The following is a 115,343-nucleotide window of genomic DNA, read 5'->3' as shown; positions in this document are numbered from 1 at the left end:
GCCCTCGTCGTTGACGCTCATCCGGTTGTTGTCGCTCAGCACGCTGTTCCTGACCACGTTGTACGCGCTGATGAAGTGGACACCGGTGACGTTACGGTCGGCGATGATCCGGTCGAGCTCGTTGTGGCTGCCGCCGACCTCGAAGCCGGCCCACCGGCAGTTGCTGGCCCGCACCCCCACCACCCGCACGTAGGATCCCGAGATCACCACGCAGTCCTCGTCCCTGCCGCTGATCTTCGGGGCCGCGCCCTTGCCGTACGGTTCGACCAGGATGGGGCCGGCGGCGGTGCCCCGGCCGGACAACCTCAGCGCCCCCGGCCAGCCGCTGCCGCGCTTGAGGCGCACGATGTCACCGGGACGAAGGGGGGCGGCGTTGACGTTGTCCAGGCTGCGCCAGGGCGCCGCGGCCGAGGTACCCGCCGCGGCGTCGTCCCCCGCCCTGGAGTCGACGTAGTAAACGGTGCCCGCCGCCGCCACGGTGGCCTCGGGCAGTGCGACGAGCATGCCTCCTGCCAGGAAAGCCCCTGCCACCGGAGTGGCCCACCGTCTCGTCGATCTCATGCTGGTACGCTCCATCGCCGTCACCACAGGTGTGTCAGGCGCAGATCTTCGCACAACCGGGGTTTGGTCAGCGATCCGCAAGGACGGACCCACAGCCAGCCGTTACCTCCGCTTCACCCGCGGGCCTCCGGGGCGGGTCGGCGACGGCGTGGACCCCACGGCGGCCCGGCCGCCGGGAGGAGCCTCCGTCACGGTCTCGTACCGGCCCACGTGGGGAAAGCAAGCGCCCCGCCGGAAGGTGCCCGCCGTCTCATCACCGCCGCATGGGTGCCGGCCGGCAGTGCCACAGCGACGCCCAGAGCAGTTTGAAAGATGAGGTCAGGACGCCCCCAGCCTGGGGAGGGGCCGGTCCGGGTGCTCGGTCGCGATACGGGCGTAGCGCTGGAAGGCCCCGGCGAGCTCGGCGGCCGTCTCGGGGTCGTACCCGTAGTGGTTGTAGACCACGGCGGCGAGCATCGAGCCGTCCCGCTGCTCCTCGACGATCAGCTCGGGAGCGCTGAGATCGAGTTCGCCCGGGTTCGCCGCCCAGTCGAGCCCCTCCTGTTCGCGTGGAAAGGGGAACGCCTCCGACATCAGGCCGGGGAAGTGCGGGGCGCCGAAGCTCTCGTAGTGGATCCGCGACGGGAACGGCACCCGCAGCCTGGTCTCCAGGTAGGAGTGGAACTGGTGCGTCACCGCCCCCACCGACACCTCCCGGACCCGGTCCAGCAGCTCGGAGTAGGCGGGCTCCCCCGAGGCGTCGAAGCGCAGCACGAGCGACTGCACCAGGCAGCCGATCAGCGCCTCGTGCTCGGGTGCGGTACGGCCCGGCACGGGTGACATCACCACCAGGTCCGTCATCCCCGTCCACTGGCGGAGCAGCCAGGTCCAGCAGGCCGCCACCGCCATGAACGTGGTCGCGCCCCGCGCCTGGGCCGTCTCCCGCAACCCGCGGGCCAGCCCCACGTCGATCTCGAAGGCGTGCCTGCGCCGGGAGAACAGGGCGGTGTCCCGGCGGCCGGGGAACGGCGTGAGGGCGCGGGGGGCGCCCTCCAGGACCCGGTCCCAGTAGGCCCGGTTGCGCGGCCACTGCTCCCGGGCGAAGGCGCAGTAATCGGCGTAGGTCACGGGCAGCGGGCGCAGCGGGCTGGGGTGGCCGGTGCGCAACGCCGAGTAGACGACGCCCAGTTCCCTGAGCATGACGCCCAGCGAAAAGCCGTCGAAGGCGAAGTGGTGCACGGCGAGGACCAGCACGTGGTCGTCCTCGTCGACGCGCACCACCAGCGCCCGGACGAGCGGGCCGCGCAGCACGCTGTCCAGGCGCATGCGCTCGTGCCAGACGATCCGCTCGGCGTCGCGCTCGCGCTCCGACGGCGTGTCACCGGAGGCCGCGACCTCGGCGACCTCGGGAGGCAGCTCGTCCGCGACCAGGACCCGCCCCGACGCGGTGACGACGGTGCGCAGCGGCTCGTGCCGAGCGATCACCGCCTCCAGCGCCCGGGTGAGAAGCGACACGTCGAGGGCGTCCCGGATACGGATCGCGGTGGCGCAGGATCCTATGTCGCGGACCGGCTCGCTTTCGAACATCCAGTGCAGGAACTCCTCCTGCTGGGTGCTGAGCGCCGCTCCCCCGCCCGTCGCCGGGGCGGCGGCGGCCGGGGCGGCCGAGGCGCGGGCGTCGTCGATCCAGCGGGCCTGTCCTCCCAGTTCGGGCCGGTCGAAGGCCAGGGCCGGGGTGACGGGCACGCCCAGGCGGTCGCCGATCAGGGAGGCCAGCTGGGCGGCCCTGAAGGAGTCGCCGCCCAGCTCGAAGAAATTGTCGCCCGGGGCGACCTCGGGGACACGGAGCACCTGACGCCACAGGGCGCCCAGCTCCGTCTCGGTGCTCTGCGCGGTCACCTTCTCCTCCAGCCGGGTTCGGTCTCGGTACGGGGTCACGGTCTCCTCCAGTCGAGGATGCTGGGGCCGTGTGCGGCCAGCTCGCGCCGGACGGCCCGGATGAGGTCGGCGCACTCTTCGAGCGCGGGCACCGACAGGAGCAGGTCGGCGGCGGAAGGGTGGTTCCAGAGCAGGTCCTCCAGCAGGTAGCGCCAGTAGGCCGGGCGCAGCTCGGGGAACTGGCGCAGCTGGCGCTTCTGGTTCCAGGTGTGGTGGAACCGGTCGGCATAGGAGGGCCCGTCCCACTCCTCGGTCTCCACGATCCAGAAGCGCTCGGTGACCGGGCGCGGGTCCACGCCGAGGGAGCGGGCGACCGCGGGGGCGATGCGCTGCTCGGCGAAGGTCTGGCGGACGATCGGGTCGGTGCTCGAAGGGCCCGCGTTGCCGGTCATGAACGCCATCGCCGCCTCGGCGTACTCGGCGCGGTGCCGGTCGTCGAGAAAGACCGAGACGGCCATGTTCGCGGCCGGGGTGTCGAACGTCCAGCGGGACAGGTCCAGGCCCGCGGGATTGGGGATCTCCTCGATCGGCGGGTAGACGGAGTTGCCGACCGACTCCCAGTGCGCGAAGACGAACCCGCCGCGCTCCAGGTGGTCGATGGGGCGGCGCAGGTAGAGGTCGGTGTCGACCACGGCGAACGGCGCGGTCCGCGACAGGGCCGCGTGGCTCTTGCCCGCCGCGAAGTACAGGAGCGGGTCGACGTCAATGGCGTCCAGCTCGTCCAGGCGGGTGTCGACCCGGTCGTAGAGCGCGTCGAGCCCCTGCGCGGCGGCGTAGGAGGCTCCCAGCTCGTCGGTCACCAGCTCGACGCCTCCGTGGAAGGAGCGCCAGGCATGGACGCTGTGCACGCAGGTGAGGATCTCCTCGACCGGCAGGCCGTAGGGTCCGTTCTCCAGCGCCCGGTCCCGGTGGCGGCGGAGACCGGCCCGGTACGGGCCGGTCCAGTTGACGTGGACTGCGGGGACGGTCAGGGACACTGGACCGGCTCCTTTCTCGTTGTTCTTCCGTCCGGCCCGGTCCTTCGGCTCAGGGCCTCGATACCGACCAGGTCGTCTGCCACGGCGTCCGGCACCTCGTCGTCGAAACGGGACAGTGCCCGGCTGCGCAGCGCTCCGGCCGCGATCAGCGCGACCAGCAGGCCGCACACGATGTACATGAACGCGATGCCCCGGCCCGGCCCCACCCCAATGACCGCGCCCGCCGTATCGGCCAGCAGGCCGCCCGGCAGGAACATCGGCTCCAGCAGGCGCTCGCCGAACGGCGCGATCAGGGCCACGCCGAGCGGGATCGTCGACAGCGCGACCATCTGGTTGAGCGCGAAGACCCGGCCGTGGAACCGCTGGGGCACCTTGACCTGGACGATGGTGGCGTAGACGCCGTTGACGAGCGCGAGCGAGCAGGACACCCCGAACGCACCGGCCCCGACGAACAGCAGCGACTCGTGCGCGCCGGTCACCAGACAGCAGGTCGCCAGCGCCAGCGTCCCCATGAGCACGCCGAACATCCGGCGGCGCGCCGGCCCGCCCCACACGCTCATGACCAGGCCGCCGGTCACCGCGCCCGCGCCGCCGAGCAGCGCGACGAACCCGGCGTCGCCGAGCGTCCCGAAGGAGAGCACCAGCGGCGAGAAGAGCAGGAACACCGGGGAGAGCACCAGGTTGAAGAACGCGAAGAAGACCAGCATGGCCCGGAAGCCGGGCCGGCCCATCTGCAGCCGGAAGCCCCCGGCGATCTCCGCCGCGACGGACTCGTGGCGCTCGCCGGCCAGCGTCGCGGGGAAGGCGACGCAGAGCAGCACGATCACACCCGCGACGTACCCGGCGACGTCGAGCACCAGGATGCCGCCCAGCCCGGTGAGCGCGAGCAGCCCGACCGCGCCGAGCGGCGCGATGAACTGCGCCACGCCGGTGGTCGCCTGGACCACCCCGTTGGCGTGCCCGAGATAGCGTTTGGGGACCAGTTGCGGGATGGCCGAGACATAGGCCAGCCGCTGGAAGGTCAGCGCGACGGACAGGGCGGTGAGCAACGGGTACAGGTGCCAGACCGCCAGGCCGCCGCTCCACACCAGGATGCCGGTGATCAGCTGCACGACGAGCGCAGCGACGTTGCCGCCGAGCATGACGGCCCGCCTGCTCGACCGGTCCACGATCGCTCCGGCCAGCGGGGCGACCAGGATTCCGGGGATCAGCGCGAGCACCTGGAGCACGGCGAACCGGGTGAGCGATCCGCCGTCCAGGTAGGTGGAGATGGGGATCGCGAACTCGGTGAGTGTGGCACCCACGATGGTGACCAGCTGCCCGACCGCGATCGTCAGAAAGCGCGCCAGGCTCGGTTCAGGCGCCTCCCGGCCATCTGGCCCGCCGAAGCGATCCAGGCCCTCCGGAGCGTCCGGAGCGCCGGAATCGGCGGCGAGGCGCCAGGTGCCGCCGGTGCATTCCGGCGTTCCCGATACCGGAGGTTCCGCGAGGGCCGGGTGGACCGTGGTGACGATCTCGGCCAGTTCCTCGGCCCGGTACTTGAGGAAGTAGTGGCCGCCCTCGTCGAGCACGGCGAGGGCGGTACGGGGCGACAGGAAACCCCATTCGGTGTAGCGCTCGCGGTGGAACTCGGTGCTGGGGTCACGCTCGCCGACCACCGAGATGATCGGGGCCCTCAGTGGTTCCGCCCCCTCCTCGACCAGCCGGGTGAAGTAGTCCTCCGCCTCGCGGGAGTCGTGCCGCATGTTGCGCACGACGAACGCCAGCTGCTCCTCGGTCAGCCCGGACAGGTCGGCGCCCATTCCGGTCAGCCAGTTCACCTGGCCCCGGTCGGCGCGCAGCCGTTCCAGCCGGGTGAGACGGGCCCAGCGGCCGAGCACTCCGCGGGTGGGCCGGGCGAACGGGAAGAGCCCGCCGAGGTAGACCGCCTCAAGTGGGCGCCCCGCGGCCTCCACCCTGCGGGCGATCTCGACGGTCAGCGCGCCACCCACCCCGCAGTGGCCGTAGAGCACCAGCGGCCCGGACACCTTGGCCAGGATCTCGGTCACGCACTCGGCGGCGACCTCGGCCAGCGGGCGTGGCTCCTCGGCCAGCCCCAGGTCGTGGCCGGGCACCGCCACCGCGTGCAGCGCGCACCCGGCGGGCAGGGCGTCGGCGAGCGGCTGGTAGACCACCGCGCTGCCACCGCCGTACGGCACGCACACCAGGGACAGCTCGGGTGTGGCGGTCGGAGGTGTCAGCTCGTACAGCAGGCCGCGCGGCCCGCCGTCGTCCGACTCGACGAGGGCGGCCAGGGCTCGCGGGCTCGGATGGCCGAACAGGTCCATCACGCTGACCGGCCGCATGCCGTCCAGGCTCCGGCGGAGCCTGGCGACCACCCGCACGGCGAGCAGCGAGTGCCCGCCCAGATCGAAGAAGTCGTCCCCGGCACCGACCCGGTCCACCCCGAGCACCTGCGCGAACGCCGCCGCGACGGCCTCCTCGACCATCCCGGAGGGCTGCTCGAACTCTCCGGCCCGATCCGGCCCGGCCGCCCCGGGGTCGGGAAGCGCGGCCCTGTCGACCTTGCCGTGCGACTTCAGCGGCAGCCGCTCCAGCCAGACGTAGCGGGTCGGCACCATGTAGTCGGGCAGCACGGCCCGCAGCCGCCCGCGCAGCTCGGCCACGCCCGGTCCGGCGGGGGCCCGGCCGGTGCCTTCGGTCTCGGGTTCCCCGGATGTCCCCGCCGCGACCAGGTAGGCGACCAGTTCCAGTGCCCCGGGCCGGCCTCGGGCGTCCACCACCGCGTGGGCGACGCCGGGGAGGGCGCGGAGCGCCTCGTCTACCTCGCCCAGCTCGACCCGGTACCCACGGATCTTGACCTGGAGGTCGCGGCGGCCCAGGAACTCCAGGTCACCGCTGGGCAGCCTGCGGGCCAGGTCGCCGGTGCGGTAGAGCCTGTCCCCCGGCCCGCCGTAGGGGTCGGGGACGAAGGCGGCGGCGGTCAGGTCCGGGCGGCCGAGATACCCGCGTGCCAGCCGGTCGCCGCCGAGGCAGAGCTCACCGACCACGCCGATCGGCACCGGCCTGAGGCCGGCGTCCAGGACGTAGGCCCGGACGTGGCCGAGCGGCCGCCCGATCGGGGTGATCGGCCCCCGGACGTCGTCGGTGGCCCCCACCTCGTATGTGGTCGCGCCGACGGTCGCCTCGGTGGGGCCGTAGTGGTTCACCACCCGGCAGACGCCGAGGGCGGCCAGCTCGCGGGTCCACTCCCAGGCCGAACCCTCGCCGCCGAGAACGAGCATGCGGCGGGGCAGGATCCGGCGCGGGTCGACCTCGGCGGTGAGCGCTCCCAGGTGCGAGGGAGTGATCTTCAGGTAGTCGATTCCCACCCGGTCCGCGTAGTCGGCGAGGTCCGGGCCGGAGATCCGCGACGGGACGAGGTGCAGGCATCCACCCGTGGCCAGGGCCAGGTAGAAGATCGTGACTCCGAAGTCGAAGGAGAGCGACTGCAGCAGGGCGTACCGGGCGCCGTCCACGATCTCGAATCGCTCGCGCACGTCGGCGAGGTAGTTGAGGACCTGCCTGTGCTGCACGGCGACGCCCTTGGGCAGGCCGGTGGAGCCCGAGGTGTAGATCACGTAGGCCAGGTCGTCCGGTCCCGCTCCCGCGAGGTCCTGGGGATCCGCGGGATCTCCCGGGTCCACGACCTCGCCTCCGTCGAGCAGGACCGTGACCCGGGCACGGAGCAGATCGGCCAGCGCCGGAGCGGTCACCAGCACCGTCGTCCCCGAGTCGGAGACCAGGTGGGCGAGCCGGTCCGCGGGCTGCTCCGGGTCGAGCGGCAGGTAGGCGCCCCCCGCCTTGAGCACGGCCAGCACGGCCACCGCCAGGTCGGGCGAGTGCTCCAGGCAGACGGCGACGCGGTCGTCCCTGCCGACCCCGTGACCACGTAGTACCCGGGCGAGCCGGTCGGCCCGGGAGTCGAGTTCACCGTAGGTCAGCTCGGTGGCGCCGAAGACGACCGCGACGGCCTCCGGTGAGCGGGCCGCGGCACGCTCCACGAGCCCGTGCAGGGTGGTGACCTCCCCGGCGGCGTCCGGACGTGACGCCCTGCCGTTCCATCGTTCCAGGACGAGCTCGCGTTCGTCCTCGCCGAGCAGTTCCAGCTCCGACAGCCGGGTGTCCGGGGCACCGGTCGCGCAACGCAGCAGGTTCTCGAAGTGGGCGGCGAGCCGTGCGGCGGTGCCGGGTTCGAACAGGTCCGCGTTGTAGGAGAGGTGCGCCCGCAGCCCGTCGCCGTCGTGCCCGATCTCCAGGGAGAGGTCGAACTTGGACAGGGCGAAGCCGCCCTCGAACAGCTCGGTGGTGATCCCGGGCAGCGGCGGCCCCTCCTGGTCCCGGCCGTGCAGGACCAGCTGGGCCTGGAAGACCGGGGTGCGCGACAGGTCCCGGTCCACCCCGAGCTCGTTGACCAGGACGTCGAAGGGCGTGTCCTGGCGCTGGTACGCCTCCAGCGCGGTCGCGCGGGTACGGCGCAGCAGGTCGCGGAAGGTCGGGTCGCCCGACAGATCGCCCCGCAGCACGAGCGTGTTGACGACGAAACCGATCATTCCCTCCAGCTCGGGCCGGTCCCTGGCCGCGACCGGGGTGCCCAGGCAGATGTCCTCCTGCCCGGTGTGGCGGGCCAGCAGTGCCTGGAAGGCGGCGGTGAGCGTCATGAACAGCGTGCAGCGCTCGCTCCTGGCCAGCCTGGCCACCTCGGCCGCCAGCGGCCCGGGGATGATCCGCGAGACGTGGGCGCCGCGCGCGGTCCTGATCCGGGGGCGCGGGCGGTCGGTGGGCAGCGCGAGAACCGGCGGATCGGCGAGCTTGGCCCGCCAGTACTTCAGGTCCTCCTCGGCGGGGGCCTCGCGGCGGGCCACGGCGTACTCGGCGTACTGCAGTGCGGGCGGCGGGAGCGGTGAGGACAGCCCCGCGGCGAACGCCTCGTACAGGGCGGTCAGCTCGCCGCGGAGCACGCCCAGCGACCAGCCGTCCACCGCGATGTGGTGGACGACGAGGCAGAACACGTGGTCGTCGGCGGCCAGCCGGATGAGGACGGCGCGCAGCACCGGCCCTGCCCCCAGGTCGAATCCCCGGTTGGTCAGCTCGGCCACCAGCTCCCGCGCCCGCCCGACCGGATCCGGCGCGGTCCCACCGGACAGGTCGACCTGCTCCAGGTCTGGTCCGGACTCCTCTGCGACCTGGACCGGACGGCCGTCCATGCTCGGGTAACGGGTGCGCAGCACGTCGTGCCTGGCCACGACCTCCTCGAAGGCGCGGGCCAGCGCCGCGGCGTCCAGCGGTCCGCGCAGCCGTTCCGAGACGTAGACGTTGTAGGCGGCGTCACCGGGGTTGAGCTGATCCAGGAACCAGAGCCGTTCCTGGCCGGGCGAGAGCGGGACGCCGTCGGCGCGGGCGGCGTCCCGCAGGTGGGTCAGCACGTACTCAGCCCTCCCCGCGCAGCCGCTCGACCGCGGCGGCGAGCGCCTGGATCGTGGGGTCGTCGTAGTAGACGTGGAGCGGCAGGTCGGCGCCCAGGCGCAGGCGGACCCGGGAGGCGATCTGGGTGATGGTGAGCGAGTGCCCGCCCAGCTCGAACAGGTCCTCCTCCGGACCGACCTGCGCCACCCCCAGCACCTCGCACCAGATCTCGTGGAGCTCGGCGGCCACGCCGCTGTAGGTGACCGGCACCGCCGATCCCGCTTTCGCCTCCCGCTCTCCTCCCAGGTCGGGGACGGGCAGCGCGGTCCGGTCAAGCTTGCCGTTCGCGGTGAGCGGCAACGGGGACAGGCACACGAAGTCGCTCGGGACCATGTACGGCGGGAGCGTCCTCGCGCAGTGCTCCCGCAGGTCACCGGGGACGGCCTCGGCCTCCAGGTAGGCGACCAGCCGCCGCTCGCCCTTGCCGTCCTCCCTGGCGAGCACGGCCGCGCGGCGGATCCGAGGGTGTTCGAGCAGCCGGGCCTCGATCTCGCCCGGCTCGATGCGGTGGCCGCGGAGCTTGATCTGGTCGTCCAGCCTGCCGATGAACTCGATCAGGCCGTCGGCCCGCCTGAGCACCCGGTCGCCGGTGCGGTAGAGCCGCCCGGGGCCGAACGGGTCGTCTGCGAACCGCTCCGCGGTCAGCTCGGGCCGGTTCCGGTAGCCGTCGGCGATGCCGTCGCCCGCGACGCAGAGCTCACCCGGCACCCCGATGGGGAGCAGGCCGAGCCGTTCGTCGAGCACATGGACCCGGGTGTTGGCGAGCGGCTCGCCGATCGGCACCGTCGTGACAGGTTCGGTGATCTCCGCGCTCATCGACCAGATCGTCGTCTCGGTGGGCCCGTAGACGTTGATCAGACGGCCGGTCCTGCGCAGGATCTCGCGGGCCAGCGGGGCGGGCAGCGCCTCCCCACCGGCCAGCGCCGTCACGTGCGGCAGGTCGAGCCCCGAGTCGAGCAGCATCCGCCAGCCGGACGGGGTGGCCTGCACGTGGGTCACGCCGCACCCGGCGATCCTGACGAGTTCGCGCCCGTCCCTGACGGCGTCGCCGGGGGCGATGACGACCCGGCCGCCGGTGACCAGCGGCAGGTAGAGCTCCAGCGCGGAGATGTCGAACGACAGCGAGGTCAGGGCGAGCCAGCCGTCCCCCCGGCGGGAGCCGAGCCGGTCGCGCATGGCGAGCAGCAGGTTGGTCAGGGCCCGGTGCGGGATCTCCACGCCCTTCGGGCGCCCGGTGGAGCCGGAGGTGTAGATGACGTAGGCGAGATCCTCCGGCGACGGCCGGCCGAGCCCGGCCGGAGCGGAGCGGACGGCCGGGGCGGCCGGGTCTTCGAGGACGAGGCTGGGGAGCTCGAATCCGGCCAGGCGGTCCCGGGTCGCGAGATCGGTCAGGAGCAGCCCGGCGCCGGAGTCCTCCAGCACGAAACGGAGCCGCTCCTCGGGGTGTCCGGGGTCGAGCGGCAGGTAGGCTCCCCCGGCTCGCGCCACGGCCAGCAGCCCGACCAGGGTCGCCGGCGAGCGCTCCGCGCAGATCGCGACCAGCCTCCCCGGGCCCACCCCCTCGGCGCGTAGCCGCCCGGCCAGGCGGTTCACGGCCGCGCGGAGCTCCGTGTAGGTCATCGAGTCCGTGCCGCATTCGACGGCCGTGGCGTCCGGGGTACGGGCCGCCTGCACGGCCACCAGCTCGGGCAGGGTGAGCTCGGGGTAGTCGACCGCGGTGTCGTTCCAGCCCGACAGCAGCAGCCCGGTCTCCTCCGCGCCGAGCAGCGGCAGCCCGGCCAGGGGCGCGTCCGGTTCGGCCGCCGCCGCGGCGAGCAGTGTCCGCCAGTGGGCGGCGACCCGCTCGGCGTCGTCGCGGCCCATGGCCTCCGGGTTGTACTGGAGGACGACGCCGAACCGGTCCGGGCCGTCCACGACGTGCACGCGCATGGCGCCGCGGACCGTGTGGTTGAAGAGCGCCCACTCCACGTGGGCGTCCACGCCGAAGAAGGCGGGCGCGGCCTCGCGCCTGCGGTAACCGAGCGAGACCGGCGCGAGCGAGACGCCGGGCCGTACGCCGCTGACCGCCCGCGACAGCGGCACCTCCCTGACCCGGTAGAGACCACGCAGGTCGGAGCGGAGCCCATAGCCGAACCGCTGGTCGGCGACGAACCGGCGGAAACTCCAGTCCGGCTGGAGCCTGGCCGTGACGGGCAACTCGTTGACGAAGGCGCCGAGGTGGTGGCGGGTCTCCGGCGATCGGGTGCCCAGATCGACCGCGACGGTCGGCTCGGCGTTGCCGTACCGGTACAGGAGCGCCTGTAGCGAGGCGAGCACGATCTCGAACCTGCTGGCACCGATCTCCTCCGACAGCCTGGCCAGTGCCTCCCGTGCCTCGTCCGCCAGTGCGAACTCCACGGCCGCCCCCTCGGTCACGCCCTCGGGCATGGGTGCCACCTCCCCCGCCAGTCCCGGCAGGGTCACCTCTGCCGGTTGGCGCCACCGCGAGTTCCAGAACTCCCTGGCGAAGGAGAGACCTGCCTCGACGCGCCCGGCGCTCGGCTCCTCGTGGCGCAGCTCGGGCAGGTCCGCGGAGGTGCCGGTGACCTCGGCCCGGTAGAGCTCGGCGAGATCGTGCAGGAACACCGAGGTGGACTCGCCGTCGAAGACGATGTGGTGTGCCACGACCAGCAGCGTCGCCCGCCCGCTGCCCTCCCGGTACAGGACCGCCCGCACCAGGGGTCCGGCGGTCAGGTCGAAGGGGCGCAGGATCTCGGCCCGTACCAGTTCCGCGAGCCGTGCCCGCGGGGTGTCCACCACGCGCAACCCGGGTGGGACGGCGGGTACCAGGTAGGGCACGCCCTGCCGCTCCTCGACCGCGCGGGCCAGAACGGGATGGCGGGAGACGAGCCCCTCCCAGGCGGCGGCCAGGGCACCCGCATCGAGAGGGCCGTCGAAGGTGACGGAGAACGGCATCGTGTAGACGGTCCCGATGCCGCCCAGCCGTTCGTTGAACCATATTCCCTGCTGGGCGAGCGAGGCCCGAACGGGTGCGGAGACGATCTCGGACGTCACTGGCATCACTTCCGATCTCAGATGAGGGCTCGGCGCAGAGAGCTCATCAGGGGGAGTCAGGGGGTCGATCAGGGAGCGAGGAGGTCGCACAGGCGCTGGAACCCCCGGCCGAGGTCATCGGCTGCGGGCCCCGCGCAGACGCCGGACATGGATCCGTCCGGCTGTTCGATGAGGGTGAGGGACGGCCCGCCGTCGGCGGGCGGAGCCGCGGGCAGCGGGTACGGTTCGGACTTCAGGCCGGGCAGGTACGGCTCAGGACGGAAGCCCTCGAAACGGAACCGGCCGGCGTGCCCCGGCGTTTCCGGCACCGCTTCGGCGAGGCCGATCAGCGTGGCGGGATCGACGGGATCGCCGGGGGCGCCGGGAATCGTGACCCGGACGGGCACGTCCAGCGCGAGCGGGCCGACCAGGGTGGCGTGGGCGGGTTCCGAGCGCCCCGGCTCGCGCACGAGCACCGTCGGCTCAGGCAGGCCCCCGGCCCGCGACAGCGCGGCCGCCCAGCAGGCCAGGGCCACCTCGGCGGGTGCCACCCGGCGGGCCCGCGCCACCTGCCGCAGCCGCCCGGCCGTCTCGGGCGGCAGGCTGAAGCCGTATGCCCCGGCGGCGCCGGCCGGGAGGTGCGGGAACGGCGACGAGGACCGGGATGGGGGGACGCCCGGGGCAGGGGGGCGGGTGGCCGCCCAGCCGGAGTAGCTCGCGGTGGCCGGCGGGGCCGGTGCCGTACGCCCCGCGAGAGCGGCGGCGTAGGCGGTGCCGAGCTCGTACAGGACCGTCTCCAGTGACCAGTCGTCACAGGCCAGCGCGGAGGCGCAGAGCACCAGCAGGGACCCGTCGGGGGCGGGGTCGGTCAGGATCGTCCTGAGCAGCGGCCCCCGTTCGAGGTCGAAGCCCCGGGACAGCTCGTGCTCGACGGCGGCCTCCACCGGGACGCGGACCAGCTCGGGCTCCGCCTCCGGCGCGATCTCGGCGACGCGGGCGCCGTCCAGCACTGGGAAGGTGAGCCTCAGTGCCTCGTGGGCGGCGGCGACCTCGCGGAGCGCCCTGCGCAGGATCCCCGGGTCGACGCTGTCGCGCACCCGCATCGCCACCCGGACCGTCTCCTCGTGGGCCGGCGGTCCGGCCTGCCCCGCGGTCAGCGGGACCCGGCGGCCCCGCGCGGCGAACAGCTCGCGGACCCCGGACTTCAGGATCTTCCCTAGGTCGTTGCGGGGGAACTCCTCGACCGGCACGATCCTGGTCGGCAGCTCGTGGCGGGCCAGCCGCCCGGACAGGAAGTCGCGGATCTCGTCCACCGGCACCGGGTACGCCAGCCGTACGGCGGCGGCGGGCAGCGCGCCCATCACGGGGTGGGGAACGCCGACGACGGCGGCCTCCGCCACCGCCGGGTGCTCGTGCAGCACCGCCTCGATCCGCACGGTCGAGACCTTCAGGGCACCCGACTTGATGACGTCCGTCTCCCTGTCGGACAGGTAGAGGTAGCCGTCGGCGTCAAGGTGGCCGACGTCGCCCATCCGGACCCAGCCGTCGCGGAAGACCAGCGCGCTGCCTTCGGGGTCGCCCACGTAGGAGCGCGGCGGCGCCGGGGAGCGGAGCCAGACCTCACCCGTCTCGCCCGCAGGCAGCCTCTCCCCGTTCTCACCGAGGATGCGCAGGTCACCGGGGTCGGTGGCGCGGCCCAGGGAGGTGGGCCTGGCGGGATCGACGATCATGGTGGTCTGGGCGGGGACCGCCTCGGTCGAGGTGTAGTAGTTGACCAGCGTCGCTCCCGGGAAGGCGACGGCCAGGTCCTGGGCGACGGACGGAGGCAGCGCGGCGGCCGAGGAGCTGAGCAGCAGCACCCCGGACAGGTCGTGTCTGCGATGGGCGCCGGAACCGAGTAGTTCGATGGCCATGGACGGGACGAGGAAGACGGTGCCCGCGCGGTGGGCCTCGACGAGGCGGCAGAATTCCTCGGGCTCGAATCCGGGCAGGGTGAGCGCGGCCGGGTGGGCGGTGAGGGCGTCCATCAGCATCATCTGCGCGGCGTTCGTCCCGATGGGGAAGGCGTGCAGGAAGCGCTCGGAGTGGGCGTAGGCCCGGCGGCGAGGACGTAGCGGGCGGCCGTGGGTCAGGTTGGCGTGGGTGGCGCCGACGCCCTTGGGAGTGCCGGTCGTGCCGGAGGTGTAGATGATCTGGGCGAGGTCGCCCGGCCGCGCCTCGACGCCGCCGATCGGCGAGCCGTCGCCGCTGTCCGGCACCGGTGACCACCACCGCCCGGGGTCCTCCCGGGCGGATGCGGGAACCTCCCGCCCGTGCAGCACGCCCGTGGCGGCGCAACGCCGCAGGGTGTCGCGTAACTCATGGTCGCCGAGGCGGGCCGAGAGCGGCACCGCCACGCCGCCGGCCTTGAGCACGGCGCAGAAGGCGACGGCGAAGGCGGGCCACTCGTCCCCGCCGAACAGCAGGCCGACGCGGTCTCCGGGGCGGAGTCCGCGTGCGAACAGGCCGCGGGCGGCGGCGTTGGAACGCCGTTCCCACTGGCCGAAGGTCAGGTCGCCCGATCCGTCGCCGGGCTCACCGGCGACGAGGGCGGGGCGGTCGGGATCGGTCTCCGCCCGTGCTGCGAGCAGCCGGGGAACGGTGGGCGGAGCCGGGTCGTGCACACTCATGCCGGCCTCCTGGGCGGGCGCGCGAGATCGCTGGATCGAACGAGAGTGAGGGTCCGGACCGTGGGCGGGCCGGATGGCGCACATGCCGGGGAGAGGGACCGGCGGTGACGCCGGTTCCGTTGAGGAGCGGGGAGGGGATGGATTCGAGCGACGGGAGAGGGGTCAGGGGAGAAAGGTCGTCACCGGAGCACCTTGGGGCCGGATCCCGTCGATCCCCTGACGATGAACTCGGGCTGGAAGATCAGTTCGGAGTGCTGTCCCGGTGTGCCGGCGATGGCCTCCAGCAGGGTGTGGACGGCGGCGGTCACCATCGACTGGACCGGCTGGCGCACGGTGGTCAGCGGCGGATCGGTGAACGCGATCAGCGGCGAGTCGTCGAACCCCACCACCGACACCTCCCCCGGCACCGAGAGCCCCCGGTCCCGGCAGGCCCGGATCGCGCCCAGCCGTTGAGCAGGACGATGGGCACGCCCTGCCCGATCAGCTGGGTGTAGCGGTCCGAACGCGCGGTGACGTCGGCGTGCAGCCCGGAGACGAAGATGATGCCGCTGACCCCGCGCTCCACGAGCAGCTCGGTGAACTCGTCCTCGACCGCGCCGCCGGGCAGCTGGGTGCAGAGCACCGGGGTGTAACCGTACTGGGTCAGTGTCTTCTCGAACGCCTGGGCGAACGCCGGGAAGATCGGGTTGTCCAGTTCCGGGGTGACCAGGCCGATCAGCCCGTTGCTGCGCTGGCGCAACCGCTGCGGACGCTCATACCCCATGACGTCCAGCGCGGCCAGCACCGAGCGCCGGGTGGCGCCGGAGACCCCCGGCTTGCCGTTGAGCACCCGGCTGACCGTGGCCTCGCTGACCCCGGCCTGCGCGGCGATGTCGGTCAGCCGGGCGGTGCCGTTGCCGAGCGGGCCGACGGCACTAGGCGTCATCACGTTGCCACCAGACGGCGGAGTCGGGCGCGAGGCGCGCGACGCCGCCCTGGAGGACCGGCTCGGCACTGGCCAGCAGGACCCGCCCGGGGGCGGGCAGCTCCACCGGGTCGCCGGTGAGGTTGACGGTGCAGGTGAAGCCGGCGTCGCGGGTGAAGGCCAGCGTTCCCTCCGGGGAGTCGAGCCAGGCCAGCGGCATCTCGCCGAAGGCCCTTCGTTCCCGCCTGATCCGAAGCGCTTCGCGGTACAGGTTCAGTGTGGAGAGCGGCTCCTGCAGCTGGGACTCGACGCTGAGCGGGCCCCAGGAGGACGGTATGGGGAGCCACGTCCCGTTGCCGCCCGACAGACTGAAGCCGAAGTGCGGCTCGCCGTCGGACCAGGGGAGCGGCACCCGGCAGCCGTCACGGCCGTCGTCGGGGTTGCGGAACCGCTGCGGGTCGCGCAGGAACTCCTCGGGAAGGTCGAGGACCTCGGGCAGGCCGAGTTCCTCGCCCTGGTAGACGTAGGCCGAGCCGGGCAGGGAGAGCGTCAGCAGGGCCGCGGCGCGGGAGCGGCGCAGACCGACCTCGCCGCCCCCGTACCGGGTGAGGTGGCGCTTGACGTCGTGGTTGGAGAGCACCCAGGTGCTGGGCGCGCCGACCAGCCCGGCGGTCGCCAGCGACTCCTCGATGACCGCGCGGAACCCCTCCGCCTCCCAGGGGGTGTTGAGGAAGTGGAAGTTGAACGCCTGGTGCAGCTCGTCGGGACGGACGTAGTTGGCCAGCCGCTGCGGGGACGGGGCCCACGCCTCGGCGACGCCGATCCGCTCTCCGGGGTAGGAGTCGAGCAGCCTGCGCCAGGCGCGGTGGATCTCGTGTACGCCGTCCTGGTCGAAGAACGGCACCACGTCGGTGCCGATCATCCGGATCTGGTCGCCGTGCCCGATGTCGGGCAGCCCTTCGGCCTTGACCATGCCGTGGGCGACGTCGATACGGAAGCCGTCGACCCCCAGGTCGAGCCAGAACCGCAGGATCGACTCGAACTCCGCGTGAACCTCGGGGTTCTCCCAGTTCAGATCGGGCTGCTCGGCGGCGAACAGGTGGAGGTACCACTCGCCGTCGGGCAGCCGGGTCCACGCGGAGCCACCGAAGACCGACTCCCAGTCGTTGGGCGGCAACTCTCCGGTCGCGCCCCGGCCCTGGCGGAAGACGTAACGCTCGCGCGCGGGGGCTCCCGGACCCGCCGCCACCGCCTCCGCGAACCAGACGTGCTGGTCGGAGGTGTGGTTGGGCACCACGTCCACGATGATCCGCAGGCCGTGGCCGTGCGCGTCGTCGATCAGCGCCCTGGCGTCGTCCAGCGAGCCGAAGATCGGGTCCACGTCCCGGTAGTCGGCCACGTCGTAGCCGAAGTCGGCCATCGGTGAGGTGAAGAACGGGGTGAGCCAGATCGCGTCGACCCCGAGGTCCGCCAGGTACGGGAGCCTGCCGCGCGCGCCGAGCAGGTCGCCCACGCCGTCGCCGTTGCCGTCGGCGAAGCTGCGCACATAGACCTGGTAGATCACCGCGTCGCGCCACCATCGGGTGGCGGTCCCGGCAGCACGGTCCGCGTAGACAAGCTCGGTCATGTTAAATCCCCCGATCAGGTGACATGTCAGGACGTGATAGCACGGCGGTGTTACGACTTCGTGGCACCGGCGGTAAGCCCGGCGACCAGGTGCCGCTGGACGAGCAGGAAGACGATCGCCGCGGGCACCGCGATCAGCACCGCCGAGGCGGTGAGCAGGCCCCAGTCGGACCAGTGCTGGCCGACGAACTGCTGGAGGCCGATGCCGAGCGTGCGCTTCTCCTCCTGCGACATGAACACGGTCGCGTAGGCCACCTCGCCCCAGGCGGTCATGAAGGAGTAGAAGGCGGTGACCGCCAGGCTGGGCCTGGCCAGCGGCAGGATGACCCACCAGAACGTGCCGAACGGGGTCAGGCCGTCGACCAGCCCGGCCTGGTCGATCTCGCGCGGGATGGAGTCGAAGTAGCTCTTCATCATCCACGCGCAGAACGGCACCGCCACGGTCATGTAGGCGATGACCAGCCCGGCGATCTGGTTGAGCAGCCCGAGGCCCGCCATCAGGTTGTAGAGCGGGACGATCAGGATCGCCACCGGGAACATCTGGGTGACCAGCAGCGTCCACATCACCCCGCGGTGGCCGGGGAAGCGGAAGCGGCTGATCGCGTATCCGGTCGTCGAGGCCAGGAAGACGCCGATGACCGTGGTCAGCCCGGCGACGATCACCGAGTTGAGCAGCCAGGTCGGGAACTGCGTCTCGGTCAGCACCCGGACGTAGTTGTCCAGCGAGGGCTGGTTGAAGATCTCCAGCTCGCTGGAGAGCCAGCCGTCCCGTGGCTTGAGCGAGGTCAGGACCAGCCAGACGATCGGGAACAGCGAGACGGCGACCGCGGCGAGCAGGGTCCCGTGCAGCAGGATCGACTTTCCCGTACCGCGTTCCCCGCGGCTGCGGGCACTCCCGGCGCGGGCCGCACCGGTGGTGGTGACGGTGCTCACCAGACCTCCCCTTGCTTGCGCAGCGAGCGCCGGTAGACCACGGCCAGCACAACGAGGAGCAGCAGGACGATGACTCCCCAGGCCGCGGAGTTGGAGTAGTTGCGGACCCCGGTGAACGCCTCGCGGAAGGCGTAGGTGACCAGGATCTCGGTGGAGCTGCCCGGCCCTCCCCCGCTGATCAGATAGATCACCGGGAACATGTTGAAGGTCCAGATCGTGCCCAGCAGGACGACCGTGCTCGACACGGTGCGCAGACCGGGGACGGTGATGAAGCGGAAGCGCTGCCAGGGGGTGGCGCCGTCCACCTCCGCCGCCTCGTAGAGCTCACCGGGGATCGACTGGAGCCCGCCCAGCACGGCGACCATCATGAACGGCACGCCCATCCAGACGTTGACCGCGATGACCGCGATCTTCGCCGTGGTCGGGTCATCGAGCCAGCCGACCGCGCCGAGGCCGGCGGCCTTGAGCATCGCGTTGATCACGCCGAAGTCGCTGTTGTAGAGGTAGCGCCAGATGAACGCGGAGACGAATCCGGGGATCGCCCACGGCAGGATGAGCAGCAGCCGGTAGGCAGAGCGGAACCTGACCCTGCGGTTGAGCAGCAGCGCCAGACCCAGGCCCAGGCCGTAGTGGAGCGAGACGCAGGCGATGGTCCAGACCACGGTCCAGGTCAGCTTCTCCCAGAACAGGCCGCTGGTCAGGATCGCGATGTAGTTGTCGAGCCCGACGAACTCGTAGGTCGAGGGGATGACGTTGACGCCGATCGTGCGGCCGATGTTGGCCTCGGTCGCGTCGGTCAGGGACAGGTAGACGCCTCGGGCCAGCGGCCAGCCGATCAACAGGCCGGTGACCAGGATCACCGGGGCCACCATGACCCAGGCGTACCAGTGCCTGCCCACCGCTCGCCGGAACGGGCCGGCGCCCTGGTGGCGGCCCTGACCGCGGGCGCCGTCGGCGCCCGCGGTCCGGTCCCTGGCCGTGCTGTTCACACGTCCAGTCGAGAGCGCCACGGATCAGCTCCAGTCCTTGAAGATGCCGCGGTACTGGTCGTCCACCTTCTTGAGCATGTCCTCGGGGGTCGTCTTGCCACCGACCAGCGACTGGTAGCCCTCAAGGAGCGGCTGGAAGAGCTGGCCGCCCTCGGGGATCCACGGCCGCGCGGTCGCGGTCTCCATGATGGGCTTGAAGACGGCGACGTCCTTGTTGGCCTGCACGTCGGGGTTGTCATAGGCGGAGACGCGGGTCGGCAGGAGGCTGATCTCCTTGGCGACCTTGGCCTGGGCCTCCGGGGTGCTCATGAAGCGGACGAACTCGTAGGAGGCGTCGATGTTCTTGGAACCGGCGTAGATCGCCAGGTTCCAGCCGCCGGTGGGGGCGCCGGCCTTGACCGAACCCGCCGGGACGGGGGCGATGCCCAGGTTCTCCTTGTCCTTGAACTCCTTGCCCTGGTAGATCTCCGACAGCGCCCACGGGCCGTTGTAGATCATCGCGGCCTTGCCGTCCTTGAGGGCGGTCATCGCGTTGGCGTAGCTGTCCTGGATCGCGGGCTTGGGCGCGGCTCCGGAGACGACCAGATCGGCCACCGAGGCCATCGCCTTCACGTTGGCCGGGGAGTTGACGGTGATCTTCTTGTTCTGCACGTCGAGGAGGTCACCGCCCTCGCCGTACATGAAGGGCAGCAGGAAGTAGGAGTCGACGTTGAGCGCGAGGCCGTTGACCCCGGTCTTCTTCTTGACGTCGAGCGCGGCCTGCTTGAGCTCCTCGACGGTGGCGGGAGCCTTCTCGTGGCCGGCCTCCGCCAGGATCCGCTTGTTGTAGATGAGCGCGAGGGTGTCGGTGACCTGCGGGACCGCGTACGTCTTGCCGTTGTACTTGGTGCTGCTCAGCGGACCGGCCAGGAAGTCGGACTCGTTCTCCACGGCGCGGCTGCCGTCCAGCGGCTGCAGGTAACCCAGGGAGGCGAACTGGGAGGTCCAGGCGACCTCGGAGCGAATGACGTCCGGTGCCCCCGTGCCCGCCTGCGCCGCGGTCTGGAACTGGTTCTGCGCCTGATCGGAGGGGACGTTGACGTACTTGACCTTGATGTTCGGGTACTTCGCCTGAAAGTCCTTGATGAGTGCCTGGAACGTCGGACCCTCGCTGTCCGGCCGGACGGTGTCCCACCAGGTGATCTCACCGCTGATCTTCGACGGGTCACTCGCCGCGGACTGGGCGGGGGCCGCCGTGCCGGCGTCACCGCCACCGCAGGCGGAGACCGCCAGGGCGAGGGCCGCGACGATCGTCGCAGCCGAGAAGGCTCGCCGCATGTGTTTCTCCTCAGGTTCAAGGGGACCGGCCAGGGGCAGGGGAAGCCGCCCGGCCGGGTCTGGAGTACGCCGGACGTTACGCCGACGTGAACCCCATTGGAAGAACTTTCTGCAAGAGTCTGCAAACTCGTTACAAAGTAGTCCAAAAGCGCGGGGCAGGAGACTCCCGAACTGGAAGCCACGACGGAGGCGCCACTATCCCATCAGGGGCGAAAAGTACGATTTATACACTTTTATTCTCCCGGCGGCCTTCTTCTGCCACCTCCGGAGTTGCCTGGATTCAGAAAATTGCCGCAAGGGATTGCACAGAGCATTCCCAGTGAGTAACTTCCGGGCAACACCCTCGAAACAACTCCCGTGGAGGCCCCCCGTGGTCTGGCCACTCCCCCCACGGCGCGCGAGAACCACCTTCCTGAGGGGCGCCGCGCTCGCGGCGGCCCTGATCGTCACCCCCCTCGCCGCCACCCCCCTCCCCGCAGCCGCCTCCGCCACCGGTACCTCCGGGTTCGCGGCCCCCGTCTCGGCCCCGGTTTCGGCCCCGGTTTCGGAACGCCCCGCCGAGCCCGTGGTCTCCGCGCTGAGCCGCACCGCCGAGCCCTCGGACAGGGACCTGGCCCGCGACGCGCTCCGCGCCGACCTGAGCCGCGAGCGCTTCTACTTCGCGATGACCGACAGGTTCGCCAACGGCGACACCGGCAACGACCGGGGCGGCCTGTCCGGCGACCGGCTCGCCACCGGCTTCGACCCGACCCACAAGGGCTTCTACCAGGGCGGCGACCTCAAGGGGCTGCTCGGCAGGCTCGACTACATCAAGAACCTGGGCAGCACTGCGATCTGGATCACTCCGGCGTTCGTCAACCGCCCCGTGCAGGGCACCGGCGCGAACGCCTCGGCCGGCTACCACGGCTACTGGATCACCGACTTCACCAGGATCGACCCGCACCTGGGCAGCAACGCCCAGATGAAGGAGCTGGTGCGCGAGGCGCACCGGCGCGGGATGAAGGTCTTCTTCGACATCATCACCAACCACACGGCCGACGTGATCGACTACGCGGAGAAGACCTCCTCCTACCGGTCCAAGGGCGCCTACCCCTACGTCGACACCGACGGCGTGCCGTTCGACGACCGGGCCTACGCGGGCAAGAACACCTTCCCCAAGGTGGACACCGGCTCGTTCCCGTACACCCCGGTCGCGCCCAAGAAGGCCAAGACCCCCTCCTGGCTGAACGACCCGACGATGTACCACAACCGGGGCGACTCCACCTTCAGCGGCGAGAACGACCAGTACGGCGACTTCTTCGGCCTCGACGACCTGTGGACCGAGCGTCCCGAGGTCGTCAGGGGCATGACGGACATCTATCAGACGTGGGTGCGCGAGACCGGCCTCGACGGCTTCCGCGTCGACACCGCCAAGCACGTGAACATGGAGTTCTGGGAGAGGTTCTCCCCTGCCCTGCGCGGCTACGCGGCCCAGCACGGCAACAAGCGGTTCTTCATGTTCGGCGAGGTCTACTCCAGCGAGCCCGCCTTCACCAGCCGCTACTCCACCCGGGGCCAGATGAACGCCACCCTGGACTTCCCGTTCCAGGAGGCCGCCCGCTCCTTCAGCGGCGGCACGGCGGGCGCGGCGCGGCTGGCCCAGCTGTACGCCGGCGACGACCACCACACCGACGCCGACAGCAACGCCGCGTCGCTGCCGACCTTCCTCGGCAACCACGACATGGGCCGCATCGGCCGTTTCATCTCCCAGGACAACCCCGGCGCGCCCGACTCCGAGCTGCTCCGCAGGGACCTGCTCGCCCACGAGCTGATGTACCTCACCCGGGGCCAGCCGGTCGTCTACTACGGAGACGAGCAGGGCTTCACCGGCAAGGGCGGCGACCAGGACGCCCGCGCGTCCATGTTCGCCTCGAAGACCGAGAGCTACCTGAGTGACGACCTGATCGGCACCGACGCGACCCACGCGCGCGACAACTTCGTCCCCTCCCACCCCCTGTACCGGGGCATCTCCGCCCTGGCCGCGCTGCGCGACGCCCACCCGGCCCTGGCCGACGGCGCCCAGATCGAGCGGCTCGCCGAGGGCGGCGTCTACGCCTTCTCCAGGATCGACGCCACCCGGCAGGTCGAGTACGTCGTGGCGGTCAACAACGCCGAGCAGCCGGCGAGCGCGAGCGTGCCCACCTTCTCCGCGGGCGCCGCCTTCACCAGGGTGTACGGGGAGGGCGCCGCCGCGCTCACCACCGGCTCGGACACGAAGCTCGCGCTCACCGTCCCCGCCCTGTCGGCGGTGGTCTACAAGGCGTCCGCGAAGCTCACCGCCCCGGCCGCGGCCCCGGCCGTCTCCATCGCCCTGCCGGGGACCGAGATCAGGGGCACCGCCGAGGACGGCCGGATCCCGGTCACCGCGACCGTGCCGGGCGGCGGCTTCGACCAGGTCACCTTCGCCGCCAAGGTCGGCGAGGACGCCTGGCGGGTGATCGGCACCGACGACGCGCCGAACGCCTCCCCCGCTGGCCGTACCTTCCGGGTCTTCCACGACCTGCGCGGCATCGCGGCGGGCACGAAGATCTCCTACAAGGCGGTGGTGAAGGACTTGGCGGGCCGCTTCGCCTCGGCGAGCGCGGCGGCGACCGTCGGCGCCGAGCCGGCCCCCGAGGAGCCGGGCGCGGTCAGGCGCGACTGGCTGGTCGTGCACTACCAGCGCGAGAACTACGACGGCTGGGGCCTGCACGTCTGGGGCGACGTCGAGAAGCCCACCGAATGGGCCGAGCCGCTCAAGCTCACCGGCGAGGACGCCTACGGCCGTTTCGCCTGGATCAGGCTCAAGCCCGGCGCGTCCAACGTCGGGATCATCGCCCACAGGGGTGACGAGAAGGACGGCGGCGACCGGGTCGTCAACCCCGCCAGGAACGGCGAGGTCTGGCTCGCGGAGGGGAAGGCGGAGACGCACCTGTCCCGCGCGGCCGCCCAGGGGTACACGACGATCCGCTACAGCCGGCCGGACAAGAACTACGACGGCTGGGGACTGCACCTGTGGGGCGACGGGCTCGCCGACGGGGTGCCCACCGAATGGGCCACCCCGCGCCCACCGGACGGCACCGACTCCTACGGCGTGTTCTGGAAGGTCGCGCTGAAGAACGCCGTGACGCCGGTGAACTTCATCATCCACAAGGGCGACACCAAGGACCCCGGCCCCGACCAGTCGTTCACCCCGGCGCTCCAGCCGGAGGCCAACGTCGTCTCGGGCGTGGCGAGGATCCACCCGACCCGGGCCGCCGCCGAGAACGTGGCGATCCTGCACTACCACCGTCCCGACGGGAAATATGAGGGCTGGGGACTGCACCTGTGGGGTGACGTGGCCCAGCCCACCGAGTGGGCCACCCCGCTCCAGCCCGCGGGTGAAGACGCCTTCGGCGTCCACTTCCGCGTCCCCCTGACCGAGGGGGCCAAGAACGTGAGCTACATCATCCACAAGGGTGACGAGAAGGATCTTCCTGACAACCAGTCGCTGGACCTCACCGCGACCGGCCACGAGGCCTGGCGGATCGCGGCCACCGCGGGCCACCTGCTGCCGCAGCCCGCGGCCCGCGGCGCGGACGCCGACCTGTCGAAGTCCGCGGCGCACTGGATCGACCGCGGCACCGTGGTGTGGAAGGTCGAACCGTCGTCCTCGCTCCGGCACTCTCTGGCCTTCTCCGAGAAGGGCGACATCACCTATGCCAAGGGCGAGCTGACCGGCGACCTCCGGATCATCCGTCTGCTCCCGGGAGCGCTCACCGAGGCGCAGAAGGCGAAGTGGCCGCACCTGGCCGGGCACGCCGCGTTCACGATCGACCCGCGCGACGCCGACCTCGTCGGGAAGGCGCTGCGCGGCCAGGTCGTGGCCGTCGAGCGCGACGCCTCGGGCGCGCTGCTGGCCGCCACCGGCGTGCAGTTGCCCGGCGTACTCGACGACCTGCACGCCAAGGCGGCGACCGCCGGCCTCGGCCCCTCGTGGAGCGGCGGCACGCCCGGCCTGTCGGTCTGGGCGCCGACGGCGCGCAAGGTCGAGCTGGCGCTCTACCGCGACCCCTCCGGCGGGGCCCGCACCGTCCACGCCATGCGGCGCGACGACGGCACCGGCATCTGGTCGGTCCGCGGGCAGCAGGGCTGGAAGGACCGCTACTACACCTTCCTGGTCACGGTCTACGCGCCCACCGAGGGCAAGATCGTCACCAACGAGGTGACCGACCCCTACAGCCTGTCGCTGGCCGCCGGCTCGGGCCGCAGCCAGCTGGTCGACCTGTCCGACCGTTCCCTGCGGCCCGACGGCTGGTCGTCACTGGCCAAGCCCAGGGCGGTGCCGCAGGAGAAGGCGTCGATCTACGAGCTGCACGTGCGCGACTTCTCCGCCTCCGACGCCACGGTCCCCGCCGCCAGGCGAGGCACCTACTCGGCCTTCACCGGCGACTCGGCGGGGATGAAGGAGCTGCGAGGGCTGGCCAAGGACGGCCTGACCCACGTGCACCTGCTACCCGTCTTCGACATCGCGACGGTCCCCGAACGCAGGGCGGAGCGGACCGAGCCCGACTGCGACCTGGCCTCGATGCCCCCCGACTCCGAGGAGCAGCAGGCCTGCGTCGCGCGCACCGCGGCGGGAGACTCCTTCAACTGGGGCTACGACCCGCTGCACTACACGGTGCCCGAGGGCTCCTACGCCGCCGACCCCGAGGGGTCGTCCCGGATCAGGGAGTTCCGGAGCATGGTCGGCGGGCTGAACGGGGCGGGGCTGCGGGTGGTGATGGACGTGGTCTACAACCACACCCACGCCGCCGGCCAGGACCCCACCTCGGTGCTCGACCGGATCGTGCCCGGCTACTACCACCGGCTGCTCGACGACGGCACCGTGGCCGCCTCCACCTGCTGCGCCAACACCGCGCCCGAGCACGCCATGATGGGCAGGCTCGTCGTCGACTCCGTCGTCACCTGGGCCCGCGAGTACAAGGTGGACGGCTTCAGGTTCGACCTGATGGGCCACCACCCCAAGGCGAACATGCTCGCGGTCCGCGCCGCCCTGGACAGGCTGACCGTGGCCCGCGACGGCGTGGACGGAAAGTCGATCATCCTGTACGGGGAGGGCTGGAACTTCGGCGAGGTCGCCGACAACGCCCGCTTCGAGCAGGCCACCCAGGCCAACATGGCGGGCACCGGGATCGGCACCTTCAGCGACCGGCTCCGTGACGCGGTCCGCGGCGGCAGCCCGTTCGACCCCGACCCTCGGGTCCAGGGCTTCGGCTCGGGGCTGGCAGGGGCGCCCAACGGGTCGCCCGCCAACGGCGACGAGGCGCAGCGGCGGGCCCGGCTGCTCGGCTACCAGGACCTGATCAAGGTCGGGCTGGCCGGCAACCTCCGCGACTACACCTTCACCGCCTCCAGCGGCAAGGAGGTCAAGGGCTCACAGGTCGACTACAACGGCTCCCCCGCCGGATACACCGCCGCACCGGGCGAGGTCGTCAGCTACGTCGACGCCCACGACAACGAGACGCTGTTCGACGCGCTGGCCTACAAGCTGCCGCAGGCCACCACCATGGCCGACCGGGTGCGCATGCAGTCGCTCTCGCTGGCCACGGCCGTGCTCGGGCAGGGCACCTCGTTCGTGCACGCCGGCAGCGAGCGGCTCCGCTCCAAGTCGCTGGACCGCAACTCCTACGACTCCGGCGACTGGTTCAACCGGCTGCTCTGGGACTGCTCGGCGGGCAACGGTTTCGGCGCCGGGCTCCCCCCGAAGGCCGACAACGAGGACAAGTGGCAGTACGCCAGGCCGCTGCTCGCCGACCCGGCGCTGAAGCCGGACTGCGCGGCGATCGGCGCGGCCCGCGCCCGCTACGGCGAGCTGCTGAAGATCCGCTCGTCCTCCCCTGCCTTCGGCCTCGCCGACCTGGCCGAGGTGCAGAAGCGCCTGACCTTCCCGACCAGCGGCACCTCGGAGACCCCGGGTGTCGTGACCATGCACCTGGACGCCTCGGGAATCGACCCCCGCTGGAAGTCGATCACCGTCGTCTTCAACGCGACCCCCGAGACGCAGCCGCAGACCGTCGCCGCGCTGAAGGGCACCCAGGTGACGCTCCACCCCGTCCAGACGACCGGCGACGACGCCGTCGTGAAGCAGTCGACGTTCGACCCCGCCACGGGCACGCTGACGGTCCCGGCACGCACGGTCGCCGTCTTCGTCCAGCCCTGACCCCACACACCCCGGAAAGACGGCCGGGCCAGGTGTTGCAGCACCCGGCCCGGCCAGGGAACCCGTCCATCGATCCTGGAGGCCCCCACTCATGAAACCCTACAGAGTCATCGTTGCCACGGCGTTAAGCGCGCTGGCGAGCGCCGCGGTCGTGGTGCCCATCGCGCTGAGCCCCCCCGCCCAGGCGGCACCGCCCACCCCCGGCCCGATCGTCAAGCTGTGGAACTGGAACTGGAACTCCGTCGCCAGGGAGTGCACCGACGTCCTCGGCCCGGCCGGATACTCCGCCGTGCAGGTCTCGCCGCCGAGTGACTCGATGTCCAAGGGCGGCTCGGTCTGGTGGGACATCTACCAGCCCGCCCGCTACACCCTCACCAGCAAGTTCGGTGACGAGAACGCGTTCAGGAACATGGTGAACGCCTGCCACGCGGCGGGCGTCAAGGTCCACGCCGACGCCGTCATCAACCACATGACCGGCCAGGGCAGCACCAGCTACGGCGGCTACGGCTTCGGCAAGTACGACTACCCGGGGCTCTACTCCTCCGCCGACTTCCACTCCCCCGTCTGCGGGATCAACAACTCCGACTACAACAATGACGGCTGGCGGGTGCAGAACTGCGAGCTGGTCGGCCTGTCCGACCTCAACACCGGCTCCGAGTACGTCCGCAACCAGATCGCCGGCTACCTCAACAAGCTGACCTCCCTGGGCGTGGACGGCTTCCGCATCGACGCCGCCAAGCACATCAACCCGGGCGACCTGGCCGCGATCAAGGGCAAGCTGACCGGCTCGCCCTACATCCACCAGGAGGTCATCCAGGGCGACAACGAGGCGATCACGCCGAGCCAGTACACCGGGATCGGCGACGTGCACGAGTTCGTGTACGGGCGCAAGCTCAAGGAGCAGTTCGCCGGGCAGATCAAGAACCTGCAGAGCTTCGGGCAGAGCTGGGGGCTGTCGGTGCCCAGCGACAAGGCCGTGGTCTTCATCGACAACCACGACACCGAGCGCAACGGCTCGACCATGAACTACAAGTACGGCGACGCCTACAAGCTGGCCAACGTCTTCATGCTCGCCTGGCCGTACGGGACACCGAGGGTCTACTCCGGGTTCACCTGGAGCAACGGCGAGGGCGGTCCGCCGTCCGCCAACGGCGGCTTCGTCACCGACGCCAACTGCGGCAACGGCCAGTGGACCTGCTTCCACCGCCAGATGAGCGGGATGGTCGGCTTCAACCGCGCCGTCGCCGGCACCTCGGTCGGCAACTGGTACGACAACGGCAACAACGTGATCGCCTTCAGCCGCGGTGACAAGGGCTGGGTCGCGATCAACAACGAGAGCGGCAGCGTCACCCGTACCTTCTCCACCGGCCTGCCCGCCGGAACCTACGCCAACGACGTGGGCGGCGGCACGGTGACCGTCGGCTCGAACGGCTCCGCCTCGGTGACCGTCCCCGGCAGGAGCGCGGTCGCCATAAGACCGTCGACCTGGGCACCGCCACCGGGCTCAAGGCCGCCTTCAACAACGGCTCCGGCACCTGGGACAACAACGGCGGCGCCGACTACACCATCGGCCGCGGGGTGAGCACGGTCAAGAACGGCGTGGTGACCGCCAACGCCACCTCCCCCTGCGGTTCCGACCCCAGCCCCACCCCGACGGTGAACCCCGGTAAGGTCGCCACCTCCTTCAACGCGAACGTGACGACCTCCTACGGCCAGAACGTCTTCGTGGTCGGCGACATCGCCGAGCTGGGCGGCTGGAACCCCGCCAACGCGGTGGCGCTCTCCTCGGCCGCCTACCCGGTCTGGAAGGTCACCGCCAACCTGCCGGCCAACACCGCGGTCTCCTACAAGTACATCAAGAAGAACCCCGACGGCTCGGTGACGTGGGAGAGCGACCCCAACCGATCCTTCACCACCCCGGCGAGCGGCGCCGCGACGCGCAACGACAGCTGGCGCTGACCTTCGGGCCGGGCCTCGGCCCGGCCCACCATCCGGGGCGCCCGGCGGCGCCCCGGACCGTCCCCTCACCGCCTCGCACAGAGGAACCCCCATGCGCTCATCTCCCAAACGCGCCCTCAGACAAGACCGTCGACCTGGGCACCGCCACCGGGCTCAAGGCCGCCTTCAACAACGGCTCCGGCACCTGGGACAACAACGGCGGCGCCGACTACACCATCGGCACCGGGACCGTGAAGGTCTCCGGCGGCCAGGTGACGTCGGGCAACCCGTGCCCGGGAGGCGAAGTACCGGACAACCAGGCCGTCGTCTACTTCCACAAGAAGACCAGGGGCTGGACGACCGCCAACATCCACTACCAGCCCACCGGCGGCGCCTGGACCACCGTCCCCGGCGTCGCCATGAACGAGACCGCCTGCACCGACTGGGCCAAGAAGACCGTCGCCCTCGGCACCGCCACCGGGCTCAAGGCCGCCTTCAACAACGGCTCCGGCACCTGGGACAACAACGGCGGCGCCGACTACACCATCGGCACCGGCGTCAGCACCGTCAAGAACGGCGTCGTGACCGGCAACGCCGCAGACCCGTGCGTCCCCGAGATTCCGGACACCGAGAAGCCCAGCACGCCGACCGGTGTGACAGCGGCCGCGACCGGTGTCTCGATCGCGCTGACCTGGAGCGCCGCCACCGACAACGTCAAGGTGACCGGTTACAAGGTCACCCGCACCGGCGGCACCGGGGGAACCAAGGTCGTCGACGTGACGGCCACCGCGCACTCCGACACCGGCCTGGCGGAGAACACCCTCTACCACTACACCGTCCAGGCCAGGGACGCCGCCGGCAACCTCTCCGATGCGAGCGTGGAGGCCACCGCCACCACCGGGAAGAAGCCCGAGGAGCCCAAGGGCGGCACCCCGCTCGGCGGCGACCCGCGCGAGGACTCCATCTACTTCGTGATGACCGCCCGGTTCGCCGACGGCGACACCTCCAACAACCGGGGGGGCAGCCAGCATGTGAAGTCGGGCAACGCCGCGAACAACGACCCGATGTTCCGCGGTGACTTCAAGGGCCTGGTCGACAAGCTCGACTACATCAAGGGCCTCGGCTTCTCCGCCCTGTGGATCACCCCGGTCGTGCTCAACCGCTCCGACTACGACTTCCACGGCTACCACGGCTGGGACTTCTACCGGGTCGACCCCCGCCTGGAGTCCGAGGGCACGTCGTACCAGGACCTGATCAACGCCGCCCACGCCAGGGGCATCAAGATCTACCAGGACGTCGTCTACAACCACAGCTCCCGCTGGGGCGCCAAGGGCCTGTTCACCCCCACCGTGTGGGGCGCGCGCGACGACCAGTGGAAGTGGCTCTACAGCGAGAAGGAGGCGGGCCGGGAGTACGACCCGATGCAGGAGCATCAGGGGAACGCCCCGGACCTGACGGCCGCGCAGAACGCGATGGCCAAGGGCAGGCCGTACAACGGCGACCAGTGGTCCACCACCGAGCCGGCGGGCAACACCTGCCGCAACTGGGGCACTCCCACCCAGTGGAGCAGCCCCGAGGGGTACCGCATCTACAACTGCCAGTGGCCGAACCCGACCTCCGGCATGTTCCCCGCAAATTACTATCACCAGTGCTGGATCGGTAACTGGGAGGGCGAGGACTCCCGTAGCTGCTGGCTGCACGACGACCTGGCCGACTTCAACACGGAGAGCAAGGTCGTCCAGGACTACCTGATCGACGCCTACAACAGGTACATCGACATGGGCGTGGACGGTTTCCGCGTCGACACCGCCGTGCACATCCCCAGGGTCACCTGGAACCGCCGGTTCCTGCCCGCGATCCGCGAGCACGCGACCGCGAGGTTCGGCGCGGAGAAGGCCAAGGACTTCTACGTCTTCGGCGAGGTCGCCGCGTTCGTGCACGACAAGTGGAACCGCGGCTCGGTGAACCACTCCGCCCAGTTCTTCACCTGGAAGGAACGTAAGGAGTACAGCGCCGACGACGTCCGGGCGGCGGTCGAGCAGTATGACTACGAGAACCTGATGGGTCCGGGCAACCAGCCCACCAGCACCAACGCCACGCTGAACGGCAACACCTACCACGCGCCCGACCACAGCGGGTTCTCCGGCATGAACGTCATCGACATGCGCATGCACATGAACTTCGGCGAGGCGTCCAACGCGTTCGGCAACGGCAAGGACTCCGACGACAGCTACAACGACGCCACCTACAACACCGTCTACGTCGACTCCCACGACTACGGCCCGAACAAGTCCTCGGTCCGCTACGCCGGCGGCACCGACGCCTGGGCGGAGAACATGAGCCTGATGTGGACCTTCCGCGGCATTCCGACGCTCTACTACGGCTCGGAGATCGAGTTCCAGGCGGGCAAGCCGATCGACTGCGGGCCGACCTGCCCGCTGGCCACCACGGGACGCGCCTATTTCGGTGACCACCTGGCGGGATCGGTCACCGCCTCGGGCTTCGGTACGGTCTCCAGCGCCTCGGGCGCGGTGGCGCAGACCCTTGACAAACCGCTGGTCAAGCACGTGCAGCGGCTCAACCAGATCCGCAGGGCCGTCCCGGCGCTGCAGAAGGGGCAGTACTCCACCGAGGGGGTCTCGGGCGGCATCGCCTACAAGCGTCGTTTCACACAGGGGTCCGTGGACAGCTTCGTGCTGGTCTCGGTCTCCGGGAACGCCACCTTCACCGGCATCCCCAACGGCACCTACGTCGATGCCGTCACCGGTGACAGCAGGACCGTCACCGGTGGAACGCTCACCATCTCGCTGAGCGGCAAGGGCAATATGAGGGCCTATGTGCTCGCGCTGCCCGGCAACCCCGCTCCCGGCAAGATCGGCGTCGCGGGACCGTACCTGAGGTAACCGCGCCCGACGGCACCGCCCGGACCGGCTCGGAGGCCGGATCCGGGCGGTGTCGTGCCTTCCGCCACGCGCGATGCCGCACTCCCCCGACGGCGGTCGGCTCCGGCTCCCCCGCCAGGGCGTCGCGGTGGGCGCGGGCCGTCAGGAGCCGATCAGCTTCGCGAAGCCCTCCGCGAGGTCAACCTCCGCGTATTGCGAGCCCGGCCCTCCAGGATCGAGAGGCTGACACTCCGGCGGCAAACGTAGCGAAGATTCTGTGAACAAGATTCCTTGCCAGATTGTTTACATTTTTCGTAACCTTCATGAACGGTTCAGCCCAGCCGTGGCGTTGCCCGACGAGAAGGGCACACGCCTATCCGAGGAGGCGGTTGTCCATGCGTGGATTCTTCGCTCGCGGCACGATGTCCCGATCAGGCGTCATAAGACGTACGCGCAATCGGTCCAGGTCGATGACCGGTGCCGTCATCGTCGCGATCCTGGTGGCGACCTTGGCACCGGCCGGGAGTCCGAGCGCCGCGGCCGATATCCGGCCCCGGCACCACCCGGTCACGGCGGAGGGCCTCGCGGACCTGCCCGCGCTGGACCCGGTGATGGACTGCGCCGACGTGACAGGCCTCGACCTGGACGGCGTCACCGACGCACCGGTCACGATCCGGTCCGCGACCGTCTCGACCACGGGTGCGCCGGCTCCGTACTGCGACGTTCGGGGGACCATCGCCCCGGCCGACACCATCGCCATGCGCCTACCCGTCAGCGGCTGGACGCAGCGCTACGTGCAGACCGGCTGCGGCGGTCTGTGCGGCAGCTCCAACATCAACTACACGCAGGCGTCGACCTGCCCGCCGATCGCGGACGGCACGATCGCCGCCGCGACGACCGACATGGGGCACCAAGGCCAGAACGACGGGTCCTGGGCCGCGCACAACCCGCAGGCGCAGATCGACTTCGCCTACCGCGGCGTGCACGTGACGTCCCAGGTGGCCCGGGCGATCATCACCAGGTTCTACGGCAGGCCCCCGGTCTACTCCTACTTCAACGGCTGCTCCGACGGTGGCCGGGAGGCGCTGATGGAAGCCCAGCGCTTCCCCGAGGACTTCGACGGCATCGCCGCCGGCGCGCCCGCGAACAACATGGTCGTCCAGAACACCTTCCACCACGCGTGGAACGTCCTGACCAACCTCGACAAGAACGGTGACTACGTCCTCCTCTCCGCCAAGCTCCCGCTGATCCACGGCGCCGTGCTGGCCGCCTGTGACGGGCTGGACGGCGTGCCGGACGGCGTGATCGACGACCCGCGGCGCTGCGACTTCGACCCGGCGACGCTGCGGTGCGCGTCAGGCCAGGCCCCCTCGACGTGCCTGTCCCCGGCCGAGGCCGGTGTCGTCCGCCGGCTGCACGATGGCGCGGTCGACGCGCGCGGTCAGCGGCTTGAGCCCGCGATCGCCCACGAGTGGGGCTCCGAGCCCGAATGGTTTCTGTTCGTGCCGACGGCACAGGGGCAGACGGTGGGCAGCGAGAACTTCGTACTGGGCTTCGCGCGGTACCTGGGCTACCCGAACGTGGTGAACCCCGGCTGGCGGCTCTCCGACCTGAAGTTCACCGTCGAGTCGTTCTGGAAGACGGTACAGTCCTCCAGCTACCTCTCCGCGATGGATCCGGACCTGGGCGGCTTCCAGCGTGACGGCGGCAAACTCCTGCTCTGGCACGGCTGGAACGACCAGCACATCTCGCCGGAGGGCACCCTGGCGTACTACGACGCCATGCGGAAGACCATGGGGCGCCAGGCCGTCGACACGTTCACCAGGCTCTACCTCTTCCCCGGCGTCGCGCACTGCGGCGGTGGCGAGGGGCCGAACAGCTTCGACATCCTCACCCCCGTGATGGCGTGGGTGGAGAGCGGCCGGGAGCCCGGAAAGATCATCGCGTCGAATGTCGCGAACGGCGCCGTCACGCGCACCCGGCCGGTCTACCCCTACCCCACGGTCGCGCGTTACGACGGTACGGGCAGCATCGACGACGCGGCGAACTTCGTCGCCCACACACCCCGCCAGGAGTCACGTTCCGACTACCACTGGCTCGGTGAGCGGTTGTACTCCCACGGCTACCAGACCCGGTGCACGGCGGTGGGCACGAAACTCGTCTGCCGGCCGTCCGAGACCTGGCTCACTCGCCGCGCCTGAGCCCGGCGTCTCCTACCCGCGCCATCACGAGCGCGCCCGGCCACCCGGCATCACGTACGGCCCGAGGGTGGCCGGGGCCCTCGCTCAGCGGCCCGGGGAGAGGCGGCTCTCAGAACCCGGCCGCGCTCGTGTCCTGACTCACCACGGCGAGTACGCCGTCTATCTCGGAGAGGGAGGTGGTCAGTTCCGTTATCTGGCCGGCACCGCGCACGGTGAGCCAGAGCGAGACGGTCGCCGGGGCGCGGTGCTCGCCGCGCTGGTCGACGGAGAGCTCGTCCACGCCGAATCCCCGGCGTGTGCATTCGGCCAGCACCAGCCGGAGCACGCCCCGCCCGTCGAGGTAGGTCAGATGGAGCCGCGAGGGTACGTACCTGGACCGGGGAAGCCGGTCGGCCAGTGGGGTGAGCACGAACACCGTCGCGAAGTGCCCCGCGGTCACGGCCACCGCCAGCAACCACAGTCCCGCTCCCGCCGCCATGCCCACCGCCGCGGTGAGCCAGATCGCCGCGGCGGTGGTGAGACCGCGGACCGCGTCGCCGCGGACGAATATCAGGCCGGCGCCGATGAAGCCGATGCCGGAGACGATCTGGGCGGCCACCCGGGACGGATCGAGGGAGACGTGCTCTCCCAGTACATCGGCGAAACCGTATTTCGACACCAGCATGATCAGGGCGGCGGCGAAGCCGACCAGGGTGTGGGTGCGCAGCCCCGCGCTCTTCTGGCGGATCTCCCGCTCCAGGCCGATCGCGGCCGAGAGCACGAATGCCAGGGCCAGCTCGCCGAGCTGCGTCCAGCCCTGTCCTGCCAGGTCACCGAGAGGTGCCAGCGCCACCACCTCCAGGTTGGGCCGGCGGGTCCCCTCCCGGCCGCTGTCCGCCGGGAAGGGCCGGGCCGCCGCTCGGCGTCTCCTTCCTCGCTACGCCACCTCCGCGGCCTCCCCGGCCTCCCGGAGGAAGGGCGAGAACCGCTGTTCGGTCAGATAGTGACCGATCCCGATGACGAGCACGAGGGGCCATTCGACGACTCCGAACGCGCCCAGCGCGCCCAGCACACCGTAGAAGACCAGTCGATCCACCGGTGGCACGGTCAGCGTGCCGATCACCGGCAGGCTGACGTGCGGCCGCTCCGACCCGCCCATCTGGTCGCCCGCTCTGCCATCCAGTGCGGTGGCGGTTCCCTTGACCATGACAGCCTCCGTGAATCACGACGTACTGTCGCAAATCCCCGGCCGTACGTGGCCTGTAACGCCGTTTGATGAGAACTTTGCCCGCCCCGGCTCCTCAGTTCCGGGCCAGGCGCCAGATGTGGAAGGCCGGGCCGTCGGCGGGCAGCGCGACGGTGCCGTCGGGCTCGGGGGACAGTTCCGCGTCGCCGTACACGGGCAGGCACCGGGCGCCGAGCGGGAGCCGCACCGGCCGGTGGGCGGCGCGGGCGGCCAGGATCAGCAGGCGTTCGCCCGCGCGCTCCCGGAGGTAGACCACGGCGTCCTCGGAGACGTGCAGCCAGCGCAGGCCCCCGTGGCGCAGGGCGGCCTCGCCCCGGCGCAACGCGATCAGGTCGCGGTAGACACCGAAGGTGCCCTGGTCCCACCTCTCCGGCCGGTCCCAGGGCATGGTCCGGCGGGAGTCCTCCCCCCACGCGCCCTCCAGGCCGATCTCGTCGCCCGCGAACACCATGGGCGTGCCGGGCAAGGTGAGCATCAGCCCGGCGGCGACCTCCACCAGGGCGGGATCCCCTCCGCATATCGTGCGGATCCTGGCGGTGTCGTGGGAGCCGAGGATCGACCAGGAGTGGACCAGCGAGCGCCACGACATGTGGCCGGAGAAGGCACGGATCGTCGCCACCGCGTCGCCACCGCCGATCCTGGGCACCTCCGCCGGAACCCCGAGGAACGGCAGGTGGACCTCTGGGCCTCGCAGCCAGCTCCACACCGGGCGGGTGAAGCCGGCGTAGTTCATCGTCCCCTGCCAGCCGCCGACGTCGAGATCGCCGGTGGCGTCGTGCGCGTGCTCGGCGACGAGCAGCCTGTCCGGGCACTCGTCGTTCATCGCCCGCCGGATGCGCCGGGCCACCTCGTGCGCGTGGTCCGCCTGGCGGAGCCTGCCGGTCATGTTGGCCACGTCGATGCGCCAGCCGTCCAGGCCGAACCGGAGCCAGCCGCGGACGACCTCCTCCATCGCCCTCGCCAGCCGCTCGCTCGACCAGTCGAGCTTGGGCAGGGAGGGAACGCCCATCCATGCCTCGTAGCCCAGGTCGTCGTCGGTGAAGAAGAACATCTCCCGCTCGGCGGCGCCCTTGTCCCGCAGCGCCGCCTGAAACCAGGCATGGGTGTCGCCGCAGTGGTTCGTGGTGAGGTCGCCCAGGATGCGCATGCCCCTGCGATGCACCTCGTCGATCAGCGCGCGATAGGCCGCGTCGCCTCCGAGCAGCGGATCGACCTCGGCGAAGGAGGAGGCGTTGTAGCGGTGGTTGGAGGCCGCGGGGAAGACCGGCGTCAGGTAGAGGGTGTCCGCGCCGAGGGCGGTGATGTGGTCCAGCCTGGAGCGGACACCGTCCAGGTCGCCGCCGAAAATCTGCCGCGAGGTGTCGGGCCCGCTCCCCGCGACGGGGTCGTCCCAGCCGCGGGGGATCGCCCACGGCGGCAGGTCGCGTGCCGTGCCCGAGGAGGCGAACCGGTCGGGGAAGATCTGGTAGATCACACCGCCGGCCGCCCACTCGGGTGGGGCGGTGTGGGTGACCAGCCTGAAGTCGGTGGTGTCCGGAACGTCGTGGGTGGCCAGGCCGGAGGCGGTCAGCCAGCGGTAGCCGTCCGGACCGCCGATGAGGAAGCGGTAGCCGGTCACCTGGTTGCGGGCCACGATGTCGGCCCGCCACCAGGTCTCCCGCTCGGTCTCGCGGTCTATCACCGCCTCGGCGAAGTGCGGTTCGCCGTCCGGCGTGGTCCGCACGTGCACGCCGGAGCGGTGGCCTCGCGGGGTGCGGACGAAGACGGTGACCGTCTCTCCCGGCTCCGGTGCCTCCGTGCTGACGTGGTCTGGCGAGCCGTCGTGATGGAATCCCCGGTCAATCATGATCAACCTTTCACCGCGCCCGCGGTGAGCCCGTGGACGATGTATCTCTGCAGGAACTGGAAGACGACGACGGTCGGGATCGCGGTGAGCAGCGTGCCCACCGCGAACATGCCGAAGTTGGCGTTGCGCTGGTCGGCCAGCAGGCTGAACAGCCCGACCGCGAGGGTGCGGGCGTCGTCGCCGGTGAGGAAGACGCTGGCGATGAGGAACTCGTTGATCGTCCCGATGAAGACGAGCAGCGCGCTGATCGACAGGATGGGTGCCGAGAGCGGCAGGATCACCTTGCGGAACGCCTGGGTGGGCGTGCAGCCGTCGATCAGCATGGCCTCGTCGAGTTCCCGGGGGATCGTGTCGAAGAAACCCTTGATCAGCCAGGTGTTCACGCCGACCTGGCCGCCGATGTAGAGCAGGACCACACCCCAGATGCTGTTGAGCCCGAAGACGGGCCAGTTGTCACTGATCACGCTGAAGATGACGTACAGCGGGACGATGGCCAGGAACTGCGGGAACGCCTGGATCACCAGCAGCGCCACCAGGCCGGTACGGCGACCGGCGAAGCGGAAGCGGCTGAAGGCGTAGGCGGAGACCGCCGACACCGTCACCGACAGGACGGCGGTGAGCCCGGCGATCAGAACGGAGTTGAGGTACCAGGTCGGGAAGGCCGTGGTCTCGAAGAGGTCCGTGACATTGGCGAGGCCGGCACCGCTCGGGAACAGGGTCGCCGAGCTGAGCGTGCCGAGCGGGTTGAGCGCCGAGGAGATCACGAACAGGATCGGGAAGAGGGCGAAGGCGGTGACGGTGATCGCCACCAGGTGCCGGAGGACCAGTCCGCTCCTCATCGGTCCACCTCCTGGAAGGCCCGGGTACGCCGGAAGCTGATGATCGAGAGCACCGCCACGATCAGGTAGACGTAGACGGACATCGCGGAGGCCAGGCCGTACTGCGCGCCCTGCTGCCCGAAGGCGAGCCGGAAGGTGTAGGTGATCAGCAGGTCGGTCGCCCCCATCGTCGGGTTGTCGGCGGGGAACGGGCCTCCGGCGGTGACCAGGAAGATGCCGTTGAAGTTGTTGAAGTTGAACGCGAACGACGAGACCAGCAGCGGGGCCAGCGCGAGCATCAGCAGCGGCAGCGTGACCTTCACGAACCGTTGCCAGGCGGTCGCGCCGTCCACCTGGGCCGCCTCCAGATACTCCGACGGGATCGTCTGCAGCGCCCCGGTGGCGATCAGGAACATGTAGGGGAAACCCAGCCAGAGCTGGACCAGCAGCACCGACAGGCGGGCGGTGAGCGGGGCGCCGAGCCAGTCGACGTCGAGCCCGAGCATCTTGTTGATCAGTCCGAAGTCGGTGTTGAACATGTCCCGCCAGACCAGCAGCATCGCGAAGGCCGGCATGGCGTACGGCAGCACGATCAGGGTCCGGTAGGCCCGTACGGCACGCATCCGGGGATGGTGCAGCACCAGCGCGACCGCCACCCCGAGCGCGGCGGTCAGCACCACGACGGACGTGGCGTAGACCAGGTTCCAGCCGAAGACGCCGAGGAAGTGCGCGTTGATCTTCGGGTTGGTGAGCGCGGTGGTGAGGTTGGCCAGGCCGACGTCGACCTGCCAGCCCTGCGCCAGCGCCTGCCCGTCGTCGGAGACGAACCTGCCCTGTTCCTCATCGGCCCGCCAGATCCTGTCCTGGCCGGTGACGCAGTCGCAGACCGCGTCGTAGGCGAGCGTCGCCGTACCCCGGTAGGCCCTCGACAGGCCCTGGCTGCGGATCGCCCCGCCCTCGACGGGCACGACCAGCTCGGTGATCTCCGAGCCCCTGGCGGAGGCCTGCCCTGCGGTCAGCACCGTGTAGCCGTCGGCCGCGGTGATCCGACCGCCGGCGCCGAGGGTGGCCCCCTCCAGGGGGCGCAGCCCCTCGGCGGTGCCGGTGTAGGCGCGTCCTCCCTCCGCCAGCAGGAAGACCAGGTCTCCGTCCTTCTCGGCCACGGTGAGCCGGAACTCGGCGGAACCGGGCCGGCGCTTGACGGAGGAGGTCTCGATCGCGGTGATCGCGTCCTGCTTGCTCCCCAGGTGACCGTCGCCGATGTTGGTCAGCGCCAGCGACATCGTGTGGACCACCGGGAACACCTGGAAGGCGAGGACCAGGAGCGTGGTGGGCAGCAGGTACTTGGCGGGCAGCCGCCGCGGCGTCAGGTAGACGAGGAGACCGGCGGCGGTGACGACCACGACGATCCCCACCCCGATCCAGTTCTCCGCCGCCACCAGCGGCGCGACCGCCCAGAGCGCGACGGCGACGATGAGCCCGAGCACCAGGACCCGCAGCGCGATCCCACCCGCGCTTCCCGGCCATGCCCCGGTCGCCACGGCCCGCCCGCGTCCGCGGCGGGGCCGGTCGGGCGGAGGCGGCGCCTGGTGTGACCGGGCCTCCTGGCCTTTCGGAGCCGCGCGCCCGATGTCGAGAAGGACATCCCCCTCGCGGGGAGGACGACGCCCCTCCCCGCTCCGGAATCGTCTCGTCTTCACTGTTCGAGCTGCTCGGCGATGGCCTTGGCGGCCGCCTCGACCGCCGGAGGTACCGGCTCACCCTTCACCGCGGCGTGGATGAGCGTGTTGAACGGCCCCCAGATGGCCACCATCTGCGGGATCGCGGGCAGCGGCGTGCCGTTCTCCGCGGCGGCCTGGAACTTGGCGACATCGGGGTCCTTGCCCGCCGCGTACGTCAGGGCCTCGTTCAGGGCGGGCATCCGCGGCTCGGCGTCGAACAGCGCCCGCGCCACCTCGGCCGAGGCCAGGGTGCCGGTGACGAACTCCTGGGCGAGCGCCTTGTTCTTTCCCTTGCTCGCCACGAAGAAGGACTGCACGCCCACGAACGGCCGGGCGGGCTCGGCCCCCTTGAAACCGGGCACCGGGGTGATGTCGTACTTCACGCCCGCCTTGCGGGCGTCGGCCAGCCGCCACGGCCCGGCGACCATGAACGCGGTCCTCCCCTCGTTGAAGGCGGCCGCCGAGTTGTCGGAGGTGAAGGAGCGCTTGAGCGCGCCGTCCCCCTTCTCACCGAGCCTGGCGATCCTCTCGAACGCCGCCACCGACTCCTTCTCGCCCACTCCCAGCTCGGACGGATCGGGGTCGCCACCCGCAGTGGTGCCGAACAGGTGGGCGCCCGCCGAGGTGTAGAGCGGGTACAGGTGGTAGGTGTCGCCGGACTGGCCGTCCTGCTGGCTGACCGGATAGCCGACGATCTCCTTGACCTTCCCCGCGGCCTTGAGCCTCTTGCCCGTCTCGACCAGTTCGTCGAAGCTTCCGGGGGCCTCCGGCGCCAGCTCGGTGTTGCGGAACAGCGCCAGGTTCTCCACCGCGTACGGCACGCCGTACACCTGGCCGTCGTAGGTGACGGCCTTGCGAGCCACGTCCACGTACCCGGCGAGCTGGTCCTCCGTCATCTGGATCGGGTCGATGAGGCCGTTCTGCACCAGGTTGCCGATCCAGTCGTGCGCGCCGACGACCACGTCGGGGCCCTTTCCCGCCTGGGAGGCGGTGGTGAAGGTCTGCTGCTGGTTCTGGGCCACGACGACGACCTCGGCCTTGATCCCGTTCTCCTTGGCGAAGGCCTCGGCGAAGGGCTTGAGGGTGTCCGAACGCATCTGGTCGGCCCAGATGAGCAGGGTGGTGTCGCCGGCGGCGGCCGGGGCCGAGGAGGGCTGCCCCTGCGCCTGGGTGTTTCCGCCGCAGGCGGTCAGCACAAGGCCGAGCGCGAGGGCTCCGGCGAGGGTCTTCATAGGTCTGGGCACGCTTGAGCTCCAGGTGGGAGGGGGTTTTCAGGGGGTGCACCGTGATGTGCGCCGAAGTTAACAGAGGGTTCATCCAGCTTGGAATGCGTTGCAGGAAATTGCGGCAATATTTCAGAATCTCTTGCAGAGTTTCAGAAAGCTGATCCACAATCACTGACCATGGCGGCACGACTCGACGAGATCGCCCGGCAGGCCGGGGTCAGCAAAGCGACGGTCTCCCGGGTGCTCAACGAGCGCCCCGGAGTGAGTCCGAGGGCCAGGAGCGCGGTGCTCACCGCCATGGACGTGCTCGGTTACGAGCGTCCGAACGGGTTACGCCCGCGAAGCTCAGGGCTGGTCGGGCTGATCACCGCCGAGTTGCAGAATCCGGTTTTCCCGTTCTTCGCCCAGGTGATCGAGACGGGGCTGGCGCGCCACGGATACACCGCGGTTCTGTGTACGCAGACCCCCGAAGGGGCAGGTGAGGACGAATACGTCGGGATGTTGCTGGACCGTGGCGTCTCCGGCATTCTCTTCGTCTCCGGGCTGCACGCCGACACGACCATCGACCACTCCCGTTACCGCGGCCTCAGACGGCAGCGGCTGCCCATCGTGTTCGTCAACGGCGACATCCCGGGCCTCGGCGTTCCCTGCGTCTCCTGTGACGACGTCACCGCGGGCCGTATCGCCGCGCGCCACCTCGTCGAACTGGGCCACCGCCGTATCGGGTTCCTCAGCGGCCCGTTGCGCTACTCCACGGTCCAGCGGCGGCTCGCCGGATTCCGTGCCTCGCTGCGGGAACTGGGCCTGGGGCACGACACCGACGACCTGGTCGAACTGTCGCCCTTTGACGTCGAGGGCGGCCAGAGCGCCGCGTCCCTGCTGGTGCAGCGGGGCGCCACCGCTCTGGTCTGCGGCAGCGACCTGATGGCGCTGGGCGCGGTGCGCGCGGTACGGCGGCACGGCCTGCGGGTCCCCGAGGACGTCTCGGTCGTGGGCGCCGACGACTCCCCGCTGATGTCCTTCACCGACCCGCCGCTCACCACGGTCCGCCAGCCCGTCCAGGCCATGGGGGTCGCGGCCGTACGCGCCCTGCTCGACGAGATCAAGGGGCGCCCCGCCAGGGCCGCCGAGTATCTCTTCCAGCCCGAACTCGTGGTCCGCGCGTCCACTCGGGCCCGATGGGCCTCCCACGACCGGAACGCTCCGCCGGAGCCGGTTCTCTGAGCCGCTGCCGGGCAATCCGGTGGATCATGACGTACCCGCCACCGGTACCCGTCTCAAAAGTGACCTGTGACACCGTTCGTGGGGAAGTTTGTCCGTCCCACCCGGCAGGAAGGATCGAGGGGATCAGCGGTGTCCGGACCGGAAGGATCTGTACCTCAATGGTGACCGCGTCTTCTTCCACCCGCGCTCGAACGAGTTCGGCATCGTCACCAAGAACGGCACGATCCGCACCTACTTCATCCCTGCCCCGGCTAAGCACGGCTATCGAACGAACTTGGAGTACTTCCGTGCCCAGACCAGATGACCGGTGCCGCGTCTGCGGCCTCCCCCAGGACGATCCGCCCTGGGGGGGCGGACGCCCTCGTTCGAGATCTGCCCCTGCTGCGGGGTGGAGTTCGGTTACGAGGACGCCACGCCCCAGGCCGTCTCCGCCCACCGGCGGGACTGGCTGGCCGCCGGCGCGACCTGGTCCGCCCCCTCCCGGGAACCACCTGGCTGGGATCTTGAGCGCCAGCTCCGCGACGCGGGGCTGCTCGAAGCCTGACTGACGCGGGCCTCTCCGGTACCGGGGAGGCCCGCCGGCTTCCCGAGATCGCGAAGATCACATACGGCCGGGTCGCCATGGCCCGTCCCTCTCTCAACGGCCGCGGATAGGGGGACTTTTCAGCACCCCGCCTCCGCGAATCCAGACATACTGTGGCCGGCCTCCGGTGCCAAACACCCTTTGGCGAGAACTTTTCCCCTCCTGCCGGCCTCCCCCGCGCCCGGTGGGCTTCACGTGATCGGCGGGAAGCGGGAGTATTGGCGGCGTGAACCGCACAGCTGTACGTCTGGGAGTGTTCCTGCTGGCCGCCGTGGCGGTCGTGGCGGTGCTGATGGCACTGCTGCCACCGTCCTCGCCCGGCGGTCGTGACGGTGGGGCCTCGCGGATCCCCGCCGTCGCGGTGAAGAAGCTGGGCGGTCGCGACCACGAGCTCACCGTGACCTCCACCGCGCTCGGCCGCGAGGGCATGGCCCGGGTCCTGCTACCCGAGGGCTGGACGCCGGACTCGGGTCCGTGGCCGGTGCTGTACCTGCTGAACGGCTGCTGCCAGTCCGACTACGACACCTGGGTCACCAAGGGGGAGGCCGCGAGCCTCACCTCCGGCTACCGGGCGATCGTGGTCATCCCCGAGGGCGGCGCCGTCGGCTTCTACTCCGACTGGCGCGACGGCCCCGGCTGGGAGACCTTCCACCTCACCGAGATACGGCGGATCCTGGAGCGCGACTACGGCGCCGGGGACCGGCGGGCGGTGGCGGGACTGTCCATGGGCGGGTTCGGGGCCATGTCGTACGCGGCCCGCCATCCCGGCATGTTCCAGGCCGCCGCCTCCTTCTCCGGGGTGCTGCACACCCGCGACGGCAACGGCGGCGTCGACTGGCTGCTCAACCGGAACGGCGAGGACTCCACGAAGCTCTGGGGGCCCCCGGGAGACCCCGAGTGGGCCGCCCACAACCCGGCCGATCTCACCGGCGCGCTGCGCGGGGTACGGCTCTTCGTCTCCAGCGGCGACGGCTCCCCCGGCCCGCTGGACGACGCCTCCGAGCCGCAGGACAAGGGCGAGGCCGCCCTGCTCGGCCAGGCCGTGACCTTCGCCGAGCGGGCCAGGGCCAACGGCGTCGACGTGACCGTCGACTTCTACGGTCCCGGCACCCACAGCTGGCCCTACTGGCGCCGCGGCCTCGAACGCGCGCTCCCCATGCTCATGGACTCCATCGGCGCCGCTCCCTGACGACCTGGGACACCTTCTCGGGGGGTGTACCCATCCGGGCATCGGGGCGCCGAAAGTTAAGGCTGATGACTCTGGGCGTTCAGCTCAGGCACCCCTGGCCGGCCACCCCCGTGACTAGCGTTCGTCAAACGCCCCAGTTCAGGGGCCTTTGCCGCATGTCACGAGGAGCCACCTTGCGAGTCCTGGCCGTTGTCCCCGCCCGCGGAGGTTCGGTGGGCGTTCCCCTGAAGAACCTGGCCCCGGTGGGCGGCAGTCCCCTGGTCGCCCGCGCGGTACGGGCCTGTGTGCGGGCCAAGCTGGTCGACGAGGTCGTGGTCAGCACCGACCACGCCGGGATCGCCGAGGTGGCCCGCGCCGCGGGCGCGACCGTGGTCGACCGGCCGGAAGAGCTGAGCGGTGGGACCTCCTCCAGCGAGTCCGCGGTGCTCCACGCGCTCGACCACACCCCCGATGTCCCCGACGTGGTCATCCTGGTGCAGTGCACCAGCGCGTTCATCGACCCCGCCGATCTGGACGGCGCCATTGCCAAGGTCCTGGACGGCAGCGCCGACGTGGTGTTCTCCGGGCTGGAGACGCACGAGTTCCTGTGGAGCGTGAACGGCGCGGGCGTCAACCACGACCCCTCCCACCGGCCGCGCCGCCAGGACCGCGAACCGCAGTTCCGCGAGACCGGCGCCTTCTACGTGATGCGCGCCGAGGGTCTGCGCGAGCACGGCCACCGTTTCTTCGGCGCCGTCGCCGTGCAGCGGGTCTCCCCTCAGCACGCCGTCGAGGTGGACACCCCCGAGGACCTGGAGATCGTACGGGCGCTGGCACCGTTCGTGGACCGGCCAGAACCGATCGACGTGGACGCGGTGATCACCGACTTCGACGGCGTGCACACCGACGACCGGGCCTACGTCGACCAGGACGGCCGCGAGATGGTCGCGGTCAGCCGCTCCGACGGCATGGGCATCTCACTGCTGCGCCGCTCCGGCGTCAAATTGATGATCATGTCCACCGAGCACAACCCGGTGGTCGCGGCCCGCGCCCGCAAGCTCGGCGTGCCCGTCCTGCAGGGCCTGACCGACAAGCGGACCGTGCTGCGCGACTGGCTGGCCATCGAGGGAATCGACCCGGCCCGTGTCGCCTACGTCGGCAACGACGTCAACGACCTGGGCCCGATGAGCGACGTCGGCTGGCCCGTCACCGTTCCCGACGCCCACCCGAAGGTCCGCGCAGCCGCCAGGACCGTACTGACCAGGCCCGGCGGGGCCGGGGCCGTACGGGAGCTGTGCGACCGGGTCCTCGCGGCCCGCCCGGCGGACGAGAAGGTCACCGGAGGGACCCCGCCCCGCGCCGAGCTGAGACTCGCCCCGGTCGCCAGGCCCGTCCAGATCGGCGACGCGCTGATCGGCGCCGGACAGCCGGTCTACGTGATCGGTGAGATCGGCATCAACCACAACGGCGACCTGGACATCGCGCGCCGGCTCGTCGACGTGGCGGCCGAGGCGGGCTGTCAGGCCGTCAAGTTCCAGAAGCGCACGCCGGAGATCTGCGTGCCGTTGGAGCAGCGCGACCAGATCCGCCAGACGCCGTGGGGTGAGATGACCTACATGGAGTACAAGCTCAGGACCGAGTTCGGCCTGGACGAGTACTCCCAGATCGCCGAGCACTGCCGGAAGCGGGGCCTGCACTGGTTCGCCTCGCCGTGGGACGTGCCGTCCGTCGACTTCCTGGAGTCCATGGACGTGGTCACCCACAAGGTCGCCTCGGCGAGCGTGACCGACCTGGAGCTGCTCCGCGCGCTCGCCGCGACCGGCAAGCCGATCATCCTGTCCACCGGCATGTCCACGCTGGAGGAGATCGACCGGGCGGTGGAGCTGCTCGGCACCTCCAAGCTGGTGCTGATGCACGCCACCTCCACCTATCCCCTCCCCCCGGAGGAGGCCAACCTCCGCACGATCACCACACTCCAGGAGCGGTACGGCGTGCCGGTCGGCTACTCGGGCCACGAGCGCGGCCTGCAGATCTCACTCGCCGCGGTGACCCTGGGCGCGGTGACCGTGGAGCGGCACATCACGCTCGACCGCACCATGTGGGGCTCCGACCACGCCGCCTCGCTGGAGCCCTCCGGGCTTGAGCACCTGGTCCGCGACATCCGCATCATCGAGACCGCCCTGGGCGACGGCGTCAAGCGGGTCTTCCCGGGCGAGCAGGCGCCCAAGTCCCGCCTGCGGCGCGTTGGTGTGTAAATGGCGACGCTGTGTTGACTGCGACGCTAACGCGTCGCGGTTCGGATGCTCTTACCCGGTGACTTCCCTCGTCGTTCAGGGTCGCTCGTTCCTCGCAACCCTTCTCTCCTCGGTCCAGTCACCGGCGCATCCTCACGGCTCGTCCCCCAGAGGACAAGGCGGGGGGTGGCATGGGCCTCTTGGTTCGTTCATCTGAGTTGGGGAGGGGAGGGCGAAGTTGATCAAGTTGTCGGTGGTGGTGCCGGTGCGGGACGTGGAGGGCTACGTCGGGGACGCCTTGGCGTCGCTGGCCAGGAACGCGCGGCGGGACTTCGAGTTCATCGTGGTGGACGACGGGTCGGTGGACGCGACCGGGCAGATCGTCGAGGACTTCCGCCGTGATCTGCCCGGTCTGCTGGTGGTCCGCAACGACGCACCGGTCGGACTGGCCGACGCGCGCAACCTCGGGGTCTCCCTCGCCTCCGGCCGCTACCTGACGTTCATGGACGGCGACGACTGGCTCGCACCCGGATATCTCGGGGATCTGGTCGGCGCGATCGAGCGGCTGGACTGCGACTTCGTCCGGGTCGACCACGTACAGGTGGAGGGCCGCAGGCGGACGATCCACCGGGCCCCGCTCGCCACCCGCGAGGTGGTACTGAAGCCGCGCGACCACATCCTGCCCGATCACGCCAGGACCATGGTGGACTACCCGTACGCCTGGGCGGGGATCTACCGCCGGGACCTCGGCGACCTGCTGACCTTCCCGGGGCACCTGCACACCGCCGAGGACAGGCCGTGGATCTGGCGGCTGCACCGCGACGCGGGTTCGTTCGCGGTGGTGTCACTGGCCGGGCTGTTCTACCGGCGGATGGTGGCGGGCTCGCTGACGCAGACCGGCGACGCCAGGCAACTGCACTTCTTCGACGCCTTCGACCTGGTCTTCGCGGACCTGGAGGAGGAGTTCATGCCCAAGGCGGTGCGCACCTTCCGCGCGTTGCTGGTCCATCACCTGGAGCTGGGCGAACGCCTCTCCCCCAAGCTTCGGGCCCGCTTCGAGGAGCGCGGTGCCACGGCGCTGAGGCGCCTCCCCGCCGACCTGCTCGCCGGGACCGCCCTGGACCCCGAACGCGATCAGATCCTGTTCGATCTCCTGGAGCGCCGATGACGCAGCTGTTCTACGCCTCGACCCTGTTCGGCGCGATGACGCTGGCGGCGGCGATCGACGACGGCCGTTTCGGTCCCCGCCGGGGGCGCCGGATCCTGCTGGTCTCCAACAACGCGGCCGTCCCGGAGATCACCCCGGCTCTGGACGAGACCCCCGGCTTCGCCGCGCTGCGCCCGCGCTTCGACGAGATCCACTCGTGGAACGAGATCGTGGCCCCGCTGCATCCATCGGACTGGAAGGCACGCGTCGTCGAGGTGCCGATGCTGGGCCGCCTGCTCGGCTCGCACCTGTCCCTGGGAGCCGGGCCCGCCGAGCTGGTTCTGGAATCCGTCGCGGTCCCCCCTGCCAGGACGCTGGCCGGACTGGTCAGGGACTGCCCGATCTCGGTCTACTCCGACGGCCTGATGGGCTACGGCCCGACCCGCGACCCGCTGCCGCAGGAGATCCACGGGCGGATCACCCGCCTGCTCCACCTCGACCTGGTGCCCGGTCTTCGGCCGCTGCTGCTCTCCGAGTACGGGGTACCCGCCGAACCCCTCCCCGACCGGGCCTTCCTCGACGTGGTCGGCCATCGTGCCGATGACCCGCCCCCGGGCCAGGCGATGATCCTCGGCCAGTACCTGTCCGCCCTCGGCATCGTCACCTCCGGGGAGGAGGCGGAGCTCCACGCCGACATGTTGCGCGGCCTCGTCGCCCGGGGGTTTTCGCGTGTGCTGTTCAAACCGCATCCGGCCGCCGGGCGGCAGCACGCCCAGCGGCTGCGCGAGACGGCCGCCGAACTGGGCGTCGAGCTGGACGTGGCGGCGGAGAGAGTCCCGGCGGAGTCGTGCTTCGCCACCCTCGGGCCCGAGCTCGTGGTCGGCTGCTTCTCCACCGCTCTGATCACCGCCGGGCGGTACTTCGGGCTCCCGGTGGCGACGGTGGGCGGCGAGCTGATCCTGGAGCGGCTCGCCCCGTACGAGAACAGCAACCGGATCCCGGCGACCATCACCGACGCCCTGCTGCCCCGCCTGTCGGCGGACGGTTCGCTGTGGGAACCCCCGCCGGTGGACATCTCCGCCCTGGTGGGCGCGGTCGGCTACTGCATGCGGAGCGAGGCGTATCCGCGGCTGCGCGAGCAGGCCGCGGCCTATCTCCAGACCTGCGGCCCCGACCGCTACTTCAAGCACCGGCGGCTCGCCGCCCTGGAGCTGATCACCGCCCCGGCCTCCGCCCCGGCCCCCCGGGAGCGGAGCCCCCTCGGCAGGCTCCGCAGCCGCCTGTCGAGAACGTCCTCCTGATCCGGAGGCGCCGCGGCGGGGCACCTCCGGTTCACCGGTCCAGATCAGCCACGGCTCGCCCCCGCCTCCCCGACACCCCACTCGCCGTCGAGTTCGCCGCCGAGCTCACCGTCGATCTCCTCGTCGGTCATCGCCTCGATCTCCAGGTAGATCTCGGCGACCTGAGCGACGCGGTCGTCATGGACCTGGGCGGCCAGGACGCTGGGACATCTGAAAGCCTCCGGGCAGCCACAAGGCAGACTGTTATTTGGGTAGGCTAACCTAAGTAAAGTTTGGTTAGCCTGACCTGACTTAATCTCGCAGACCCGTGCCGCACAATCGGGCGGCGCGAATTCCCGCCGGAAACCCTGACTCCGCCGGCGCAGCGAGGTCGACGAACTGCCGGTTCGCGGGCCGCACACACCGCGCGGCCACCACCGGGCCGCGTCCTGCTGTGAGGAACGGGCCTACGCTTCGGAAGACCCGACGCCGCCAAGCGCTTCCGCGGTGGCCGCACCCCCACGATCATCGCCGCGGCCACACCGCGAGCCTGACCTCTCCGGGCGGTACGGCTAGCCCAGGGCCCTGAGATAGCGGCGCATCCGGCGCTTGGCGCGGTAGCCGGCGCGCAGCACGTTCGGCGGGATCTCCACGCGCATCCGGGCGCGACGGCGGGCGGCGGCGTACTCTGGGCCGTCGAGCAGGGACCTGGCAGGGACCAGGCGCCCCGAGCGTGCCTGCCCGACCAAGGAGACCATTCGCGAGACCCAGTCGCTCTCGTCACCGGGATGGAAGTAGTTGTCCCTGCACCAGGCGTCGTCCGGGTTCAGGAAGCGCCCCGCGGAAAGATCGTCGAGGGTGCCGAGCAGGCCGCTGTCCTCGAAGACCAGGTTGATCATCTCGGCGCCCACCCCGAAGTCCGACAGCACCAGCAGGGGCACCTGCTGGGCGATCGCCTCCAACGCGGCGGTCGAGCTGACGGTGACGAACCCGGCCGCGTGGGCCAGGTGCTCGTGCATGGGCCCCACCGCGAAACGCACGGCCCCGGCGCGTACCCTGCCCTCCGCCACGAGCGACTGCCACAGGCGCTGGTAGTGGTGGCGCTCATTGTGGGTCTGCCGCTCGCCGTCCAGGGCACGGAGCTTGACGACGACGTCCAGATCCGGCCGCCGCCCGGCCAGCTCGGCCAGGGCGAGCAGGACGCTCTCGCGCTCCTGTCTCCGCCTGGGCACCTTGGCCTGGGTGGCGAACACCACCCGGTCCCGCGGCCCGATACGGGCGACCTCCTCCTGACCTCGCAGAAACGGCAGCCGGGCCAGCCCCACCTGGCCGCCCCCGCCCAGTTCGCGGCCCATCTCCGAGAACTCCTCGACCTCCCGCCCGCTGTGCAGCACGAACAGCTCGCATCCGCTGCGGAACAGCCAGGCCTTCTCGGTGGCGGGGACGGAGATGCCCGGCAGGCCCGAGACGAACACCGGCCGTGGCCGCAACCCGGCCAGCACCTCGCCGACCAGCACGTCCACCACGGGCCCCGTGCAGGCGGCCAGTACCACGTCGGGCCCGAGCCGCTCGGCGGCCCGGCGCAGCGCGCGGGCCGAGAGCACGGGCGGATCCGCCGCCGAGCCCGCGACCGCGGCACCGATCTGCGCCGGGGACGGGGTGATGGGGGTGCGGATGACCGCCAGCTCCCTCGTGCATCCCGCGGGCAGGTCCCGCAGCAGGCAGGCCGCCCACTTCAGGTAGGAGTCAGAGTCGGCCACGGCCAGGACCTTCAACGAGAACCTCCAACGGGGATCCCCCGCTTCGTATCCGATTTCACATGGGCGGCCCCGGCGCGGCTCGCGTCCCGGGGCGGCAGGCCACCGGTCTTCGGCCGCGGGGTCACGAGTTCACGAGGTCATGCCCCGGCGGCTCCCGTGTCGTGATGGGCGAACATCGACAGGTGGGAGCGGAGCGAGGGGGCCGCCTCCACCGTCCACCACTCGTCCGGGACGTCCACCGTCTCGACCGGGACGCCCCTGGCCGAGAGCAGGACCCGCAGGGAGGTGACCGCGGTGGACGGCAGGCTCAGTACCCGCTGCCCGGCGGCCAGCCCGCGCAGAGTCATCTCGGCGGGGATCCCGCCGCCGTAGACGGTGATGCCGGGCTGCTCCCCGACCCTGGCGAGATCGTGGGGGTCCTCCCTGCGGTGCGGGAAGTAGGCCACCGGCCCGGCCGAACCGAGAGCGGCCAGCCAGCCGAGGTAGTGATCGCGGTGGATCAGGCCGTTGCGGACCAGCGAGGTGCCGAGGACGACCGTGAGCTCCTTGGGACGGGGCGCGCGCAGCGGCTGCGACCGCAGCCAGGCGAAGTCGTGGGTGACCAGCTCGGCCCCTCTCGCCCGTACGGCCTTCGCCAGGTCCGCGGGAACGGGCAGCGCCGTGAAGATCGACAGCCGCCCCGAGCGGGCCGCGGCGCGCAACCTGAGTCCGGCCGCCGCGCCGAGGGCGGTTCTGAGCCGTCCCGCCTTCCCCCGAGCCCTCAGCAGGGGCGTGCCCACATGGCCGACGAGCAGCTCCAGAAGCCTGATGGTGGCCAGCCCGTCGTCGACGATCACGATACGACCGGGGCGCCCGGTGAGCCAGCGGAACTGGACCTTGCCGGAGAAGGCGTCGCCCACCACCCAGGTCACGCCCCGGCGCGGCCTGGGCATGTCCGGCCGCGCGGCGGTGAGCTCCAGGCCCGGCGGCAGGGTGAGGCGCCCGAGCTCGCGCCCGGTGGCGGCCAGGGGGCGGAGACTCGCTCTGGGCACAAGGTGGCTGCGGGCACCGAGCAGCCCCGCGTGGTGGGCCTCCACGGCGCAGAGCATCTGCAGCGGGGATTCCACCCAGGCGATGGCCGAACCCTGATCCCGCGCGTGGTCTCGACCGTCCTCCACGCCGGGTGATGACCCGTTCACGACTGACCCAAGCTAACCCGGTGGCCTTAAGCCCCGGGGAATCACGGATGAACAACCGCCCACACGTGCTTGCGCGCGGCCCTTCCGGTCTTTACCGTAGTGTACGGAACGGTTTCGTACACTACGGAGGAGCGGGCATGTGGACACCCGATGAGATTCCCGACCTGACCGGCTCCACCGCCGTGGTCACCGGGGCGAGCGGCGGCATCGGCGTGCCGACGGCACTGGAGCTGGCCAGGCACGGCGCCAGGGTCGTCATGACGGCGCGCGACCCGGGCAGGGGCCGGGCCGCACTGGAGGCGGTCAGGGCGGCGGCACCGGGGGCGACGGTCGAGGTGAGAGCGCTCGACCTGGCCGACCTCCGCTCGGTGCACGCCTTCGCGGACACCGTCGAGGGGCCGCTGGAGCTGCTGGTCAACAACGCCGGGGTGGGCCCGATGTCCCGGCGGACCACCGCCGACGGCTTCGAGACCCAGCTCGGCGTCAACCACCTGGGGCACTTCGCCCTGACCGGCCTGCTGATGCCACGCCTGCTGGCCGCTTCCGTGGCCCGGGTGGTCACGGTCTCCAGCGACGCGCATTCCCTCGGCGTGATCGACTTCGAGAACCTGGGACTGGAACGCGGGTACGGCATGTTCTCCGCGTACAGCCGCTCCAAACTGGCCAACCTGCTGTTCAGCATGGAGTTGCAGCGCCGCGCCGACGCCTCGGGGGCGGCGCTGCTGAGCCTGGCGACCCACCCGGGCATGACCGCCACCGGCATTCTGAAGCCGGGCGTCCTCACCCGCCCCTTCAACGCCCTGATGCGCCTGGTGGTCCAGCCGGCCGCCAAGGGCGCCAGGCCGTCCCTGTACGCGGCCACCTCTCCCGATGCGAGGGGCGGGCAGTACATCGGCCCGGGGCCGAAAGTGCTGCGCCCTTCGCCGAAGGCACTGGACGAGGCGGTGGCGGCGAGGCTCTGGGAGAGGTCGGAGGCGCTGACCGGCGTACGATTCGGGGAGATCAGCCAGCACTAGCGAACCACCGGAGGCACCTTGCGTCTCGACCCCACTCGGGAGCGGGCGATCCTCGACGCGACGGCCGACCTGCTGTCCGAGGTCGGATACGACCGGATGTCCATCGACCAGATCGCCAGGCGGGCCGGCGCGAGCAAGGCCACGATCTACCGTCGCTGGGCGGGCAAGGAGGCGCTGGTCGTGGACCTGATCTGCAACCACCTTGAGATCGACGTCGTACCGCCGCCGGACACCGGGTCGATGCGCGGGGACCTGATCGGGGTCGTGGACGGGTTCTGCCGAATACTGGAGCGGAAACAGGCGATGATCTTCGGTCTGTTCCCGGCGTTCCTCACCTCCCCCGAGCTGGCCTCCGCCCTGCGCGACAACGTGCCCCGCGCCGACATCACCGGCACCGTCCCGCTACTGGAACGCGCCAGGGAGCGCGGCGAGCTGCCGGGGCCGGTGGACCCCGCGGAGCTCAGGAGTGCCACCGAGGCGCTGGTGTGGTATCGGCTGCTCCTCACCGGCAAGCCACTGGATCGGGAGTTCGTCGAGGACACGGTCGACCGGTTCCTGCTCCCGCTGTTCCGCTCCTGGTCCGGCGGAGAGAACTGAGACCCGCCCTGCCGCCGGCGGGCCACCGAACCTTGTTCGGGCCTCCCGGGGGAGAAGGACGCACCCGCTCCACACTTTTTACCATCAAATATTCGTTCCCCAAGAGTTGGGGCCTGACGCTCCTGCCGACGAGCCTCCCGATCATGCCCCACCATCCCGGGACAGGCGATCCACCGGCGGGTGCCACACGGCTGGATCGCCGAAGAGACAGGGGATCCCGCCCGCTACGGGGCAGTGTCCCCGGCCGCCGCGACCGGCCGGAGGACGGCTGCGACCCACCTCTCTCCCCGGCCAAGCGACCTCCCGTCCTACCCCCTCGATCTGGACGTACTACCAAGTCAGGGCAATGTGTCCTACTTGTAATCACATGTCCGAGTAACGTACGTTCGTCCTGTTCATGGCAAATGTCTGGGTCTGTACAGGTCTAAGCATTGCCGTCACATTGCCCGACCGTGTTCCACCCAGGCGGAATCCTTCCGCCCACGGTGAGCACGGCCGCCGAATCCGCGAAGTCTGCGGAACCGGGGAACCACGTTCCTGGGGTGAATCAGCGCGTCCTCGCGCCGTAGGGCACTTCCCAGCCCGAACCCGTCAGCTAACCCGGTAGGCGGCATGGAAGCGAAGCAAGGAGTCGACCCCGGTATGACCAAGCACCGCCTCACCCCCGCCCTCAGCGCCCCCCGCGTGGCGAGCGCCCTCCTGGGCGCCTGCGTCGTCCTGGCGACCGGCTCCGTGGGCTCCGCGGCCCTGGCCGACAGCCACACCGCCCTGAACCCGCCCGCCGACGCGAAGGTCTCCACGGTCTCGCAGAACAGGCCCGCGAGCACCCCGCTCGAGATCGCGGCCGAGAGGCTGCCCAAGGTCTCCGCCGCGCAGGTCCTGGACCTCGCCTCCAAGCAGATCGGCGTCCGCGAGAACTCCCAGGGCGGCGGGACCAAGTTCCACTCGTGGTACATGTCCACCCCGCGCGCCCAGGAGACCGTCGCCCGTGACGGCGGCAGCGTCCAGGACTACGCCAACGCCCCCTGGTGCGCGATGTTCGTCTCCTGGGTCGGCGAGATGGCCGGCATCCGGCCCACGATGGGCTGGGACGCCTACACCGTCACCCACGCCAAGTGGTTCAAGAACAACCAGCACTGGGGCACCACCCCCACTCCCGGCGCCATCGTCTACTTCGACTGGGCCGGCAGCAAGGACCTCGACGGCATCGACCACGTCGGCTTCGTGAAGAAGGACAACGGAGACGGCACGATCACCACGATCGAGGGTAACACCGGCAACGGCAACGTCGAGCAGCGCGTCCGGCCCACCTCGCAGGTCGTGGGCTACGGCTACCCGGTCTACGCCGACTGATCCACCCCTCGCCCGCGCCATCCCCCGGTGACGCGGCCACGCCGCACCGCCTGGACCTGCCCGTCCAGGCGGTGTGCGCCGTCCGGCGGCACCCCCGGTGACCGCCGGACGGCTCGGACGCCGTCGGGGGCGCCGCTCGGTCGAGCGGCGCCCCCGACCGCGTCCCGCCGGACACGGGCACTAATGCCCCGACTGTATGTCCATGGGATGGGAGCGCTCCCAAATACCCTCATGAGAGGTATATCACCATTTCAAGCTCTTAGTCCCCCGCAAACCAGCCAGATGTAACGGTTGAGTTTCGGCATATTGACGTCCTGGTTGCCCATCGTCCACTCTTCGTGGGAGCGCTCCCAAAGCACATTGAGGAACTACCGCACCGCGAGGCCGTGTTTGTCGGGGACCGGCCCCCGGTGTCACCTCCCAATGATTCGGGCGACCACCTGAGAGGGGTCCGGAAATGTTGAACGACAAGCGGCACGGCAAGCTCGCCGCCGTAGCGGTCATGGCGGCCACCGCCCTGGCCATCACCTCGTGCGGTTCCAGCGAGCCCGCCAAACCCGCCGCGGGCGACGGCGGTGCCTCCGCCGCAGCCGAGCCGGTGACAATCACCGTGCACACCTTCGGCGGCGGCGAGAACTTCGGCTACGACAAGGCCGTGGAGACCTGGAATGCGGCACACCCGAACATCCAGGTCAAGTACCAGAACCTGACCGACCGGTTCGAGGACGTCTACCTCCCGCAGCTGCTCCAGCGCCTGCAGGCCGGCAGCGGCGCGGCCGACATCATCGCCCTGGACGAGGGCGCGATGGGCCTCATGAAGGCCCGCCCGCAGTTCTTCACCGACCTGGCCGAGTACGGGCTGGAGAGCCGCAAGGCCGACTTCCCCGCGGCCAAGTGGGACAACGGCATCAACGCCGACAACAAGCTCTTCGCGCTCGGCACCGACATCGGCGGCATGACCATGTGCTACCGCAAGGACCTGTTCGAGAAGGCGGGCCTGCCCACCGAGCGCGACGAGGTCGGCAAGCTCTGGCCGGACTGGAACGCCTTCAAGGCCATCGGCGAGAAGTTCAAGGCCGCCAACCCCGGCAAGAGCGACCCCAAGTTCCTCGACGGCCCGAACACGCTCTACAACGTGATCCTGTCGCAGGAGGCGCCGAAGAACGGCAACGTCGCCTACTTCGACAAGAGCAACCAGCTCGTCCTCGAGAGCAACCCCGCCATCAAGACCTCCTTCGACACGGTGAAGGACTTCAGCGAGGCGGGCCTGACCGCCAAGCTCGCCTCCTTCACCCCGCCGTGGAACGCCGCGATCAAGAAGGGCGGCTTCGCGACCATGGGCTGCCCGGCCTGGATGCTCGGTGTGGTCTCCGGCGCGGCCGGTGACGACAACAAGGGCAAGTGGGACGTCGCGTCCGTGCCCGGCGGTGCGGGCAACTGGGGCGGTTCCTACCTCGCGGTTCCCAAGCAGAGCAAGCACCCCAAGGAGGCCGCCGAGGTCCTGAACTACCTCACCGGCAAGGAGGGCCACGTCATGGCCTTCCAGGAGGCAGCGGCCTTCCCGAGCTCCATCCCGGCGCAGCAGGACCCGGCCGTCGCCGACCTGAAGAACCCGTTCTTCAACGACGCGCCGACCGGCCAGATCTTCGGCGCGTCGGTCAAGGACCTGCTTCCCGTCTTCCTCGGCGAGAAGCACGCCCAGGTCAAGACCGCGGTGGAGAAGGTCCTCGAGGGCATGGACCAGGGTTCGGTCCCCTACGACCAGGCCTGGACCAAGTTCGTCGAGGCCGGCGTCAAGGCAGCGGGCTGATCCCCGTACCGACCCGCACCGGCCCGGCGGCGGTGATCCCGCCGCCGGGCCGGTCGCCTGCCCCCGCTGAAAGGCTCCGTTGATGACACTGCACGTCGACTCCCCGGCCGCCCCTCCACAGCCCGGCCCCCGCCGGTCGGCGGCGGCGCGCGGACCGCAGCGAGGCGGTGGATGGGCCCGGTTCGACCTCCGGGCGACCCCCTACTTCCTCGTCTCCCCGTACTTCCTGCTCTTCGCGATCTTCGGCATCTTCCCGCTCGGCTACACCCTCTGGGTCTCGCTGCACGACTGGGAGCTCGCCGGGGACAAGTCCTTCGTCGGCATCGAGAACTACATCGAGCTGATCACCGACGAGGCCTTCTGGAACGCGGTGATCAACACTCTCGGCATGTTCGTCATGTCGACGATCCCGCAGCTCGTCCTCGCCCTCGTGCTGGCCAACGCGCTCAACAAGCGCATCCGGGGACGGCTCTTCTTCCGCCTCGGCGTGCTGCTGCCGCTGATCACCTCCGTCGTCGCCGTCGCCGTCGTCTTCACCCAGCTGTACGGGCGTGACTACGGCATGATCAACTGGTTCCTGGGCCTCTTCGGAACCGACGCGATCAACTGGCAGAACGAGAAGTGGTCCGCGTGGATCGCGATCTCCACCATGATCGACTGGCGCTGGACCGGCTACAACGCGATCATCCTGCTGGCCGCCATGCAGACCATCCCCAAGGATCTCTACGAGGCCGCCTCCATCGACGGCGCCACTGCCAGGCGGCAGTTCTGGCAGATCACCATCCCGATGCTGCGCCCGACGCTCATCTTCATCGTGTTCATCTCCACCATCGGCGGCCTGACACTGTTCACCGAGCCGGTCATGTTCGACGGCAACCCGACGATGAGCGGCGGTGCCACCGGCCAGTACCAGACCGTGGCCATGTTCATCGTCAAGGAGGCGTTCCGCGACTTCGACTTCGGCTACGCCTCGGCCGCCGCGTGGATGCTGTTCGCGCTGATCCTGGTCGGGACGCTCATCAACTACTCCTTCACCCGCCGTATCGGGGGTTCCAAGTGACGGCCATCCAGTCCAGGCGGCCCCCGGCGCATTCACGACGACCTTCCGGCCAGTCGGCCGCGCGCAACCGCATCTGGGACGCCGGCCCGCTGACGAAGGTCGTCCTGGCCTTCGCGCTCGTGCTGTCGGCGTTCCCCATCTACTACATGTTCATCATGGCCACCCGGACCAACGAGGAGGCCATCGACGTACCTCCGCCGCTGCTCCCCGGCGGCCACCTCGGCGAGAACATCTCACGGCTGCTGTCCACCGAGGACGCCTACTTCATGACCGGTCTGGTGAACTCGGCCATCGTCTCGGTCACCGTGACCCTCTCCGTGGTGCTCATCTCCACCCTGGCCGGCTTCGCCTTCGCCAAGCTGCGCTTCCGGGGCGGCAAGATCCTGCTGGGCCTGATCCTGGTGACGATGATGGTCCCGCTCCAGCAGATGGGCGTCGTGCCGCTGTACGAGCTCATGGTCACGCTCGGCTGGACCGGCCAGCTGAAGGCGGTGATCCTGCCCTTCCTGGTCAACGGCTTCGGGGTCTTCATGATGACCCAGTACGCCACCCAGGCGGTGCCGGACGAACTGGTCGAGGCGGCCCGCGTCGACGGCGCCTCCACCATGCGCATCTACGCGAACGTCATCCTGCCGGCGCTACGGCCGGGAATGGCCGTGCTGGCACTGCTGGTCTTCATGCAGACCTGGAACGAGTTCATGTGGCCGTTGATCGTGCTGAACCCGGACAACCCGGTAGTCCAGACGTCGATCGCGGCGCTCAACCAGGCCCACGGCACCGACTACGTGATGCTGTTCACCGGTACCGCGGCATCGGTCCTCCCCCTGTTCATCGTTTTCATCGCGTTCGGCCGTCAGATCGTCGGCGGACTCATGGAAGGTGCGGTTAAAGCGTGACCACGCAAGAGACGCGGATTCAGACCCCGGATCTGGTGTTCCCGACAGGTTTCGTCTGGGGCGCGGCCACCTCCGCCTACCAGATCGAAGGCGCCGTCTCGGAGGATGGCCGCGGCATCTCCATCTGGGACACCTTCGTCAAGCAGCCGGGCCGGGTGGTGAACGGCGAGCACGCCGACATCGCCATCGACCACTACAACCGCTACCGGGACGACGTGCGGCTGATGGCCGAACTCGGCCTCGGCGCGTACCGGTTCTCCATCTCCTGGCCCCGGATCCAGCCCGAGGGGCACGGCCCCGTCAACCTCAAGGGCGTCGACTTCTACAGCCGCCTGGTCGACGAGCTTCTCTCCCGGGGCGTCGACCCGTGGGTGACGCTCTATCACTGGGACCTGCCCCAGCCCCTGGAAGACGCGGGCGGCTGGCCGTCACGGGACACGTCGAAGCGCTTCGCCGACTACGCGGCGGCCGTGCACGACGCGCTGGGCGACCGGGTCCGCAACTGGAGCACCGTCAACGAGCCCTGGTGCTCGGCGTTCCTCGGGTACGCCTCGGGTGAGCACGCCCCCGGGCGGCGCGAGCCCGACAAGGCGGTGTACGCCGCCCACCACCTGCTGCTCGCGCACGGCCTGGCCGCGCAGGCGATGCGGGCCCAGCGCCCGGAGACGGTCATCGGCGGCTGCGTCAACCTGTACGCGATCACGCCGCAGACCGCCTCGGAGGCCGACCAGGACGCCGTCCGCCGCATCGACGGGCTGCAGAACCGCTTCTTCCTGGACGCCCTGCTCAAGGGTGAGTACCCGGCCGACGTGCTGGAGGACCTCGGCCGGCCGGCCGGGCTCGTCCAGGACGGGGACATGGAGATCATCTCAACGCCGCTGGACAAGCTGCTGATCAACTACTACAGCCGCTTCACCGTCTCCGGCACCCCCGGCGGCGCGGCGTCGGCCGCGGCGGCGCCCACCGACACCGGCTCACCCTGGGTCGGCAGCGAGCACGTCTCGTTCGTCGAGGGCGGACGTCCCGTGACGGCCATGGGCTGGGAGATCGACGACTCGGGGCTGCTGGAGATCCTGCGGCGGCTGGCCGACGAGTACCCGCGCGTCCCGCTGGTCATCTCGGAGAACGGCGCGGCCTTCGACGACGTCGTGGGACCCGACGGCGTCGTTCACGACCGTGACCGGGTGGACTACATCGACGCCCACCTGCGCACCTGCCACACCGCGATCGAGGCGGGGATCCCGCTGGAGGGCTACTTCGCCTGGTCCCTGATGGACAACTTCGAATGGGCGTGGGGATACGGAAAGCGGTTCGGACTGGTGCACGTGGACTATGAGACGCAAACTAGAGTTCCCAAGGAGAGCGCTCTCTGGTATGCCGGGACCATCAGGCGCGGAGGCCTGAACGGTCCGACAGAATAGGGGCCGGCGAATTCACCACGGGGGGCTGAAACACATGAACGGCGACCGTCGTCCGACGCTTGAGGCGGTCGCGGCCCTGGCCGGAGTCGGCCGAGGCACGGTGTCACGGGTCATCAACGGTTCACCGAAGGTGAGCGAGAAGGCCCGTGACGCCGTGCTGCAGGCGATCCAGGAGCTGGGCTACGTGCCCAACCGGGCTGCGCGCGCGCTGGTCACCAGGCGCACGGACACCGTGGCGCTGGTCGTCTCGGAATCCGAGCTGCGGGTCTTCGACGAACCGTACTTCGCGGGAACCATCCGCGGCATCGGTTCCGCACTGTCCGAGACCGGGCTGCAGCTGATCCTCGCGATGGCCCAGTCGAAGCAGGAGCACGAGCGGCTGGAGCACTATCTGACGGGACAGCACGTCGACGGGGTGCTGCTGATCTCCCTGCACGGTGCCGACCCGCTACCGGGAAGGCTGGAGGCGATGGGCGTGCCGACGGTCATCGGAGGCCGCCCTGTCGGCCTCACCCCCTACAGCTACGTCGACGTGGACAACCGGGCCGGAGCCAGACAGGCGGTCAAGTACCTGCTGGGCAGAGGTCGTCGCCGGATCGCCACCATCGCGGGAACGCAGGACATGGGCGTGGGCGTGGACCGGCTCGCGGGCTACCGCGACGCGCTGCTCGCGACCGGCCTGAGCGAGATCGTGGCGTACGGCGACTTCAGCGAGGAGAGCGGCATGGCCGAAATGCGCAAGCTGCTCGCCGAGAACCCCGACCTGGACGCCGTCTTCACCGCCTCGGACCCGATGGCACTGGGCGCGATGCGGGTGCTGCGCGAGGAGGGCAAGAGCATCCCCGGCGACGTCGCGGTGATCGGCTTCGACGACTCGCCCGCCGGGGCGCACTCCTCCCCCGCCCTGACCAGCGTGCACCAGCCCACCGAGTCGATGGGCCGGCAGATGGCCCACCTCCTCGTCTCCCGCATCAACGGCGAGCACCTGGAGCAGCCGGTGGTGATACTCGACACCCACCTGGTCGAGCGATCCTCCGCCTGAGGCGGCCTCTTCCAGTGGCCTTCGGCGAACCGGGCGGGACGGAGCCGAGCCTCAACCGGTACCACGACGACGAGGGCGGGGCCGTGGGGTTCCACCGCCCCGCCCGCGTCCGGACGGCTCCGTACCTCACTTTGACCTGGTCACGGCCCGGCGCCCGCGCCCCGGACAGGTTCCCGGCGCCGGCCGTGAACCGGCCGCCCTCCCGGGCCTACCCGGCGTCGACGGGACCGGCCGTACGGTACCGATCGACCTCCGACCAGACGGACGACATGCCGGCCAGCGTCCGGTCGAAGACCTCCGAGTGCCGCAGATACGCCTCCCGCTGCGGGCCCGGAAACACGCACAGGTCGTCCTCGTCACTGACCGACCACGGCTGGAGATCGTGGCCGAGCGCCGCGGGCAGCAGCGACGCGACGCCGCGTGCTCCCAGCTCGCTGGTGAGCTGACGGCGGACCGGCCGCCCCAGCACATCGGCGAAGATCTGCGCCCAGACCTCGGATCGGGCGCCGCCACCGGCCAGCCGCCACGGCCGGTCCCCGATGTCGGCTCCGCTGGCCAGGACCCGGTCGAGCTGGACCCGGTGATACTGGGCGACCCCCTCGATGACCGCGCGGGTGAGATGCCCGCGGCGGTGCACCCCGGAGATGCCGAGGAACGTCCCCGACGCCGCGGGGTGTTCGGGGGCTCCGTTGACGAAGGGCAGGAACAGCAGGCCCTCCGCGCCCGGTGGCACCATGGCCGCCTCCCTGAGCAGGTCCGCCGCGAGCAGGCCGCCGACCTGGTCGTGCGGCGCCGACGCGCACGCCAGCCATTCGAGGTTGGCGGCCGAGGTCGGCGCGACCTCCATGGCCAGCATCGTGGCCGGGTCGGGCATCAGCGCGCTCAAGGTGACCTCGGGGGCCGGGGTGCGGGCGGGCACCACGGCCCCGTTGATGGCCCACGTCCCGACGATGATCGTCACGTCTCCGAGGCCGCGCCCCCCGGCGCCGAGCGTCGCCGCCACACAGTCCATGCAACCGGCGATCACCGGCAGTCCCTCGGGGAGTCCGGTACGCGCCGCGGCCTGGGCGCTCAGCCCGGCGACCACGTCACTGGACTGGCGCAGCGGGGGGAACCGGTCGAGGTCGCTCGCCGGCAGCCCCACCAGCTCCAGCGCCGTCGGGGTGTAGGCGCGGGTGTCGAGGGCCACCATGCCGAAGGCGCTGGCGTCGCTGTAGTCGGCGCTCGGCACGCCGGTGAGCTGCGCGGTGACCCAGTCCTTGCAGGACAGTGCCCACCGGGTGGCCTGGTAGCTCTCCGGCTCGACGTCGTGCAGCCAGCGCAACAGCACGGCGGGCTGCGCGGCCCACGGGATGGAGCCGGTCTCCCTGGCCAGCCGCCTGGCCTCCCGCTCCGGGATCGCGTCCACGATCCGCTGGGCCCGGCTGTCCGACGACGCGATGGCCGGTCCGACCGGCCTCAGAGCGGCGTCGACCGGATACAGTCCGTTACCATGGGCCGCCACCCCGATGCCCGCCGGGGTGTATCCGTCGGCGGCCAGCTTCCCGGTGAGCTCGCCGAGCAGCGACATGACCGTGTCGGCCAGCCCGGGCATGTCGACGTCGTGGCGGTGCGCGGTCACGCTGGTGCGGGGGGTGCGGGCGTGCACGACGCCGAGTTCCCGCCCCTCGGTGTCGAAGGCCGCGACCTTCGAGGCCGTCAGGCCGATGTCGACACCGATGTAGCACGTGTCCGGGGCTGTCACGAGGTCCTCCTGTCGCTACTCCGCAGTGTGGCCGACGGGGTGACCGAGGGGGCCAGAACCCGTGGCCTGAAGCGCCGCAGTTCGGCCTCGTAGCCGGTGATCTCGGCGCGGGCCCGCCCTTCGTCCCAGCCGAGGTGGCGTACCGCGATGTCGGCGCAGGCCGCGGCCGCCTTCAGGCCCATGTCGGGACCGAGTCCAATCAGGGTACGTCGTAGCAGGATGTCCCCCAGCGTCACGGCGCCCTCCTCGCGCACCGCCATGACCACCTCGGCGGCGAGCGCGCCGGTCTCCTCGTCGACGACCTCGGCGAGTGTGGCGTCGGTCTCAGCGAGTTCGAGCACCCTGCGGGCCCGTACGCCGTAGACGTCGAGCAGCCGGCGCGACTGCGCCGGGGTGAGCGGCGAAGAGCGCATGAAGTCCGCGCTGAAAGTCGGCCAGTCGGCGGTGTCGGCCCCGGGGAAGGCACGGGAGCGGGTGAGGCAGCGCCGGCGAGTGCGGCCGAGCACGCGCAGCACCGCGTCGGTGACGTCCTCGGCGAGGGCGCGGTGAGTGGTCAGCTTGCCGCCGATGACCGTGAACAGCCCCGGGTGGGCCGGGGCGTGGCTGTGCACCGTGTGCCCACGGCTGATCTTGGCGTTGTCGGAGATCCCGGCGGTGTACGGCAGGGGCCGGACGCCGGCCACGCTGTAGAGCACGTCGCCGGGGGTGAGGCCGGCGCTTGGGAAGATCCGGTTGGTCTCGGCGAGCAGGTAGTCGATCTCCTCGTCGCTGGTGATGACCTCGTCGAGATCGTCCTCGTAGGTCAGGTCCGTGCTGCCCAGCATGTAGCGGCCCTCCCAGGGGAGGACGAAGATCGGCCGATGGTCGGCGGCCGCCTCGAAGAAGATGCAGGTGTCGGGTGCGCCGGGGAAGGCGTCGACGATGATGTGGCTGCCCTTGGTGCCGCCGTTGAGGCGCCGGCTGGCCAGCTGCCCGTCGAGGATCCTGTCGATCCACGGGCCGGCCGCGTTCACCGTGACCGCGGCCCGGATCTCGGTTCGCGCGCCGGAGGCGTTGTCCTCGGCCCGTATCCCGACGACCCGGTCGTTCTCCACGACCAGCCCGGTGACCGTGGTGTGGGTGAGCACCCGCGCGCCGAGCCGCCGGGCGTCGAGGAGCAACTCAACGCAGAGCCGCTCGGCCCACGGCACCTGCGCGTCGGGGAACAGCGAGGCCCCGCGCAGTCCGCGCCTCGACAGCGTGGGCCACCGGCGGGCCACCGTGCGGAGGGACACGCTACGGCTGCGGCGGTGCCTGCGCCCCGTCGACAGGACGTCGAAGGCGGCCAGCCCGAGCCGGATCAGCGGGCCGGGCCTGCTGTCACCCGCGTAGGAGGGGATCAGCATGGGGTAGTCGTGAACGAGGTGCGGGGCGTTGCGGAACAGCAGGTGCCGCTCACGGATCGACTCCCGCACGAGGTTGAAGTCATAGCGTTCGAGGTACTTCAGCCCGCCGTGAATCAGCCGGCTGGACGTGCTTGACGTTCCCGAGCCCACGTCGGCGCGGTCGACGACGACGACGCGCAGGCCGCGGGCGGCGGCGTCACGGGCTATGGCGAGCCCGTTGATACCGGCTCCGATGACGGCGAGGTCGACGACGTCGTCAGATCCGGCTGGTTGGTGCGACATGGGAGCTCCCGGGGGATGACGGGGCCGGGCCCCGGCGGTCTCGCGCCGGGGCCCGAGCCCCAGAGGGGGTCAGGACGCGGCGTTGGCGGCCGAGTGGTCCTTGAAGAGCTGGTAGGCCACTTCGGGCTTCATCTCGTCGTGCACGACGGCGCGGATCGCCGCGAGCATGCCGGCGGGGTTCTCGCTCTGGAAGATGTTGCGGCCCATGTCGACGCCGGCGGCACCCTCCTGGATCGACCGGTAGGCCATCGTCAGGGCGTCGAGTTCGGGCAGCTTCTTGCCACCCGCGACGATGATCGGCACCGGGCAGCTCGCGGTGACGGTCTCGAAGCCCTCCTCGACGTAGTACGTCTTGACGATGTGCGCGCCCATCTCCGCGCTGATCCGGGTGGCCAGCCGGAAGTAGCGGGCGTCGCGGACCATGTCCTTGCCGACGGCGGTGACGCCGAGCACGGCGACACCGTGCCGCTGGCCGGCGTCCACCAGCGTGGCGAGGTTGGCGATCGACCGCGACTCGTTCTCGCTGCCGACGAAGACCTGGATGGCCACGGCCGCGGCGTTGAGCCGCAGGGCGTCCTCCATGTCCATGGCGATGTGCTCGTCGGAGAGGTCGCGCAGCACGCTCGGGCCACCGCTGGCGCGCAGCACGATGCCGGCGTCGGTGGCCGGCGGGATGCTGGTGCGCAGCACGCCCCGGGTCAGCATGATCGCGTCGGCGCTGGGCACCAGCGGGGCGATGTTGAGGTCGATGCGCTCAAGGCCGGCCATCGGGCCGAGGAAGTAGCCGTGGTCGAACGCGAGCATCACGGTCCGGCCGGTGTCGGCCCTGAAGATGCGCGCGAGCCGGTTCTGCAGACCCCAGTCCTGGGCCTGTGCGCCCTTGACGTGGAAGCCGCCGGTCACAGAGGCGGCGCCGCCGAAGTCGCGGGCGTCGAGCAGACCGTCGGTGTCAGCCATGGGTGTTCTCTCCAGTGGTTGTGGTGGTGGCGGCCGCGGGACGCGGCCGCCGTCGGAAACGGGAGGATGTGCCGGCGACGCGGTCACCGCCACCGGCGAGGAAGAGGACCAGCAGCACCAGACCGCCCTTGAGGAGGTTCTGCGCCGCGCTGCTCCAGCCCACGAGGTTGACCAGGCCGTCCAGCAGGATGAAGAAGAGCGCGGCCCCCCAGACACCGACGGGCACGGCCCGTCCACCCGAGATGAGCGTTCCGCCGATCACGACGACGGCCACCGAGTCGAGCAGGTAGCGCGTGCCGAGGTCCGCGGAGGGGGCGATGTAGGCGGCCAGCAGGGCTCCGGTCAGACCGGCCAGCGCACCGCTGGCCAGGTAGGTCACCGCGATGATCCGCGCGACGGGGATTCCGGCGCGCTCGGCCGCCCGGCGGTTCTGTCCCACCGCGATCAGCGAACGGCCGTAGGTCGTGCCGCGCAGCAGCGCGATGACCAGGACGGTCACGACCACGATGGCCACGGCGAGGATGGGGATGCCCGCCGGGCGCAGGTTGAGCAGGCTCCGCAGCCCCGGATCGGGCACCGCGCCGAAGCCGTTCGCCAGCGACAGCGTGCCCGAGGAGGCGATGAGCCCGGCGGCCAGGGTGGCGATGATCGGCGGAACGGAGAGGCCGAGGATCGCCACCGTGCTGATCGCCGCGATGACGAGGCCCGCACCGACGCCCGCCAGGACGCCCACCGTCGCCGAGCCGGTGGAGAAGGCCGCCAGCACCGAGACGAATCCGGCGAGGGAGATGATCGGCGCCACGGAGACGTCGATGTTGCCGGGACCGGCGGTGACGACGAGCATCTGCCCGAGCCCCACGATGACCAGGTAGGGCGCCAGGGACAGGGCCAGGGAGACCGTCTGGCCGCCCCCCTGGCCGGAGATGGCCAGGATCATCAGCCAGACGAGCGCCGCGGCGGCGAAACCCCAGATCCACGGACGCGCGACGAGCGCGCGGATGTTCATCGCAGCACCTTTCCGACCAGGACACGTCCGGCGAGCACGGCCAGGACGATCACGCCTTGAACCGCCGACTGCATGTTGGTCGGCACATCGAGCAGGCTGAGGACCACGCTGACCAGGCCGAGGGTCACACCACCGATCACCACTCCCCACGGCACCGCGCTGCCCCCGTAGAAGGAGCCGCCGCCGAGGATCACCGCCGCCACCGTCATCAGGGTGTAGCTGGAGGCCGACGACACGTCGCCGCCCCCGGTCTGGGAGGCCAGTACGAGACCGGACAGCACACCGAGCCCGCCCGCGGCGGTGTAGGCGATGGCCCGCGACGCCAGCGGGCGCAGGCCCGCCCGCTCCAGGGCCACCGGGTTGCTGCCCAGGGCGCGCATCCGGACCCCGAGGGTGCTGCGCGCGCTGAGCAGGTAGACCAGCGCGGCGACGAGGAGGATCGGCAGCAGCGGCGCCGGGAACCCGGCGGGCTGCCACATGCCGAAGGCCGCCAGCCACTCCGGGGTCGTTCCGCCGGGTGTCGGCAGGACGAACATGCCCAGCCCCAGCCAGACGAACGACGCGCCGAGGGTGGCGATGAGCGACGGCACCTTGCGCAGGTGGATGAGAATGCCGAGAACGGTGTAGGAGGCGACGAGCCCGAGCAGGATCAGGCCTCCGAGGAGCGGGTCTGTCACCAGCGTGGTCGCCGTGATCACGGTGACCAGGCCGACGAAGTTACCGATGCCGAGGTCGATGTCACCGACCGCCATCAGCGTCATCTGGGCCTGGGCCGCGATGACCAGGGGCACGGTCGCCGAGAGGACCAGCGACAGCCCGGACACGCTCAGCACGTCCGGCTGCAGCGACGCGCAGACGGCGATCATCGCGATCATGGCGACGGCGCTGACCACGGCCGGGGCCGTCCGGCGCATCCGCGCCCGGCTCGGCAGCAGGGCCGGCCCGAGAGTCTCACTCATGGTTCTGCGCTCCATCGGACTCGGCGAACGAGACGGCGATGATCCTCTCCTCGGAGATCTCCGCCCCGGTCAGCTCCGCGACCACCCGGCCGGCCCGGAAGACGTAGACCCGGTCGCAGTGGGCCATCTCTGCGTTCTCGCTCGAATACCAGACAACGCTCCGGCCCTGGGCCGCCTCCTGGCGGATGAGGCCGTAGAGATCGGTCTTGGTGTGCACGTCGACCCCCCGGAAGGGGTCGTCGAGCAGGACGAGGTCGGCCGCCGAGGCGAAGGCCCTGGCGACGATCACCTTCTGCTGGTTGCCGCCGCTGAGGTCGGTCATCGCCGCGTCCGGGCCACCTCGGATCGCGAGGCGCTCGACCCAGTCGCGCACGACCGCGCGCTCCTCGGCGGGGCGGCGCAGGCCACGGCGTGCGATACCGCGCATCGCGCTCACCACGAGGTTCTCCGCCACGCTCCACAGCGGCAGGACCCCCGAGCGCTGCCGGTCACCCGGCACATAGGCCCGGGTGCCGCGCACCTTCGTGTCGCGCCGCACCGGGCGCCACAGGCGTTCGAGCACCTCCTGCTGGCCCTGGCCGGCCAGTCCGGCCAGGCCCACGACCTCGCCCACGCCGACCCGCAGGGAGACGTCACGCAGTCCGGCAGCGGTGGTGCCGCGCATTTCCGCCAGCACCGGCCGATCCTCGGAGGCGCCCTCGGCGGCCGTGACCCGCTCGTTCCCGGCCCTCTCGGCGACCTCGGCCCCCATCAGGGTCAGTACGTCGTGCTCGCCGAGTCCGCTCGCGGGCCGTTCGGCGATGACCGCTCCGTCGCGCAGCACGGCGACGCGGTCGGCCACCGAGAGGATCTCCCGGATACGGTGCGAGATGAGCAGCACGGCGACGCCACCCGCGGTGAGGGTTCGGACGTAGTCGTACAGCGAGCGCGCGGCGTCCGGGCCGAGGGACTCGGTGGGCTCGTCGAGGATCAGCAGGTCTAGCCGGTCGACCAGGCTGGCCCGGGCGATCTCGACCATCTGGCGCTGGGCCAGTGACAGGTCCTCGACCCGGTCGCCCGGTGCCACCCCGTGGCCGGGGAACATCTCGTCGAGCCTGCGCCGGGCGCCGTTACCGGCCGCCCGCCGCCAGCCCATCCGGGGAAGGCAGTGCCGTGAGGAGACCCAGATGTTCTCCGCGATCGTGAGGTCGGGGCAGAGCGACGTCTCCTGGTAGGCCATCCGCACGCCGCGGAAGTCCCCGGCCCGCGGCCCGGCCTCGCCCGAGGCGTCGCGCCCGCACACCGTGACCATGCCCTCGTCGCAGGCCTCCAGCCCGGCGAGGACGCGCATCAGCGTGCTCTTGCCGGCCCCGTTGTGGCCGACGAGGCCGAGCACCTCGCCGGCCCGGACCTCAAGGTCGACACCGGTGAGGGCCCGGGTGCGCCCGTACGTCTTGGTCACGCCCCTCGCGATCACGACGGGCTGCTGCCCGGACGGTCTCCCGCCTTCCTCCCGCGAGGCCGCGTGCGGCCTCGCGGCGAAGTTGTCGACGTGCATGAGGCAGCCTCCCCTGCGCCTTCCCCGCCTATCCGGCGGCCGTCGGGATCGGCGGCTGCACCGGCGCTCCGCCGGTCTGCACGGCCTTGACCTGCTCGCGGAAGAGCTCACGCGTCCAGGGCCAGGCGGCGTACTCGTCGGGCTTGAGGATGCTCGCCCAGGTGTCACGGTCCTTCTGCTCGACCAGGACGATCGGGAAGGTCATCTGCTTGGGAATGTCCCGCTTCTCCAGCAGGTCGAGTGCCTGCCACAGCGCGGCGACCGACTGGCCCGGGTCGGACATGACCGCCACCGAACCGTTGTCGATCTTGTTGTCCTTCCAGTAGCTCAGCGCGCGGCCGTTGGTCTCGAACGTCACCGCGGGAACCGGCTTGCCCGCCGTGGTGAAGGCCTGGGCGACGCCGTAGCCGTCGCCGCAGCCGACGACGCCGTCGACCTTCGGCACGCTCGACAGCACGCCGAGCACGGCCTTCTGCGCGGTGGCGCCGTCACACATCCCGTTCACCGTCGCGACGGTCTTCACACCGGGGTACTCACCGAGGATCTTCTTGGTGGTCTCCAGCATCTCGGCCTCGGGCTGCGAGCCGACGACACCCCGGCTGACGATGACGTTGCCCTTGCCCCCGATGCCTTCCAGCAGCGGCTTGGCCGCATAGGTGGCCCAGTCGACGAAGCTGTTCTGCAGCACGTAGGCACACTCGGAGTCGATGGCGGAGTCGAAGACCACGACGGTGACGCCCGCGGAGCACGCCTGCTGGATGACCGGCTTGAGCGCGGTGGGCGAGGCCGGGTCGATGAGCAGCGCGTCCGGCTTCTGCAGCAGGAGGCTCTTGATCTGGGCGACCTGCTCGGTCGCGGAGTTCTCTCCCGGCGCGTTGACGACCTTGTACTTGCTGATCAGGCCGTCGGCCTGGGCCTTGCCCGCCGCCTCCTCGAACTTGGCGATCATCGTCTGGCGCCAGCCGTTGCCGATAAAGCCGTTGCTCAGGGCGATGAAGGGCTTCTCGCCGGCGGTCTGCGCGGCGGCGCCGGTGTCGGAGGTTCCGGAGGTGCCGGAGTCGTCGGCGCCGCAACCGGCCGCCAGGACCGCGAGGGCGGTCAGTGACGCCGCCGAGGCCGCACGCAAGTGCCGGGATGTGGGACGGATACGCATCATGGTCTCCAGAGAAGGCAGGTCCGCCGAGGCGGTGCGAGTCGAGGCCGTGAACTCATCGCTCATAGGGGGCGTAGCGGCGTAGTCATTACAGACCTGTAGTGACAGGTACGCTAAATCCACGTTACGTGGATGTCAAGGGCCTCTTTCGTTCCTGCTCAGTAGGTAGATAGATGGGAATCCGGACAGCACCATCGGATTCCTGTCACGACAGGATCGCCGTCCTGTCATGACAGGTCTGCCCATATGAAATGCTTTCCTGGACGCCCCCCAAGGAGGTTTCCGTGACGATGACGTATCCGCGCCTCGACCGCGACGGAACGGAGCCGCTGTGGATGCAACTGATGCGCGCGCTGCGGGCGACCATCGAGAGCGGCGAGTTCGGCGCGGACCGGCCGCTGCCGTCGGAGGCCGAGCTCACCGACATGTTCGGGGTCTCCCGAACCGTCGTCAGGGAGGCCCTGCGCGAGCTCGTGCAGCAGGGCCTGATCTATAAGATCAAGGGGCGGGGCGCCTTCGTCTCACCGCGCAAGACCGAGCTGAACTTCATCGGGTCGATGTCCGGCTCCGCCGACGACCTGCGGGAGTCCGGTCGCCGCGTGACGACCCAGACCATCCGCCAGTCGCTCGGCGAGGCCGACGAGCGGGAGGCCGCCCTGCTGCGGATCCCACCCGGGGAGCAGGTGGTCAGGCTGCGCAGGCTCCGGCGCGTCGACGGGCAGCCCTGGCTGCTCGTGGACACCGCCCTGCCCGCCCGTCTGGTGCCCGGCCTGGAGCGCGCCGTGCTGGAGAACCAGTCACTGTACGACCTGCTGCGGCGGCGCTACGGGATCGAGCCCGCCGCCGCCGACCGGTGGATCGAGGCCGCCTTCCCCAACCGCGAGGACGCCGCGCTGCTTGAGGTCTCCACCTCGACGCCGCTGCTCGGCATCGAGTCGGTCGCCTGGATGCCCGACGACACGCGGTTCGAGGCCTACTACGCACTGCACCGCAGCGACCAGACACGGTTCTACGTCGGCATTCGCTGACCGGAGGACACCCCGGCCCTCGCGCCGAGGCGGAACATCTCCAGCTCGATGCCCTAGAGGCGGCCGGTCAGGCCGACCGGGATCATGCCGAGCCTGCGGCAGACCGCCACGGAGGCGTCGTTGCCCGGCATGACGAGGACGCGGGCCTCACCGATCGAGGAAAAGACCGCGCCCGCTGTTCTCTTCGGCGGCATCCCGTGCCAGAATTTCATGGGGTGATGAATTATGGCTCGGAACACATGTGTGATCGCCGGGGGTGGTCCCGCCGGGGCGATGCTCGCGCTACTGCTGGCCAGGGCCGGCGTCGAGGTGACGCTCCTGGAGAAGCACGGCGACTTCCTGCGCGACTTCAGGGGCGACACCATCCATCCGTCGACCCTGCAGATCCTCGACGAGCTCGGCCTGGCCGAGGAATTTCACCGGCTCCCGCACCGCAAGGTTTACGGGCTGGAGGTCCAGACCGACGACACCACGGTGCCAATCGCCGACCTGTCAGGACTTAAAGGCAAATATCAGTACATCGCTTTCGTGCCGCAGTGGGAGTTCCTCGACCTGCTGACCAGTGCCGCCGCCAGGTATCCGAACTTCCACCTCCTGATGAAGTCCGAGGTCCACGGAGTGATCCGCGAAGGCGACGCGGTGCGCGGGGTGCGCTACCGGGACGCCTCCGGCGAGCACGAGCTGCGCGCGACGCTCACCGTGGCCGCCGACGGCCGCCGCTCCGACGTGCGTGAGGCCGCCGGACTGGTCCCCGTGGAGCACGGGGCCCCGATGGACGTGGTCTGGTTCCGGCTGCCGCGCGAGCCCACCGACTCCGAGGCGACGTTCCTGCGGGTGTCGGCGGGTCACCTGATGGTGTCGATCAACCGCGAGACCTACTGGCAGCTCGCCTACGTGATCCCCAAGGACGGCTTCGAGGCACTGCGCTCGGCGGGGATGGCGGCGCTGCGCGAGCAGGTCACCAGACTCCTGCCCTTCCTGGCGGACCGGGTAGGACTGCTGTCCGGCTTCGAGGACGTCAGCGTGCTGTCGGTCGCGCTCAACCGGCTGCGCCGCTGGCACCGGCCGGGGTTGCTGGTCATCGGTGACGCCGCGCACGCCATGTCGCCGGTCTTCGGCGTCGGCATCAACCTGGCCGTGCAGGACGCGGTCGCCGCCGCGAACCTGCTGGCCGGACCGCTCGCCGCCGGGGCCGAGATCCCCGAGCCGCTGCTCGCGAGGGTCCAGCGGCGGCGTACCCCGCCCACCGTGATCACCCAGTTCGCCCAGCGTGTCGTCCAGAACCGGCTGATCCGGCCGGCGCTGACCGAGCGCGCCCGCCCGGTGCGGCTGCCGCGCGATGTCTCCCGCCTTCCCGTACTGGGCCCGCTGGCCAGACGCTTCATCGGCCTGGGCGTCCTGCCCGAGCACGTCGCCGATCCCGCGGGGTCTCACCAGGCATAAAGACCTTCTCACCATGTGGACAATCGGGTCCGTTCGCACAGCCGGTTGCAATAGCCTGGTATGTCGTGAGCATCAACCTCGATTCCTGGCGGCAGCTGCCTGCGGTGCAGCAGCCCGTGTGGCCTGACCGCGGCGAGCTGGACAAGGTCGTCACCGAGCTGAAGGGACTCCCGCCCCTCGTCTTCGCGGGCGAGTGCGACAACCTCAAGGCGGACCTGGCGGCGGTGACACGGGGCGAGGCCTTCGTCCTGCAGGGCGGAGACTGCGCCGAGACCTTCGCCGGAGCCACCGCCGACGACGTGCGCAACAAGCTCAAGACGCTGCTCCAGATGGCGATCGTGCTCACCTACGCGGCCAAGGTCCCGGTGGTGAAGATCGGCCGCATGGCCGGGCAGTTCGCCAAGCCCCGCTCGAAGAACACCGAGATCCGTGACGGCGTCGAGCTGCCCGCCTACCGGGGCGACATGGTCAACGGCTTCGACTTCACCGCCGACTCCCGCATCCCCGACCCGGGGCGGCTGCTGCGCGCCTACCACTCCTCCGCGGTGACGCTCAACCTGGTCCGCGCCTTCACCAAGGGCGGCTACGCCGACCTGCGCCAGGTGCACGCCTGGAACCAGGACTTCGTGGGCGAGTCCCCGGCCGGCAAGCGCTACGAGCAGCTCGCCCGCGAGATCGACCAGGCGCTGGCCTTCATGCGCGCCTGCGGGGCGGAGCCCGAGGAGTTCCACACCGTGGAGTTCTACTCCTCGCACGAGGCGCTGATCCTCGACTACGACCAGGCGCTCACCCGGATCGACTCGCGGACCGGCAAGCCGTACGACGTCTCGGCGCACATGGTCTGGATCGGCGAGCGCACCCGCCAGCTCGACGGCGCGCATGTCGAGTTCTTCGCCAGCATCCGCAACCCGATCGGCGTCAAGCTCGGCCCGACGACCAGCGCCGAGGACGCCCTCGCGCTGATCGAGAAGCTCAACCCCGACAACGAGGCGGGGCGTCTGACCTTCATCACCCGGATGGGCGCGACGAAGATCCGTGACCACCTCCCCGAGCTGGTGGAGAAGGTGACCGCGAGCGGCGCCCAGGTGGCGTGGATCTGCGACCCCATGCACGGCAACACCTTCGAGGCGCCCAGCGGCCACAAGACCCGCCGCCTGGACGACGTCCTGAATGAGGTGGCGGGCTTCTTCGAGGTGCACCGCGCGCTCGGCACCCACCCGGGCGGCGTCCACATCGAGTTCACCGGCGACGACGTCACCGAGTGCGTGGGCGGCGGTGCCGAGATCGTCGAGGACGACCTGGCCCGGCGCTACGAGACGGCCTGCGACCCGCGTCTCAACCGCGGCCAGTCGCTCGACCTGGCCTTCCGGGTGGCCGAGCTCTACCGCTCGGTCTGACACCCGTCCTCGCGGCCCGGCCTCTTCGAAGGGTCCCGGGCCGCGAGGAGGTCGAATCCACGCGAACGATCGAGAGGCCGCGAGGCCGTTCCCGGCCCGCTGAGGCGATCTCTGAGCACAGGAAAGCCCCGCGCCACCGGACGTGCGCGGGGCTCTCCCGAGCGGTGTCAGCCTTTCTGGACACCGAGTTCGTTGGCGAGCTCGGCGCGGATCGCGTCCATGTCGAGTGCGCGGACCTGGCCGATGAGGTCCTCGAGAGCGGGCTCGGGCAGCGCGCCCGGCTGGGCGAAGACGACGATGCCGTCCCGGATGGCCATGATCGTCGGGATCGACGTGATCTCGAATCCCTGAGCGAGGGCCTGCTCGGCCTCGGTGTCGATCTTGCCGAACTTGATGTCCGTGTGCTTCGCGGAGGACTTCTCGAAAATCGGCCCGAAGGTGCGGCACGGTCCGCACCAGGCCGCCCAGAAGTCCAGCAGGACGATCCCCTCATCGGCGATGTCGTTGAAGTTCTTCTCGGTTACCTCGATGGTGGCCACCGGTGGCTCCTTCTGTCGTTCACGTCTGTATGGCTGGCATAACCACTTCCCGTCCACGCGCATTCCATCCCGGCGGCCTCCGCCCCCTCTCGAACCGGGGTCCCGGGAGGTCGTCGCCCGCGGGGGCCGGGGCCCCGGGCTCGTCGCGCCCCCCGGCGCTCGCCGGCGTGCGCGGGAGGACGCCGGCAGCCACTCTCCGTGTCTCGCCGAGCCGTACGGAAACACGATGGTCGTCGCGGAGCTGTCCGGCCCGCCGGCCTCTCAGGGTGGGAACGGGCGAATGGCCCGGTGCCGATCGGCACCGGGCCACCATCTGTCGGTTCCCGCCGGCCTACAGGGTGAGGCCGACGACCACGGGGTCGTGGTCGGAGGCGCGGAAGGCGTCGGGCCTGTACAGGCCCGGCGGGTTGTACTCGAGGTTGTAGTCGTAGATCCGGCTCTCATCGGAGTTGATGTGCCAGATCGTCGCGCTGGTCACCCGCTTGAGCAGGTCCTTACCGACCAGGGCGTGGTCCAGCTCGCCGAGCTGGCCCTCGTACAGGTAGCTGTAGCGCAGCGGCTCGGGGACGAACCTCTCGGTCGTGCTGCTGAGGCCACCGGCCTGCAGGACGTCCATCGGGTCCTCCTCGCCGTAGGCGTTGAGGTCGCCGAGCACCATCGGGTTGGTCAGCTTCAGGTCCTTGATCAGACCCAGCGTGGCCTGTGCCTGGCGTACGCGCTCGCCGTTGTAGCAGCTCTGCCCGTCGCCCTGGTCGGCGTCGGGGCCCACGGCCTCTTCGTCACAGCCCTTGGACTTGTAGTGGTTGACCAGCACGGTGAAGGACTTACCGCCCTGGACCCGACGGAAGGTCTGGATCAGCGGGGGCCGCCGGAAGACCGGGTCGGTGGAGGACTGCGCCGCACCCACCAGCTGGACCTTGGCCGGCTTGTAGATCATCGCGACCTGGATCACGTCGGTGCCCGGGTAGGGGTGGCTGAGTGCCGCATAGGTACCCGCGCCGACCTCGGCGTTGAGCGCGTCGACCAGGGCCTGAATCGCGGTCTGGCCGTTGTTCTGGATCTCCATGAGGCCGACCACGTCGGCGTTGACCCCCTTGAGGGCGGCGACCAGCTTGGTGAGCTGGCGCTTCTGCTCGTCGGGATTGCTCGCACCGCGCGAGCGGAGGGTGGTGAACCAGTTGAGCGCGTTGAAGCTGGCCACCTTGACGTTGCCGATGACCGGGAACGGGGCGGGCAGGCGCGGGTTGAGCGACAGGAAGTTGAGCGGCTTGGTCGGCTGGAGCCGGTACTTGCCGAAGCCGTACCCCATGACGCCGGTGACGCCGAAGGCGGTGTCCCCCAGGCGGAGGCGCCGGTCGACGTAGGGGATCACCGGCGGGTTCTCCACCGTGGAGGCGTCGTCCACCAGCAGGCTGCGCCGCGCGTTCTTGGCCGTCGTCACGCCCGGCCGGTCGGTCGGCTGGAAGATGCGTCCCTCGGAGGAGACGGTGATCTCGCCGTACCGGCCCAGGGTGTAGTGGTCGCTGAGGGTGAGCGGCTCGGGGAAGGTGACGAGCATGTTCTCGACGGACTCGAAGGTGGTGCCCTCGGCGCGGGGCAGGCTCTGCTTGGCGGGTGCGACGGTGCCCGTGCCGCAGACGTCCACCGCGGTGACCGGTGACAGCTCGGTCCAGCCGCTGAACTCCACGACCCTGCCGGTGACCAGGACCCGGTCGCCGACCTTGACGTCCTTGAAGGAGCTGCGGGCGAAGGCGAACAGGGCCTCGGAGGTGGCCGGGTCGGCGTCCGGGGTCGGGTCCTGGAAGAAGAACCCGCTGAGCTGGTTCGTCTCCTGGAAGTCGGCGGTCACGACGCCCTCGACCCGGACGACCTGGCCGGCCAGCGGGCTGACGTCACCACTCCCCTGCACCTGGGCGATCTGGTGGGTGACCGGGATCTCACACGGCTCCCCCGTCGGGGTGGGGGTCGGCGTGGGCTCCACCGTGGGTTCCACGGTCGGGGTGGGGGTCGGTGTCGGGGTCGGCGTGGGCTCGACGTCGCCGCACGGCACGGCGTCGGTGGCCCGGTTGCGCGGTGCGGGTGCCGCGGCCTCCACGTCGGCACCGTTGTCGTCGGTGTCGGCGCAGCCGTGGTCCTTGCGCGACCCCGCCGTGGTGGCCGAGAGCCCGGGGGCCACGGTGCCCTCGAAGTAGTTGGCGGTGCCGTAACCGATCAGGTCGGCGATCAGTGCCGTCTGCTCCGGGGCGCACGGGGCCGAGCCGCCGTTGCACGCCAGGCCCTGGTCCGAGCGGACAAGGGCCACCTTGCCCGCGGAGCCGCTCAGGTTGATCGTCCCGGTGCCGTCCGGGGCGGGCAGCGGCGAACCGTTGGTGCCGCCGGCCAGCTGGAGGAGGTGGTACTGACCGGGCGCGAGCGTGCCCGTCAGGGGGACGACCGGGTTGGCTCCGAAGTTCCCGGTGCCGGTGGCGCTGGCGTACTGGACGGACCAGCCGTCCAGTACCACGGGTGCGGCGCTGCGGTTGAACAGCTCGACATAGTCATTGGTGAGTGGCGCGCCGGCGCTACCGCCACCACCGTAGACCTGGCTGATGACGACGGTGCCCGGCTCCGCCAGGGCTGGGGACGAGGTGAGGGTCGCGACGCCGGTGGCGGCGAGGCCGACGGTCACGAGGGCGGCGAACGCCCGGGATAAAGCACGCATGACCGGGAGCGTAGAGCGGGATGGATCCCAGAACATCCACCCAAAAGTGGATAGGAGGCGAATTCAAGAATCTTGACACTTCATGTCTATCCAGCCCGGTCAGATATGGCTTTCCTTGACCTAGAAGTCGCTTGCCTGGGCGCCTGCGGGTATCACTGCGGTTATGAGAACTCTGGACGTGGGTTGGGACACCTGCGCCGCCTCCCTTGAGTGCGCCGGATCCGCACGGCAGCCCTACGGGCGCTGCCTGGCCCATCTGGACGCCGCCGAACTCGACGAGGTCGTCCGCGGCCTCTCCCCCGGTTCCGCGATCGACCTGCGGGCCACCGTCGTCGGCCAGGATCTGCTGGAGCGAATCCTCTCCGCGACCCGCGGGCGCCTGGGCCGCGCCCGGTTCGACTGGGCGACCTTTCCCGAGAGCGTGCGATTCTGCGACATCGTGTTCGGCGGGGACGTCTCCTTCGACCACGCGCGTTTCCAGCGCCTCGCCTCGTTCTTCAACGCCAGGTTCACCCGCAACGTCTCCTTCAGGGAGGTCAGGTTCGATCGGGAACTCTCCCTGCACGGTGTCACCATCACCGGGCACGCGGCCTTCGACCGGGTGTCCATCGACGGCGACGCGCTGTTCGGAGGAGCGCTTTTCGACCGGACCGCGTCCTTCGAGCAGGCCGACTTCCATGGTTTCGTCACCTTCGACGGCACCGGATTCACCGGCGACGCGACGCTGAGGGGCTGCCGGTTCCGCCGTACCGTGTCGTTTCGCAGGACGAGCTTCGGTGGGCTGGCCGGGTTCGACGGGGCACGCTTCTCGGCGGGCGGTTACCTGGCCCCGATCTCGGTCGGCCGCCACCTGACCCTCGCCGGGGCGTGGGCGGGCAAGGGTCTTGACGTGACCACCGGCGGATGCTCGGTGGACCTGCGGCGCCTGGAGGTGGGCGGGCGGCTGACCGTCAGGCTCGACAACGCGCGGGCCGACCTGGAGGGAGCGACCCTGCGCGGCCCGGCCACGGTGCGGGGCCGGGACGGCGCCCGGGTGACCTCACTGCACGAGGTGGACGCCGAGCAGCTGGAACTCTCCGACCTGGATCTCAGCACCTGCCTCTTCACCGGTATCCGCCACCCCGAGGGACTCCGGCTGAGCGGCTGCGCGCTCGCCGTCGTTCCACGCAGGCCATGGCCGAGACTGCGCTGGTGGCCCCTGCGGCGCGCCCCGAACCATGGCTGAGACCCACCCACAGGTGGCCCGCCACCGACTCCGGGCCTTCTCAGGGTGATCCCCGATGCGAGGTCCCGGACCGGTGACCAGGATGGGAGCCCCGTACCTTGAACGGGGATCGGGCCGCTGGAGATCATCTGGAGAGCACCATGGCAGGCAGCGGAGTCATCGACGACTACGTGACCGGGCTCGGCCACGCTCTCCGAGGTCCCAGGGGACCCAGGCTCGACATGATCACCGAGGCCCGCGACAGCCTGCTCGACACCGCCGAGGCGCTGGAGGGCGACGGCCTGGAGCGCGAGGAGGCCGAGCGGGCCGCGGTCGAGGAGTTCGGGACGATCGAGGAGATCGCGCCGGGTTACCAGGAGGAGCTGTCCATCGCGGCGGGCCGCAGACTGGCCGTCGTGCTGTTCCTCACCGTGCCGCTCACCACGGCCATGTGGAGCCTGATCTGGAAGGTCTTTCCCGCCGCCCCGATGGCCTACGAGACCAGGCCCGACTGGTTCGTCCCGGTCGCCCGGGGGCTGGACATCCTTCAGATGCTGATCGGCGTGCTCGGCGGGGTCGCGCTGTTCGCGCTGGGCCGGGGACTGCGCAGGATCAGACGGCCCCGGCTCGTCACCCGGTTCCTCGGCCTGCTCGTCTGGGCGATGCTGCCGGTCATGCTCGCGCTGTCCGGGGCACTGATGTTCGGCTCCAGCGGGCCGGACGGCTTCGGCGACTACCTGCCGGGGGCCGGTGTGGCGCTGATGAGCCTCCTGTTCTGGGGCCTGCAACTCTACGGCGCCTTCACATGCCTGAGCCTCACCCGTCGCGCCCCCTTCCCCGCCCGCGTGTAGTCCCCGCCGGGCGTCAGCGGGTGGTCCGCGGCTCCAGGACGCTGCCGATGGCTCCGGCGAACCGCTGCCAGGCGGAGCGCTCGCCGGCGAGGGCCGCGCGCCCCGAGGAGGTCAGCCGGTAGGTGCGCCGCTTACGCCCGCCCACCGTGGCCCACTCGCTGGCCAGATGTCCCGCCTGCTCCAGTCGGCGCAGCGCCGGGTAGACCGTGCCCGTCGGCACGTTCAGCGCGCCGCCACTGCGTGCCTGGAGCGCCTCGATGATCGCGTAGCCGTGCAGCGGTTCGTGCTCCAGCACGGAGAGCAGCAGGGCGTCCATGTGGCCGCGGAGCGCGTCGGTGTTCACGCGATCGTCTCCGCGGGCCGGACGGATCCCTCGTCGCCGCACCAGGCGGCCCGTTCGCTTCGCTCACTCACGTCGTCAGCCTACCTTTCGCATAGGCATCCTACATGTAGGCATTCTACATGTAGGGTGTCTATAGGTAGACAGACATAACAACGGAGGTGAGAGTGTGGACGTGCTCGACCTGGCCCGGACGCAGTTCGCCGTGACGGGAAGCCTTCACTTCCTGTTCGTCGTACTGACCCTGGGCCTGGCCCCCCTGATCGCGATCACGCACACCCGCTACGCCGTCACCGGCAGGCCGGTCCACGAGCGGGCGACCCGCTTCTGGGGCCAGATCTATGTGATCAACTACGCGCTCGGCATCCTCACCGGGCTGGTGATGGAGTTCCAGTTCGGCCTGAACTGGAGCGGCCTCTCGCACTACGCCGGGGACGTCTTCGGGGCGCCGCTCGCCATCGAGACGCTCGGCGCGTTCTTCCTGGAATCCACCTTCCTGGGCCTGTGGATCTTCGGCTGGCACCGGCTGCCCAAATGGCTCCATCTGGCGTGCATCTGGGCGGTGACGCTGACCGCCTACGCCTCCGCCCTCTGGATCATGGCGGCCAACTCGTTCCTGCAGAACCCCGCCGGGGCCGTGGAGCGGGACGGCCACCTGGTGCTCACCGACTTCGGCGCGCTGCTCACCAACCCGACGCTGACCATGGCGCTGCCGCACGTGCTCGGCGCGGGCCTGTGGACCGGCGGTTTCGTGGTGCTGGGAGCCAGCGCGTACCAGCTGTTCAGACGCACCCCCGAGCGGGAGCTCTTCACGAGCTCACTCCGCACGGGAGTGATCACCTCTTTCGTCGGCTCGCTGATCACGGTCGGCTTCGGCTACGCCCAGTTCGGCGCGATCTCCGGGGTACAGCCGGACAAGTTCGACGGCGGGGTACTGCCGGGGCTGGGGCTCGGCTTCATGATCATGATCGGCCAGTTGCTGCAGTTCGTCATCATGTTCGCGCTGACGCCGGCCGTGTACTGGCTGCCGCGCTGGCGCTGGGCGCACCCCCTGCTGATGGCGATGACCCCGCTGCCCTTCATAGCGGCGATCCTCGGCTGGCTGGCCAGGGAATCGGGGCGGCAACCCTGGCTGATCAACGGCAGGCTGACCGTCGCCGACGCCATGTCCCCGGGACTCACCTCGGGGATGGTCACCGTCTCGCTCATCGCCTTCGGCGGCGTGCTCGGCCTGCTCGCGCTCGTCGACTACCTGCTGATCGCCCGTACCGTACGGCGCGGGCCCGCCGCCGCCACCCTCGGCGCGGGCGCCCCCGCCGATCCCAACGAGCGCGCGCACGCGCTCAGCTACTAGGGAGCCGACCGTGGACATCCTCTGGCTGGGCGTGTTCGCCCTCCTGCTGATCGGCTACTTCGCCCTGGAGGGCTTCGACATCGGGGCGGGCATGCTGCTGCCCGTGCTCGGCAGGACGCAACGGGACCGGGACGAGATCGTCACCGCCATGGCGCCGTTCGTCCTGGCGGGCGAGGTGTGGCTGGTGGCCGTGGCGGGCGTGCTGTTCGGCGCCTTCCCCGCGATCGAGGGAGAGGTACTGTTCGGCCTCTACCCACTGGTGGTGCTGCTGCTGGTGTCGTGGACCCTGCGCGACGCCGGGCTCTGGTTCCGCCGCCGTGCCGACGGGAGCGCATGGCGTACGACCTGGGACTGGGCGATCTGTGCCGGCTCCTGCGGCCTGGCACTGAGCTGGGGCATGGCACTGGTCGCGCTGGCCGGCGGCCTGTCGGGGCCGGCGATCGGCCTGCTCGAGCCGGCGGGCGCCCTGGTGATGGCCGCGCTGTTCGCCCTGCACGGCTGGACGTTCCTGTCCTGGCGGCTGCCCGGGCGGGTGACCGGGGCGCGCCGCACCGGATGGGCGCTCCTGGGCTCGGCGTGCGCCGCGGCCGCGCCCGTCTCGGTGCTGCTCGCCGTGCTCGCCCCCTGGCTTCTGGACCACATGGCGCCCGCCGGTACGTTAAGTGTGCTGAGTGTCATGATTCTGCCGTTCGCACCGATCATGGTGGGTGCGCAAGTATGGGTATGGCGGATGTTCGGTCCAGGGCGTGCCGCCGATCGGATTCCGTCGTTCTTCTGAGGTCTCTAGGGTTGGCATGCACAAGGATCTGGTACGGCTGGCGTTGAGCGAGCGGGCGGTCCGCCGCCACCTGGCCGTGTGCCTGGCCGCCGCCGTCCTGGCCGGACTGCTCGTCCTCGGCCAGGCGGAACTGCTCGCCGGGGTGCTGTCCGGACGGTTCGAGACCTCCGCCCTGATCCTGCTGGCGCTGGTCGTCGGCGTCCGGGCGCTGTTCGCCCTGGTGCAGGGGGTCGCCGCCGGACGGATGAGCAGCGGGGTGAAGTCCGCCCTGCGGCACCGTCTGCTGGCGCGGCTGCAGGCACTCGGCCCCACCAGGCCGGCCTCGGTGCGCTCGGGAGAGCTGGTGACCCTGACCGGCCGCGGTCTGGACGCCCTCGACCCCTACCTGTCGGGCTACCTGCCCGCGGTGGCGGTCGCGGGCGTCGTGCCGATCGCGGTGCTCGTCCGGCTCTTCACCGCCGACCTGGCCAGCGCGGTGATCGTGCTGGTCACACTGCCGCTCATCCCGATCTTCGGGGCGCTGGTCGGCATGCACACCAAGGCCGTCACCGAACGCCAGTGGAAGGCCCTGTCCCGCCTCGGCGGGCACTTCCTGGACGTGGTCCGGGGCCTTCCCACGCTGCGCGCCTTCGGCCGGGCCCGCTACCAGGCCGAGGTGATCCAGCGGGTGGCCGCCGCCCACCGGGTCGCGACGATGCGCACGCTGCGGGTGGCCTTCCTGTCCTCGCTGGTGCTGGAGCTGGCCGCGTCGCTCTCACTGGCCCTGGTCGCCGTGCCGGTGGGCCTGCGGCTGCTGTCGGGCTCTCTCGACCTGTCGACCGCGCTGCTGGTCCTGCTCCTGGCGCCCGAGGCGTACCTGCCGCTGCGCAACATGGGCAGCAGGTTCCACGCGGCGATGGAGGGCGTCGCCGCCGCCGACGAGGCGTTCGCCGTGCTCGACGGCCACGCGGAGGCTCCCGGTGGCGCGCCCGCCACCTGGCACCCGGACCCCGGAGCGGCGACGGCACCGGAGATCCGGCTGGAGCATGTCACGGTGCGCTACCCGGGCCGTACGGAGGCCGCGTTGGAGGACGTGTCGCTGGTGATCGCCCCCGGCGAGCGGGTGGCCCTGGTCGGCGAGAGCGGCGCGGGCAAGAGCACCCTGCTCCACCTGCTGCTCGGCTTCGTCACCCCCGCCGAGGGCCGGGTGCTCGTCGACGGCGCCGAGATCGGCGGCCACGACTCCTGGCGGGCACGCCTGGCGTTCGTCCCCCAGCGCCCGCACCTCTTCGCCACCTCGGTGGCCGACAACATCAGGCTTGGCGCCACCGGCGCGACGATCGACGAGGTCAGGGCCGCGGCGCGGGCCGCGCAGGCGGAGGAGTTCATCCTGGCGCTGCCCGAGGGCTACGACACGGTGCTCGGCGAGCGCGGGACGAACCTGTCGGCAGGGCAGCGGCAGCGGGTCGCGCTCGCCCGCGCGTTCTGCCGCCCGGGAGCCGGACTGCTCCTGCTGGACGAGCCGACCGCGCGGCTCGACGGTCGCAGCGAGAGCGCGGTGGTGAGCGCGACCCGCGACCTCGCCGAGGGCCGCACCGCCGTGATCGTCGCCCACCGGCCCGCGATGATCGAGCTGGCCGACCGGGTGATCAGGATCGCCGACGGCCGCGTGGTGGCCGGGGCACGAGAGGAGATCGCCTCCCCATGACCGATGTCAACGAGGTCCTGGCGGGCAGGACCCGCGGGCGGATGACCCTTGCCGTGGCGGCGGGGGCTGCGGCCGAACTGGCCGGGCTCGGGCTGATCGGGTCCGCCGGGTGGCTCATCACCAGGGCAGCCGAGCAGCCGCCGCTGGCGGCGCTGAGCGTGGCGATCGTCGGGGTCAGGGCGTTCGCGACGACCAAGGGGGTCTTCCGGTATGGGGAGCGGCTGGCCGGGCACGACGTGGCACTGCGAGCCCAGGCGACGACCAGGGAGCGGCTCTACCAGGCGCTCATCCCCGCGCGACCGCTGAACCAGCGGGGGGCCGACCTGCTCAGCCGCATGGTCGACGACACCGACGCGGTACAGGACCTGCTCGTACGGTGCCTGCTTCCGGCCGCCGCGGCGCTGGTCACCGGTGTGGCCGCGATGGTGGTCGGGCTGTTCCTGCTCCCGGCCGCGGCGCTGGTGCTGCTGGCCGGGCTGCTGGTGGCCGGAGTACTGATCCCCGCGGGCACGGCCGCCGCCGCGCGGCGCTGGTCGGCGCGGATCGCCCCCGCACGGGCCGACCTGGCGGCCCGGGTCGCCGACCTGGTGCACGGCGCGGCCGACCTGGCCGCCTACGGGGCGAACGAGAGGGCACTGGCCGCCGCCGCCGAGGCCGACACCCGGCTGGCGGCGCTGGAGCGCCGGCAGGCACGGGCGAACGCGGTGGCCTCCGCCCTGGGCGTACTCACCCAGGGCCTGACCGTGGCGGCGATCGTCTGGGTGGCGCAGAACTCCGGGGCGGGCTCCGTGGCCACCGCGGTGCTCGCGCTGACCTCGCTGGTCTCCTTCGAACCGGTGCTGCCGATGGCCTCGGCCGCCGAGCGGCTGACCGGGGTGCTCGCCGCCCTGCGCCGCCTGCGGGAGGTCGGCGCGGGCGCTCCGGCGGTGGTGGAGCCGGCCACCGCGGCCGAGGTGCCCGCCGGGGCGCCGACCATTGAGATCAAGGACCTGGTGGTCCGGCACGGCGCCGACCGCGCCCCCGCACTGGACGGCCTCAGCCTCACCCTCACCCCCGGCAGGCGGGTCGCCCTGGTCGGCCCCAGCGGTGCCGGCAAGAGCACCCTGCTGTCCGCCCTGATGCGCCTGGTCGAGCCCGAGTCGGGGACGATCAGGGTCAGCGGGGTGGACGTCCGGGAGCTGGCGTCCGACGACGTCCGGCGGGTGATGACCGGGCTGACCCAGGACCCGTACGTGTTCCAGGCCTCGGTACGGGACAACCTGCGGCTGGCCGGCCCCGAGGCCTCGGAGGAGGAACTCACCGAGGCCCTGCGGCGGGCACGCCTGGAACGCTGGGTGGAGCGGACCGGCTGGGACGCCGTTCTCGGGGAGGACGGGCGGACGGTGTCCGGTGGGCAGCTGCAACGGCTGGCGCTGGCCCGGGCAGTGCTGAACGACCCGCCGGTACTGCTGCTGGACGAGCCCGCCGAGGCGCTGGACGAGACGACGGCGGACGCGCTGATGGCCGACCTGCTGGACGCCACCCATGGCCACACGACACTGCTCGTCACCCACCGCCTGCGCGGGCTGGAGCGGGTGGACGAGATCGTCGTGCTGGAGAACGGCTCGGTGACGCAGCGGGGCAGCCACCAGGAACTGGTCTCCTCTCCCGGCTACTACCGCGACCTGTGGCACTCCGAGGCGTTGACCGCCGGCCGGTGAGGTTGCGGTAACCACGCCCGGAGGGCCGGCACGGGTCCGTTGAGCTCCACATCCCGCGGGTTCTCTCCTCAAGCCACCTTGGGGGTGGCACGCACACCCAGGTGGATGTACCGCGAGCCCCCGGGGAGTTCGTAGAACACCGCCGACAGCCACCGCGGCTCTCCTTCCGGGCGGCCGACGAAGGTGACGTCGTCCACCGGCACGAGATCGAACTCCATGGGCGGCCGCAGCCCGGCGAGGGCTCCGGTGGCCGCGCCGTACAGCGAGAGCCTGCCCTCGCGGACCGTCAGCGTCATCCGGCTGCCCGCCCGCTCGTACACGCCGGCGTACCGCTCGACGTCGGTCTCGAACGGCTCGGCCGGCGGTCCCAGCACGGGCGGCACGGCCAGGCCGAGCAGCTCGTCGAAGAGCTCGGTGGCCAGGGCGTGCTGAAACGCGGCGCTGTGGCCGCCGTTGGCCAGCACACAGACGACCGTCTCGGTGTCGGGGACCACCCAGAGCATGGCCGCCTGACCGACGGTGTTGCCGCCGTGGGAGATGATCCGGCGCCCCTGCCACTCGTCCAGGATCCAGCCCAGACCCCACTGCTTCCCGAGGGTGTGCGGGTTGGGGATGTCCACCTGCGGCTCCCACATCGCCCGCGGGTCGGCGAGCAGCCCGGTGCCCAGGTGCGCGCGGGCGAAGGCCACGACGTCGGCGGGACGCGCGCAGATCAACCCCGCCGGGCCGCAGGAGCGCATCAGGCCCCAGACGGGAGCGGGCGCACCGTCGAAGTGGCCCATGGCGCCGCGGAAGCGCAGCACGTCCTCCGGCAGGGTCCAGGTGTGGGTCAGGCCGAGCGGCTCGACGATCTGCTCGCGCAGCGCGGCGTCCCACCCCTTGCCGGTGAGACGCTCGACGACGCGCCCGGCGACGATGAAACCCGAGTTGCAGTACGACTGGGTGGCGCCGAGGGGGTGGTTCTGCGCGAGGCCCGCGCAGGCCTCGACGTACTTCTCGATGCAGTCGTCACCGCGGCCGGTGTCGAGGAACAGGTCCCCGTCGATGCCGGAGGTGTGCGAGAGCAGGTGCCTGACGGTGACGGTCCTGGTCACCTCGGGGTCGGCGACCCGGAACTCCGGCAGGACCTCGGCGACCGGGGTGTCGAGCGTCAGCTCGCCCCGCTCGACGAGGAGCATGATCTGGGTGGCGGTCCAGAGCTTGGTCACCGAGCCGATCTGGAAGAGCGAGTCGGTGGTCGTCTCCACCCCGGTCTCCACGTTGAGCACGCCCGCGGCGAACTCGTGCGTCTCCCCCTCGTGCAGGAGGGCCAGGCTCGCGCCGGGAACCTGGTACTCGGTGATCAGCTCGGCGAGACGGGCCTGCCGGCGACCGGGATCCACTGCTCCAGCCATTCGACGATCCTTTGTGTCGTTCTCCGATCGCCTCGCGGGAGCGCCTGCCCCGGAAACGGGGGAACCCCGCGCGACGAACCACTGAGACGGATGTGCCGCCGGGTGGCCACCCGGCGGCACATCCGTCGAGTAACCCTACTCGCCGGTCTTCTCGGTGAGGGTCACCGTGACGGTCTGGGGCTGCCCGTCCCTGACGTAGGCGACGGTCACCTGCTGGCCGGGCTTGAAGCCGCGGACGGCCCCGACCACGGTGGCCGCCCCGTCCACGGGCGTGTCGTTGATCTTGGTGATCAGGTCGCCCTGCCTGATGCCCGCCTTGGCCGCGGGGCTGCCCTCGGTGACCTGGCCGACCAGGGCGCCGCCCGCGTCCCCGGTGGCGTCGGTCACGCTCACACCCAGGAGGGCGTGGGAGACCTTGCCGCTCTTGATGAGCTGCTCGGCGACGTGGCTGGCGGTGTTGATGGGGATGGCGAAGCCGACACCGATGCTGCCCTCCCCGCCGTTGGTGGCGATGGCGGTGTTGATACCCACCACCTGACCGGCGGCGTTGACCAGCGCGCCGCCCGAGTTGCCAGGGTTGATCGCCGCGTCGGTCTGGATGGCGCCCCCGATGGTGGTGGGGCTCTGGCCGCTCTCCTGCGACCTGCCCCAGCCGGGCGGGAGCTGCTGCTGTCCCTGCTCTCCGCCGACGGTGAGCGTGCGGTTCAGCGCGCTGACGATCCCGGCGGTGACCGACCCTGACAGGCCGAGCGGGCTGCCGATGGCGAGCACGGAGTCACCCACCTTGAGCCGGTCGCTGTCGCCGATCGAGGCCTTGGTGAGGTCGGAGACGCCCTCTGCCTTGATGACCGCGAGGTCGGTGGCCGGGTCGGTGCCGACGACCTTCGCGGTGGCGGTCTTGCCGTCGCTGAACTTGACGGTCACCTGGCTGTCCGGGCCTGCCTGGCCGCCGGCCGACACCACGTGGTTGTTGGTCAGGATCAGGCCGTCGGCCGACAGCACCACCCCGGACCCCTCGCCCCCGCCCGCGGCGGTCCTGATCTCGATGGACACCACGGAGGGCTGGACCACCTGGGCGATGTCGGCGACCGTCGTCACGTTGCCGACCGGACTGACGACCGGGCCGGATGACGAGACCACGGTGGCGGAGCCGTTGAGGCTCGTCGCGACGAAGGCCCCCGCGACCCCGCCCCCGATGGCCATGGCCGCCAGCGCGAGACCGGCGCCGATCTTCTGCCCGGCGGTGAGCCTGCCGCGCTGAGCGGGGACCACCGCCGGTCCTCCGGCCTTCTCGGGAGCCTCGGCGGCGAGCCGCTCCGGCACCGGGTGGATCAACGTCGGCTGCGGTCCGGTCTCCTCACCGGCACGATAGGCGCCGGCGCGCGGCGGCAGCTTGCCGAACTGGGTCCAGCCGTCGTTCCCGGGGGTCGCCTCGGCCGGTGTGTCCTGCTGCTCGTTCCTGTTCGGGTCCATGTCTTCCCCCACGTCCAACATCCCCCCGGTTCGACGGGGTGGAAGCCGGTGCTCACCGGTTGACACAAACGATGCCCGACGGCGTGTAAGCGCAGGTTAAGAGGTTGATCCTGGTGATCGGGATCTCCTGACAACGGCTTTATCAGCCGTGCTCAGCGGGGGTCGCGACCACCCGAAATCACTGGCCCGTCATTTCGGGTCGACCTCGCGCGCCTCTCCCCCGCCGGGCCGGTGAGCGCGGCGACGACGATGTCGCCGCCGCGGCCGGGCGTCAGGAGCCGGCGGGCCAGTACTCGTCGCGCAGCAGGCGCTTGTAGAGCTTCCCGGTGGGGTGCCTGGGCAGTTCCTCGCGGAAGTCGACGGACTTGGGACACTTGTAGGGCGCCAGCTGGGAGCGGCAGTACTCGATCAGCTCGGCTTCCAGCTCCGGGCCCGCCAGGTCCATGGAGGCCGGCTGGACGACCGCCTTGACCTGCTCGCCCATCTCCTCGTCCGGAACGCCGAAGACCGCCACGTCCGCCACCTTGGGATGGACGGACAGGACGTTCTCCGCCTCCTGCGGATAGATGTTGACCCCGCCAGAGATGATCATGTAGGAGCGGCGGTCGGTGAGGTAGAGGAAACCCTCCTCGTCGAGGTAGCCGATGTCACCGAGGGTGGTCCAGCCCCGTCCCAGCGGGTCGCGGGACGCCTCCGTCTTGGCCTCGTCATCGTGGTAGACGAACTGGGGGCCGTCCGAGAAGTAGACGGTGCCGTGCTCGCGCGGCGGCAGCTCGTTGCCCTCCTCGTCGCAGATGTGGGTGACGCCGAGCAGCGGGCGGCCGACCGTTCCCTTGTGTGCGAGCCAGTCCTGCGAGCCGACGTACAGGAAGCCGTTGCCCTCGGTCCCCGCGTAGTACTCGTGGATGATCGGCCCCCACCACTCGATCATCCGTTCCTTGACCGGGACGGGGCAGGGGGCGGCGGCGTGGATCGCGCAGGCCAGCGACGACAGGTCGTAGCGCGCGCGGGTCTCCTCGGGCAGCTTGAGCATCTTGATGAACATGGTCGGCACCCACTGCGAATGGGTGACGGAGTACTTCTCGATGAGCGCGAGCGCCCGCTCCGGGTCGAACCTCTCCATGACGACGATCGTGGCGCCCATCCGCTGGAAGCTCAGGCAGTAGCGCAGCGGGGCGGCGTGGTAGAGCGGAGCCGGGGAGAGGTAGACGCTGTCGGCCGAGGGGGCGAACAGGAACTGGATGAGCTGCAGCAGCGGCCCCGGCTGATCCAGCGGCGCCCTGGAGAGCAGGGGCTTGACACCCTTGGGCCGCCCGGTGGTGCCCGAGGAGTAGAGCATGTCCATCCCCTGGCACTCGTCCTCGACGGGCGTGGCGGGGTGGGCCGCGACGACCTTCTCGTAGGACTCGAAGCCGGGGGCGACACCGTCCAGCATGAGCCTGAGCCCGACCCCGGGCGTGAGATCGGTGATGGAGACCGCCACGTCCGCGAGGGCGGCCGAGGAGATGAAGACCCGGGCCCCGCAGTTGTCGACGATGTAGGCGAGCTCGTCGGTCTTCAGGCGCGAGCTGATGGCCGTGTAGTACAGACCCGAGCGCTGTGCGGCCCAGGCGACCACCAGGAAGAGCGGATGGTTCTCCAGCATGAAGGCGATGTGATCACCCGGTCGCAGGCCGGCTGCGCGGAAGAGCTGGGCGAGGCGGTTGGACTCCTCGTCCAGCTCCCGGTAGGTGACGATCCGCCCGGAGCCCGCCATGATCACAGCGGGCTTGTCCGGCGAAATTGCTGCGATGGCTCCCGGGTGCATGGAGCAGAACATTACTCGGTTTCAGGTTGGGTGAGAAGTACCCGAACACGGCAGGGCCGCGACCTCGCGGACGAGGTCGCGGCCCGGTGGACGACGGTCTTTCGCGGCCCTGGAAAGGCTCCCGGCTCACCCCGGCGTGGCCGCGCGGCGGAATGCCATCGGCGGCCGGTCAGTCGCGCGCGAGACGGCGGGCGACGGTGTCGCCCAGGCTCTGCACCAGCTGCACGACGGCGACCAGCACGACAACGGTGACGATCATGAGGGTGGTCTCGAAGCGCTGGTAGCCGTAGCGGATGGCCAGGTCTCCGAGCCCGCCCCCGCCGATCGCCCCGGCCATCGCCGAGTACGAGATCAGCGCGACCACGGTCACCGTGAGCCCCGCGATCAGGCCGGGCATCGCCTCGGGCAGCAGCACCTTGCCGACGATGGTCGCGCGGCCGGCTCCCATGGCCTGCGCCGCCTGCACCTTGTCCCTGCCGACCTCGCGCAGCGCGGTCTCCACCAGGCGGGCGAAGAACGGCGCCGCGCCGAGCGTCAGCGGGACCACCGCGGCGATGGTGCCGATGGTCGTGCCGACGATCAGCCTGGTGAACGGGATCACCGCGATCATCAGGATGATGAAGGGCAGCGAGCGGCCGAGGTTGACGACCAGCCCCAGCACCCGGTTGAGCACCGCGGAGGGGAACAGCCCGCCCCTGTCGGTGGCGACCAGCGCCACCCCGAGCGGGAGCCCGAGCAGCACCGTGAACAGGGTCGACCACAGCACCATCTCGGCGGTCTGGCCGGTCGACTCCAGCAGCATCGGGAACATCTCGTCCCAGGTCATCGGGCCTCCTCGACCAGCAGGCCGCGTTCGGCCAGGTAGCTGAGCGCGGCGGCGCGCTCGTCACCGGTGACGAGCAGGCGCAGCCGTCCGGTCGAGACGCCCGCCACCTCCTCCAGGGCCCCGCCGAGGATGTTGACGTCCACGTCGAACTTGCGGACCACCTGTGACACCACGGGCTCACCGGCCTGACCGGTGAAGGTGATCGTGACATTGCCCGGCTCCGGCTCGGGGAGGGGGAACAGCTCCGCGGCGAGCCGGGAGCCGGGCCTGGAGATCAACTCGGGGATGGTCCCGGACTCCTCGACCAGGCCGTCGCGCATGACCGCGACCGAGTCGCAGATCGACTTGACGACGTGCATCTCATGGGTGATCAGCAGGATGGTCAGGCCGAGCTCGCGGTTGAGGCTCTTGAGCAGGGCCAGGATCGACTGCGTGGTGCCGGGGTCGAGTGCCGAGGTGGCCTCGTCGGAGAGCAGGACCGGGGGGCTGCCGGCCAGCGCGCGGGCGATGCCGACCCGCTGCTTCTGTCCTCCCGACAGCTGCGCGGGGTACGCCCCGGCCTTGTCGGCCAGCCCGACCAGCTCCAGCAACTCGGCGGTCCGCCTGGCGCGCTCGGCCTTGGCCGTCCCCATGACCTCAAGCGGGAAGGCGACGTTGCCCGCGACGGTGCGGGAGGAGAGCAGCGCGAAATGCTGGTGGATCATTCCGATCCGCTGCCTCGCCTTGCGCAGGTCCCGCTCGGCCAGGCTCGTCAGCTCCTGGCCCGCCACCGAGACGGTGCCGGAGGTGGGCCGCTCCAGGAGGTTCACGCAGCGCAGCAGGGTGCTCTTGCCGGCGCCGCTCTGCCCGAGCACGCCGTATATCTCACCCTCGCGGACGTGGAGGTCCACGCCGTCGACGGCGACCACCTCGCGCCCCCGATCCTGATAGACCTTTCGCAGGCCTGACACGTCAATCACAGCTGTTCCTCAAAACGAAACGGGTCTCGGCAGGACTACGGGTGGGACGCCGACGGGCCTCCGGAGGCGGGGGCGGATGGCCCAGATGGCGCGGGAGGAGATGACCTGCCGAAAAGATCATGGTCTCGGGCCTTACCGACCACTTTCACGCCCGACCCAACGCCACCCCCATTTACCATCATTCCCGACATGTTATGTTAAATCGATCGGCCTTTACGAATACCCGTGCCCGGAGTCATCCGGCGGCCTGCTCCTCCCCTCGTTCGCATGCCGGGATCGACCGACGCCTCTCCGCCCGGGAGCCCGGCCGCACGGGTGACCTCGGAACGGTCCTCGAAGATCGGCTCCAGTCAAGTCTCAGCCGGGCCGTACGCCCTCCGCAGAAACGGAGGACCCCGTACCGCCATGGCGGTCAGCTCAGATCGGCGAACTCCCCACCCTTGATCATCCCGAGGAAGGCATCCCACTCGGACGGGGCGAAGGACAGCACCGGCCCCTCGGGGTCCTTGGAGTCACGGACCAGGACGAGCCGGTCGGCGTCCGGGGCGGTTTCGGCGTCGGCCTGGAGAGTGTCGGCGAGGGCGACTTCGACACAGTCTGGGCCGTTACCGCTGAGGGAGCTCTCGCGCCAGACACCTACCTCGACGCAGTCAGAGCCGTTGCCGCTACGACTGCTCTTGCGCCACTCGATACGGGACGTATCCACTTCGGACCTCCACCTTTCTCACTGAGTACAGGACATACCTCAGGAGGATTCCTCGACCATTTGCTCGATCAATTTTTTTGACCTGTCAGGGCCGAGCGCCGCAGCTCGTAAGTGATCAAATGCGAGCGTATACCAGTACATTTCAGTGTCATTTTCCACGTACAGGCTACTCGTCATGTTCTCGACATACACCACGGTAGGGTCGTAAATCTCACGGAACTCCATGATGCTGAAGGCGCCGGCGGTCGCAGGGTGAACGCCAGCGGCGAGCGGCAACACTTGGATCGTGATGTTGTCCTGGTCCGCCAACTCAAGGAGCTTGGCGTACTGCCCGCGCATGATCGCCGCTGAGCCGATCTGGCGGGCAAGAGCGGCCTCGTCGATCACGGTCCAGAACCGGATCGGGCTCTCTTCTCGCAGCAGAAGCTTCTGGCGAGTCAGTCGAACTTCGACACGCCGCTCCACTTCTGCGGGCGGCGACAGGGCCATCAACGCCGAACGGATGACCTCGCGGGCATAGTCCTCTGTCTGGAGTAGACCGTGCACGAGCGCATTGTTGAAGTTGCGGATGAATGCCGCCTCCGCTTCGAGCTGGATGTAAGTGGCGTAGTCGCTCGGTAGCGAGCTTGCATAGGCGTCCCACCAGCCCTTCATGCGTGCCGTTCGTGCCAGCGCGTGCAGGGCAGGCCGCTTGCTCTCGTCGAGTTCGTACAGATCGAGCAGGCGAGTGAGGTCCGGGGACGTGATTCCGACTCGGGCCGTCTCGATCCTGGACACCTTCGCGACGGACCAGCCGACGCGCTGGGCGGCTTCCTCAAGTGTCAGTGCCTTGAGGTCGCGCAACCTGCGGAGCTCGCCGGCCAGTCGCCGACGTCGAACAGTGGGGCCACGTCCTGCTACCACAGCAACCTCCCGAATCGACTACTGACAGTGTGCACTAGTTGGCACTCCGTGATAGTGGAATCGGAGGGAAGGAAAATCGGTAACTTTGCAGAACCACTTGATAACTCAGCGTACTCGCTGGACTATCTGACTGTGTTGCGAGGCCAGGCGTCAATGAGACCCATGGCCCGCTGCGTCGTATGACCCGTGGGACACAGCAGGAGGGGCGGGCGAGGAGATGAGGGTTCGTGATCTTCAAGGGTGGGGCGGTGAGTTGCTGGAGTTGGCCTGGGAGTTGAACGATCTCGGGTTCGACTCCGTGGTCAGGTTCTCGCCCGGCCGTCGGCCGAGTGTGGAGATCTTTGTGCCGCCGGGGCGGTCAAGGATCGCCACCGCGCAGCGGGGCCGCACCTCGGTGTTCAGCTGGGGCCGGCGACGTGACCGGGACCAGCAGGACCGGGACCAGCAGGGCTGGACTCGACAGGGCCGGGATCGGCGCGGCCGTAGCAGGATGCGGGAGGCGGCCGAGCGACTGGTGGAGGTGGCCCGGTGAGGGAACTGGAGACGCTGGGCCAGGTCGACCTCCCCGCGCAGGTCGCCGCCGTCCCCCAGGCCCGCCGCTACGTCCGCGACCTGCTGGACGGCGTGAACCACCCACACGCCGACGACGCGCTGCTCCTGCTCACCGAACTCGTCACCAACTCGGTGCGCCACTCCGACTCCGGCCGTACCCCTGGCGGCCGGGTCACCATCGCCGTCGCCCGCCACAATGGAACGCTCCACATCGACGTCATCGACGCCGGATCAACCACCGGACAACACCCCCAGGTCTACCCGGACACCGACCCCGACAGCGGCGGCGGACGCGGCCTCTGGCTCGTCCAGCAACTCTCCTCAGCCTGGGGCTGGCACGAAACCCCCGCCGGCCGCGTCGTCTGGTTCCAACTGGCCTGCCGGTGACCCCGTGATCCTCTGGGACCACCCACCCCACTGCCTCAGCCCCCACGTCCTCCCCGCCCGGCCCCACTACGAGGCACTCACCTGACACCCCCCACGTGGCGACGGGCAGACCCGCATTGCGCTGAAAAGTCGGATTCCCGGTCGTTCTGGAGTAGTTTCCGCGACACCCGTAGAGCCCATGTGGTGTCCGATCGCCCAAGGTCGAAAACCTCGTGATGCTGGATCTCGTCGTAAGGCATACTCAGGGCGGTAATCTTCCCCGAGGTGAACTGGGTCTCGCCGGTCCATGACCGCTCCCAAGATGCGTCAAGGGGCGGAGGAGAATCCCACAGTTCATATCGAACGTAAATGGCATCGTCGGTTTCACTGGCGGGTAGAACCGCCCCATTGGGGCCGATGTGCAACCACTCTCCAGAGCCCGAGTCCGAGGTGGTCTCCCCCACCTCCCAGGCGGTCGGAACGCCTGGATGCATACCTTCCTCGACCTCCAGGTCGCCGATCCCATAGAGTCCTTTGAGCGCGCTCTCATATGTCAGCGCAGAGGTGATATTCGCCATGGCAGGCGAGCTCCCGATTGCCAGATATTTCAGATATAAGCAGGCCGGCCCGGACCTCCGTCGAGCATCTGGACCGGCCTGCTTGAATCAATTTTTATTGGACCTTAACCCAGAACTGGTCACTCTTGTATGGCTCGCTGCTATCGGAAAAGTTCCTCCTGCGACCTTTTCTAGCCATACCCATAGCATGCGCCTGCCCGAACTTGATCTCCCACCGCCGCCCAGTACGTACCAAAACTTATGATCGGCTCAGTAGATGCTTGCATAAGTACAGCAGTCACGCATTTCGGCGAATAATAAACCGCATATGTGGAACCCTGAGCCATTCCCGGTCAATCTCCCGGCCAATTATTCGACCGATGAGAATAAGGCTTGTTGTAACCATTTCTTCTGTTGGGGATCCCTGATAAACAGGAACGTCCCAATCTTCTGGCATTGTTAGTCCATGGGCGTGAGATTTTAAGGACTCGGGAATGTACATCATGGGAGTATCGTCGACTATCAGCCCGTCAACTGCGTAGAAGATGCGATGATAGTCACCCCCGCTATGCCAACTGATACCAATTGCACGGCCGCCATCGCGTGAGAGTGCAGATAATGCCTGCTCCTCGGTTACATCCAGACACTGCATCTGAAGAGCCAACGACCACGATTCAAATTTCCCAATCAGAACTATCCCTTCATAGTTGTCCGGAATTTGATCACCCTCGAACCCTTCCGGGAAGTTAGCCAGAGTGACGTTGTATGCGCTGTTGAGGTCAGCCTCGATCCTGGAAGCAGTTTCCTCTACACTGAGGCCTTCGCTCCACACAGCAGCGAAGGTGTTGATGGGTCCTACCCAATAAGCCTCGAGCAAGTCATAGAGGTGACGACTAGCCATTTTTTTCCTTTCAGGAAAGGGGCGAATGCCGTCCCGTACCAAAGGTGCGGGACGGCATTCAATCAGGATTCGCTAATCCACAATGACCCAGAACGGATCCTCGTTCAGGAGTCGATATTGCATCTCGAAGGTTTGCTTATGGTTACCGGCGGCGCCGTTGTGCACTTTTATGACGGGCCAGATTGAGAAGTTCCATATCTGAGTCTTAGGATCAGAATCCACTTTTCGCTGACCTGCTCCCTCGCGGGTGGAGGCAAAGGGATACTCGTCGCACTCCTTTCCTGCCGCCACTTCAGCCGCGAATTGGTCCCTACAGACCTTGTCCTTCATATTTTTATTACGACTACGGATCAGAACATCATCATCTGTCAGCGCATTGGGCGCCATGTAATGCAGCGCTTCACGCGGCCAAAACCCCGGGAATTTTTTACCGGTGATAGGCTTACGCGGCTTATCGAACGTTTCCTCGGGCTGCGTGCTTTCGGGGTAGTCGCGAGCCATCATGAGGTGGTTGGCGACTTGCGACATGGGTTTCTCTCCGGGCGGGTCCGTGGAGTGCATCATGTAGATGCGACTGACCCGGTGGAAGATGCACCCGGCGTAGTGTGATTGATAGGAGTCCGAGCTGTCGCAGCGCACGCTAGGAGCGTTGTCCTTGAGGGCTTGCGAGTCGGTCGCGTGGATGTTCACCGGCCTGTCCCACACGGGTACGGTACCGGCCTCCAGTCCTACCCAGTCGAGAGCGCTGCGACTATTGGGCGTCCCGCCAGCGTCATCGTCGTGGATGGTGACATACGGCCGGAATGCACAGTAGGAGATTCCGTCCAGGTTCGTGGCGTTCTTTGTTGCGCTCGTCCGGTAGGTCCACCACCATTCTTTGCTTTCTTCTTCATTGTTTTTCCAGGTGCGTGCCAATTGTGAGACCGTTTTGCTAATTTCCCCGGAGCTGGTCTTCCATTTACTGCCGGTGAGTTCGCATTTGCCCTGATTTCCGGGGGATGAGACTGCTTCGATGGTAACGTCGATGTACTCGTCCCCGGTGTGCCCTGCGGTCCAGGTGCTGTTGTAATCGACGTTGTCGACGCGTAGGTAGATTGCTATATCTCTCGGATGGCGGGCGCCAGCGCCCTTCCCGTCATCTCGGGCTATCTCGCCGTGCTTCTTCCATCCGCCCGCGTAGGCGTCGATAACCAGCGACGTCGACAACTTAACACCCCCCGCGCTTCCCCTGCTGCCCTGAACCAACCAGGAGTGGTTGCTGCTCGTGCAGTAGGTGTAAACGCTCCAAGAGGAGTTGATGGCGTTGTCGTTGGGGCTCTTGCCTGGTGGCGTCGGGAACTTTTTCTCGCGCAGATCAGCACACTGTTGGGTACTCAGGCGCTCGTAGGGGAAGCTCGTGCTCGCTTGCATCGATGACGCCAAGTCGGCCGGACGGGATTCCGCCTTCTTATTGGACCGCTTGGGTTCAGTACTTACGGCAGGAGCGGAGAATTTAGCGCTGTGGCCAGCGTGCATCCCAGCGACCTCGTCGGCGCTCATCGGTTTCTGGAAGACTTGGATGTCATCTAGATCGCCAATTATGGCAGTGCCGATAGTCATCGGCGTCTCTGCCTGCCAAGAGGCGGTGCTGAGTGCCTCAGACTTGAGCAACGCGCCGTTGAGGTACAGCGAGGCGGTCTTGGCGCTGGCATCATAAACACCCGCAAGGTGGAACCATTCATCGGCGGGCGGTTTGACATTAGACAGGACGCCCTGCTGTGTGGCATCAGCGCTGTCGTCGCTGGTCAACGTAAAGACTAAGCCGTGCTCAGGCGTGTTGCCAAGGCGGAACGGTGCCTGGTGGGTGCCCTTTTGCTCGATGACGGTGTAGTCGCCGTCCGTGTCACTCCACCGTAGCCAGGTGGCGAGGGTGAAGCTTTGGTCGGTGCGAATCACTGGTCCGGTGGTCTGCGCGAACGGCTCCTCGCCGGGCTGGATGACGTCGACCTTGACCTGCCGCCAGTCCGACCACGCCGAGGACAACTGCCCGGCGACCGCCCGGGCACGCCAGCGCACCACCCAACCGTCGATCAGTTCGCCCGCCGGTACGGCAATGCTTGCCTGAGTGCCGGAGGCGACGTTGTCGACACTGCCGGTCCAAATCTGGCCAGTGCCCTGACCTGTGGCAGTCGGGTCGTGCTCGATCTCGTACTCGGCCCGCAGGCTCCCGCCAGCCGGGTCGCTCACCTGTGCCAATAGGCTGGGGGTAAGGGTGGAGGTTACGGTTGTACCGTTCACCACCGTCGAGGGGTTGACCTGCAACGCGCCCACAGCCGGCTCCGAGATTGGGCCAGGTACGTCGATGGTGGCGTTCTGCCACGCCGACCACGCCGAGGTGGTCGAGGCCGCAGCGTTGGCCGCGCGAGCCCGCCAGCGGACCTTCCACCCGTCGATCAGTTTCCCGGCCGGGACCGTTGCTGTGGCCTGGTTACCGGAGGTGACCGCAGCTGAGGCGCCGGTCCAAATCTGGCCGGTGCCCTGCCCGGTGGCGGTCGGGTCGTGCTCGATCTCGAACTGGCCGGTCAGGGTGCCGCCGATGGTGTCGGAGACGGTGGCCGCTAGTTGCGGGGTGAGCGAGGTGACCGTCGTGATGCCACCTGAGTTCTGGGCCGGGGTGATGGTCAGGGCGCTGACGGCCGGAGTGGAGGCCGGGCCGGTGGTGGTGATGGTCAGCTTCGGCGGGTTGTCGAAATCGGTGTCCTCGGAGGAGGTGAGCACCCGGTAGTTGTTGACGTTGGTCTCTGTGGGGGACTGCAGCACCAGGCCGTGGTTGGCCGCGCCGGCCGCCCAGTCTTGCGCGATCCCGGTGACCGGCCACTCCAGCGCGGTCGGCCCGCCCGGACAGGAGTCGCCGAAGCCCGCCTTGTTGATCTGGGCGTCCTCCGTGGTCGAGGTGGGCTTGTTGGCCCAGTCCAGGTTGTTCTCATCCCAGGCACTGGTCAGACGTCGGACCTGGATGCCCGCTGCGACCGTGGTGCCGCATCCGGAGGAGTCCATGTTCAGCAGCGACAGTTTGGCGTCGGTGACGGTCGTCCCGGTCAGGGAGGCGGTGTCGAAGCGCAGATGCACCCGGTGCTTCTCATTGCCGTCCCAGGTACCGGCCATCAAGAGCGGACCCGTCGGGTCCGCCGGGTTCCCGGCGGTGTTGAAGACGTTGTTGACGTCCACGTCGTTGTTGGCCGGCAGCGTGACAGTGGGGTCCACCCGCACCGGATACTTCGTGGCCGGATCAGACAGGAACGCGTGGTCGGGCTTGAGCACCAGCTCGGTCCGGCCGTCCGTGGTGACCACGTCGGTGGCGATCTTCGCGTGCCTGGCCCGCGGAGGGCGGCCTGCGGCCGGGCGAGCTCCCGCGGAGGAGTCCCACATCACCGGCTGCGGCGCCGAAGCGACCAGCTTCTTGTCCTTGCTACCGGTGAGCAGCAGGCGTCCGCCCTTGCCCTCGGTGAGGGTCAGGCCACTGGTCTCCGCCCCGATGCGGATTTCCAGCGGCTTGGCGGGCCGCTCACGCAGTACCACATCGTGCCGGAATCCGGTGGGCAGCACAGTGACAACCAGATCCGCGCCCTTACCGGCAGCGTCGGTGAACGTTGCGATGTTCTTGTTGATCACCGGCTTGGGCAGTGGGCTCGGCCAGCGCAGCGCATAGGACTGCCCGCCAATGGCTGTCATGGATGCGAACGCGCCTGCGCCGCCATTAGTGATCGTTACGGCAACCCCTGAGGCGATCGCCTTCGGCTTCAGCACCCCGTTCTGCTCGGCCAGGGTAGTGTCGATGGGTACCCATGCGCCATTTTGCTGCGTTCGTACCGGACCTGCGGAAAACTCGGTGGTGAACGTCTTTCCGTCAGGCTGAGCGTATGTGATAGAGGTCGCTGAGGTTTCGCTGGTCACCTCAACCGGCTTGCCGTCCTGCACAGCCTTCTGTAACGCGTGGGCAACAGCAGACGGCGAACTTTCCAATTCTGCTTGTGGAGAGAGAGGCGCAGATGCGGTCGCCCGGTTGGACAAACCAGTGCCTATCTTGCCAGGCATCCATTGCGCCGTAGGATTCACAGTCGCGTTGTGGCCATGGCCCGAAGCATCAGCGGCAATACTTCCTGTACCCTCATCCAATTTCCAATGAGCGGCTGCTTGCACGGCGGTTGTAAAGGACCAGATGTGCGGGGTCATACCGTTTCCGGCCTGATCGTAGGCCTCGGAGACCTCAGCTGTGTAGCGCGTGCCCGCGTGTAGTGATTGGCTGGGAGTAAACAGCAGTTCTCGCCGGTCAGCCGCCAGGGAGGGGACTCCTGCTACCTCGTTGCCCGAGGGGTCCTTCACGCTGAGTTCGGGCTCCCAGACAGCCTCACTGAAAGTGATCTTGAGCTGGGTGCCCAAGACAACACCTGTCGCATCCGCAGCTGGAATGGCGCCAACCACGGTGGGAGCAACGCTGTCGCCAGGGACAGGCTCCAACGCCGGTTCATCCTCGGGGCTGAGTACATTTTTCTCAGGCTCGATAATATCGGGAGATAGCGGCTGTTCCATCTGGGCCCGCACCGCGTCCTCACCCATGAACGGAGTGCTAGGTACGCCGTCATACGTCCACTGCTGGTGAGCCTTCGCCTCCTCGTAGGTAAACTGCTTTTCAGGACCAGTGTAGTTGTTGTAGATCACCTCAAAGGTCTCAGGCGCCACCGGTTCGAAGTCGACGGTGAGGATGGGCGGGTGGAGCTGGAACTTGCAGTCTTCCAGTGGCTCGCTCCTGCAGCCGCCGGCGTCTTCAGAGGCGTAGCGCCGCCAGTTTCGCAACTCGGATTCGTTGCCTGCGGTGAGCTGAATGCCGTAGTTGGTGTCACCGTTGACCCACGCCTGGACAATCCCGTTGATCGAGTGGACCAGGTTCCAGGCGTAATTGCAATCTTCGCTGTAGGCGCCGTACTCGGTATCTGCCCCCACACTGGTGACGGACGGCTGACTGTTCCAGTACAGCAGCATGTCATCCCAGGCAGAGGTGATCTGCCGCGCGGTGATCCCGGAGCCGACCGACGTGCCGCAAGTATTGGACTGGTGGTTCCACAAGTTCAGGTCGGCGTTTTGAACCTTGCTACCCGCGAACTCGGCGGGGATGTTGGGAAACTTGAGGTAACCACGCTAGCGTTTGGCGATGCTGCTGGCGTAGGACTTGCCAACCACGATCTCAGGATCAGCGAAGGTGTCCCAGCTGTCCGTGAGGTCGTAATCGTTGATGTAGGCGTCCATGGCGCCACCGTCGCGATTCGTTTGGCCGGTGTGGCCTTCGTACCAGTCCGAGGCCGCGGCGGTCATCGTCACCGGGTATGTCGTCGCCGGATCGGCCAGGAACGCCGCGTCCGGCGTGAACACCAGGGTCGTGCCGTCTTCGGCGAGCGTGACGGCAGCCTTGCCGATCTTGCCCGTATCAAGTGGGGCGTCTGCGGCGGTGGTCTTGGCGTCCTGCAGCAGGGTCGGACGCACCTCGATCAGCGTCTTGCCGTCCTCGCCCACGATGGTGGGCTGGCCTGTGGTGTTCTTCGCGAAGGACATGCCCTTGGGCAGGTCGACCGGGACGTGGAAGAAGACCGGCTCGGTGGGCCGTTCGACGATGGTGATCTTCTGCTGGAACCCAGTGCGGGTCGCGGTCACCACTAGGTCGCGGCCCTTGCCGTAGGCGGACCGGTAGGTGGCAGTATTACCCTTCAGCTCGGGCTTGGGCAGGGCCGACGGTGTGGTGATCTTCGCTGTGGCATCGGCCGTCTGGCTCTTGAGCAGGGTCTTGTCCCGGCCGACGGACAGGACGAGGTTTCCCTTCGCGGCCTTGGGCTTGATGACGCCGTTCGCCTCAACAAGAGTGGTGTCGATCGGCGTGAAGCCCTTACCGTCGGCCTTCTTGACGCGTACGGGCTCGGTGGACAGCTCAACCCGCAGCGTCTTGCCGTCCGGGTTGGCGAACAGCGTCGTGGCCTCGGTATTGCGCTCAGGGATCTCGACGCGCTTGCCGGTCTCGCGGGCCTTCTTCTTGGCCGCTTCCACCATCTTGTCTGTGGCGGGCTGTCCGCTCTTCGGGGCGGGGCGCTCTGGGACAGGAACCTGAATTTGGGGTGGTTCGGGTGCCTTCTCCGCCCAGGAAGGTGCTGCAGCCAGGCTAACGAGCATCGTCGTGGCCAGGGTCGCAGCGATGGTGTTCACGAGGCGGCGTCTACGCCGTTCGCGACCAGGCGGGAGAGACGGGGGCCCTACCGCTCGGTTTGTCAAGGTCACTCCAACTCCTGCATGCATGCGAGTGGCCCGCACTGTCGCACGGGCCACTCGAACAAGTTTTCGGCAAGGGGAAGGTATCAGCAAAATTTACCGAAAGAAAGATCTTTGATTACACCGCTTTTTATGATCATATTGGGCATTGACCTGGGGAATCCCAGACGGGTCGGCCACTTGCTGATCCGGAGTCCTCGGAGCCTCAGCGATCATTCTGCGGATGAGTTGATGGGACTCGCCACCATCTGACTTCACCATGACAACGCCCGAGGGCCGCGACAAGACGTGGCAATCAACCAAGTCAACCCCTTACCCACGGCCCCGGCGAGGACTCTGTTGGTTAACTTGCCGCGCGGGCCTTGCAGAGGATTTTGAAGCTGCTGGGTGAGCGTTCGCGAGCGGGGTGGTTGTCGCGTTCGGTCCAGTCGGCGATTCGGGCGGCGTTCATGGCACAAGCGATCAAGACGTGCTGCAGACGGGTCTTGGCCAGGCCGATGTAGCGGCAGCGACGCAGGCCGTGGGCGCGTACGGCCTCGGAGATGGTGCTTTCAACCCCCGCGCACAGGTTGTATCGCCGCCTCCAGCGCGGATCGGTCTGGTCGGCACGGTTGGCTCGCTGGATGTCGTAGAGGCGGCGGGAGGGGATGACGATCTGACGCCCTGCGATGCCTTTGGTGCAGTGGATCCGCAGCGGGCAGGGTTGGCAGTCGGTGGCGGCGAAGCCGATCGCGGCCCCATCACCGGCCATGTGGGCGCGGTGACGCCAGTGGATGCTGTGTTTACCGTCGGGACAGGTGGCTTCGCGGGCCCCCAGTCGATGGTGAAGGAGTCACGGTCGAAGCCGAGAGCGGCCTTGGCCTGCCAGGAGCTCCTCTCGGGCGAGCGGGCCGATGATCTGCGTGCCGCGACCGGCGGCCTCGGCGATCGCCTCGGCGGTGACATACCCTTCGTCCAGATAGGGCTCAGCCGGGGTGAGGTGCCGTTCACGCAGGCCGGTGGCGATGGCGTCCAGGGTGGCGTTGTCAGCGGCGGTCGCCGGTGTCGTCTGCACCTGCAGGATCAGACGCGGGGCGTCGGCCTGACAGTCTTCACTCAGATGGACCTTGTAGCCGCTCCAGGTGGTGTCGCGCTTGGTGCTCCATCGGGCCTGGGGATCGTGAGGGGAATCCAGATGTCGGGCGCCCTCGGTGATACGGGCCTCGCGCAGCTGCCGGCAGCCGCTGCCCACCCGGGTGTGGATCAACAGACCATCCACGACCCTCCAGACCGAGACCTCAGCACAAACACCACAAGTAGCCTGATGTCTCAATCGGTTTGACAGCTACCGCCTGGCCGGTCAGACCTTCGCCTACCCCGGCGAGATCACCTACGCCACCGCCGTGGCGACCGCCCAGCTCAACACACACGCCCGCCCTTGGATCCGGGGCCGCCCAGTTCCCGAGCCTCGCCGCCGCCGACGTCGTTTTACCTGCCTACTTCAAGGAACGAAGCGCTGGTCATGCCAGTACGGATCCCGCAGTGGGACGATCCGCTGGGCGAAGTCGTCTTTGATCGCCCGCATCCTCTCCCCGGGCGCGTAGAAGCGCCCCTTGGTCTCCCCGTACGGGGCGAGCCAGCCCTTGGCCGCCAGGTCGCGCAGGTCCCTGGCCGCCTGCCCCTGGCTGAGCGACTCGTCCGACTGGTACCTGCTCCGGCGCAGCCGCCGGTTGACGAACACCTCGTAGAGCGCCGAGACGGTACGGGTGTTGAGCCCGTCGGCGTCGACCCGCTCCTCCAGCAGCATCCACACCTCCCCCGCCTCGGCGAGCCTGCGCCGGACCTGCTGGGCCTGCAGGTGGTGGGCGCGCAGGCAGAAGCGCACCCAGTGCAGCGTGTCCCCGTGCGGATTCCAGTTCCGCCTTCCTCCCGCCGACAGAACCCGGTAGTAGTCGACGGTGTTCTCGGCGCCGCCGAGCCACTCCTCGATGGAGGAGAACTCCGGGGTGGTGATCCGGTCCCTGCCGAGCACCAGCGTCTGGAGCGCCCGCGACATGCGGCCGTTGCCGTCCCGCCAGGGGTGGATGCTCACCAGGTTGAAGTGGGCCATCGCGGCCCGCACGTAGCTCGGCGCCTTCAGGTCGCCCTCGTTGAGCCAGGCGACCAGCTCGGCCATCAGCTCCGGCACCCGCTCGGCGTCCGGCCCCTCGTAGACGACCTCCCCGGTGGTGGAGTTGCGGACGTAGATGCCGCCGGGCCGCACCGTGCCCGGCGTCTTGTCATGGTGATGGCCGATCATCATGAAGTTGAGCGCGTGCAGCAGACCGGCGTCGAACGCGAACACCGGGGCGCGGGAGAGCGCCTGGATGTAGGTCAGTGCCTGCTGGTAGCCGGAGATCTCCCTGGCGACCGCGCCGGAGGTCTCCAGGGGCTCCTCACCGGCCATGATGGACTCGATGTCCTCGACGCTGGCCCGGTAGCCCTCGATCGAGTTGGACCCCTGGATGGCCCGCGCCTGGAGCTGGCGTCTGAGCTGACCGTCCCAGCGGTGGGTCTCCGCGAGGCGGTACCTCAGGTCGCGGCGCATCTCCTCGATCTCGCCGAGGACCACTTCGTCGACGGTCTCCAGTGGAGGCGTTCCATACAGCATGGAGCCATGCCATCATAAATAAATCATTCGAGCAATCGACTAGATGATTCGTACATTTATATCTGTCAAGTCTGTTCCGTTCAAAGATGCGCGGATTGCCGGACGGCCCGCCCCTCTCGAACACACCGATGAGGGGCGGGCCGACGCGGGAGCACGGATCAGGCGGCGACGTGCTCGGCCACCTTGGCCGGGGTGAGCGCGATGTCCAGGACCTCGCGCACGTCGCTCACCGCGTGGACGGTGAGCTCGTCGCGGACGGCCTGCGGGACGTCGTCCAGGTCGGGCTCGTTGCGCGCCGGGATCAGCACCGTCGTGATGCCCGCCCGGTGGGCGGCCAGCAGCTTCTGCTTGACCCCGCCGATCGGGAGCACCCGGCCGGTGAGGGAGACCTCGCCGGTCATGGCCACGTCGGCGCGGACCTGACGGCCGGACAGCAGCGAGGCCAGGGCCGTGATCAGGGTGACGCCCGCGGACGGGCCGTCCTTGGGAACGGCCCCGGCCGGGAAGTGGACGTGCACCGAGCGGTCCTTGAGGGAACCGACGGGCAGTTCCAGCTCCGCACCCCGCGAGCGCAGGTAGGAGAGCGCGATCCGAGCCGACTCCTTCATCACGTCGCCGAGCTGGCCGGTCAGGGTCAGGCCGGTGTCGCCGGTCTCGGGGTCGGCCAGGGACGCCTCCACGTAGAGCACGTCACCGCCCGCCCCGGTGACCGCCAGGCCGGTCGCCACTCCGGGCACCGCCGTACGCTGGCTGGACTCGGGGAGCGAGGACTCCGGCACGTTGCGCGGGCGGCCCAGATAGGGGACCAGGTCCCCCACCGCCACGGGCAGCTCGCCCTCGCCGAGCGCGACGTTGGCCGTCACCTTGCGCAGGATCCTGGCGATCGAGCGCTCCAGGGACCGGACCCCGGCCTCCCTGGTGTACTCACTCGCGAGCCTGCGCAGCGCGTCCTCGTCGACCGTGACGTCCTCGGCGGTGAGGCCGGCCTTGTCGAGCTGGCGCGGGAGCAGGTGGTCCCGGGCGATGGCCACCTTCTCGTCCTCGGTGTAGCCGTCGAGCGTCACGATCTCCATGCGGTCCAGCAGCGGCCCTGGGATGGCCTCGAGCGCGTTGGCGGTCGCCAGGAAGAGCACGTCGCTGAGGTCGAGCTCCACCTCCAGGTAGTGGTCGCGGAAGGTGTGGTTCTGCGCGGGGTCGAGCACCTCCAGCAGCGCCGCCGTCGGGTCGCCCCGGTAGTCGGAGCCGACCTTGTCGACCTCGTCGAGCAGCACGACCGGGTTCATCGAGCCGGCCTCGCGGATGGCCCTGACGATCCGGCCCGACTGGGCGCCGACGTAGGTGCGCCGGTGACCGCGGATCTCGGCCTCGTCCCGGACACCGCCGAGGGCGACGCGGACGAACTTGCGGCCCATCGCACGGGCGACGGACTCGCCGAGGGAGGTCTTGCCGACTCCGGGAGGGCCGGCCAGCGCGAGCACGGCGCCACTGCGACGGCCGCCGACCACGCCGAGCCCCTTCTCCGCCCTGCGCCCGCGGACGGCGAGGTATTCGATGATGCGATCCTTGACGTCGTCGAGACCGGTGTGGTCGGCGTCGAGGACGGCGCGGGCCGCGGCGATGTCGTACAGGTCCTCGGTCCGCTCGTTCCACGGGATGTCGAGGACGGTGTCGAGCCAGGTGCGGATCCAGCCGGTCTCGGGAGACTGGTCGGAGGTCCGCTCCAGCTTGTCGACCTCCTTGAGCGCGGCCTGGCGCACCATCGTAGGCAGGTCGGCGGCCTCGACGCGGGAGCGGTAGTCCTCCTCCTCGGAGGCGGAGGTGTCACCGTTCAGCTCGGCGAGTTCCTTGCGGACCGCCGCGAGCTGCTGGCGGAGCAGGAACTCGCGCTGCTGCTTCTCCATGCCCTCCTGGACGTCCTTGCGGATCGTCTCGGCCACGTCGATCTCGGCCAGGTGCTCGCGCGACCACTCGACCAGCTTCTCCAACCGGTCCGCCGGGTCGGTGGTCTCCAGGATCTCCGCCTTGCGCGAGGTGCTCAGCCAGGGGGCGTAGCCGGAGTTGTCGGCCAGGACCGAGGGGTCGTCCATCTGGTTGACCGCGTCGACGACCTGCCAGGCGCCCCGCTTCTGCAGGATCGTGGTGGCCAGCGCCTTGTACGCCTTGGCGAGCTCGTGGGCGCGCTCGTCCGCCGCGACGGCGGGAACGACGGTGGCCTGCACCCACAGTGCGGCGCCGGGGCCGGTCGTGCCGGTGCCCACCCGGACCCGGTCGACACCGCGCAACACCGCGGCGGGCTCACCGCCGGGCAGCCTGCCCACCTGCTCGACGACCGCCCGCACGCCCACCGAACCGTATCTTCCGTCGATCCGGGGAACGAGAAGGACTTCGGGCTTGTTGTCAGCGAGAGCCTGCGCCGCGTCGATCGCGGCCCGGACCTCGGTCTCCGACAGGTCAAGCGGGACCACCATGCCCGGCAGCACGACCTCGTCGTCGAGCGGCAGGACCGGGAGGATCAAGCTCTCACTCATGTGAACTCCAAAGGTTGAGTTGTACTCACTCAATTAATGGGAGCCTGAGAATGTTCCCGAGGTTGAGCCTGTTCGCTGTGAGCGATCGTAATTGTGTAATCGGAGGCGTCGGCCGCCTCTCCACGGGGGCTTCTCAAGCCTCCGTGCGACCTCGAACACCCGGAGCGCGCCACGGACGGCGAAAGGTTCACCCCGGTCCCGGCGGGCGGGAACATCGGGAGAGCCCCTCGATCATCCGGCCGCGGTTTCGGTGACGCAGTAAAAGTTAGCTGAGGCTAACCTAAGGGTAGATTGGCGGTGAAAGCACCAGCCGAGGCTCCCGGCGACACCCCCACCTCGCGCGTCCCACCCGTACCCGACACGGAGGGCGGCCAGTTTAATGACGAGGTGTCGTCATCGACTTGACGGGGCGGTGCGATTTTTGTGACACTGTGTCATGAAAAGTTTCCTCGCCGCGGAGTGATCATGAGTGAGTCGCCGTTCTCCGAAGTCCTCAGGAACGCCACCTGGGGTGACCACGAATCCGCCGAGGACGAGAGCTACCTCAAGGCCCTGATGGCGGGCCACCTCTCCCCCGAGGCGTACGGCGAGATGGTCGCCCAGCACTACTTCGCCTACGTGGCCCTGGACGGCGCCGCACGGTCGCTCGCCGAGGACCCCGTCGCGGCACCGTTCGTCTTTCCCGAGCTCTACCGGGAGGAGGCCCTGGTCCGCGACCTGGAGACGATCTACGGGTCCGGCTGGCGGTCCAGGATCGAGCCCTCCAAGCCGACCCTGACCCTGGTCGCCCGCATCAACCAGGTCGCCACCTGGCCGGCCGGCTACATCGCCCACCACTACACCCGCTACATGGGCGACCTGTCCGGCGGGCAGTTCATCCGGATGGAGCTACAGAAGATATACGGCTACCAGCCGGGCGGCGGCATCGACTTCTACCTGTTCGACGGGATCGGCAGCCTGCCCCGTTTCAAGAACGAGTACCGGGCCCGGTTGGACGCGCTGCCCCTGGACGAGGCCGAGAAGCAGCGCCTGATCCGCGAGACCAAGCTCGCCTACCTGCTCAACACCGAGGTCCTGGGCGAACTCGGCCGGGTGGCCCGGTCCGAGGTCGCCGCCTGAATCCGGTCGTCCCACAGCACGAGTGAACGCTCCGGCACGGACTCTCCGTGCCGGAGCGTTCACCTGTCCGGCGCCCTCCAGTCCTCGGAAACCGCAAGGTCCCACCCAAGGCCTCCAGCGACATACGGCGCTCAGAAGGCGTACGGCCCGAAACGGCCCCAGGCCACGAAGGCGGCCAGCACGAGGAGCACCAGGTTCATCGGAAGCGCCGAATTCTCCTTGCGCCGGACGTGCACGACGATGGCGCCGATCATCGTGATCACCAGGCAGGCCGCGGCGATCGGGGTCAGCACGGGCAGGATGCCGGTGAGAGCGGGCAGGATCAGCCCGAACGCGGCCAGCACCTCCAGGATGCCGATGGTCTTGACCTGCCCGGCGGAGAAATCCTCCACCCATCCGCCCAATTGGGCGATCAGGTTCTCGCGCGGCTGGGTGGCCTTGGTGAAACCCGCGAAAAGGAACATCGCGGCGAGCAGGCTCTGCACGACCCAGAGGACAACGTTCATGAGGCACTCCGAAAAATAAGTGAAGGCATGCCTTCGTTTGCCGTCACCGTACCATAACCGCAGGATCTCCTTCACTTTGTAGAATCACCTCATGAACGCGTGCGGACGTCGGGGGTTGCGCAGGGACGCCGAGATCAACCGGGAACGGATCATGACGGCGGCACGCGTCGCGTTCCGCGAGCGCGGGCTCGACGTGCCCCTGGAGGAGATCGCCCGCCGGGCCGAGGTGAACATCGCCACGCTCTACCGGCGCTTCCCCGACCGCGAGGCGCTCATCGAGGCGATCCTGGCCGACCACATGGCCGAGTTCGTCGAAGCCGCCGAGGCGGCGGAACTCGCCGACGATCCCTGGGGGGCGTTCGCCGGGCTGGTCGAACGCATCTGCGGGATGCAGGCCGCCGACCAGGGGGTGACCGAGGCCCTCACCACCTGTTTCTCCGGCGCGGCGCTGGAGGCACCGAGAGCGCGGGCGATGGCGGCGGTCGACCGGGTGATCGAGCGGGCCCGCCGCGCCGGGACGCTGCGCGCCGACTTCACCGGCCAGGACCTCATGCTGATCATGATGGCCAACGCCGGAGTGCTCGGTTCCACCCGCTGCGCCGCCCCTCAGGCGTGGCGGCGACTGATCGGCCTGATCCTCGACGCCTGTCGCACCGACCGCCTCGGCCCTCCGCTCCCCCCGGCTCCCAGCACCAAGGACCTGCACGCCGCCATGAGCTCGGCCCGCCCCCAGCGCTGACCGCGCGACCGGACACCGGACGACCTGACAGCAGGCGACGGCACTGTGCGACCATGGGACCATGCCCCGGATTTCGGCCGCGACCATCGGCGAGCACCGCGCCCAGACACAGGACCGCATCCTGCGGGCGGTCTCGCGTCTCTCCCGGGAGCAGGGCATCGACGCCATCTCCATGACCGACGTGGCGAGCGAGGCCGAGATCACCCGCACCGTGCTGTACAACTACTTCCCTGACAAGGCCGCGCTGCTGCTGGCCTTCACCGAACGGGTGACGCACTACTTCATCGACAGCTACGAGCGGGAGCTGCCCGAGCGGGCCCTGCCCGCCGAGCGGCTGCGGGTCTTCGTCAGGCTCCAGCTCGACGGGCTGCTCGCCCACCCCCACCCCGGCCCCGCCGACCTGTCCGCGGCGCTGGGCCCCGACGCCTACCAGCGCCTGGCCGACCATGTCGAGCCGATGCAGCGCATCCTGACCGGCATCATCGACAGCGGCGTGGCCTCGGGCGATTTCCACGCCCCCGACGTGGAAGTCGCCGCCCGCTTCATCCTCGCCGTCATCGGCGCCGAGCGGGTCCCGCTGCTCAGCGGCTCGGTGACGCCCGAGGAGGCCGCGGAGACGGTCTCGGGCTTCGTGCTGCGCGGACTGGGCACGGCCTGAGCCCACCGGGCGGTGCGGGTTCCGTCACGATGGACACCCCGGCGGTGTCTCGCGGCCCCAAGGCGGGTGACATTGAAGATCACCCCCTGGTGGGACGCGGACCACGGGCCACGCCGCCTACGCTGATCCGGGTGACCCCCACCCCAGCGCGGCAGGCCCTCGCACGGCACATGCGGCCGCTACGGGAGGCCGTCGCGCGACTGGCCCACCCCCTCGCCGAGGCGCTGGTGACCGGGGCGCCCGATCCTGCCGGCCGCCCCCGGTCACGCCGCCTCCGCCCCCGCATGCCGAGGGCGCTGGGGCTGCTGCCGTTCCGGACGATCGACCTCGTCCTGCTGGCCGACCTGGCGCTGACCTTCACGCTGTTCGACGTGGGCCTCTCCCTGCTCAGGGAAGAGGCGATCCGGGCACACCCCCCGCTCGGCACGGAGGGGCTCACGTTCGCGGCCCTTGCCTTCTCCCTGCCGCTCGCGTTCCGTGGCCGGTGGCCCCTGGCCGCCTGGCGGATGGCGATCCTCCTGATTCCCCTGGGTACGCTCGTCTCACCGCGGTTGTCCGATCCCCCGTACAACACGGCTGCCGCGGTCATGTACGTACTCGTGGTCTATGCGGTCGCGGTCCGCTCGGAGCGGCACATCACCGTGGGCGTGTGGATCGTCTCGGTCCTCGTCGCCTGGGTGATCTACCCCGGCGACGAGGCCATCGTCATCGTCGTTGTCACAGCGACCGTCCTGTTCGGCTACAACGTGCGCGCCCGGCGGCTGGCCATCGGCCTGCTGGCCCAGGAGGAGCGGCGCAGCCGGCAGGCACTGGCCGGACAGGCCGTGCTGGAGGAGAGGGCCAGGATCGCCAGGGAACTACACGACGTCGTCGCCCACCACATGTCGGTGATCGCCATCCAGGCGGAGGCCGTTCCGCTGCGGGCGGGCGGAGACGCGGAGCGCCTGGAGGACGGGCTGAGAGAGATCCGCGCGCTGTCGCTCGCGGCCATGACCGAGATGCGCCGCGTACTGGGCGTGCTGAGGGAGGATGACGGGCACGCGGACATCGCGCCGCAGCCGGGTCTCGGCCGCCTGGAGGAACTCGTCGACACCGCGCGATCCGCGGGGCTCACCGTGACGCTCAAGCTGGGCGGCGACCTGACGGGGCTGCCCACGGCGGTGAGCCTGTCCGCCTACCGGATCGCCCAGGAGTCGCTCAGCAACGCCATGCGGCACGCCCCCGGTTCGACCGTCTCGATGAGGATCGCCCGTTACGGCGCCGAGCTGCACGTCCAGGTGACGAACGACGCCGGGCGCCGTTCCACCGGGGAACCCAGACACATGGGGCACGGCCTGATCGGGATGCGGGAACGGGTGTCCGTACTCGGCGGAAGCCTGTGGGCCGGGCCGGTCGGGGCGGGCTTCGCGGTCACCGCCATACTGCCGATCACGGAGAACACTTGACCTCCTGCCCCGGACCGAAGCCCGGGGTCTTCACGCTCAAGGAGATTCGATGACGATCCGGGTGCTCATAGCCGATGACCAGGGCATGGTACGGACCGGCTTCACCGTCTTCCTGAGCTCGCAGCCGGACATCGAGGTCGTGGGCGAGGCCGCCGACGGGCGCGAGGCCGTGGCCCGGACGGCCGAACTGCGGCCCGACGTCGTGCTGATGGACGTGCGGATGCCGGTCATGGACGGCCTCGCGGCGACGCGGGAGATCATGGAGTCCACCGGTCCCACACCGAGGATCCTGATCCTGACCACGTTCGACCTCGACGACTACGTCTACGAGGCACTGCGGGCCGGGGCCAGCGGGTTCCTGCTCAAGGACGCCTCGGCGCAGCAGCTGGCCGAGGCGGTACGGGTGCTGGCGGCCGGGGAGGCACTGCTGGCCCCCTCGGTGACCCGGCGGCTGATCGCGGAGTTCGCCCGCGTCGGCCCGCGCCGCCCACGCGGGCGCCTGGACGACATCACCGAGCGCGAGACCGAGGTGCTCGCGCTCATCGCGCGGGGCAGGTCCAACCAGGAGATCGCCGAGGAGCTGATTCTGTCGGAGCAGACCGTCAAGACCCACGTGGGCCGGATCCTCGCGAAGCTGAACCTGCGTGACCGCGCCCAGGCGATCGTCCACGCCTACGAGACGGGCCTGGTCCGCCCAGGCGAATGAAGCGGCGACGGCCCACACCGCGTCACCAGCGGTTCCCCGGGGCTTCCTGAGTCCTCCCGGCCTGCCGGGCACCGCACCGGCCGACGCGAACGGTCACGGGAGGCTCGCGCCCCGGCCGGTGCTCCCTGCCGGGTCTTCACCTCCGGCCTGAGGATTCCACCGGCACCGGTCATCGTGCCGGTGCCGGTCTCGCCCACCGGGTGAACCCGCCAGGTGAACCCACGGGGTGAACCCGCCTCACCCCTGAGGGGGATCGCGAAGACGGCTCCCCGGGGTGATGCGATTGACGGATCTCGGCTCCTAGCGTCCTGTCCAATCCCGCAGACCGGACAGGAGGCTCGCATGTTCCGCCGCACGCTCGTCGTGGCCGTCGCCACGGCGCTCGCCTACGTGACGGTCCCGCCGCCCGTGGGCGACCGGATGGTCCGGATCTACGGCGATCTCGCCGCGGCCGAGTACGTCGCGGTCATCGTCCCCGGGGCCGACACCACGGCCGCCACCTTCGACGGCGGCAGGGCCAAGCGGTACAGCACCCCGGGGGGAGGGGCGCGGGCGGTGCTGGCCGAGGCCCGGGCGCTGGATCCGGGGGCGAGGCTGGCGGTGGTCGCCTGGCTCGGCTATGACAGCCCGGCGATGCTCAGCCTCCGCGTGATGACCGACGGGGCCGCCGAGCGGGGCGCGGTGGAGTTGCGGCGCTACGTCACCGGAGCCCTGGCAGGCAAGCGGGTCAGCCTGCTGTGCCACAGCTACGGCTCGGTGGTGTGCGCCGGGGCCGTGCCCGCCTCCGGCGTCGCCGACACGGCCGTCTTCGGCAGCCCGGGACTGGGCGTCTCCTCGGCTGCCGAGCTGGGCGGCACCCGGCTGTGGGTGGGCAGCGGCCCCCTCGACTGGATGCGCGAGGTACCCAAGCTCCGGATCGGCCCGTTCGGCTTCGGCCCCGATCCCGCCGCCCCGTCCTTCGGCGCCCGCCCGTTCGGGACCGAAGCCGCCGGGCACAGCGACTACCTCAAGCCGGGCAGCGAGTCGCTGCGCAATCTGACCCTGATCGCCCTCGACCGTGGCGGCGAGGTGTCCGGTGGCTAGTCTCACCGCCGGGATCGAGGCGGCCACCCCGGCCGGCCGGGACAGGGGGGTGGACGCGCTGCGGGCGCTGGCGATCTTGGGCGTGGTGCTGGGGCATTGGCTGGTGACGGCGTGGGCGCCGGGCCCGGCGGGGGCGGTGTACCTGGCCAGCCCGCTCAGCCACCTGCCGGCGTTGACACCGCTGTCCTGGGTGTTCCAGACACTGGCGGTGTTCTTCTTCGTCGGCGGCTACGCGGCGGCGCGCGGCCTCCGCTCTGCGGCGGCCCCCACCGCATCAGGCGCTCCTGCGGGGGCGTGGGTGCGGGCCAGGATGGGGAGGCTGCTGGGGCCGGTGGTGCCGCTCGTCCTGGTCTGGACGGGAATCGCAACGGGGATGGCGCTACGCGGGGCGCCGGTGGGGCTGATCAGGTCGATGGCGCTCCCGGCGGTGGGGCCGCTGTGGTTCCTGGCCGTCTTCGCCGCGCTGACCGCGGCCACTCCCCTGCTGCTGCGGCCGCATCCGGCGCTCACGGCCACCGCGGCGTTCGCGGTGGTGCTCGGGGTGGACCTGGCCAGGTTCTGGCTCGGTGGTCCCGCCTGGCTGGGATGGGCGAACCTGGTGGCCGGCTGGCTGGTGCCGTACACGCTGGGGATCGCCTGGGCGAGCGGCCTGCTCGGCTCGCGCCGGGTGGCGGTGGGCCTGCTGGCCGGCGGGGCGGCCGGGGCGGTGCTGCTGGTCGCCGGGTTCGGGTATCCGGCGAGCATGGTGGGGGTGACCGGGGCCGCGGTCTCCAACCTGGCGCCGCCCACCCTGGCGGCGGTCTGCTTCGGGCTCGCCCAGGTGGGGGTGGCGCTGCTGGCGCGCGCCCCGCTGGCCCGGCTGATGCGGCGTCCCCGGCTGTGGGCGACGGTCGCGCTGGCCAACCTGTCGGCGATGACGCTCTTCCTGTGGCACCAGAGCGCGCCAGCCGTGATCGCCGTCGCCGCCCTGCGCCTCGGCGACGTCCCCGGCCTGCTGGCCGTGCCGGACGAGCCGGTCTGGCTGCTGCACCGGCTGGCCTGGTTTCCGGTGTTCGTGGCGGTCCTCACGCTCGCCTGGTTGCCGGGAGTCATCCGGAGACGGCTTGGGGACAGAGGCGTCAGCTGCGCCGTTGGCTCTGACACCATGTCATCGGAATCCGCACGTCGTACCGCATCCCGACGGGCCGCCCGGCCGTTCGTCAGCCGACCTCAGCGGGCGGGAATGCGTTCCAGGACTCCCCCGGCGAAGACGTCGTAGAGACCGGTCGCCTCCAGGTGCACGTAGCCGATGTGGCAGTCGCAGATCGCCGCCGGGCACGCCGTGGCCCTCGGCCTGAACGTGCCCTCGTAGAGGTTTCCGAGCACGGCCGGTACGAAGTGGCAGCGCCGCACGGTGCCGTCGCCGTCGACGGAGATCACGCTGTCGCCGGTACGGCAGGGCAGGCCGGCGCTCCGGTGCGGTGTCCGGCTGTGCCGGAAGAGCGGATCGATCGCCGTCCAGTCGGCGGCCTCGTCGTCGGTGTAGGCGGCGCCCTCCGCCGCGTTCACCCAGACGTAGACCTCCGCGGGCAGGTCGGCCCGGATGCGGCGGGCGTGGCCGAGGTGCTCGGGCAGCCCGACGACGCCGACGCTGAAGCGGACCCCGCGTGCGACCAGGTCGCGGCAGCGGGCGAGGAAGCGCTCGTGGGTGGCCTGGCCGGGGTGGTAGGTCGCCCAGAGGGCGAGCGTGTCCAGGTCGGCCTCGGCCAGCCAGCCGGACCGGTGGCTGAGGTTGGTCTGGATGGCGACCCGCCGCACGTGCGAAAGGTGGCTCAGCCCGACCATCGCCCGGCGGTACCACGAGCGAACCAGGCCCTCGCCCCACGGGGTGAACAGCACCGAGACCGGATGGTCCCGTCCCGCCACCCAGGCGGTGAACCGCTCCAGCGCCGCCCGGTCCCGCCTCAACTGCTCCGGGCTGTCACGCCGCTTGGCGAACGGGCAGTAGGGGCAGTCGTAGTCGCAGCTCGCCAGCGGTCCCCGGTAGAGGATCGTCAGGTGATCGCGACCTTCGCCGTCGGCGCTCGGATCGCTTGGTCCACCGGGCCTGCCCGGCAGGAGCGGCAGGTGGCGGATTCCGGCGGCGGGCGAGCCGGTCACCGTTCCTCGTATCGGGCCATCAGCGCGCGGACCCTGCCGGAGAACAGCGCGGGGCCGATCGCGTCGGAGCGGGCCAGCCCCTCGGCGGTGAGCCGGAGCCACCCAGGCCGCGCCCTTTCGCCGCCCGGCGGCGGCGCGTCACACTCCAGCAGCCCTCGCGCCGCCAGGCGTTCCAGCTCCTCCCCGAAGTGGGCCTCGACCTCGGCGCCGAAGCGGGCCCGGTACGCGGCGGGGTCGAGCCCGTCGGCCTGGAGCAGCGACTGGATGAGGTGGCGACGGCGCCGGTCCTCCTCGTCCAGCCGGAAACCCACGCCCGCGACCGTGAACTCCTCGGCGGCCAGGCGCACGTAGTCGTCAATGATCGCGCGCACCTGGCCGGCGCCGACCGCGTACTCGTGGGAGTAGTGCAGATGAGAGGTATAGGAGCGGGCACCGCAGCCGAGGCCGACCATGCCGTCGCTCTGGCAGCTGTACTCGGCGGGGCTCGACCGTCCCGGCAGCCGGAACATCCGCATCGAGATCTGCTCGTACCCGGCGGCGAGCAGGTGGTCGCGGCCCTGACGGTAGAGGGTGAGCCGGTGGTCGTCCCAGTCGCGGGCACGGCGGCCGAGACCGGTGAGCGGGCGGACGTACAGGGGGTAGAGGTAGATCTCCTCGGGTTTCCAGGCGAGCGCGGCGTCCAGCGAGTAACGCCAGGATGCCTCTGTCTGGCCGTCGATGCCGTAGATCAGGTC

General features: G+C 69.9%; 84 protein-coding genes, 2 pseudogenes and 1 riboswitch (2 of these 87 cut by a window edge). Of the genes and pseudogenes, 37 read left to right on the top strand and 49 right to left on the bottom strand.

The window, feature by feature from the left end; all coding sequences use genetic code 11:
* The 12 genes and pseudogenes from IG98_RS0110355 to IG98_RS0110305 form a co-directional block, all read right to left on the bottom strand.
* A protein-coding gene (locus IG98_RS0110355; RefSeq protein ID WP_030909058.1) for a right-handed parallel beta-helix repeat-containing protein crosses the window boundary here: on the bottom strand, window positions 1-561 show its start. Its footprint begins 708 nt before the window's first position; only the first 561 of its 1,269 coding nucleotides appear in the window; the start codon lies at window positions 559-561; its stop codon lies beyond the left edge, outside the window.
* Window positions 562-879: 318 nt separating this feature from the next.
* Window positions 880-2,478 (bottom strand): condensation domain-containing protein, encoded by a 1,599-nt coding sequence (locus IG98_RS0110350; protein ID WP_245651483.1) that lies wholly within the window; start codon window positions 2,476-2,478, stop codon window positions 880-882.
* On the bottom strand, window positions 2,475-3,455 hold the full coding sequence (locus tag IG98_RS0110345; RefSeq protein WP_030909052.1) for a DUF6734 family protein: 981 nt from the start codon (window positions 3,453-3,455) through the stop codon (window positions 2,475-2,477). The genes IG98_RS0110350 and IG98_RS0110345 overlap by 4 nt, the downstream gene beginning before the upstream one ends.
* Window positions 3,446-8,920 carry a non-ribosomal peptide synthetase/MFS transporter gene (locus IG98_RS0110340; RefSeq protein WP_030909048.1) on the bottom strand — a complete coding sequence of 1,825 codons (5,475 nt, stop codon included), beginning with the start codon at window positions 8,918-8,920 and terminating at the stop codon, window positions 3,446-3,448. The genes IG98_RS0110345 and IG98_RS0110340 overlap by 10 nt, the downstream gene beginning before the upstream one ends.
* Before the next feature lie 4 nt (window positions 8,921-8,924).
* Window positions 8,925-12,020, bottom strand: a complete 3,096-nt coding sequence (locus tag IG98_RS0110335; protein WP_030909045.1) for a non-ribosomal peptide synthetase — start codon at window positions 12,018-12,020, stop codon at window positions 8,925-8,927.
* A gap of 62 nt (window positions 12,021-12,082) precedes the next feature.
* Window positions 12,083-14,662, bottom strand: a complete 2,580-nt coding sequence (locus IG98_RS0110330; protein ID WP_030909041.1) for an AMP-binding protein — start codon at window positions 14,660-14,662, stop codon at window positions 12,083-12,085.
* A 179-nt stretch (window positions 14,663-14,841) separates the two neighbouring features.
* A complete protein-coding gene (locus IG98_RS53235; RefSeq protein ID WP_245651502.1) occupies window positions 14,842-15,279 on the bottom strand; it encodes a substrate-binding domain-containing protein in 438 nt (145 codons plus the stop codon).
* A 194-nt stretch (window positions 15,280-15,473) separates the two neighbouring features.
* Window positions 15,474-15,587 (bottom strand): annotated as a pseudogene (locus tag IG98_RS53230) (LacI family DNA-binding transcriptional regulator); the annotation flags it as partial.
* Window positions 15,577-17,193: a glycoside hydrolase family 13 protein gene (locus tag IG98_RS0110320; RefSeq protein ID WP_030909038.1), complete on the bottom strand. Its 1,617-nt coding sequence runs from the start codon at window positions 17,191-17,193 to the stop codon at window positions 15,577-15,579. The gene IG98_RS0110320 and the pseudogene IG98_RS53230, both read right to left, overlap by 11 nt.
* 50 nt (window positions 17,194-17,243) lie before the next feature.
* Window positions 17,244-18,125, bottom strand: a complete 882-nt coding sequence (locus tag IG98_RS0110315) for a sugar ABC transporter permease (RefSeq protein WP_030909035.1) — start codon at window positions 18,123-18,125, stop codon at window positions 17,244-17,246.
* Window positions 18,122-19,114: a carbohydrate ABC transporter permease gene (locus tag IG98_RS0110310; RefSeq protein ID WP_245651482.1), complete on the bottom strand. Its 993-nt coding sequence runs from the start codon at window positions 19,112-19,114 to the stop codon at window positions 18,122-18,124. The genes IG98_RS0110315 and IG98_RS0110310 overlap by 4 nt, the downstream gene beginning before the upstream one ends.
* Before the next feature lie 24 nt (window positions 19,115-19,138).
* Window positions 19,139-20,431, bottom strand: coding sequence for an extracellular solute-binding protein (locus tag IG98_RS0110305; protein WP_030909029.1), 1,293 nt, complete (start codon window positions 20,429-20,431; stop codon window positions 19,139-19,141).
* A 370-nt stretch (window positions 20,432-20,801) separates the two neighbouring features.
* Here IG98_RS0110305 and pulA point away from each other — a divergent pair, with 370 nt between their 5' ends.
* The 5 genes from pulA (at window position 20,802) to IG98_RS0110285 (ending at window position 33,672) form a co-directional block, all read left to right on the top strand.
* Window positions 20,802-26,651 (top strand): pullulanase-type alpha-1,6-glucosidase, encoded by a 5,850-nt coding sequence (gene pulA, locus IG98_RS50350; protein ID WP_037969789.1) that lies wholly within the window; start codon window positions 20,802-20,804, stop codon window positions 26,649-26,651.
* A gap of 91 nt (window positions 26,652-26,742) precedes the next feature.
* On the top strand, window positions 26,743-28,233 hold the full coding sequence (locus IG98_RS44700) for an alpha-amylase (protein ID WP_157594265.1): 1,491 nt from the start codon (window positions 26,743-26,745) through the stop codon (window positions 28,231-28,233).
* Complete coding sequence (locus IG98_RS48510) at window positions 28,137-28,610, top strand: carbohydrate-binding module family 20 domain-containing protein (RefSeq protein ID WP_084195244.1); 474 nt, start codon at window positions 28,137-28,139, stop codon at window positions 28,608-28,610. Before IG98_RS44700 ends, IG98_RS48510 begins: the two co-directional genes overlap by 97 nt.
* Entirely contained in the window at window positions 28,535-31,492 is a 2,958-nt protein-coding gene (locus tag IG98_RS0110290) for a carbohydrate binding domain-containing protein (protein WP_084195243.1), read from the top strand. Before IG98_RS48510 ends, IG98_RS0110290 begins: the two co-directional genes overlap by 76 nt.
* Window positions 31,493-31,941: 449 nt before the next feature.
* Window positions 31,942-33,672 carry a tannase/feruloyl esterase family alpha/beta hydrolase gene (locus IG98_RS0110285; RefSeq protein ID WP_051751947.1) on the top strand — a complete coding sequence of 577 codons (1,731 nt, stop codon included), beginning with the start codon at window positions 31,942-31,944 and terminating at the stop codon, window positions 33,670-33,672.
* A 109-nt stretch (window positions 33,673-33,781) separates the two neighbouring features.
* Here the strand turns inward: IG98_RS0110285 and IG98_RS0110280 are convergent, their stop codons facing one another.
* The 6 genes from IG98_RS0110280 to IG98_RS0110255 all read right to left on the bottom strand — a co-directional run bounded on the left by IG98_RS0110280 (window position 33,782) and on the right by IG98_RS0110255 (window position 40,526).
* Entirely contained in the window at window positions 33,782-34,504 is a 723-nt protein-coding gene (locus IG98_RS0110280; protein ID WP_245651481.1) for an MgtC/SapB family protein, read from the bottom strand.
* Window positions 34,505-34,588: 84 nt separating this feature from the next.
* Window positions 34,589-34,858, bottom strand: a complete 270-nt coding sequence (locus tag IG98_RS0110275; protein WP_051751945.1) for a hypothetical protein — start codon at window positions 34,856-34,858, stop codon at window positions 34,589-34,591.
* A gap of 94 nt (window positions 34,859-34,952) precedes the next feature.
* Window positions 34,953-36,743, bottom strand: a complete 1,791-nt coding sequence (locus IG98_RS0110270; RefSeq protein ID WP_030909008.1) for an alpha-amylase family glycosyl hydrolase — start codon at window positions 36,741-36,743, stop codon at window positions 34,953-34,955.
* 2 nt (window positions 36,744-36,745) lie between these two features.
* Entirely contained in the window at window positions 36,746-37,582 is an 837-nt protein-coding gene (locus IG98_RS0110265) for a sugar ABC transporter permease (RefSeq protein WP_030909003.1), read from the bottom strand.
* A complete protein-coding gene (locus tag IG98_RS0110260; RefSeq protein ID WP_030909000.1) occupies window positions 37,579-39,102 on the bottom strand; it encodes an ABC transporter permease subunit in 1,524 nt (507 codons plus the stop codon). The genes IG98_RS0110265 and IG98_RS0110260 overlap by 4 nt, the downstream gene beginning before the upstream one ends.
* Before the next feature lie 155 nt (window positions 39,103-39,257).
* Window positions 39,258-40,526 (bottom strand): sugar ABC transporter substrate-binding protein, encoded by a 1,269-nt coding sequence (locus IG98_RS0110255; RefSeq protein ID WP_245651480.1) that lies wholly within the window; start codon window positions 40,524-40,526, stop codon window positions 39,258-39,260.
* A gap of 159 nt (window positions 40,527-40,685) precedes the next feature.
* On the opposite strand from IG98_RS0110255, the gene IG98_RS0110250 reads away from it, so the two are divergent.
* The 6 genes from IG98_RS0110250 to IG98_RS0110215 all read left to right on the top strand — a co-directional run bounded on the left by IG98_RS0110250 (window position 40,686) and on the right by IG98_RS0110215 (window position 48,165).
* The gene (locus IG98_RS0110250) at window positions 40,686-41,732 is read left to right on the top strand and encodes a LacI family DNA-binding transcriptional regulator (protein WP_030908991.1); all 1,047 of its coding nucleotides are present in this window, start codon (window positions 40,686-40,688) and stop codon (window positions 41,730-41,732) included.
* 307 nt (window positions 41,733-42,039) lie between these two features.
* Window positions 42,040-42,276, top strand: a complete 237-nt coding sequence (locus tag IG98_RS44690) for a hypothetical protein (protein ID WP_211263927.1) — start codon at window positions 42,040-42,042, stop codon at window positions 42,274-42,276.
* A 265-nt stretch (window positions 42,277-42,541) separates the two neighbouring features.
* Entirely contained in the window at window positions 42,542-43,504 is a 963-nt protein-coding gene (locus IG98_RS0110235) for an alpha/beta hydrolase (RefSeq protein WP_037969781.1), read from the top strand.
* Window positions 43,505-43,569: 65 nt separating this feature from the next.
* Window positions 43,570-45,738: an N-acetylneuraminate synthase family protein gene (locus tag IG98_RS48505; protein ID WP_342666802.1), complete on the top strand. Its 2,169-nt coding sequence runs from the start codon at window positions 43,570-43,572 to the stop codon at window positions 45,736-45,738.
* A gap of 217 nt (window positions 45,739-45,955) precedes the next feature.
* The gene (locus IG98_RS0110220) at window positions 45,956-46,885 is read left to right on the top strand and encodes a glycosyltransferase family 2 protein (RefSeq protein ID WP_030908982.1); all 930 of its coding nucleotides are present in this window, start codon (window positions 45,956-45,958) and stop codon (window positions 46,883-46,885) included.
* Window positions 46,882-48,165: a polysialyltransferase family glycosyltransferase gene (locus IG98_RS0110215; RefSeq protein ID WP_030908979.1), complete on the top strand. Its 1,284-nt coding sequence runs from the start codon at window positions 46,882-46,884 to the stop codon at window positions 48,163-48,165. The genes IG98_RS0110220 and IG98_RS0110215 overlap by 4 nt, the downstream gene beginning before the upstream one ends.
* Before the next feature lie 551 nt (window positions 48,166-48,716).
* Here IG98_RS0110215 and IG98_RS0110205 read toward each other — a convergent pair.
* Complete coding sequence (locus tag IG98_RS0110205) at window positions 48,717-49,904, bottom strand: DUF6716 putative glycosyltransferase (RefSeq protein WP_245651478.1); 1,188 nt, start codon at window positions 49,902-49,904, stop codon at window positions 48,717-48,719.
* A 137-nt stretch (window positions 49,905-50,041) separates the two neighbouring features.
* The gene (locus IG98_RS0110200; RefSeq protein WP_245651477.1) at window positions 50,042-51,010 is read right to left on the bottom strand and encodes a hypothetical protein; all 969 of its coding nucleotides are present in this window, start codon (window positions 51,008-51,010) and stop codon (window positions 50,042-50,044) included.
* 209 nt (window positions 51,011-51,219) lie between these two features.
* Here IG98_RS0110200 and IG98_RS0110195 point away from each other — a divergent pair, with 209 nt between their 5' ends.
* The 8 genes from IG98_RS0110195 (at window position 51,220) to IG98_RS0110160 (ending at window position 60,277) form a co-directional block, all read left to right on the top strand.
* The gene (locus IG98_RS0110195) at window positions 51,220-52,098 is read left to right on the top strand and encodes an oxidoreductase (RefSeq protein ID WP_030908971.1); all 879 of its coding nucleotides are present in this window, start codon (window positions 51,220-51,222) and stop codon (window positions 52,096-52,098) included.
* A gap of 18 nt (window positions 52,099-52,116) precedes the next feature.
* Window positions 52,117-52,695 carry a TetR/AcrR family transcriptional regulator gene (locus tag IG98_RS0110190; RefSeq protein ID WP_030908968.1) on the top strand — a complete coding sequence of 193 codons (579 nt, stop codon included), beginning with the start codon at window positions 52,117-52,119 and terminating at the stop codon, window positions 52,693-52,695.
* A gap of 486 nt (window positions 52,696-53,181) precedes the next feature.
* A riboswitch (cyclic di-AMP (ydaO/yuaA leader) is annotated at window positions 53,182-53,320 on the top strand.
* A 17-nt stretch (window positions 53,321-53,337) separates the two neighbouring features.
* Window positions 53,338-54,048 (top strand): CHAP domain-containing protein, encoded by a 711-nt coding sequence (locus IG98_RS0110185; protein ID WP_030908965.1) that lies wholly within the window; start codon window positions 53,338-53,340, stop codon window positions 54,046-54,048.
* A gap of 457 nt (window positions 54,049-54,505) precedes the next feature.
* Window positions 54,506-55,858 carry an ABC transporter substrate-binding protein gene (locus IG98_RS0110180; RefSeq protein WP_030908962.1) on the top strand — a complete coding sequence of 451 codons (1,353 nt, stop codon included), beginning with the start codon at window positions 54,506-54,508 and terminating at the stop codon, window positions 55,856-55,858.
* Between the two features lie 82 nt (window positions 55,859-55,940).
* Entirely contained in the window at window positions 55,941-56,918 is a 978-nt protein-coding gene (locus tag IG98_RS0110175; protein ID WP_030908959.1) for a carbohydrate ABC transporter permease, read from the top strand.
* Window positions 56,915-57,814 (top strand): carbohydrate ABC transporter permease, encoded by a 900-nt coding sequence (locus IG98_RS0110170; protein ID WP_030908956.1) that lies wholly within the window; start codon window positions 56,915-56,917, stop codon window positions 57,812-57,814. Before IG98_RS0110175 ends, IG98_RS0110170 begins: the two co-directional genes overlap by 4 nt.
* On the top strand, window positions 57,811-59,235 hold the full coding sequence (locus IG98_RS0110165) for a GH1 family beta-glucosidase (protein WP_051751942.1): 1,425 nt from the start codon (window positions 57,811-57,813) through the stop codon (window positions 59,233-59,235). Before IG98_RS0110170 ends, IG98_RS0110165 begins: the two co-directional genes overlap by 4 nt.
* Window positions 59,236-59,269: 34 nt before the next feature.
* Window positions 59,270-60,277 carry a LacI family DNA-binding transcriptional regulator gene (locus tag IG98_RS0110160; protein WP_030908950.1) on the top strand — a complete coding sequence of 336 codons (1,008 nt, stop codon included), beginning with the start codon at window positions 59,270-59,272 and terminating at the stop codon, window positions 60,275-60,277.
* A 208-nt stretch (window positions 60,278-60,485) separates the two neighbouring features.
* On the opposite strand, the gene IG98_RS0110155 is transcribed toward IG98_RS0110160, so the two are convergent.
* The 7 genes from IG98_RS0110155 to IG98_RS0110125 form a co-directional block, all read right to left on the bottom strand.
* A complete protein-coding gene (locus tag IG98_RS0110155; protein WP_030908947.1) occupies window positions 60,486-62,021 on the bottom strand; it encodes an FGGY-family carbohydrate kinase in 1,536 nt (511 codons plus the stop codon).
* Window positions 62,018-63,688 (bottom strand): glycerol-3-phosphate dehydrogenase/oxidase, encoded by a 1,671-nt coding sequence (locus IG98_RS0110150; protein ID WP_030908944.1) that lies wholly within the window; start codon window positions 63,686-63,688, stop codon window positions 62,018-62,020. The genes IG98_RS0110155 and IG98_RS0110150 overlap by 4 nt, the downstream gene beginning before the upstream one ends.
* A gap of 69 nt (window positions 63,689-63,757) precedes the next feature.
* Window positions 63,758-64,645, bottom strand: a complete 888-nt coding sequence (gene lsrF / locus IG98_RS0110145; protein WP_030908941.1) for a 3-hydroxy-5-phosphonooxypentane-2,4-dione thiolase — start codon at window positions 64,643-64,645, stop codon at window positions 63,758-63,760.
* Window positions 64,638-65,651, bottom strand: coding sequence for an ABC transporter permease (locus IG98_RS0110140; protein WP_030908940.1), 1,014 nt, complete (start codon window positions 65,649-65,651; stop codon window positions 64,638-64,640). Before IG98_RS0110140 ends, lsrF begins: the two co-directional genes overlap by 8 nt.
* Window positions 65,648-66,610 carry an ABC transporter permease gene (locus tag IG98_RS0110135; protein ID WP_030908937.1) on the bottom strand — a complete coding sequence of 321 codons (963 nt, stop codon included), beginning with the start codon at window positions 66,608-66,610 and terminating at the stop codon, window positions 65,648-65,650. The genes IG98_RS0110140 and IG98_RS0110135 overlap by 4 nt, the downstream gene beginning before the upstream one ends.
* The gene (locus tag IG98_RS0110130) at window positions 66,603-68,147 is read right to left on the bottom strand and encodes a sugar ABC transporter ATP-binding protein (RefSeq protein WP_084195241.1); all 1,545 of its coding nucleotides are present in this window, start codon (window positions 68,145-68,147) and stop codon (window positions 66,603-66,605) included. The genes IG98_RS0110135 and IG98_RS0110130 overlap by 8 nt, the downstream gene beginning before the upstream one ends.
* 28 nt (window positions 68,148-68,175) lie before the next feature.
* Window positions 68,176-69,366, bottom strand: a complete 1,191-nt coding sequence (locus IG98_RS0110125) for an ABC transporter substrate-binding protein (RefSeq protein WP_245651476.1) — start codon at window positions 69,364-69,366, stop codon at window positions 68,176-68,178.
* Between the two features lie 224 nt (window positions 69,367-69,590).
* Here IG98_RS0110125 and IG98_RS0110120 point away from each other — a divergent pair, with 224 nt between their 5' ends.
* On the top strand, window positions 69,591-70,328 hold the full coding sequence (locus IG98_RS0110120) for a GntR family transcriptional regulator (RefSeq protein ID WP_030908931.1): 738 nt from the start codon (window positions 69,591-69,593) through the stop codon (window positions 70,326-70,328).
* Between the two features lie 53 nt (window positions 70,329-70,381).
* Here IG98_RS0110120 and IG98_RS52425 read toward each other — a convergent pair whose 3' ends face one another.
* Window positions 70,382-70,540, bottom strand: a complete 159-nt coding sequence (locus tag IG98_RS52425; protein ID WP_211263926.1) for a hypothetical protein — start codon at window positions 70,538-70,540, stop codon at window positions 70,382-70,384.
* Window positions 70,541-70,553: 13 nt separating this feature from the next.
* On the opposite strand from IG98_RS52425, the gene IG98_RS0110110 reads away from it, so the two are divergent.
* Entirely contained in the window at window positions 70,554-71,771 is a 1,218-nt protein-coding gene (locus IG98_RS0110110) for an FAD-dependent oxidoreductase (protein WP_030908928.1), read from the top strand.
* Between the two features lie 65 nt (window positions 71,772-71,836).
* Window positions 71,837-73,168 (top strand): class II 3-deoxy-7-phosphoheptulonate synthase, encoded by a 1,332-nt coding sequence (locus IG98_RS0110105; protein WP_030908925.1) that lies wholly within the window; start codon window positions 71,837-71,839, stop codon window positions 73,166-73,168.
* 167 nt (window positions 73,169-73,335) lie between these two features.
* Here IG98_RS0110105 and trxA read toward each other — a convergent pair whose 3' ends face one another.
* Window positions 73,336-73,707, bottom strand: coding sequence for a thioredoxin (gene trxA / locus IG98_RS0110100; protein ID WP_030908921.1), 372 nt, complete (start codon window positions 73,705-73,707; stop codon window positions 73,336-73,338).
* A 331-nt stretch (window positions 73,708-74,038) separates the two neighbouring features.
* Window positions 74,039-76,408 (bottom strand): ExeM/NucH family extracellular endonuclease, encoded by a 2,370-nt coding sequence (locus IG98_RS0110095; protein WP_030908918.1) that lies wholly within the window; start codon window positions 76,406-76,408, stop codon window positions 74,039-74,041.
* 163 nt (window positions 76,409-76,571) lie between these two features.
* Between IG98_RS0110095 and IG98_RS0110090 the strand changes: the two genes are divergently transcribed.
* Complete coding sequence (locus tag IG98_RS0110090; protein WP_084195240.1) at window positions 76,572-77,633, top strand: pentapeptide repeat-containing protein; 1,062 nt, start codon at window positions 76,572-76,574, stop codon at window positions 77,631-77,633.
* 140 nt (window positions 77,634-77,773) lie between these two features.
* Window positions 77,774-78,463 carry a permease prefix domain 1-containing protein gene (locus IG98_RS0110085; RefSeq protein WP_037969778.1) on the top strand — a complete coding sequence of 230 codons (690 nt, stop codon included), beginning with the start codon at window positions 77,774-77,776 and terminating at the stop codon, window positions 78,461-78,463.
* A 13-nt stretch (window positions 78,464-78,476) separates the two neighbouring features.
* On the opposite strand, the gene IG98_RS0110080 is transcribed toward IG98_RS0110085, so the two are convergent.
* The gene (locus IG98_RS0110080; protein ID WP_030908909.1) at window positions 78,477-78,806 is read right to left on the bottom strand and encodes a PadR family transcriptional regulator; all 330 of its coding nucleotides are present in this window, start codon (window positions 78,804-78,806) and stop codon (window positions 78,477-78,479) included.
* A 166-nt stretch (window positions 78,807-78,972) separates the two neighbouring features.
* On the opposite strand from IG98_RS0110080, the gene IG98_RS0110075 reads away from it, so the two are divergent.
* The 4 genes from IG98_RS0110075 to cydC are packed head-to-tail and all read left to right on the top strand — an operon-like array spanning window position 78,973 to window position 84,322.
* Window positions 78,973-80,157: a cytochrome ubiquinol oxidase subunit I gene (locus IG98_RS0110075; protein WP_030908906.1), complete on the top strand. Its 1,185-nt coding sequence runs from the start codon at window positions 78,973-78,975 to the stop codon at window positions 80,155-80,157.
* Window positions 80,158-80,167: 10 nt separating this feature from the next.
* A complete protein-coding gene (locus IG98_RS0110070) occupies window positions 80,168-80,935 on the top strand; it encodes a cytochrome d ubiquinol oxidase subunit II (protein WP_030908904.1) in 768 nt (255 codons plus the stop codon).
* Window positions 80,936-80,951: 16 nt separating this feature from the next.
* A complete protein-coding gene (gene cydD, locus IG98_RS0110065; protein ID WP_051751941.1) occupies window positions 80,952-82,622 on the top strand; it encodes a thiol reductant ABC exporter subunit CydD in 1,671 nt (556 codons plus the stop codon).
* Window positions 82,619-84,322 carry a thiol reductant ABC exporter subunit CydC gene (gene cydC / locus IG98_RS0110060; protein ID WP_051751940.1) on the top strand — a complete coding sequence of 568 codons (1,704 nt, stop codon included), beginning with the start codon at window positions 82,619-82,621 and terminating at the stop codon, window positions 84,320-84,322. Before cydD ends, cydC begins: the two co-directional genes overlap by 4 nt.
* 68 nt (window positions 84,323-84,390) lie before the next feature.
* Here the strand turns inward: cydC and IG98_RS0110055 are convergent, their stop codons facing one another.
* From IG98_RS0110055 to IG98_RS0110025, 7 genes are all read right to left on the bottom strand, one after another.
* Entirely contained in the window at window positions 84,391-85,716 is a 1,326-nt protein-coding gene (locus IG98_RS0110055; protein ID WP_030908892.1) for a serine hydrolase domain-containing protein, read from the bottom strand.
* A gap of 135 nt (window positions 85,717-85,851) precedes the next feature.
* Window positions 85,852-87,201 carry a S1C family serine protease gene (locus IG98_RS0110050; RefSeq protein WP_245651475.1) on the bottom strand — a complete coding sequence of 450 codons (1,350 nt, stop codon included), beginning with the start codon at window positions 87,199-87,201 and terminating at the stop codon, window positions 85,852-85,854.
* Between the two features lie 259 nt (window positions 87,202-87,460).
* Entirely contained in the window at window positions 87,461-88,996 is a 1,536-nt protein-coding gene (locus IG98_RS0110045) for an acyl-CoA synthetase (protein ID WP_030908886.1), read from the bottom strand.
* Between the two features lie 169 nt (window positions 88,997-89,165).
* Complete coding sequence (locus tag IG98_RS0110040; RefSeq protein WP_030908883.1) at window positions 89,166-89,822, bottom strand: methionine ABC transporter permease; 657 nt, start codon at window positions 89,820-89,822, stop codon at window positions 89,166-89,168.
* Complete coding sequence (locus IG98_RS0110035; protein ID WP_030908879.1) at window positions 89,819-90,781, bottom strand: methionine ABC transporter ATP-binding protein; 963 nt, start codon at window positions 90,779-90,781, stop codon at window positions 89,819-89,821. The genes IG98_RS0110040 and IG98_RS0110035 overlap by 4 nt, the downstream gene beginning before the upstream one ends.
* A 412-nt stretch (window positions 90,782-91,193) precedes the next feature.
* Entirely contained in the window at window positions 91,194-91,487 is a 294-nt protein-coding gene (locus IG98_RS0110030; RefSeq protein ID WP_030908876.1) for a DUF397 domain-containing protein, read from the bottom strand.
* A 39-nt stretch (window positions 91,488-91,526) separates the two neighbouring features.
* Complete coding sequence (locus tag IG98_RS0110025) at window positions 91,527-92,390, bottom strand: helix-turn-helix domain-containing protein (protein ID WP_030908873.1); 864 nt, start codon at window positions 92,388-92,390, stop codon at window positions 91,527-91,529.
* Between the two features lie 217 nt (window positions 92,391-92,607).
* Between IG98_RS0110025 and IG98_RS0110020 the strand changes: the two genes are divergently transcribed.
* Window positions 92,608-92,922 (top strand): hypothetical protein, encoded by a 315-nt coding sequence (locus IG98_RS0110020; RefSeq protein ID WP_030908871.1) that lies wholly within the window; start codon window positions 92,608-92,610, stop codon window positions 92,920-92,922.
* Window positions 92,919-93,329, top strand: coding sequence for an ATP-binding protein (locus tag IG98_RS0110015; protein ID WP_051751939.1), 411 nt, complete (start codon window positions 92,919-92,921; stop codon window positions 93,327-93,329). Before IG98_RS0110020 ends, IG98_RS0110015 begins: the two co-directional genes overlap by 4 nt.
* 834 nt (window positions 93,330-94,163) lie before the next feature.
* On the opposite strand, the gene IG98_RS50340 is transcribed toward IG98_RS0110015, so the two are convergent.
* The 8 genes and pseudogenes from IG98_RS50340 to lon form a co-directional block, all read right to left on the bottom strand.
* Window positions 94,164-94,766 carry a hypothetical protein gene (locus tag IG98_RS50340; protein WP_157594262.1) on the bottom strand — a complete coding sequence of 201 codons (603 nt, stop codon included), beginning with the start codon at window positions 94,764-94,766 and terminating at the stop codon, window positions 94,164-94,166.
* Between the two features lie 72 nt (window positions 94,767-94,838).
* A complete protein-coding gene (locus tag IG98_RS54800; protein ID WP_425428003.1) occupies window positions 94,839-95,153 on the bottom strand; it encodes a NucA/NucB deoxyribonuclease domain-containing protein in 315 nt (104 codons plus the stop codon).
* Window positions 95,154-96,296: 1,143 nt separating this feature from the next.
* A pseudogene (locus tag IG98_RS0110005) lies at window positions 96,297-99,929 on the bottom strand (DNRLRE domain-containing protein); the annotation flags it as partial.
* Between the two features lie 12 nt (window positions 99,930-99,941).
* Window positions 99,942-100,994, bottom strand: a complete 1,053-nt coding sequence (locus tag IG98_RS0110000; RefSeq protein ID WP_157594260.1) for a hypothetical protein — start codon at window positions 100,992-100,994, stop codon at window positions 99,942-99,944.
* Between the two features lie 406 nt (window positions 100,995-101,400).
* Complete coding sequence (locus tag IG98_RS46750) at window positions 101,401-101,874, bottom strand: transposase (protein ID WP_084195239.1); 474 nt, start codon at window positions 101,872-101,874, stop codon at window positions 101,401-101,403.
* Between the two features lie 15 nt (window positions 101,875-101,889).
* Complete coding sequence (locus tag IG98_RS46745) at window positions 101,890-102,303, bottom strand: transposase (RefSeq protein WP_051751937.1); 414 nt, start codon at window positions 102,301-102,303, stop codon at window positions 101,890-101,892.
* A 234-nt stretch (window positions 102,304-102,537) separates the two neighbouring features.
* The gene (locus IG98_RS0109990; protein ID WP_030908856.1) at window positions 102,538-103,686 is read right to left on the bottom strand and encodes a Fic family protein; all 1,149 of its coding nucleotides are present in this window, start codon (window positions 103,684-103,686) and stop codon (window positions 102,538-102,540) included.
* Window positions 103,687-103,844: 158 nt separating this feature from the next.
* A complete protein-coding gene (gene lon, locus IG98_RS0109985) occupies window positions 103,845-106,214 on the bottom strand; it encodes an endopeptidase La (protein ID WP_030908853.1) in 2,370 nt (789 codons plus the stop codon).
* Window positions 106,215-106,679: 465 nt separating this feature from the next.
* Between lon and IG98_RS0109980 the strand changes: the two genes are divergently transcribed.
* On the top strand, window positions 106,680-107,333 hold the full coding sequence (locus IG98_RS0109980) for a biliverdin-producing heme oxygenase (protein ID WP_030908851.1): 654 nt from the start codon (window positions 106,680-106,682) through the stop codon (window positions 107,331-107,333).
* Between the two features lie 131 nt (window positions 107,334-107,464).
* Here IG98_RS0109980 and IG98_RS0109975 read toward each other — a convergent pair whose 3' ends face one another.
* Window positions 107,465-107,839 (bottom strand): DoxX family protein, encoded by a 375-nt coding sequence (locus IG98_RS0109975; protein WP_030908848.1) that lies wholly within the window; start codon window positions 107,837-107,839, stop codon window positions 107,465-107,467.
* Between the two features lie 91 nt (window positions 107,840-107,930).
* Between IG98_RS0109975 and IG98_RS0109970 the strand changes: the two genes are divergently transcribed.
* From IG98_RS0109970 to IG98_RS0109945, 6 genes are all read left to right on the top strand, one after another.
* On the top strand, window positions 107,931-108,578 hold the full coding sequence (locus IG98_RS0109970) for a TetR/AcrR family transcriptional regulator (RefSeq protein WP_030908845.1): 648 nt from the start codon (window positions 107,931-107,933) through the stop codon (window positions 108,576-108,578).
* Window positions 108,579-108,639: 61 nt separating this feature from the next.
* Window positions 108,640-109,236, top strand: coding sequence for a TetR/AcrR family transcriptional regulator (locus IG98_RS0109965; protein ID WP_030908842.1), 597 nt, complete (start codon window positions 108,640-108,642; stop codon window positions 109,234-109,236).
* Window positions 109,237-109,367: 131 nt separating this feature from the next.
* Window positions 109,368-110,681 carry a sensor histidine kinase gene (locus IG98_RS0109960; RefSeq protein WP_169750099.1) on the top strand — a complete coding sequence of 438 codons (1,314 nt, stop codon included), beginning with the start codon at window positions 109,368-109,370 and terminating at the stop codon, window positions 110,679-110,681.
* 49 nt (window positions 110,682-110,730) lie between these two features.
* Entirely contained in the window at window positions 110,731-111,387 is a 657-nt protein-coding gene (locus IG98_RS0109955) for a response regulator (protein ID WP_030908836.1), read from the top strand.
* Window positions 111,388-111,729: 342 nt separating this feature from the next.
* A complete protein-coding gene (locus tag IG98_RS0109950; protein ID WP_051751935.1) occupies window positions 111,730-112,470 on the top strand; it encodes an alpha/beta hydrolase in 741 nt (246 codons plus the stop codon).
* Window positions 112,463-113,728 carry an acyltransferase family protein gene (locus IG98_RS0109945; RefSeq protein ID WP_084195237.1) on the top strand — a complete coding sequence of 422 codons (1,266 nt, stop codon included), beginning with the start codon at window positions 112,463-112,465 and terminating at the stop codon, window positions 113,726-113,728. The genes IG98_RS0109950 and IG98_RS0109945 overlap by 8 nt, the downstream gene beginning before the upstream one ends.
* Here the strand turns inward: IG98_RS0109945 and IG98_RS0109940 are convergent.
* Together IG98_RS0109940 and IG98_RS0109935 are read right to left on the bottom strand one after the other, a co-directional pair.
* A complete protein-coding gene (locus IG98_RS0109940) occupies window positions 113,680-114,567 on the bottom strand; it encodes an STM4011 family radical SAM protein (RefSeq protein WP_051751996.1) in 888 nt (295 codons plus the stop codon). The genes IG98_RS0109945 and IG98_RS0109940 overlap by 49 nt on opposite strands.
* A gap of 38 nt (window positions 114,568-114,605) precedes the next feature.
* Window positions 114,606-115,343 carry the 3' portion of an STM4012 family radical SAM protein gene (locus IG98_RS0109935; RefSeq protein ID WP_245651473.1) on the bottom strand. It continues 612 nt past the right edge of the window, so the window shows 738 of its 1,350 coding nt (coding positions 613-1,350); the start codon falls outside the window, past its right edge; the stop codon is at window positions 114,606-114,608.

This window comes from Streptosporangium amethystogenes (assembly GCF_000721075.1).
GTDB classification, from domain to species: Bacteria; Actinomycetota; Actinomycetes; order Streptosporangiales; family Streptosporangiaceae; genus Streptosporangium; species Streptosporangium amethystogenes.
This window is presented reverse-complemented; position numbering and strand designations above follow the sequence as displayed.

Excerpts from the sequence above, each read along its gene's own strand:
- IG98_RS0110335 (WP_030909045.1), bottom strand. The coding sequence starts at position 12,020 with ATGCCAGTGACGTCCGAGATCGTCTCCGCACCCGTTCGGGCCTCGCTC.
- IG98_RS0110330 (WP_030909041.1), bottom strand. The coding sequence starts at position 14,662 with ATGAGTGTGCACGACCCGGCTCCGCCCACCGTTCCCCGGCTGCTCGCA.
- IG98_RS0110320 (WP_030909038.1), bottom strand. The coding sequence starts at position 17,193 with ATGACCGAGCTTGTCTACGCGGACCGTGCTGCCGGGACCGCCACCCGA.
- IG98_RS0110305 (WP_030909029.1), bottom strand. The coding sequence starts at position 20,431 with ATGCGGCGAGCCTTCTCGGCTGCGACGATCGTCGCGGCCCTCGCCCTG.
- IG98_RS44700 (WP_157594265.1), top strand. The coding sequence starts at position 26,743 with ATGAAACCCTACAGAGTCATCGTTGCCACGGCGTTAAGCGCGCTGGCG.
- IG98_RS0110285 (WP_051751947.1), top strand. The coding sequence starts at position 31,942 with ATGACCGGTGCCGTCATCGTCGCGATCCTGGTGGCGACCTTGGCACCG.
- IG98_RS0110275 (WP_051751945.1), bottom strand. The coding sequence starts at position 34,858 with ATGGTCAAGGGAACCGCCACCGCACTGGATGGCAGAGCGGGCGACCAG.
- IG98_RS0110270 (WP_030909008.1), bottom strand. The coding sequence starts at position 36,743 with ATGATTGACCGGGGATTCCATCACGACGGCTCGCCAGACCACGTCAGC.
- IG98_RS0110265 (WP_030909003.1), bottom strand. The coding sequence starts at position 37,582 with ATGAGGAGCGGACTGGTCCTCCGGCACCTGGTGGCGATCACCGTCACC.
- IG98_RS0110250 (WP_030908991.1), top strand. The coding sequence starts at position 40,686 with ATGGCGGCACGACTCGACGAGATCGCCCGGCAGGCCGGGGTCAGCAAA.
- IG98_RS48505 (WP_342666802.1), top strand. The coding sequence starts at position 43,570 with ATGACTCTGGGCGTTCAGCTCAGGCACCCCTGGCCGGCCACCCCCGTG.
- IG98_RS0110215 (WP_030908979.1), top strand. The coding sequence starts at position 46,882 with ATGACGCAGCTGTTCTACGCCTCGACCCTGTTCGGCGCGATGACGCTG.
- IG98_RS0110195 (WP_030908971.1), top strand. The coding sequence starts at position 51,220 with ATGTGGACACCCGATGAGATTCCCGACCTGACCGGCTCCACCGCCGTG.
- IG98_RS0110185 (WP_030908965.1), top strand. The coding sequence starts at position 53,338 with ATGACCAAGCACCGCCTCACCCCCGCCCTCAGCGCCCCCCGCGTGGCG.
- IG98_RS0110180 (WP_030908962.1), top strand. The coding sequence starts at position 54,506 with ATGTTGAACGACAAGCGGCACGGCAAGCTCGCCGCCGTAGCGGTCATG.
- IG98_RS0110175 (WP_030908959.1), top strand. The coding sequence starts at position 55,941 with ATGACACTGCACGTCGACTCCCCGGCCGCCCCTCCACAGCCCGGCCCC.
- IG98_RS0110160 (WP_030908950.1), top strand. The coding sequence starts at position 59,270 with ATGAACGGCGACCGTCGTCCGACGCTTGAGGCGGTCGCGGCCCTGGCC.
- IG98_RS0110150 (WP_030908944.1), bottom strand. The coding sequence starts at position 63,688 with ATGTCGCACCAACCAGCCGGATCTGACGACGTCGTCGACCTCGCCGTC.
- lsrF (WP_030908941.1), bottom strand. The coding sequence starts at position 64,645 with ATGGCTGACACCGACGGTCTGCTCGACGCCCGCGACTTCGGCGGCGCC.
- IG98_RS0110140 (WP_030908940.1), bottom strand. The coding sequence starts at position 65,651 with ATGAACATCCGCGCGCTCGTCGCGCGTCCGTGGATCTGGGGTTTCGCC.
- IG98_RS0110135 (WP_030908937.1), bottom strand. The coding sequence starts at position 66,610 with ATGAGTGAGACTCTCGGGCCGGCCCTGCTGCCGAGCCGGGCGCGGATG.
- IG98_RS0110130 (WP_084195241.1), bottom strand. The coding sequence starts at position 68,147 with ATGCACGTCGACAACTTCGCCGCGAGGCCGCACGCGGCCTCGCGGGAG.
- IG98_RS0110125 (WP_245651476.1), bottom strand. The coding sequence starts at position 69,366 with ATGAGCGATGAGTTCACGGCCTCGACTCGCACCGCCTCGGCGGACCTG.
- IG98_RS0110120 (WP_030908931.1), top strand. The coding sequence starts at position 69,591 with ATGACGTATCCGCGCCTCGACCGCGACGGAACGGAGCCGCTGTGGATG.
- IG98_RS52425 (WP_211263926.1), bottom strand. The coding sequence starts at position 70,540 with ATGAAATTCTGGCACGGGATGCCGCCGAAGAGAACAGCGGGCGCGGTC.
- IG98_RS0110110 (WP_030908928.1), top strand. The coding sequence starts at position 70,554 with ATGGCTCGGAACACATGTGTGATCGCCGGGGGTGGTCCCGCCGGGGCG.
- IG98_RS0110095 (WP_030908918.1), bottom strand. The coding sequence starts at position 76,408 with ATGCGTGCTTTATCCCGGGCGTTCGCCGCCCTCGTGACCGTCGGCCTC.
- IG98_RS0110090 (WP_084195240.1), top strand. The coding sequence starts at position 76,572 with ATGAGAACTCTGGACGTGGGTTGGGACACCTGCGCCGCCTCCCTTGAG.
- IG98_RS0110085 (WP_037969778.1), top strand. The coding sequence starts at position 77,774 with ATGGCAGGCAGCGGAGTCATCGACGACTACGTGACCGGGCTCGGCCAC.
- cydD (WP_051751941.1), top strand. The coding sequence starts at position 80,952 with ATGCACAAGGATCTGGTACGGCTGGCGTTGAGCGAGCGGGCGGTCCGC.
- cydC (WP_051751940.1), top strand. The coding sequence starts at position 82,619 with ATGACCGATGTCAACGAGGTCCTGGCGGGCAGGACCCGCGGGCGGATG.
- IG98_RS0110055 (WP_030908892.1), bottom strand. The coding sequence starts at position 85,716 with ATGGCTGGAGCAGTGGATCCCGGTCGCCGGCAGGCCCGTCTCGCCGAG.
- IG98_RS0110045 (WP_030908886.1), bottom strand. The coding sequence starts at position 88,996 with ATGCACCCGGGAGCCATCGCAGCAATTTCGCCGGACAAGCCCGCTGTG.
- IG98_RS0110040 (WP_030908883.1), bottom strand. The coding sequence starts at position 89,822 with ATGACCTGGGACGAGATGTTCCCGATGCTGCTGGAGTCGACCGGCCAG.
- IG98_RS0110020 (WP_030908871.1), top strand. The coding sequence starts at position 92,608 with ATGAGGGTTCGTGATCTTCAAGGGTGGGGCGGTGAGTTGCTGGAGTTG.
- IG98_RS50340 (WP_157594262.1), bottom strand. The coding sequence starts at position 94,766 with ATGGCTAGTCGTCACCTCTATGACTTGCTCGAGGCTTATTGGGTAGGA.
- IG98_RS54800 (WP_425428003.1), bottom strand. The coding sequence starts at position 95,153 with ATGGCGCCCAATGCGCTGACAGATGATGATGTTCTGATCCGTAGTCGT.
- IG98_RS0109990 (WP_030908856.1), bottom strand. The coding sequence starts at position 103,686 with ATGCTGTATGGAACGCCTCCACTGGAGACCGTCGACGAAGTGGTCCTC.
- lon (WP_030908853.1), bottom strand. The coding sequence starts at position 106,214 with ATGAGTGAGAGCTTGATCCTCCCGGTCCTGCCGCTCGACGACGAGGTC.
- IG98_RS0109980 (WP_030908851.1), top strand. The coding sequence starts at position 106,680 with ATGAGTGAGTCGCCGTTCTCCGAAGTCCTCAGGAACGCCACCTGGGGT.
- IG98_RS0109975 (WP_030908848.1), bottom strand. The coding sequence starts at position 107,839 with ATGAACGTTGTCCTCTGGGTCGTGCAGAGCCTGCTCGCCGCGATGTTC.
- IG98_RS0109970 (WP_030908845.1), top strand. The coding sequence starts at position 107,931 with ATGAACGCGTGCGGACGTCGGGGGTTGCGCAGGGACGCCGAGATCAAC.
- IG98_RS0109965 (WP_030908842.1), top strand. The coding sequence starts at position 108,640 with ATGCCCCGGATTTCGGCCGCGACCATCGGCGAGCACCGCGCCCAGACA.
- IG98_RS0109955 (WP_030908836.1), top strand. The coding sequence starts at position 110,731 with ATGACGATCCGGGTGCTCATAGCCGATGACCAGGGCATGGTACGGACC.
- IG98_RS0109950 (WP_051751935.1), top strand. The coding sequence starts at position 111,730 with ATGTTCCGCCGCACGCTCGTCGTGGCCGTCGCCACGGCGCTCGCCTAC.